General features: G+C 72.8%; 88 protein-coding genes (2 of these 88 only partly in view). 37 read left to right on the forward strand and 51 right to left on the reverse strand.

The features are described from left to right. Positions 1 to 1,072: the 3' portion of a YhgE/Pip family protein gene (locus AC1RSJ_RS07705; RefSeq protein ID WP_493117771.1), read on the forward strand. Its footprint begins 839 nt before the window's first position; 1,072 of the gene's 1,911 nt are visible here — the last part of the coding sequence; the start codon falls outside the window, past its left edge; the stop codon is at positions 1,070 to 1,072. Between the two features lie 82 nt (positions 1,073 to 1,154). Here AC1RSJ_RS07705 and AC1RSJ_RS07710 read toward each other — a convergent pair whose 3' ends face one another. The 4 genes from AC1RSJ_RS07710 to AC1RSJ_RS07725 all read right to left on the reverse strand — a co-directional run bounded on the left by AC1RSJ_RS07710 (position 1,155) and on the right by AC1RSJ_RS07725 (position 21,500). Continuing rightward, the gene (locus tag AC1RSJ_RS07710) at positions 1,155 to 1,631 is read right to left on the reverse strand and encodes a hypothetical protein (protein ID WP_493117772.1); all 477 of its coding nucleotides are present in this window, start codon (positions 1,629 to 1,631) and stop codon (positions 1,155 to 1,157) included. Beyond that, complete coding sequence (locus AC1RSJ_RS07715; protein ID WP_493117773.1) at positions 1,628 to 20,020, reverse strand: DUF7507 domain-containing protein; 18,393 nt, start codon at positions 20,018 to 20,020, stop codon at positions 1,628 to 1,630. Before AC1RSJ_RS07715 ends, AC1RSJ_RS07710 begins: the two co-directional genes overlap by 4 nt. 373 nt (positions 20,021 to 20,393) lie before the next feature. After that, complete coding sequence (locus AC1RSJ_RS07720; RefSeq protein ID WP_493117774.1) at positions 20,394 to 21,056, reverse strand: TrmH family RNA methyltransferase; 663 nt, start codon at positions 21,054 to 21,056, stop codon at positions 20,394 to 20,396. A gap of 18 nt (positions 21,057 to 21,074) precedes the next feature. After that, positions 21,075 to 21,500 (reverse strand): hypothetical protein, encoded by a 426-nt coding sequence (locus AC1RSJ_RS07725; protein WP_493117775.1) that lies wholly within the window; start codon positions 21,498 to 21,500, stop codon positions 21,075 to 21,077. A gap of 36 nt (positions 21,501 to 21,536) precedes the next feature. On the opposite strand from AC1RSJ_RS07725, the gene AC1RSJ_RS07730 reads away from it, so the two are divergent. Genes AC1RSJ_RS07730 through AC1RSJ_RS07745 form a run of 4 tightly spaced genes read left to right on the forward strand, consistent with a single transcriptional unit; the run spans position 21,537 to position 24,911 of the window. Then, on the forward strand, positions 21,537 to 22,157 hold the full coding sequence (locus AC1RSJ_RS07730; protein ID WP_493117776.1) for a MerR family transcriptional regulator: 621 nt from the start codon (positions 21,537 to 21,539) through the stop codon (positions 22,155 to 22,157). 35 nt (positions 22,158 to 22,192) lie between these two features. Continuing rightward, positions 22,193 to 23,137 (forward strand): DNA-methyltransferase, encoded by a 945-nt coding sequence (locus tag AC1RSJ_RS07735; RefSeq protein ID WP_493117777.1) that lies wholly within the window; start codon positions 22,193 to 22,195, stop codon positions 23,135 to 23,137. Beyond that, a complete protein-coding gene (locus tag AC1RSJ_RS07740) occupies positions 23,134 to 24,072 on the forward strand; it encodes a DUF389 domain-containing protein (RefSeq protein ID WP_493117778.1) in 939 nt (312 codons plus the stop codon). The genes AC1RSJ_RS07735 and AC1RSJ_RS07740 overlap by 4 nt, the downstream gene beginning before the upstream one ends. Before the next feature lie 29 nt (positions 24,073 to 24,101). Continuing rightward, positions 24,102 to 24,911: an HAD-IIA family hydrolase gene (locus tag AC1RSJ_RS07745; protein ID WP_493117779.1), complete on the forward strand. Its 810-nt coding sequence runs from the start codon at positions 24,102 to 24,104 to the stop codon at positions 24,909 to 24,911. An 11-nt stretch (positions 24,912 to 24,922) separates the two neighbouring features. Here the strand turns inward: AC1RSJ_RS07745 and AC1RSJ_RS07750 are convergent, their stop codons facing one another. The 3 genes from AC1RSJ_RS07750 to AC1RSJ_RS07760 form a co-directional block, all read right to left on the reverse strand. Further along, positions 24,923 to 26,236, reverse strand: coding sequence for a hypothetical protein (locus AC1RSJ_RS07750; protein WP_493117780.1), 1,314 nt, complete (start codon positions 26,234 to 26,236; stop codon positions 24,923 to 24,925). Beyond that, positions 26,233 to 26,784, reverse strand: coding sequence for an orotate phosphoribosyltransferase (gene pyrE, locus AC1RSJ_RS07755; protein ID WP_493117781.1), 552 nt, complete (start codon positions 26,782 to 26,784; stop codon positions 26,233 to 26,235). Before pyrE ends, AC1RSJ_RS07750 begins: the two co-directional genes overlap by 4 nt. Before the next feature lie 75 nt (positions 26,785 to 26,859). Beyond that, entirely contained in the window at positions 26,860 to 28,776 is a 1,917-nt protein-coding gene (locus tag AC1RSJ_RS07760; RefSeq protein WP_493117782.1) for a pectate lyase-like domain-containing protein, read from the reverse strand. A gap of 125 nt (positions 28,777 to 28,901) precedes the next feature. On the opposite strand from AC1RSJ_RS07760, the gene AC1RSJ_RS07765 reads away from it, so the two are divergent. Beyond that, positions 28,902 to 29,741 carry an exodeoxyribonuclease III gene (locus tag AC1RSJ_RS07765; RefSeq protein ID WP_493117783.1) on the forward strand — a complete coding sequence of 280 codons (840 nt, stop codon included), beginning with the start codon at positions 28,902 to 28,904 and terminating at the stop codon, positions 29,739 to 29,741. Positions 29,742 to 29,846: 105 nt separating this feature from the next. Here AC1RSJ_RS07765 and AC1RSJ_RS07770 read toward each other — a convergent pair whose 3' ends face one another. The 6 genes from AC1RSJ_RS07770 to AC1RSJ_RS07795 are packed head-to-tail and all read right to left on the reverse strand — an operon-like array spanning position 29,847 to position 37,235. Next, entirely contained in the window at positions 29,847 to 31,931 is a 2,085-nt protein-coding gene (locus AC1RSJ_RS07770) for a hypothetical protein (protein WP_493117784.1), read from the reverse strand. A gap of 29 nt (positions 31,932 to 31,960) precedes the next feature. Next, complete coding sequence (locus AC1RSJ_RS07775) at positions 31,961 to 33,028, reverse strand: glycoside hydrolase family 130 protein (RefSeq protein ID WP_493117785.1); 1,068 nt, start codon at positions 33,026 to 33,028, stop codon at positions 31,961 to 31,963. Positions 33,029 to 33,030: 2 nt separating this feature from the next. Continuing rightward, positions 33,031 to 33,864, reverse strand: coding sequence for a carbohydrate ABC transporter permease (locus AC1RSJ_RS07780; protein WP_493117902.1), 834 nt, complete (start codon positions 33,862 to 33,864; stop codon positions 33,031 to 33,033). Positions 33,865 to 33,899: 35 nt separating this feature from the next. Next, a complete protein-coding gene (locus tag AC1RSJ_RS07785) occupies positions 33,900 to 34,856 on the reverse strand; it encodes a carbohydrate ABC transporter permease (protein WP_493117786.1) in 957 nt (318 codons plus the stop codon). A gap of 7 nt (positions 34,857 to 34,863) precedes the next feature. Continuing rightward, positions 34,864 to 36,150, reverse strand: a complete 1,287-nt coding sequence (locus tag AC1RSJ_RS07790) for an ABC transporter substrate-binding protein (protein ID WP_493117787.1) — start codon at positions 36,148 to 36,150, stop codon at positions 34,864 to 34,866. Positions 36,151 to 36,191: 41 nt separating this feature from the next. Next, a complete protein-coding gene (locus AC1RSJ_RS07795; RefSeq protein ID WP_493117788.1) occupies positions 36,192 to 37,235 on the reverse strand; it encodes a LacI family DNA-binding transcriptional regulator in 1,044 nt (347 codons plus the stop codon). 178 nt (positions 37,236 to 37,413) lie between these two features. Between AC1RSJ_RS07795 and AC1RSJ_RS07800 the strand changes: the two genes are divergently transcribed. Further along, positions 37,414 to 38,166 carry a hypothetical protein gene (locus tag AC1RSJ_RS07800; RefSeq protein WP_493117789.1) on the forward strand — a complete coding sequence of 251 codons (753 nt, stop codon included), beginning with the start codon at positions 37,414 to 37,416 and terminating at the stop codon, positions 38,164 to 38,166. Positions 38,167 to 38,181: 15 nt separating this feature from the next. Here the strand turns inward: AC1RSJ_RS07800 and AC1RSJ_RS07805 are convergent, their stop codons facing one another. The 3 genes from AC1RSJ_RS07805 to AC1RSJ_RS07815 form a co-directional block, all read right to left on the reverse strand. Continuing rightward, positions 38,182 to 39,111, reverse strand: coding sequence for an AEC family transporter (locus AC1RSJ_RS07805; RefSeq protein WP_493117790.1), 930 nt, complete (start codon positions 39,109 to 39,111; stop codon positions 38,182 to 38,184). Positions 39,112 to 39,230: 119 nt separating this feature from the next. Further along, entirely contained in the window at positions 39,231 to 40,121 is an 891-nt protein-coding gene (locus AC1RSJ_RS07810) for a siderophore-interacting protein (protein ID WP_493117791.1), read from the reverse strand. Continuing rightward, positions 40,121 to 41,107 carry an iron-siderophore ABC transporter substrate-binding protein gene (locus AC1RSJ_RS07815; protein ID WP_493117792.1) on the reverse strand — a complete coding sequence of 329 codons (987 nt, stop codon included), beginning with the start codon at positions 41,105 to 41,107 and terminating at the stop codon, positions 40,121 to 40,123. The genes AC1RSJ_RS07810 and AC1RSJ_RS07815 overlap by 1 nt, the downstream gene beginning before the upstream one ends. A 131-nt stretch (positions 41,108 to 41,238) precedes the next feature. Between AC1RSJ_RS07815 and AC1RSJ_RS07820 the strand changes: the two genes are divergently transcribed. The 4 genes from AC1RSJ_RS07820 (at position 41,239) to AC1RSJ_RS07835 (ending at position 45,678) form a co-directional block, all read left to right on the forward strand. After that, complete coding sequence (locus AC1RSJ_RS07820; RefSeq protein WP_493117903.1) at positions 41,239 to 42,255, forward strand: FecCD family ABC transporter permease; 1,017 nt, start codon at positions 41,239 to 41,241, stop codon at positions 42,253 to 42,255. A 5-nt stretch (positions 42,256 to 42,260) separates the two neighbouring features. Continuing rightward, positions 42,261 to 43,298: a FecCD family ABC transporter permease gene (locus tag AC1RSJ_RS07825; RefSeq protein WP_493117793.1), complete on the forward strand. Its 1,038-nt coding sequence runs from the start codon at positions 42,261 to 42,263 to the stop codon at positions 43,296 to 43,298. Next, positions 43,295 to 44,179: an ABC transporter ATP-binding protein gene (locus tag AC1RSJ_RS07830; protein ID WP_493117794.1), complete on the forward strand. Its 885-nt coding sequence runs from the start codon at positions 43,295 to 43,297 to the stop codon at positions 44,177 to 44,179. Before AC1RSJ_RS07825 ends, AC1RSJ_RS07830 begins: the two co-directional genes overlap by 4 nt. A 104-nt stretch (positions 44,180 to 44,283) precedes the next feature. Further along, on the forward strand, positions 44,284 to 45,678 hold the full coding sequence (locus AC1RSJ_RS07835; protein ID WP_493117795.1) for a DUF6421 family protein: 1,395 nt from the start codon (positions 44,284 to 44,286) through the stop codon (positions 45,676 to 45,678). A gap of 107 nt (positions 45,679 to 45,785) precedes the next feature. On the opposite strand, the gene AC1RSJ_RS07840 is transcribed toward AC1RSJ_RS07835, so the two are convergent. Then, positions 45,786 to 46,385 (reverse strand): DnaJ family domain-containing protein, encoded by a 600-nt coding sequence (locus AC1RSJ_RS07840; RefSeq protein WP_493117796.1) that lies wholly within the window; start codon positions 46,383 to 46,385, stop codon positions 45,786 to 45,788. A gap of 84 nt (positions 46,386 to 46,469) precedes the next feature. Here AC1RSJ_RS07840 and AC1RSJ_RS07845 point away from each other — a divergent pair, with 84 nt between their 5' ends. From AC1RSJ_RS07845 to acs, 8 genes are all read left to right on the forward strand, one after another. Beyond that, complete coding sequence (locus AC1RSJ_RS07845; protein ID WP_493117797.1) at positions 46,470 to 46,730, forward strand: YkvA family protein; 261 nt, start codon at positions 46,470 to 46,472, stop codon at positions 46,728 to 46,730. A gap of 139 nt (positions 46,731 to 46,869) precedes the next feature. Then, entirely contained in the window at positions 46,870 to 48,210 is a 1,341-nt protein-coding gene (locus tag AC1RSJ_RS07850) for a sensor histidine kinase (RefSeq protein ID WP_493117798.1), read from the forward strand. Beyond that, a complete protein-coding gene (locus AC1RSJ_RS07855; protein WP_493117799.1) occupies positions 48,207 to 48,911 on the forward strand; it encodes a response regulator in 705 nt (234 codons plus the stop codon). Before AC1RSJ_RS07850 ends, AC1RSJ_RS07855 begins: the two co-directional genes overlap by 4 nt. Positions 48,912 to 49,008: 97 nt before the next feature. Beyond that, entirely contained in the window at positions 49,009 to 49,893 is an 885-nt protein-coding gene (locus AC1RSJ_RS07860) for an ABC transporter ATP-binding protein (protein WP_493117800.1), read from the forward strand. After that, positions 49,890 to 51,044: an ABC transporter permease gene (locus AC1RSJ_RS07865; RefSeq protein ID WP_493117801.1), complete on the forward strand. Its 1,155-nt coding sequence runs from the start codon at positions 49,890 to 49,892 to the stop codon at positions 51,042 to 51,044. The genes AC1RSJ_RS07860 and AC1RSJ_RS07865 overlap by 4 nt, the downstream gene beginning before the upstream one ends. Before the next feature lie 109 nt (positions 51,045 to 51,153). Then, positions 51,154 to 52,230, forward strand: a complete 1,077-nt coding sequence (locus AC1RSJ_RS07870; protein ID WP_493117802.1) for a threonine aldolase family protein — start codon at positions 51,154 to 51,156, stop codon at positions 52,228 to 52,230. Positions 52,231 to 52,313: 83 nt separating this feature from the next. Further along, positions 52,314 to 53,819 (forward strand): DUF2510 domain-containing protein, encoded by a 1,506-nt coding sequence (locus AC1RSJ_RS07875; protein ID WP_493117803.1) that lies wholly within the window; start codon positions 52,314 to 52,316, stop codon positions 53,817 to 53,819. Positions 53,820 to 54,011: 192 nt separating this feature from the next. Continuing rightward, complete coding sequence (gene acs / locus AC1RSJ_RS07880) at positions 54,012 to 56,075, forward strand: acetate--CoA ligase (protein WP_493117804.1); 2,064 nt, start codon at positions 54,012 to 54,014, stop codon at positions 56,073 to 56,075. A 131-nt stretch (positions 56,076 to 56,206) separates the two neighbouring features. On the opposite strand, the gene dinB is transcribed toward acs, so the two are convergent. Both dinB and AC1RSJ_RS07890 read right to left on the reverse strand, forming a co-directional pair. After that, complete coding sequence (dinB, locus tag AC1RSJ_RS07885) at positions 56,207 to 57,409, reverse strand: DNA polymerase IV (protein ID WP_493117805.1); 1,203 nt, start codon at positions 57,407 to 57,409, stop codon at positions 56,207 to 56,209. 111 nt (positions 57,410 to 57,520) lie between these two features. Further along, positions 57,521 to 59,089, reverse strand: a complete 1,569-nt coding sequence (locus AC1RSJ_RS07890) for an amino acid permease (protein ID WP_493117806.1) — start codon at positions 59,087 to 59,089, stop codon at positions 57,521 to 57,523. A 138-nt stretch (positions 59,090 to 59,227) separates the two neighbouring features. Here AC1RSJ_RS07890 and AC1RSJ_RS07895 point away from each other — a divergent pair, with 138 nt between their 5' ends. Next, entirely contained in the window at positions 59,228 to 59,791 is a 564-nt protein-coding gene (locus AC1RSJ_RS07895; protein WP_493117807.1) for a GrpB family protein, read from the forward strand. Between the two features lie 103 nt (positions 59,792 to 59,894). Here AC1RSJ_RS07895 and AC1RSJ_RS07900 read toward each other — a convergent pair whose 3' ends face one another. Beyond that, a complete protein-coding gene (locus AC1RSJ_RS07900) occupies positions 59,895 to 60,452 on the reverse strand; it encodes a GNAT family N-acetyltransferase (RefSeq protein ID WP_493117808.1) in 558 nt (185 codons plus the stop codon). Positions 60,453 to 60,556: 104 nt separating this feature from the next. Then, positions 60,557 to 61,045 carry a GNAT family N-acetyltransferase gene (locus AC1RSJ_RS07905; RefSeq protein ID WP_493117809.1) on the reverse strand — a complete coding sequence of 163 codons (489 nt, stop codon included), beginning with the start codon at positions 61,043 to 61,045 and terminating at the stop codon, positions 60,557 to 60,559. Positions 61,046 to 61,226: 181 nt separating this feature from the next. Between AC1RSJ_RS07905 and AC1RSJ_RS07910 the strand changes: the two genes are divergently transcribed. From AC1RSJ_RS07910 to AC1RSJ_RS07925, 4 genes are all read left to right on the forward strand, one after another. Further along, on the forward strand, positions 61,227 to 62,927 hold the full coding sequence (locus AC1RSJ_RS07910) for a long-chain-fatty-acid--CoA ligase (RefSeq protein WP_493117810.1): 1,701 nt from the start codon (positions 61,227 to 61,229) through the stop codon (positions 62,925 to 62,927). Positions 62,928 to 63,010: 83 nt separating this feature from the next. After that, entirely contained in the window at positions 63,011 to 63,367 is a 357-nt protein-coding gene (locus AC1RSJ_RS07915) for an iron chaperone (protein ID WP_493117811.1), read from the forward strand. 147 nt (positions 63,368 to 63,514) lie between these two features. Next, positions 63,515 to 64,519, forward strand: coding sequence for an LLM class F420-dependent oxidoreductase (locus tag AC1RSJ_RS07920; protein ID WP_493117812.1), 1,005 nt, complete (start codon positions 63,515 to 63,517; stop codon positions 64,517 to 64,519). A 111-nt stretch (positions 64,520 to 64,630) separates the two neighbouring features. Next, on the forward strand, positions 64,631 to 65,503 hold the full coding sequence (locus AC1RSJ_RS07925) for an LLM class flavin-dependent oxidoreductase (RefSeq protein ID WP_493117813.1): 873 nt from the start codon (positions 64,631 to 64,633) through the stop codon (positions 65,501 to 65,503). Between the two features lie 21 nt (positions 65,504 to 65,524). Here the strand turns inward: AC1RSJ_RS07925 and AC1RSJ_RS07930 are convergent, their stop codons facing one another. The 3 genes from AC1RSJ_RS07930 to AC1RSJ_RS07940 all read right to left on the reverse strand — a co-directional run bounded on the left by AC1RSJ_RS07930 (position 65,525) and on the right by AC1RSJ_RS07940 (position 69,698). Further along, the gene (locus AC1RSJ_RS07930) at positions 65,525 to 66,886 is read right to left on the reverse strand and encodes a CPBP family intramembrane glutamic endopeptidase (protein WP_493117814.1); all 1,362 of its coding nucleotides are present in this window, start codon (positions 66,884 to 66,886) and stop codon (positions 65,525 to 65,527) included. Positions 66,887 to 66,958: 72 nt separating this feature from the next. After that, entirely contained in the window at positions 66,959 to 68,593 is a 1,635-nt protein-coding gene (locus AC1RSJ_RS07935) for a fucose isomerase (protein ID WP_493117815.1), read from the reverse strand. 85 nt (positions 68,594 to 68,678) lie between these two features. Then, on the reverse strand, positions 68,679 to 69,698 hold the full coding sequence (locus AC1RSJ_RS07940) for a LacI family DNA-binding transcriptional regulator (RefSeq protein ID WP_493117816.1): 1,020 nt from the start codon (positions 69,696 to 69,698) through the stop codon (positions 68,679 to 68,681). A gap of 152 nt (positions 69,699 to 69,850) precedes the next feature. Between AC1RSJ_RS07940 and AC1RSJ_RS07945 the strand changes: the two genes are divergently transcribed. Further along, on the forward strand, positions 69,851 to 70,951 hold the full coding sequence (locus AC1RSJ_RS07945) for a glycoside hydrolase family 172 protein (protein WP_493117817.1): 1,101 nt from the start codon (positions 69,851 to 69,853) through the stop codon (positions 70,949 to 70,951). Positions 70,952 to 71,079: 128 nt separating this feature from the next. On the opposite strand, the gene AC1RSJ_RS07950 is transcribed toward AC1RSJ_RS07945, so the two are convergent. Then, the gene (locus AC1RSJ_RS07950; RefSeq protein ID WP_493117818.1) at positions 71,080 to 73,560 is read right to left on the reverse strand and encodes a GH116 family glycosyl-hydrolase; all 2,481 of its coding nucleotides are present in this window, start codon (positions 73,558 to 73,560) and stop codon (positions 71,080 to 71,082) included. A 208-nt stretch (positions 73,561 to 73,768) separates the two neighbouring features. Here AC1RSJ_RS07950 and AC1RSJ_RS07955 point away from each other — a divergent pair, with 208 nt between their 5' ends. The 4 genes from AC1RSJ_RS07955 to AC1RSJ_RS07970 are packed head-to-tail and all read left to right on the forward strand — an operon-like array spanning position 73,769 to position 77,629. Then, positions 73,769 to 75,082: an ABC transporter substrate-binding protein gene (locus AC1RSJ_RS07955; RefSeq protein WP_493117819.1), complete on the forward strand. Its 1,314-nt coding sequence runs from the start codon at positions 73,769 to 73,771 to the stop codon at positions 75,080 to 75,082. Further along, positions 75,079 to 76,026, forward strand: a complete 948-nt coding sequence (locus AC1RSJ_RS07960; RefSeq protein WP_493117820.1) for a carbohydrate ABC transporter permease — start codon at positions 75,079 to 75,081, stop codon at positions 76,024 to 76,026. Before AC1RSJ_RS07955 ends, AC1RSJ_RS07960 begins: the two co-directional genes overlap by 4 nt. Beyond that, positions 76,008 to 76,880 carry a carbohydrate ABC transporter permease gene (locus AC1RSJ_RS07965; RefSeq protein WP_493117822.1) on the forward strand — a complete coding sequence of 291 codons (873 nt, stop codon included), beginning with the start codon at positions 76,008 to 76,010 and terminating at the stop codon, positions 76,878 to 76,880. The genes AC1RSJ_RS07960 and AC1RSJ_RS07965 overlap by 19 nt, the downstream gene beginning before the upstream one ends. Beyond that, on the forward strand, positions 76,877 to 77,629 hold the full coding sequence (locus tag AC1RSJ_RS07970) for a hypothetical protein (protein ID WP_493117823.1): 753 nt from the start codon (positions 76,877 to 76,879) through the stop codon (positions 77,627 to 77,629). Before AC1RSJ_RS07965 ends, AC1RSJ_RS07970 begins: the two co-directional genes overlap by 4 nt. A gap of 99 nt (positions 77,630 to 77,728) precedes the next feature. On the opposite strand, the gene AC1RSJ_RS07975 is transcribed toward AC1RSJ_RS07970, so the two are convergent. From AC1RSJ_RS07975 to AC1RSJ_RS07995, 5 genes are all read right to left on the reverse strand, one after another. Continuing rightward, positions 77,729 to 79,894 (reverse strand): ATP-dependent Clp protease ATP-binding subunit, encoded by a 2,166-nt coding sequence (locus tag AC1RSJ_RS07975; protein ID WP_493117824.1) that lies wholly within the window; start codon positions 79,892 to 79,894, stop codon positions 77,729 to 77,731. Positions 79,895 to 79,982: 88 nt separating this feature from the next. Then, positions 79,983 to 81,182, reverse strand: a complete 1,200-nt coding sequence (locus AC1RSJ_RS07980) for a hypothetical protein (RefSeq protein ID WP_493117825.1) — start codon at positions 81,180 to 81,182, stop codon at positions 79,983 to 79,985. After that, a complete protein-coding gene (locus tag AC1RSJ_RS07985) occupies positions 81,179 to 82,114 on the reverse strand; it encodes a hypothetical protein (protein WP_493117826.1) in 936 nt (311 codons plus the stop codon). Before AC1RSJ_RS07985 ends, AC1RSJ_RS07980 begins: the two co-directional genes overlap by 4 nt. Positions 82,115 to 82,269: 155 nt before the next feature. After that, a complete protein-coding gene (locus AC1RSJ_RS07990) occupies positions 82,270 to 83,640 on the reverse strand; it encodes an NtaA/DmoA family FMN-dependent monooxygenase (protein WP_493117827.1) in 1,371 nt (456 codons plus the stop codon). Further along, the gene (locus AC1RSJ_RS07995) at positions 83,637 to 85,004 is read right to left on the reverse strand and encodes an acyl-CoA dehydrogenase family protein (protein ID WP_493117828.1); all 1,368 of its coding nucleotides are present in this window, start codon (positions 85,002 to 85,004) and stop codon (positions 83,637 to 83,639) included. Before AC1RSJ_RS07995 ends, AC1RSJ_RS07990 begins: the two co-directional genes overlap by 4 nt. Positions 85,005 to 85,192: 188 nt before the next feature. Here AC1RSJ_RS07995 and AC1RSJ_RS08000 point away from each other — a divergent pair, with 188 nt between their 5' ends. The 4 genes from AC1RSJ_RS08000 to nikE are packed head-to-tail and all read left to right on the forward strand — an operon-like array spanning position 85,193 to position 90,443. Then, positions 85,193 to 86,857 (forward strand): ABC transporter substrate-binding protein, encoded by a 1,665-nt coding sequence (locus tag AC1RSJ_RS08000; protein WP_493117829.1) that lies wholly within the window; start codon positions 85,193 to 85,195, stop codon positions 86,855 to 86,857. Between the two features lie 7 nt (positions 86,858 to 86,864). Continuing rightward, positions 86,865 to 87,869, forward strand: a complete 1,005-nt coding sequence (locus AC1RSJ_RS08005) for an ABC transporter permease (RefSeq protein ID WP_493117830.1) — start codon at positions 86,865 to 86,867, stop codon at positions 87,867 to 87,869. Next, positions 87,866 to 88,783: an ABC transporter permease gene (locus tag AC1RSJ_RS08010; RefSeq protein ID WP_493117831.1), complete on the forward strand. Its 918-nt coding sequence runs from the start codon at positions 87,866 to 87,868 to the stop codon at positions 88,781 to 88,783. The genes AC1RSJ_RS08005 and AC1RSJ_RS08010 overlap by 4 nt, the downstream gene beginning before the upstream one ends. Beyond that, a complete protein-coding gene (nikE, locus tag AC1RSJ_RS08015; protein WP_493117832.1) occupies positions 88,776 to 90,443 on the forward strand; it encodes a nickel ABC transporter ATP-binding protein NikE in 1,668 nt (555 codons plus the stop codon). Before AC1RSJ_RS08010 ends, nikE begins: the two co-directional genes overlap by 8 nt. Before the next feature lie 155 nt (positions 90,444 to 90,598). Here nikE and AC1RSJ_RS08020 read toward each other — a convergent pair whose 3' ends face one another. The 4 genes from AC1RSJ_RS08020 to dnaK form a co-directional block, all read right to left on the reverse strand. Beyond that, on the reverse strand, positions 90,599 to 91,042 hold the full coding sequence (locus AC1RSJ_RS08020) for a heat shock protein transcriptional repressor HspR (RefSeq protein ID WP_493117833.1): 444 nt from the start codon (positions 91,040 to 91,042) through the stop codon (positions 90,599 to 90,601). A 5-nt stretch (positions 91,043 to 91,047) separates the two neighbouring features. Beyond that, a complete protein-coding gene (locus AC1RSJ_RS08025) occupies positions 91,048 to 92,034 on the reverse strand; it encodes a DnaJ C-terminal domain-containing protein (RefSeq protein ID WP_493117834.1) in 987 nt (328 codons plus the stop codon). A gap of 92 nt (positions 92,035 to 92,126) precedes the next feature. Then, complete coding sequence (locus AC1RSJ_RS08030; RefSeq protein WP_493117835.1) at positions 92,127 to 92,744, reverse strand: nucleotide exchange factor GrpE; 618 nt, start codon at positions 92,742 to 92,744, stop codon at positions 92,127 to 92,129. A 2-nt stretch (positions 92,745 to 92,746) separates the two neighbouring features. Beyond that, on the reverse strand, positions 92,747 to 94,621 hold the full coding sequence (gene dnaK, locus AC1RSJ_RS08035) for a molecular chaperone DnaK (protein WP_493117836.1): 1,875 nt from the start codon (positions 94,619 to 94,621) through the stop codon (positions 92,747 to 92,749). A 240-nt stretch (positions 94,622 to 94,861) separates the two neighbouring features. Here dnaK and AC1RSJ_RS08040 point away from each other — a divergent pair, with 240 nt between their 5' ends. Continuing rightward, on the forward strand, positions 94,862 to 96,355 hold the full coding sequence (locus AC1RSJ_RS08040) for an MFS transporter (protein WP_493117837.1): 1,494 nt from the start codon (positions 94,862 to 94,864) through the stop codon (positions 96,353 to 96,355). Positions 96,356 to 96,448: 93 nt separating this feature from the next. On the opposite strand, the gene AC1RSJ_RS08045 is transcribed toward AC1RSJ_RS08040, so the two are convergent. After that, the gene (locus tag AC1RSJ_RS08045; RefSeq protein ID WP_493117838.1) at positions 96,449 to 97,387 is read right to left on the reverse strand and encodes a quinone oxidoreductase family protein; all 939 of its coding nucleotides are present in this window, start codon (positions 97,385 to 97,387) and stop codon (positions 96,449 to 96,451) included. A gap of 85 nt (positions 97,388 to 97,472) precedes the next feature. Between AC1RSJ_RS08045 and AC1RSJ_RS08050 the strand changes: the two genes are divergently transcribed. Further along, positions 97,473 to 98,150 (forward strand): TetR/AcrR family transcriptional regulator C-terminal domain-containing protein, encoded by a 678-nt coding sequence (locus AC1RSJ_RS08050; protein ID WP_493117839.1) that lies wholly within the window; start codon positions 97,473 to 97,475, stop codon positions 98,148 to 98,150. Between the two features lie 172 nt (positions 98,151 to 98,322). Here the strand turns inward: AC1RSJ_RS08050 and AC1RSJ_RS08055 are convergent, their stop codons facing one another. The 13 genes from AC1RSJ_RS08055 to AC1RSJ_RS08115 form a co-directional block, all read right to left on the reverse strand. After that, a complete protein-coding gene (locus AC1RSJ_RS08055; protein ID WP_493117840.1) occupies positions 98,323 to 99,525 on the reverse strand; it encodes a glycoside hydrolase family 1 protein in 1,203 nt (400 codons plus the stop codon). Between the two features lie 55 nt (positions 99,526 to 99,580). Then, complete coding sequence (locus AC1RSJ_RS08060) at positions 99,581 to 101,365, reverse strand: ABC transporter ATP-binding protein (RefSeq protein WP_493117841.1); 1,785 nt, start codon at positions 101,363 to 101,365, stop codon at positions 99,581 to 99,583. Beyond that, positions 101,362 to 102,294 (reverse strand): ABC transporter permease, encoded by a 933-nt coding sequence (locus AC1RSJ_RS08065; RefSeq protein WP_493117842.1) that lies wholly within the window; start codon positions 102,292 to 102,294, stop codon positions 101,362 to 101,364. Before AC1RSJ_RS08065 ends, AC1RSJ_RS08060 begins: the two co-directional genes overlap by 4 nt. 13 nt (positions 102,295 to 102,307) lie before the next feature. Continuing rightward, positions 102,308 to 103,288: an ABC transporter permease gene (locus AC1RSJ_RS08070; RefSeq protein ID WP_493117843.1), complete on the reverse strand. Its 981-nt coding sequence runs from the start codon at positions 103,286 to 103,288 to the stop codon at positions 102,308 to 102,310. Continuing rightward, positions 103,285 to 104,943 carry an ABC transporter substrate-binding protein gene (locus AC1RSJ_RS08075; RefSeq protein ID WP_493117844.1) on the reverse strand — a complete coding sequence of 553 codons (1,659 nt, stop codon included), beginning with the start codon at positions 104,941 to 104,943 and terminating at the stop codon, positions 103,285 to 103,287. The genes AC1RSJ_RS08070 and AC1RSJ_RS08075 overlap by 4 nt, the downstream gene beginning before the upstream one ends. Positions 104,944 to 105,140: 197 nt before the next feature. Further along, positions 105,141 to 106,325, reverse strand: coding sequence for a LacI family DNA-binding transcriptional regulator (locus AC1RSJ_RS08080; protein ID WP_493117845.1), 1,185 nt, complete (start codon positions 106,323 to 106,325; stop codon positions 105,141 to 105,143). A gap of 30 nt (positions 106,326 to 106,355) precedes the next feature. Continuing rightward, positions 106,356 to 107,213, reverse strand: a complete 858-nt coding sequence (locus AC1RSJ_RS08085; RefSeq protein ID WP_493117846.1) for a prenyltransferase — start codon at positions 107,211 to 107,213, stop codon at positions 106,356 to 106,358. After that, positions 107,210 to 107,608, reverse strand: a complete 399-nt coding sequence (locus AC1RSJ_RS08090; protein ID WP_493117847.1) for a lycopene cyclase domain-containing protein — start codon at positions 107,606 to 107,608, stop codon at positions 107,210 to 107,212. The genes AC1RSJ_RS08085 and AC1RSJ_RS08090 overlap by 4 nt, the downstream gene beginning before the upstream one ends. After that, a complete protein-coding gene (locus AC1RSJ_RS08095) occupies positions 107,605 to 107,943 on the reverse strand; it encodes a lycopene cyclase domain-containing protein (protein ID WP_493117848.1) in 339 nt (112 codons plus the stop codon). The genes AC1RSJ_RS08090 and AC1RSJ_RS08095 overlap by 4 nt, the downstream gene beginning before the upstream one ends. Beyond that, positions 107,940 to 109,535: a phytoene desaturase family protein gene (gene crtI / locus AC1RSJ_RS08100; RefSeq protein WP_493117849.1), complete on the reverse strand. Its 1,596-nt coding sequence runs from the start codon at positions 109,533 to 109,535 to the stop codon at positions 107,940 to 107,942. Before crtI ends, AC1RSJ_RS08095 begins: the two co-directional genes overlap by 4 nt. Further along, positions 109,532 to 110,551, reverse strand: coding sequence for a phytoene/squalene synthase family protein (locus AC1RSJ_RS08105; RefSeq protein ID WP_493117850.1), 1,020 nt, complete (start codon positions 110,549 to 110,551; stop codon positions 109,532 to 109,534). Before AC1RSJ_RS08105 ends, crtI begins: the two co-directional genes overlap by 4 nt. A gap of 3 nt (positions 110,552 to 110,554) precedes the next feature. Beyond that, positions 110,555 to 111,640, reverse strand: coding sequence for a polyprenyl synthetase family protein (locus AC1RSJ_RS08110; protein ID WP_493117851.1), 1,086 nt, complete (start codon positions 111,638 to 111,640; stop codon positions 110,555 to 110,557). 85 nt (positions 111,641 to 111,725) lie between these two features. Then, the gene (locus AC1RSJ_RS08115) at positions 111,726 to 112,535 is read right to left on the reverse strand and encodes a hypothetical protein (protein WP_493117852.1); all 810 of its coding nucleotides are present in this window, start codon (positions 112,533 to 112,535) and stop codon (positions 111,726 to 111,728) included. Positions 112,536 to 112,590: 55 nt separating this feature from the next. On the opposite strand from AC1RSJ_RS08115, the gene idi reads away from it, so the two are divergent. Together idi and AC1RSJ_RS08125 are read left to right on the forward strand one after the other, a co-directional pair. Beyond that, positions 112,591 to 113,175 carry an isopentenyl-diphosphate Delta-isomerase gene (idi, locus tag AC1RSJ_RS08120; protein ID WP_493117853.1) on the forward strand — a complete coding sequence of 195 codons (585 nt, stop codon included), beginning with the start codon at positions 112,591 to 112,593 and terminating at the stop codon, positions 113,173 to 113,175. 2 nt (positions 113,176 to 113,177) lie between these two features. Continuing rightward, complete coding sequence (locus tag AC1RSJ_RS08125; RefSeq protein WP_493117854.1) at positions 113,178 to 113,594, forward strand: hypothetical protein; 417 nt, start codon at positions 113,178 to 113,180, stop codon at positions 113,592 to 113,594. A gap of 5 nt (positions 113,595 to 113,599) precedes the next feature. Here AC1RSJ_RS08125 and AC1RSJ_RS08130 read toward each other — a convergent pair whose 3' ends face one another. The 3 genes from AC1RSJ_RS08130 to AC1RSJ_RS08140 all read right to left on the reverse strand — a co-directional run. Continuing rightward, a complete protein-coding gene (locus AC1RSJ_RS08130) occupies positions 113,600 to 114,793 on the reverse strand; it encodes a hypothetical protein (RefSeq protein ID WP_493117855.1) in 1,194 nt (397 codons plus the stop codon). A gap of 68 nt (positions 114,794 to 114,861) precedes the next feature. Further along, entirely contained in the window at positions 114,862 to 115,197 is a 336-nt protein-coding gene (locus tag AC1RSJ_RS08135) for a hypothetical protein (RefSeq protein WP_493117856.1), read from the reverse strand. 66 nt (positions 115,198 to 115,263) lie between these two features. Next, positions 115,264 to 115,343: the end of a serine/threonine-protein kinase gene (locus AC1RSJ_RS08140; protein WP_493117857.1), read on the reverse strand. Its footprint extends 1,012 nt past the window's final position; the window shows 80 of its 1,092 coding nt (coding positions 1,013–1,092); its start codon lies off the right edge, out of view; its stop codon occupies positions 115,264 to 115,266.

Consider the following 115,343-nt stretch of genomic DNA (forward strand, 5'->3'; position numbering starts at 1 on the left):
CGTGCTGCAGCAGCTCGACGCGTCCCTCACCGACCCGGTGACGAAGGCGAAGGTGCAGGCGGCGCTCGACCAGCTGGTGACCGCCTCCGCGCCGGGCTCCGAGCTCGCGAGCGGCGCGTCGCAGGTGGCGGCCGGCGCGGGCACGCTGTCCTCCTCCTCGACGGCGCTGCGCGACGGGATCTCGTCGGCGAAGACGGGCGCGGACCAGCTCGCGGCCGGCGCGTCCTCGGCGAGCACGGGCGCGGCGCAGCTGGCCTCCGGCGCCTCGTCGGCGGCGACCGGGGCCGCCCAGCTCGCGGACGGCACGACGCAGCTGCAGGACGGCGCCACGACGCTCCAGAGCTCGCTGCAGCAGGGCGTCGACGACACCCCCGCGACCACCGCGGCCGACCGGAAGGCCATGGCCGCCGCGCTCGCCGACCCGGTCGTCGTGAAGCAGGACGCGATCACCGAGGCGCCCGACTACGGCGCCGGCCTCGCGCCGTTCTTCATCAGCCTCGCGGCCTGGATCGGCATCTACGCGCTGTTCCTGCTCGTGCGGCCGCTGTCGCGTCGTGCGCTCACCGCGCGCCGCACGCCGATGGCGACCGCGCTCGCGGGCTGGGCCGTGCCGGCCGCGCTCGGCGTCATCCAGATGCTCGGCCTGTTCGCCGTCGTCGCCGGGCCGCTGCATCTCCAGATCGCGGACCCGGTCGGCATGATCGCGTTCATGGCGCTGACCACGGCGGCCTACGCCGCGATCGTGCTCGCGCTCAACGTCTGGCTCGGGAGCGTCGGGCAGTTCCTCGGACTGCTGCTCATGGTCGTGCAGCTCGTCACCGCGGGCGGCACCTTCCCGTGGCAGACGCTCCCCGGTCCGCTCGCCGCGCTGCACCAGGCGCTGCCGATGGCGCACGCCGTCGACGGCCTCCGGCAGCTCATGTACGGCGGCAGCGGCGGCACGCTCGCGGGCGCGGTCGGGGTGCTCGTGCTGTGGCTCGGCATCGGGCTCGTCGCCTCGGTGCTCGGCGCGGCGAAGCAGAGCGGATTCCGCACCCTGCGGGAGCTGCGGCCCTCCGCGATCGGCGGGTAGGGCTCCGTCGGATGACTGAGCCCGTCGAGGTCCGACCCGGGTGCGGACCCTTCGACAGGCTCAGGGATCCGAGCTCGGACCGCTACTTCTTCGCCGCCGCGTAGCGCTCGGTGCGCACGACGCAGGTGAGGTTCTTCTCGTCGAGGGCGACGTCCTTCGACCAGTCCTTCTTCTCGCCCGCGGCGACGCCGGCGACGTCGACCTCCACGAGCGCGCGCGTCTCGTTCGACTTGTCCAGCAGCGAGACGTAGATCGCGTAGTCGACCGCGGAGTCCTTCGAGTTCGTCACCGTGCCGGCGAGGGCCCAGCCGTCGCCCTTCGGCTCGCACGTCGTGAGGTCGTTGTCGGCCTTCGCGCCCTCGACGCCCTCGCGGGTGCCGGGCGCGGTCGTGATGTCGGTCAGCCCCGGGTCCGCCTGCGCCGACGCCGACTTGGTCGGCTTCGGGGTCGGCGACTTCGACGGCTCGGCGCCGCCTGTGCAGCCCGCCAGGGCTCCGGCCACCAGCACCGCCGTCAGGGCGGAGAGAGCGGCGCCTCGGGAGCGGATGCTCGCGGTCATGCGTCCTCCTTGTTCCGTCGGCGGAGCCCGGCCCCGCCCATCAGCACGATCCCCAACCCTACGAGGAGCAGGCCGATCGATCCTGGGAGCCACACGTCGAGTCCGGTGGAGGCCAGTCCGCCGCCGGGGCGCACGGGCCCGGTCGTGGGCGGCGCGGTCACCGCGGGCAGCTGGATGGCCGCCGCCGCGACGTCGCTCACCTGCTGGGCCGCGCTGGCGCCGGTCGCGCTCACCGAGGAGGTGGCGCGCACCATGGTGCCCTGGTCCGCCGCGGTGATGACGTACGTCGCGGTCGCGATGATGCTCTGGCCCGGGTCGAGCACGCCGGTGGCGCCGGGCCAGGCGCCGAACACGATCGGCCCGAGGCCCGGGTGCGGGTCGGTCAGCGTCACATCGGTGAGCGTGCGCGATCCGGTGTTCGTGATGACGTACGTGTACACGAGCGTGTCGCCCGCGTAGCCGGGACGCCCGTCGCGGATCGCGACGCTCTGCGAGAGCGAGATCGTCGCGCCGTTCGGCACCGGCACGACGGCCGAGGCGCTCTGGCTCGAGCGCGTGGTACCGGTCGGCGGCAGGGCGGATCCGGTCGCCGTGTTCGCGACCGCCCCCGCGTCGACGTCGGCGGCGGTCACGGTGTAGTCGGCGGAGTAGCGCACGGTCTGGCCGGGCTCGAGCTGGAAGGCCGGTCCGGGCCAGACGGGCGTGACCGTCGTGCCCGCGAGCAGCGGGTCGTCGAGGCGCACGTCGTGCAGCGTCACGTTGCCGGTGTTGGTGATCGAGAGGTCGTAGTCGATCGTCGAGCCGGCGCGGGGCGTGCCCACGGCGGTCGCGGTCTTCGTGACGCTGAGCGCCGGGGCGGCCGCGATGACGACGGGGGCGGTCGCGGTGTCGGCCGCGGTGCCGCCGCGGACGCCCGTGCCGCCGGTGCTCGCCACGGTGTTCAGCGTGCCCGCGTCGACATCCGCCTGGGTGAGCACGTAGTACGCCGTCGCCGTGAGGTGCTGCCCGGGCGCGAGGGTGCCGGGCGTGCCGGGCCACGCGTAGGTCCAGCCGGTGATGCCGGGCTGCGCGTCGCCGAGGGTCACGCCGGTCAGCGTCACGTCGCCGGTGTTCGCCACGTCGAACGCGTACTCGACGCGGTCGCCGACGCGGCCGGCCGCACCGGCGGCGAGGGCGGCGGTCTTCGTGATGTCGATGGCGGGTGCGCCGGCGCCGCCGACCGCCACATCCGTCGCGTTCGAGACGGTCGTGATGCGCGTGCCGTCCGGCAGCAGCGCGGCGGCGGTCGCGGTGTTCTGCACGTCGCCGCGGTCGATGTCGGCCTGCGTGATCCGGTAGTCGGCGGTCGCGACGGCCTGCTGCCCCGGCGGGATGACGCCGGCATCCGCGGTCGGCCAGGTCCAGGTGAGCGGGCCGAGGCCGGTGAGCCCGTCGGACACGGTCGCGCCGTGGAGGGTCTGCGCGCCCGCGTTGCGCAGCGTGAACGTGTACCGCACGGTGCCGCCGACCCCGCCGGCGCCCTGCACCGCGCCCGACTTCGCCAGCTCGAGGTCCGGCGACGAGGTCGCCAGGGGGAGCACGACCTGCTCGGAGGCGGCGCTGACGCGGGTGCCGGAGGGGTCGGTGCCGCGGCCGGTGACGGCGTCGCGGATGACGCCCGCGTCGACATCGCCCTGCGTGACGACGTGCGTGCCGGTGATCGTGACGGAGGCGCCCGGCGGCAGCGTTCCCGCGGGGCTGCCGGCCGGCCAGGTGCGGCCGGTCTCGGTGAACGGCGCGAGCGTGCCGGTGTAGTCGACGCCCGTGAGCGTGGTGTTGCCGGTGTTCGTGATGACGATCGTGTACTCCGCGGTGTCGCCGAGCACGCCGGTCTGGCCGGCCTGGAAGGCGCCGGTCAGGGTCGTCGAGATCGCCGGCTGGGAGGTCGCGGTGGTGAAGCGGTAGGTGTTCGAGTCCGCGCCGACGGCGGTGCCGTCCGCGCCGGTGCCGGTGGCCCGCGCGGTGTTGTCCACGTGGCCGAGGTCGACGTCGGCCTGCGTCAGCGTGTAGTCCGCAGAGCCCGTCGCCGTGGCACCCGGTGCGAGCGACGTGACGCCGCCCGGGAAGGTGAGCGTCGGCGCCGCGATGCCGGGCAGGGAGTCGGTCAGGGCGATGCCGGAGACCGTCACGTTGCCGGTGTTGCGGATCGTGAAGGTGAAGCGCACGACGCTGCCGGCGTTGCCGGTGCCCGAGGTCAGCGCACCGCCCTTGGTCACGGAGAGCGCCGCGGCGCGGGTGGCCGTCGGCACGGTGACGAGGGTCGACTGGGCCGGGAGCACGGAGCCGTTCGGCGCGGTCGCCGTGGCGGAGGCCTGGTTCTCGACGCGGCCGCGGTCGACGTCCGCCTGCGCGATCTGGTAGCGCGCCGTGCCCGTGACCGTGCCGCCCGCCGGGATGACGCCGTCTGCGCCCGGCCAGTTGATGACCGGCGCGGACAGGCCGCCGAGGGAGTCGTTCAGCGTCACGTCGTGGAGTGTCACGTTGCCGGTGTTGCGGAGCGTGAAGCCGAACACGACGGTGTCGCCGACGCCGTTCTGCCCCGCACGGGCCAGCGCGCCGGTCTTCTCGACGGAGAATCCGCTGCGCGGATCGAGCACGACGCTCGCCGAGCGGCTGTCGGTCGCGTCGGCGCCGGTCGGCGGCGTGCCGCGTCCGGTGATGGTGCTGACGATCGCGCCGGCGTCGATGTCGGCCTGGGTCAGCGTCGACGTGGCGGTGACCGTGACGGTCTGCCCCGGCGCGAGCGTGCCGGGCGTGCCGGAGGGCCAGGTGCCGTACACCGGACCGGTGTAGCCGGGGCGCGCGGCGAGCGCGTCCGCCAGGGCCACGCCCGTCAGCGTCACGTTGCCCGTGTTCGTCAGGCTGTACGACCAGTTCACGGTGCCGCCGGCGACGTCGTCGGCGGGGGTGGCCAGGGCGCCGGCGTCGGTCGCCGTGATCGCGGGCGTGCGCGCGACGGTGGTCGTCGTGAGCTGGTTGCTCTGCGTCGTCACCGACGAGGCGCCGCGGACCGGCGTCGCGGTCGCGGTCGCCTGGTTCACGACCGAGCCGCGGTCGACGTCGGCCTGGTCGAGCACGTAGGTGGCGGTGCTCACCGCGACCTGGCCGGGATCGAGCGAGGTGCGGTCGGTCGTGACCGCCGACAGGCGGACGAGCGGGTCCGTGACGATGAGGCCGTTCACGCGGACGTTGCCCGTGTTCGTCGTGCGGATCGTGTAGGTGATCGTGTCGCCGACCCGGCCCGTGCCGGTCATCGTCGCGCTCTTCACCGAGGTCAGCGCGGGCGCCGCCTGGATCGTGGGCGTGGTGACCGTGTTCGAGTCGCGGTCGACGGGGTTCGTCGTGTCGTTCGGGTTCGCGGTCGGGTAGAAGCGCACGTGCGCGGTGTTCACGATGAAGCCGCGGTCGACGTCGACCTGCGTGACCTTGTAGTCGGCGGTGCCGCGAGCCGTCTGGCCCGGCTCGATCCGGCCCTCGACGCGCTGGCCGTCGGCCCCGACCGGCCAGACCGGCTGGAGGTTGTAGATGCCCGGCAGCGGATCGGAGAGCTGGCCGCGGTACAGCGTGGTGTTGCCGGTGTTCTGCACCTCGATCGTGAACTGCACGGTGTCGCCGACCTGGCCGAGACCGCCGTTCAGGATCGCGGACGACTTGACCACGGTGAAGTCGCGGGCGCGCGGGATGGTCACCGCCGCGGTCGCGGTCGCGGTCGGCCCCGCGCCGGATCCGGCTGGCGGCGTCCCGGTGGCGGTCACCCGCGACGGCACCGTGCCGGCGTCGATGTCCGCCTGCGTCAGCGGATACGTGGAGGTCGCGGTCACCGACTGCCCGGGCGCGAGCACGCCGGGGGTGCCGCTGCCCCACTGGAAGGCGGGAACCGTCGCACCGGACAGCGTCTCCGTCGCGCCGACGCCGGTCAGCGTGACGTTGCCCGTGTTCTTCACGACGTAGGTCCAGGTGACCACGTCGCCCTTGGTGCCGGTGGAGCCGGCCGGCAGGGCGCCGGTGTCGGTGACCGAGAGCGCGGGTGCGCGCGTCGCCGTGGTCGTGCTGACGCTCGCCGTTCCGGGCACGGTGGTCGTGCCGGCGGTGCCGGACGCGGTGACCGTGTTGGCGACGGAGCCGCGGTCGACGTCGGCCTGGGTCACCTGGTACGTCGGCGTCGCGCGCGCGATCTGGCCGGGCGCGAGGGTGCCGACGGCGCCCGGCCACGAGATGGTGAACCCCGTGAGGCCCGGGAGGGCGTCCTGCGCGGTGATCCCGGTGATGGTCACGTTGCCGGAGTTGCGGATCGCGATGGCGTAGCTGATCGTGTCGCCGGCGTTCGGCGCGCCGCCGCCGGAGGTCGTCGCCGTCTTCGTCACGGCGAGGCCGGGCGCGGCCGGCGCGACCGCGGTGACGTCGACGTTGGAGGTCGCCTGGATGACGTCGCCGCGCGGCGGCTTGCCGACGCCGATAGCCGTGTTCGAGACGCTCCCGCGGTCGACGTCGGCCTGCGTGATCGTGTAGGTCGACGTGGCGTCGGCGATCTCGCCGGGCAGCAGCACGCCGGGGCGGGCGTCGTTCGGCCAGTCGATCACCGGGTCGCTGACGCCGGTGAGCTGGTCGATGAGGTCGACCAGGATCAGCGTGACGTTGCCGGTGTTGGTCACCCGGAAGCGGTAGTCGATCTGCGTGCCGACGGCACCGCCGTTGCGGAGGGAGCCGGTCTTGACCACGGAGATGCCCGGCAGCTCCGCCGACGAGATCGACGAGCTCGCGGTCGAGCGCACCAGCGGCTGGCTCTGCGGCGGCTGGCCGGTCGCGGTCGCCGTGCTCGTGATGGTGCCGCGGTCGATGTCGGCCTGGGTTGCGCGGTACACCGCGGTCGCGCCGACGGTCTGGCCCGGCGCGAGCGTGCCGGTGAAGCCGGCGTCGTAGGTCAGGCCGCTGATGCCGAGCGCGTCGGTCAGCGCGACGCCGGTCAGCGTCGTGTTGCCCGTGTTGACGATCGTGTAGGTGACGTTCGCGACGTCGTTCGCCTTGTCGGCCCAGCCGGCGCCCTTGGCGATCGAGTCGGTCACCTGGATGCCCGGCACCGAGGAGGCGAGGCGCACGGTCGCGGGCGCGTCGTTGCCGCGCACGGTCGCGGGGCCGCGCACCGGCGTGCCGGTGGCGTGCGCGATGTTGCTCACGGCGCCGGCATCCACGTCGGTCTGCGTGACGGGCGTGAAGCCGGTGAGCGTGCCGGTCTTGCCGGGTGCGAGCGCGGCGCTGACCGCGGTCGACGTGGTGCCGTCGGCGAGCTGCCACGAGTAGGCGAGGCCCTGCAGCGCGAGGTCGTCGGTGATCTGCACCGCGTCGACGGTCACGTTGCCGGTGTTCCGCACCGTGACGGTCCAGTTGATCCGGCCGCCCGCCGTGCCGCCCTGGGTCGCCGCCCCCGTCTTCGTGACGGTGAGCTGCGGCGCGGACTGCACGGTCGGGAGGACGACCTCGTTGGAGTCCCGCCGGACCGGCAGGGTCGAGTCGGGCGTCGGCGTCGTGTAGAACGCGACATGCGCGGTGTTCAGGATCTGGCCGGCGTCCACATCCGTCTGGGTGATCACGTAGTCGGCGTAGCCCGTCGCCGTCTTGCCCACCGGGACACGGCCGGGCACGACGGACCCGTCGTCCGCGGCCGGCCACGTCGGATGCTGCGTGCCGAGGCCCGGCAGCGGGTCGACGAGCTCGGCGCGGTACAGCGTGACGTTGCCGGTGTTCTTGACCACGAGGTTGTAGCGGACGGTGTCGCCGACCGCGCCCGTGCCGCCGTTCAGCAGCTGGGCGCTCTTCACGACCGTGTAGTCCGGGGCGCGCGTGATGGCGACGTCGGCCGAGCTCGTCGCGGAGACGTTCGCGCCCGTCGGCGGGGTGCCCGTCGTCGACACGGCGCTGTGCACGGTGCCCGCGTCGATGTCGCTCTGCTTCAGCGGGTAGGTCGTGGTGACCGTCGCGGACTGCCCCGGCGCGAGGCGGCCGGCGGTGCCCGGCCAGGCGTACACCGGTGCCGTGGTGCCGGCGAGCGTCTCGGTCGCGGTGACGCCGGTGAGCGTGACGTTGCCGGCGTTGGTGATGACGTAGGTCCAGGTGACCCGGTCGCCGGCCGTGCCGGTGGATCCCGGAGCCAGCGCGCCGCTGTCGGTGATCGTGATCGCCGGCGCGGAGGCCTGGGCCGTCGAGGTCGCGGACGCCGTGTTCGTCGCGGGTCCCCCGCGCACGCCCGTGCCGTCGACGCGGACGGCGTTGGTGACGGCGCCGGCGTCGACGTCGGCCTGCGTCGCGACGTAGCTCGCCGACCAGGTGACGACCTGGTTCGGCGCGAGCACGCCGGCAGCGCCCGGCCAGGTCGGCGTCAGCGCGGAGATGCCGGCGAGCGTGTCCGTCGGCGTGACGCCGTTCAGCGTCACGTTGCCGGTGTTCCGCGCGGTGATCGTGTAGCCGATCGTCGAGCCCGCGGTGATGCCGGAGACGGGGTTCGCGGTCTTCGCGACCTGCAGCGCGGGGGCGGCCGGGGCGGCCGTCGAGTTCGACGCCGGCGAGTCGACGAAGATCGTGTCGCCCGTCGGCGGCTTGCCGCTCGCGGTGGCGACGTTCGTGACGGTGCCGCGGTCGACGTCCGCCTGCGTGATCGTGTAGGTCGCCGTCGCGGTGATCGTGCGTCCCGGCGGCAGGATGCCGGAGGCGCCCGGCCAGGTGCCGAACACCGGCGTCGAGACCCCGCCGAGCGCGTCGGTGAGGTTCACGAGCGACAGCGTGACGTTGCCGGTGTTGGTGATCGAGAAGTCGTAGTCGATGCGGTCGCCGACGGCGCCGGTGCCGCGCACCGTGCCGTTCTTCGTCGCGGCCATGGCCGCGGCGGAGGCGATGGGCACGCCCGCGGTGGAGGTCGCGGTGACGTTCGCGGCGCCGCCCGGCGGCGTGCCGGTCGTGGTCGCGGGCGTCTCCGAGCGTCCCGCGTCGACCTCGGCCTGCGTGGTGGTGTGGGTGGCGCTCGCGACGACGCTCTGGCCGGGCAGGAGCACGCCGGGCTTCGACGGGTCCGGCCAGGCGGAGGCAGGGATGCTCACGGTGCCGCCGGCCACGCCCGCGTCGGCGATCGTCACGCCGGAGAGGGTCTGGTTGCCGGTGTTCGTCACGGTGTAGCCGAGGCTCACCGTGTTTCCGGCCCGGTCGTTCCAGCCCGTGCCCTTGGCGGCGGTCTTGACGATGGCGATCGACGGCGCGGCCGGATTCGTGGCGACCGTGGCCGAGGCGGTGTTGCTCGTCACCCGGGTCGTGCCGTCGCGCTTGGAGGTGCCGGCAGCCGACGCGGTGTTCGCGACCGCGCCCGAGTCGACGTCGGCCTGCGTCAGGGTCGTCGTGCCGGTGAGCGAGGCGCTGGCACCGGGGGCGAGCGAGCCGAGCGCGCCGCCGGCCGGGCTGAGGTTCTGCAGGGTCAGCGAGTCGGTCGCGACGACGCCGTCGATCGTCACGTTGCCGCTGTTGCGCACGGTCACGGTCCAGGTGACGACGCTGCCGACGGCGCCGGTGCCGCTCGTGTACACGCCGCTCTTGATCGTCGTCAGCGCGGGTGCGGCCTGCGCCGCGGGGATGTGCACGGTGTTCGTCACGGCGGTGGCGTCATCCGGTCCGCCGACGGTCATCGAGCCGCGCACGTGGGCGGTGTTGTCGATGAAGCCCCGGTCGATGTCGGCCTGGGTCAGGCGGTAGTCCGCCTCGCCCTTGACCGTCTCGCCGGGCAGCACGGTGCCGGGCGCCGCCGGGTTCGGCCAGGTGATCGTCGGGGGCGTGATGCCGGGCAGCGGGTCGGTGACGCGGGCGTCGTAGAGCGTGACGTTGCCGGTGTTCGTGAACGACACCGTGTAGTGCACGTTGTCGTCGAGCTGGCCGGTGCCGCCGCCCGTCAGCACGCCGGTCTTCGCAGCGCTCATGGCGGGACGCGCGGCGATCGCCACGGCGGCGCTGTTCGTCGCGGTCGGCTTCGCGCCGGACGGCGGTGTGCCGGTGGTGCTGACGCGGCTCGTCACGGTATGCGCGTCGACGTCCGCCTGGGTGAGGGTGTAGACGCCGGTGTACGTCACCGCGTCGCCCGGACGCAGTGTGCCGACGGTGCCGGAGGGCCAGCCGGCGGCGCCCGGTGCCGTGGGGCCGACCAGCGGCGAGAGCTGCTCGGTCATGGTGACGCCGGTGAGGGTGACGTTGCCGGTGTTCGTGATGACGTAGGTCCAGTCGACCTTGTCGCCCTTGACCCCGGTCGACCCCGGCGCGAGCACGCCCGAGTCGGCGATCGAGATCGTCGAGAGCGGCGCGACCGTCGCGGTCGTCACGGAGCCGGACGCCGAGAACGGCGAGCCCGCGCCGGCCGGCGGCGTGGCGGAGGCGGTCGCGGTGTTCGTCACGGTGCCCGCGTCGACATCCGACTGCTTGACCGTGTAGCTGCCGGTGCCCGTGGCGACCTGGTTCGGCGCGAGCGTGCCCGGGGTGCCCGGCCAGCTCAGCGTGAGCCCGCCCGTGAGGGGGTCGGTCGCGCTGACGCCGGTGAGCGTCACGTTGCCGCTGTTGCGGATGGCGACGGTGTACCGGATGACGTCGCCGACCCGGGCGCCGGTCGTGATGTCGGCGCTCTTCGTCACCGACAGCGCGGGTGCTCGCGAGGCCGTGTTCGTGACGACGGAGGCGGAGGTCGCTCCGACGCTCGTGCCGTCCGGCGCACGCGCGGCGGTCGTGGCCTGGTTCACGACGCTCCCGGCGTCGACGTCCGCCTGCCCGACCGTGTACGTGGCGGTCGCCGTGACGGAATCGGCGGGACGGAGGGTGCCCGCGGTGCCGGAGGGCCAGGTGCCGTAGGCGATCGCCGACATCCCCGGCAGCGGGTCGCTGATGCCGACGCTCGTCAGGGTCGACGTGCCCGTGTTGCGTGCGACGAACGTGTAGGTGATGACGCTGCCGACCGCGCCGGATCCGGTCGTGTACGCGGAGGACTTGGTCAGCGTCATCGCGTTGGTGCGGTTGAGGCTGACGCTCGCGACGGCGGTCGGGCTCTGCGGGTTCGCACCGCCCGGGGCCGGGGTGGCGCTCGCCGTGGCGGTGTTGATGATCGAGCCGGAGTCGACGTCGGCCTGGCTGACGGTCGACGTCGCGCGGGCCGTGGCGGTCGCGCCCGGCGCGAGGCTGGCGGGCGACGTGACCCAGGTGAAGCCGGCGATCGGGAGGGAGTCGGTGATCGTCGCGTTGCTCAGGGTGGTGTTGCCGGTGTTCGTGACGGTGAAGTTCCAGGTCACGGTGCTGCCGGCGGCGCCGGTGCCGCTGGTGACGGATCCGGTCTTGGCGAGGCTGATGGCGGCGGCGTTGCGGGTGCCGACGTTGGAGACGGGCGAGCTCGCCGTGTAGGTGGTGCCGTTGTAGACGCCGCTCGCGGTCGCGGTGTTGGTCACGCGACCGAGGTCGACGTCGGCCTGGGTGATCGTGTAGGTCGTCGTGGCGGTGACGGTCTGACCAGGGTCGAGCACGTTGGGCCCGTTCGGCCACTGGTAGTCGAGTGGCGTCAGGCCGGACTTCGAGTCGGTGATGACGACGCCGGTGAGCGTGACGTTGCCGGTGTTGCGGGCCGTGATCGTGTAGGTGATGACGCTGCCGACGCCGCCGTTGCCGCTCGTCACGACGCCGGACTTCGTCGTCGCGAGGCCCGCGGCGGTCGTGCCCGTCGGCAGGCTCACCGTGTCGGACTGGCTCGAGACGGTCGCGTTCCTCGGTGTCGTGCCGGTGGCGCTCGCCTGGTTGCTCACCGTGCCGGCGTTGAAGTCGGCCTGGCTCACCGTGTACGTCGCCGTCGCGGTGAGCTCGGCGCCCGGAGCGAGCGTGCGGTTCGCCGGGTAGCTGATCGCGCTGAGCCCAGGGTGCGGATCGGCCACGGTCACGTTGGTGATCGTCGTCGCGCCCGAGTTGCGCACGACGAAGCTGTAGGTGATGACGCTGCCCACGCCGCCCGATCCGGACGTGTAGCTCGCGCTCTTGATGAGGCGGATGCGATCGACCGGCGTGTAGGTGACGGTGGCAGGTGCGGAGGCGGTGACCTGACCGGTCGGGGCGGTTCCGGCGACGGTGGCCGGATCGGTGACCGAGCCCGCGTCGACCTGGGCCTGGGTCAGCGTCGAGGTCGCCGTGGCGATGATCGACTGCCCCGGCAGCAGCGTGCCGACGGTGCCCGACGGCCAGCTGCCGTAGCTCACCGACGAGATGCCGGTGAGGGTGGGGCTGATCGTGACGCTCGTGAGGGTCGTGTTCCCGGTGTTCGTCGCGGTGAATGTCCAGGTGACGACGTCGCCGGCGCGGCCGGTCGAGCCGCCGGGCAGGGCGCCGGTCTGGGCGAGCGTGATCGCCGCGGCACGCGACGCGGTCGGCGTGGTGCGCGTCGCGCTCGAGGACGGGGTGGCCGGCGTGGCGCCGCTCGGCGCGGTGCCGGTCGAGGTGGCCGTGTTCGTGATGGAGCCCGCGTCGACGTCGGCCTGCGTGATGGTGCGGACGCCGGTGGCGGTGACCGACTGCCCCGGACGCAGCGTGCCCGCCGTGCCGGACGGCCAGGCGCTGTAGTCGAGCTGCGCCTGCGTGAACATCGGGTCGGTGATCTGCACGCCGGTCAGCGTCACGTTGCCGGAGTTCGTCGCGGTGATCGTGTAGGTGACGCGGTCGCCGACCGAGCCGGTCCCGGAGACCGACGAGGTCTTGGTGGTGCCGATCGCGGGCGCGCGGGTCGCGGTCGACAGGGTCGCGGTCGACGGCGGGTCGCTCGTGATCGTGGTGCCGTTCGGCGACGAGCCGGACGCGGTCGCGGAGTTGCTCACCGTGCCGGCGTCGACATCCGCCTGGGTGACGGCGTAGGTCGCGGTCGCGATCACCTGCTGACCCGGGTTCAGGCGGCCGGTCGTGCCGGAGGGCCAGGTGCCGTAGACGATCGTCGAGAGCCCCGCGTGCGCGTCGGTGACGGCGACGCCGGTCAGCGTCACGTTGCCCGTGTTGCGCGTCGTGAACGTGTAGGTGATGACGCTGCCGACCGCGCCGGAGCCGCTGGAGTACGCGGCGGTCTTGGCGAGGGTCAGCACGCCGGCGGCCGCGAGCGGCACGGTCTTCGACGCCTGGCGGGTCACCGCGGCGCCGCTCGGCGGGGTGCCGGCGCCGGTCGCGGTGTTGGAGACGGCGCCCGCGTCGACATCCGTCTGCGTGACCGTGTAGGTGGTGCTCGCGGTGACCTGGGTGCTGGGGGCCAGCGTGCCGGCGGTGCCGGACGGCCAGGTGCCGTACGTGATGGTGCGGCCCGCGCCGCCGCCGAGCGGGTCGGTGATGCCGACACCGGTCAGCGTGACGTTGCCGGTGTTCCGCAGCACGAACGAGTACGAGATGGTGCTGCCGGCGACGACGCCGTTCGTGCTGCCGTCCTTGGTCAGCGTCAGGCTCGGCGCGGCGGCCGCGACCGGGGTCGTGACGGTGACCGGGGCGGACGAGATGGCCGGGCCGGTCGGCGGGGTGCCGATCGAGCTCGCGGTGTTCGTGACCGAGCCGCGGTCGACGTCGGCCTGCGCGATGGCGCGGGTCGCGGTCGCGCTGGCCTGCTGACCCGGCAGGAGGCGAGCCGCGGTGCCGCTGGGCCAGGTGTAGGTCAGCTGCGCCTGCGTGAACATCGCGTCGGCGACCGCGACGCCCGTCAGCGTGACGTTGCCGGAGTTCGTCGCGGTGAACGTGTAGGTGATCGTGCCGCCGACGGCGCCGCCGTTCGACACCACGGCGGTCTTCGTCGTCGTCAGCGCCGGGGCGGAGGCGACGGTCGTGACGGTCGCGCTCGAGGCGGCGGTGACGGCCGCGCCGGTCGGCGGGGTGCCGCTGACGTTCGCCGTGTTCGGGATGCTGCCGGCGTCGACGTCGGTCTGCTTCACGACGTAGGTCGCGGTCGCGGTGACCTGCTGGCCCGGCAGGAGACGGCCGACCGTGCCGGCGGCCGGCCAGGTGCCGTAGGTGATCGTCGAGAGCCCGGAGTGCGTGTCGGTGACGGCGACGCCGTTCAGCGTGACGTTGCCGGTGTTGCGGGCGACGAACGTGTAGGTGACGGTCGAGTTCGCGGTGACGCCGGTCGCGGGGCTCGCGGTCTTCGTCAGGCTGATCGACGCGCGCGGCGTGACGAGCACGGTCGCGGTGCCCTGGCTCGTGACGGCCGCGCCGGTGGGCGGCGTGCCGGTGCCGGTCGCGATGTTCGTGACGGCGCCGGCGTCGACGTCCGCCTGGCTCAGCGTGGAGCTGCCGGTGGCGGTGGCGGTCTGCCCGGGCTGCAGCACGTTCGGCGACCCCGGGGTCGGCCAGGTGTAGGTCAGGGCGCCGATGCCGGCGAGCGAGTCGGACGCCGTGACCGCCGTCAGGGTGACGTTGCCGGCGTTGCGGAGCGTGATGGTCCAGTTCACGGTGTCGCCGACGGCGCCCGTCGCGCCGCTCGCGAGCGCGCCGGACTTCGTGGTGGCGATCGACGGCGAGGCCGCCGCCGTCGGCGTCGTGACCGGGCCGAAGGACGTGGTGACCGTGCCGCCCGTCGGCGTGCGCCCGGTCGCGGTGGCGGTGTTGCTCACGCTGCCGGTGTTCACGTCCGACTGCTTGATCGTGTAGCTCGCGGTCGCCGTCGCGGTCTGCCCCGGTGCCAGCGTGCCGGTCGCGCCGGGCCAGCTGTACGTCAGCGCGGAGAGCCCCGAGAGCGGGTCGGCGACGCTCGCGTTCGTGATCGTGACGTTGCCGGAGTTGCGGAGCGTGAACGTGTAGGTGATGACGTCGCCGGCGTTGCCCGCGGCGCCGCCCGCGACGGCCCCCGTCTTCGTGAGCGCCAGCGCCGGGGCCGACGCGGCCGTCGTCACGGGCGTCGCGACGGCCGTGCTCGTGACGGTCGCGTTCTTCGGCGTGCGGCCGGTGGCGGTCGCGGTGTTCGCGACCGACCCGGTGTCGACATCCGCCTGGGTCACCGTGTAGTCGCCGGTCGCGACGACCTGCTGGCCGGGCGTCAGCGTGCCGGCGGTGCCGGGCCAGGTGTAGCTCAGCGCGCCGAGACCGGCGAGCGAGTCGGAGATCGCGACCGAGCTCAGGGTGACGTTGCCGGAGTTGCGCGAGGTGATCGTCCAGCGGATGACGCTGCCGACCGCGCCGGAGCCGGTGAGGTAGGCGCCGGTCTTCGTGGTCGAGAGCACGCCGGTCGCGGTGATCGGCACGGTGGCGTTCGCGGTGGTGCCGACGGGGGCGCCGGTCGGCGGGGTGCCGGTGGCGCTCGCCGTGTTGGCGACCGCGCCCGCGTCGACATCCGACTGCTTCAGCGTGTACGTGCCCGTGGCGGTGACCGTCTGCCCCGGCGCGAGCGTGCCGACGGTGCCGGAGGGCCAGGTGCCGTAGGTGATGCCGCCGGCGCCGAGCAGCGGGTCGGAGATCGCCGCGGCGGTGAGCGTCACGTTGCCGGAGTTGCGCAGCGTGAACGCGTAGCTGATCGTGCTGCCGGTGGTCGTGCCGTTCGCGGTGCCGGTCTTCGTCAGCGCGAGCGCCGGGGCGGACGCGGCGACCGGGGTCGTGATCGTCGCCGGCGTCGTGACCGCGGCGCCCGTGGGCGGCGTGCCGGTCGACGTGGCCGTGTTCGTGATCGAGCCGCGGTCGACGTCGGCCTGCTTGATCGTGTACGTCGCAGTGGCGGTCACGGTCTGCCCGGGGGCGAGCGTGCCGGTCGTGCCGGAGGGCCAGGTGCCGTACGTCAACGCAGAGAGCCCGACGAGCGGGTCGCTGATCGCGACGCCGGTCAGGGTGACGTTGCCGGAGTTGCGGGCCGTGAACGTGTACGTGATGACGCTGTTCACGGCGCCGCCGCCCGCGACGCTCGCGGTCTTCGTCGTCGCGATGGACGGCGCGGCCGCGGCCGTCGTGACGTTCGCGGTCGCCGTCGTGGTCGCCGTCGCGCCCTGGGGCGTGCGGCCGGTCGCGGTCGCGGTGTTCGCGACCGAGCCGCGGTCGACGTCGGACTGCTTCACCGTGTAGGTCGCGGTGGCGGTGACCTGCGTGCTCGGCGCCAGCGTGCCGGTCGTGCCCGACGGCCAGGTGCCGTACGTGACGGACGAGAGCCCGGCGAGCGGATCGCTGATCGCGACACCCGTCAGCGTCACGTTGCCGGTGTTGCGGGCGGTGAACGTGTAGGTCACGACGTCGCCGGCGCGGGCGCCGGTCGTGATGCTCGGCGTCTTCGTCAGCGCGATCGTGCCGGTGGCCGCGACCGCGACGGTCGCGGGGCCCTGGCTCGTGACGGCCGCACCGGTCGGCGGCGTGCCCGTGCCGGTGGCGACGTTCGAGACGGCGCCGGCGTCGACATCCGTCTGCGACAGCGTCGACGATCCGGTCGCGGTGGCGGTCTGGCCGGGCTGCAGCGTGTTCGCGGCGCCGGGCCAGGTGTAGGTCAGGGTGCCGATGCCGGCGAGCGAGTCCGACGCCGCGACCGCGGTCAGCGTGACGTTGCCGGCGTTGCGCAGCGTGATCGTCCAGTTGATCCGGTCGCCCGCGACGCCGGTCGCGCCGGAGGCCAGCACGCCGGCCTTGGTCGTGACGATCGAGGGGGCCGCGGCCGCCGTGTTCGTGGTGACCTGGCCGCTCGTCGCGGTGGTCGTGCCGCCGGTCGGCGTCGTGCCGGTCGCCGTCGCCGTGTTCTTGACGCTGCCGGTGTTCACGTCGGTCTGCTTGATCGTGTAGCTCGCCGTCGCCGTGGCGGTCTGCCCCGGGGCGAGCGTGCCCGCCGTCGAGGTCGGCCACGAGTAGGTGAGCGTGCCGAGTCCGGCGAGCGGGTCGCTGACGCTCGCGCCGGTGATCGTGACGTTGCCGGAGTTGCGCAGCGTGAACGTGTACTGGATGACGTCGCCCGCGTTGCCGGCCGCGCCGCCCGCGATCGCGCCCGTCTTCGTCAGCGTCAGGCCGGGTGCGGCGGCCGCGGTGGCGAGCGAGGCGGCGCCGGTGCCGGTGACGGAGGCGCCGGCCGGGGTGCGTCCCGTCGCGGTCGCGGTGTTCGCCACGGTGCCCGCGTCGACCTGCGCCTGCGTCACCGTCGACGTGGCCGTCGCGATGACGGTCTGCCCCGGGGTGAGCGTGCCGGTGTAGCCCGTCGGGTAGGTGACGGCGCTGATGCCCGGGAGGCTGTCCGACACGGCGACGTTCGACAGCGTCACGTTGCCCGAGTTCGTGAACGTGATCGTCCAGCGGATGGCGCTGCCGACGGCGCCGCTGCCACTCGTGTAGGCGCCGGACTTCGCGACCGTCAGGGCGCCGGCCGGAGTGATCGGCACGGTCGCCGAGCGGGTTGCCGTCACGATCGCGCCGGTCGGCGGCGCTGCCGAGGCGGAGGCGGAGTTCGTGATCGCGCCGGCGTCGACATCCGACTGCTTGATCGTGTACGTCGCCGTCGCGGTGACGCTCTGCCCCGGGGCGAGCGTGCCGACGGTGCCGGAGGGCCAGGTGCCGTAGGTGATCACCGAGAGGCCCGACAGCGGGTCGGTGATCGCGGCGTTGCGGAGCGTCACGTTGCCGGTGTTGCTCAGCACGAACGAGTAGGTGACGGTGCTGCCGGCGGTCTGGCCGGAGGCGGTGCCCGTCTTCGTCAGGTTCAGCGCCGGGGCGGAGGCCGCGGTCGGCGTCGTGATCTGCGCCGACTGCCCGGTCACCGCGGCGCCGGTCGGCGGGGTGCCCGTCGAGGTCGCGCGGTTGACGACGGAGCCGGCGTCGACGTCCGACTGCTTGATCGTGTACGTCGCGGTCGCCGTGACCTGGGTGCCCGGCGCGAGCGTGTTCGCCGTGCCGGACGGCCAGGCGCCGTACGTCAGCGCCGAGAGCCCGACGAGCGGGTCGCTGATCGCGACGCCGGTCAGCGTCACGTTGCCGGTGTTGCGGGCGACGAACGTGTAGGTGATGACGCTGCCGACCGCGCCCGAGCCGGTCGTGTAGGCCGCGGTCTTCGTGGTGGTGATCGCCGGCGCGGCCGCGATGGTCGGCACGACGACCTGGGCGCTCGGGGTCGTCGTGGTCGCGCCGGTCGGCGAGGTGCCGGAGACCGAGGCGGTGTTCTTCACGGAGCCGGCGTCGACGTCGGTCTGCTTGATCACGTAGGTCGCCGTGCAGGTGGCGGTGCCGGCCGGTGGGAGCGTGCCGACGGCGCCGCCCGTCGAGGATCCGCACGTGATGGTGGAGAGGCCGGCGAGCGGATCCGTGACGCGCACGCCCGTCAGCGTCACGTTGCCGGTGTTCTGCACGGCGAAGCTGTAGTTGATCGTGTCGCCGACCTTGCCGGTGCCGCCGGCGGCGAGCGCGCCCGTCTTCGTGATCGACAGGGCCGGGGCGGAGGCGACCGGCTGCGTGCGCGTGGCGGTGGCGACCGGCTTGACGCCGCCGTCGGCATCCGTTCCCGTGGTCGTCGCGGTGTTGATGACCGAGCCGGCGTCGACGTCCGACTGCTTCAGCACGTAGCTGGCGGTCGCCGTGGCGCTGGCGCCGACGTTGAGCGTGGCGATCGTGCTCGGCGTGATCGCCGAGAGGCCCGAGAGCGGGTCGGTGATGGTCACGCCGGTCAGCGGGCCGCCGCCGGTATTCGTGACGGTGAACGTGTAGTTCACGGTGTCGCCGGCCTTGCCGGTGGCGCCGGCGGCGAGCGCGCTCGTCTTCGTGAGCCCGATGCCCGTGAAGACGACGGTCGTGAGGTCGGCGCCCGAGGCGAGGTAGCCGCCGACGACCGTGTTCGCCGTGGCTCTCGCGGTGCTCGTGTAGCCCGCGGTGGTGTTGTTCGTCGCCGTGCATTGATAGGTGTACGTCTGCAATGGCAGCAGCGTGACCGTGTTGAGGTCGGCGGCGGACCTGACGCAGTCGGCCTGGTCGTCGGCGACCGCGATGTTGCGGAGCGTGCCGGCGCCGGTGTTCGTGAGCGTGACGAAGAAGGTGGCCTTCTCGCTCGCCGTCCGATACTGGATGTCGGTGCCGCCGGCGTCGTTGAGGTACGTCTTCTTCACCTGCAGGCCGGCCGTCGGCACGGAGAGCACGACGGTGGTGAGCAGGTAGGAGTCGCCGGTGGTGCCGAGGCGGAGGCTGACCTTGCTGTCGCCGGCCACCACGTTGCCGAGGGAGGCGGTGGCGACGTCGACGCTCTGGTTGGTGAAAGTGGAGGTGTCCGCCGGCTGGGTGTACCTCACCGAGCCGGTCGCCCGGCCGATGCCGATGTTGCCGGTCGCGCCGGCGCTGTTCGGGATCTCGGTGAAGGTGGTCGACGTGCCTCTCGAGTACGAGGCGGTGTCGCCGGTGATGTTCCGGTCGCCCTCGTAGAGCGTGTAGCTGGCGCGGGTGCCGGTGTCGACGGCGGTGAACCCGGTGAAGTCGACGGTCAGCGGGGCGTCGTTCTGGCCCTCGCGCACGTGGCCGTCGTAGAGCACGACCGAGCGGGGCACCGAGTTCGCGTTGCCGAGGATGTAGGTGCCGTAGTCGTAGACGAGCGTCAGCGACCAGCCGGCGTAGCAGCCCGCCCCGGTCGGCGCCCAGATGTTGCCGGCGGAGACCGCGAGCTGCGAGCCCGTCGTGACGTTCTGGAACGCGGCGGTGACGTCGGCCACGCCGCTGTAGTAGCGGGCGGTCGCCTGGCTGGCGGCGTCCTCCCACACGTCGTCGGGGGCGTAGGAGGTGACGGCGCCGGTGCCGACCTTCATCTGCACGGCGCGGGTCTGGTAGCCCGTCGCGCTGCCGCTCGGCAGCGTCGCCGTGCCGCGCGCGGTGCTGAACGCGGTGCAGAGGGACTGGGTCGTGTTGCCGGTGTAGACGCCGGTGTTGCCCGACCAGTTCAGCACCGCCTTGACGATCTTCGCGCCCGAGGGGATGGTCAGGTTCGCGGTCGAGGAGTTGTCGGTGAACCCGCTGACGCTGTTGTTGTTCAGCATGAGCGCGTTGTCGTTGACGCTGTTCGTGTTCGCGTTCGATGCGGCATGGAGGTCGGCGCAGGTGCCGGCACCCGACACGGGCACGGCGGAGCAGGCGAGCACGCCGTTGCCGACGGTGATGAAGTCGCCGTTGACCGTGGCCTGGTAGTTCGGGCCGCCGTCGTCGGCACCCCACGAGACGGTGACGGCGTCGGCGCGGTCGCCCGGCACGACGGCGATGGCGAAGCCCGCGACGGCGACGGCGAGCACGAAGGCGATGACGCGCGCGAACACGCTGAAGTAGGACGAGCCCGGCTCGCCCCACGTCTCGCGCGACGCCGCGAACGGCCTCGCTGGTCCGCGCCCGATGGACGCGGAGCCCCCCTCCGACACCCGAACATCCCCTCGTTGCATCCGGGACGCGCCTCGCGCTCCGGCATTGACGGTGCTCGCACCGTCGCGGGATGGGCCGATCGTTCGGGTCGGATCGGGACACTCCGCGGGGACGGTGCGTCTTCCCAGTCTAGGCGGAGGTTCGCGCATCGGGGCAAGCCAGGATGCGCGGCGAGCCGGGGCGAGGAGCGGGTGACGACGGGGTGATCGCCGGGTGGCGCGTCCGCGGCCGACCCGGATACGCGTTCGCGGTCGGCACCGGAGCTCGGGGGAGCGGTGCCGACCGCGACAGCCCGCTCAGGCTAGGACCGGCCGCGCAGGCCGGCGGCGCGACACGCGGGTGCGCCTGCCGGACCCGCGGGGCGGGCTCCGGTCAGCCCTCGCGCACGCCGTGCCGCCGGACCCACTCGTGCATGACAACCGCTGCCGCGGCCGCCGCGTTGATCGAGCGGGTCGACCCGAACTGCCGGATCTCGACCACCGAGTCCGCCGCCGCGAGCGCCTCGGCGCTGAGCCCGGGGCCCTCCTGCCCGAAGAGCAGCACGCAGCGCTCCGGCAGCTCCGCCTCCTCGACGGCGACCGCCCCGGGCACGTTGTCGACGGCGACGATCGGCAGGTCCCGCTCGCGGGCCCAGGTCACGAGGTCCCGGACGTCGGCGTGGTGCAGCACGTGCTGGTAGCGGTCGGTGACCATCGCCCCGCGGCGGTTCCAGCGCCGCTTGCCCACGATGTGCACGTCGGCCGCGAGGAACGCGTTCGCCGACCGCACGATCGAGCCGATGTTGAGGTCGTGCTGCCAGTTCTCGATGGCGACCGAGAACGGATGGCGCCGCTCGTCGAGTTCCGCGCGGATCGCCTCGAGGCTCCAGTAGCGGTACCGGTCGGCGACGTTGCGCCGGTCGCCGCGCTCGAGCAGCTCCGGGTCGAGGCGCGGATCGTCCGGCCAGTCGGCACGGGTGCCGGGCCACGGTCCGACGCCGACCTCGAGCTGCGGCTCGCCGGCTGCCGCGTCGTCGTCGTCGAACGGGTCCGTCATCCGGTCAGGCTAGGTCACTCACCCCAGCCGGGACGCCCCGCCGACGATGAGCCCGATCCCGGACACGACCAGCCCGATCGTGAGCACGCCCGCGCCGATCCACAGCAGGGCCATCAGCCGGTTCGGCTTCTGCGGGTCGCGGCCGATCACGGAGAGGAAGAAGCCCGCCGGCATGAGGATGGCGGCGAACGGCACGAAGCTGCGCCCGATCCAGGCGAGCAGCGGCGGCAGCGGCGCCTGATCGATCAGGGCCAGGATCGCCAGGCTCAGCACGAGCAGCACGGCGGCGTGCGCGTGGCCGGCCCGGAACAGGCTCTTCTGCAGCGCGTTGGCCGGCACGCCGCCGCGGGCGACCTTCACGAGGAACGCGCCCCCGGTCTCGACGGTGACCAGGGCGAGCAGCAGCGCGCCGGCGAGGATCAGCGTTCCCGGTTGGATAGTCATGCTATCCATTATTGGACAGCACTAGTATCCAAGTCAATGAGGGTCTCGGAGCTGGTCGCGCGGAGCGGGGTGCCGCTCGCCACGGTGAAGTACTACCTGCGCGAGGGCCTGCTGCCGCCCGGCCGTGCGACCGGCGCGACGCAGGCGGTCTACGACGAGGAGCATGTGCGACGGCTCGCGCTCATCCGCGTGCTGATCGACGTCGTCGGCCTCAGCGTGCAGCGCGCGCGCGACGTGCTCGGCGCCATCGACGAGCCCGGCGATTCCGTGTACGCGGCGATCGGCCGCGCGGTCGCGGCGCTCCCGCCCGCCGCCGAGCGACGGGACGACTACCCGCGCGCCCGAGCGCTGCTCGCGCGGAACGGCCAGGTCTACGACCCCGGCTTCGCCGCTGTCGCGCAGCTCGAGCGCGCGCTCGAGGCCGCCGACGCCGCCGGCACGCCCTACGACGACGCGCATCTCGACGCCTACGTCCGCGCCTCCCGCATCATCGCGGACGCCGACCTCGCCCGTGTGCCGCGCACGACCCCGGCGGCCGCGATCCAGTACGCGGTCGTCGGCACGGCGGTCGGCGATCCGCTCCTCGCGGCGCTGCGGCGGCTCGCCCAGCAGGACGCGGCCGCGCCGCGCATCGACCGGGAGGTCGGGCGGGGCTGACCGACGACGCCGCCCGCCGCTGTTAATCTCGCCGCATGACCGCGCTCGAGCCCGCCGCGCCCCGGGCGGTCGAGCCGGCCGGGTCCCGCCCGGGGCCGCCCCTCTGGACCGCGGACTCCCCCGACACGATCGTGCTCGGCGACAACCTCCTGGCGACGGCCCTCCTGCCGGACGGCTGCGCGCGCCTGGTCTACCTCGATCCGCCCTTCAACACGGGCCGCGAGCAGCGCGCGCAGCGCATGACGACCACGCGCGCGACGGGCGACGGCACGGGCGACCGGCGCGGCTTCCGCGGCGGCGCCTACGACACGGTGAAGGCGACGCTGTACCGCTACGACGACCGCTTCGCCGACTACTGGGAGTTCCTCGAGCCGAGGCTGCAGGAGGCGCACCGCCTGCTCGACGATCGCGGCACCCTCTATCTGCACCTCGACTACCGGGAGGCGCACTACGCGAAGGTGGCGCTCGACGCGCTGTTCGGCCGGGACTGCTTCCTCAACGAGATCGTCTGGGCCTACGACTACGGCGGCCGCAGCACCCGGCGCTGGCCGGCCAAGCACGACACGATCCTCGTCTACGTGAAGGACCCGGACCGCTACCACTTCGACAGCGACGCCGTCGATCGGGAGCCCTACATGGCACCGGGCCTGGTCACGCCCGAGAAGGCCGCGCGCGGCAAGCTGCCCACCGACGTCTGGTGGCACACGATCGTGCCGACGAACAGCCGGGAGCGCACCGGCTACGCGACCCAGAAGCCGGAGGGGATCCTCCGCCGGATCGTGGCGGCGTCGTCCGCGCCCGGCGACACGGTCGTCGACCTGTTCGCCGGGTCGGGCACGACCGGCGCGGTCGCCGCGCGCCTCGGCCGGCGGGCGCTGCTCGTGGACGCGAGCCCGGACGCCGTGGCCGTCATGCGGGCGCGGCTGCCGCACGCGCGACTCGTCGAGCTCCCGGGCGACCAGGCGGCCGGCCTCGGATGATCGCCATCCGGCTCTGCCTCCCCGCCGACCTCACGGACGACGTGATCGCCGCGCTCCGGGCCGAGGACGGCGTCGCCCACCTCGCGCTCGATCGCGGAGCCTCGCTCCTGCCTCCCGGCGACGTGGTGCACGCGGATGTCACCCGCGAGTCGGCCGACGCGGTGATCGAGCGCCTCGTCGCGCTCGGCGTCCGCGATCGCGGGGGCATCCTCGCGGCGGAGACGAGCGTGAGCCTGTCCCGCTCGGGCGACGAGGCCGAGCGGCGGGTGCCGGGCGATCCGTCGCAGGCGGTGATCTGGGAGGAGGTCGCCGCCAAGACCGGCGAGGAGACCCGCCTGTCGGCGACCTATCTCGTGTTCCTCAGCGTCGCGATGGCGATCGCGGCCATCGGCGTGCTGCTCGACCAGCCCATCCTCATCGTCGGCGCGATGGTCGTCGGGCCGGAGTTCGGCCCCCTGGCCGCCCTCTGCCTCGCGCTCGTGGAGCGGGACGCACGGGGGGTCGGCCGGTCGCTCCTCGCCCTCGCCGCCGGCTTCGCGATCGCGGGTGCGGTCACCATCGCGTTCACACTGCTGCTCACCGCGTGCGGCATCGTCGACCGGTCGATGCTGCTCGCCGACCGGCCGCTGACCGACTTCATCTGGCGGCCGGACGCCCTGAGCTGGGTCGTCGCGTTCCTCGCGGGCATCGCCGGGATGCTGTCGCTCACGACCGCGAAGTCGGGCGCGCTCGTCGGCGTGCTGATCTCCGTGACGACCGTGCCGGCCGCGGCGAATGCCGCGGTCGCCGCCGCCTACCGGGTGCCGGGCGAGGCGCTCGGCTCGCTCGCGCAGCTCGGCATCAACGTCGCCGCGATCGTCGCGTCCGGGGCGCTCACGCTCGTCGTGCAGCGGCTCGCCCGACGCCGCCGCGCGAGTCGCACGCCCGCGGCGTAGCTCCCCGCCCGGCTCGCTACCCTGAGCCCATGGCATCCGAGAGGCACGGTCGCGACGAGGTCGAGTGCTGGCTCACCGACATGGACGGCGTGCTCGTGCACGAGAACGCGCCGCTGCCGGGGGCGCCGGAGCTGATCCAGCAGTGGCGCGACACCGGCACCCCGTTCCTCGTGCTCACCAACAACTCGATCTTCACGCCGCGCGATCTCGCGGCCCGGCTCCGCGCATCCGGGCTCGACGTGCCGGAGTCGGCCATCTGGACGTCCGCGCTCGCGACCGCCGACTTCTGCGCCTCGCAGATGCCCGGCGGCAGCGCCTTCGTGATCGGCGAGGCCGGCATCACGACGGCGCTGCACGAGGCCGGCTTCATCATGACCGAGACGAACCCGGACTACGTGGTCGTCGGCGAGACCCGCAACTACAGCTTCGAGGCGATCACGAAGGCGATCCGCCTCATCAACGACGGCGCCCGCTTCATCGCCACCAACCCGGATGCGACCGGCCCGTCGGCCGAGGGGCCGATGCCCGCCACCGGCGCGATCTCGGCCCTCATCACGAAGGCGACCGGCAAGGAGCCCTACGTGGTGGGCAAGCCGAACCCGATGATGTTCCGCTCCGCGATGAACAAGATCGGCGCGCACAGCGAGAACACCGGCATGATCGGCGACCGCATGGACACCGACGTCGTGGCCGGCATCGAGGCCGGTCTGCACACCGTGCTCGTGATGACCGGCATCAGCGACCAGCGCGAGATCGACCGCTATCCGTTCCGCCCCTCCGAGGTGCTGCAGGGCGTGTTCGAGCTGCTGAAGCAGGACCCGGTCGAGACCGACCTCTGATCCCGGCCGGGCTAGCCGTCCGACCCGGAGACCGGACCGGACTTCGCGGTGCCGTGCGACGCCCACTCGCGCTGCTGCGCGTCGCCGGCGACGGTGCCCTTGATCGTGCCGCCCTGCGAGCGCGAGACGAAGCAGTAGTAGTCGCGCTGGCCGGCATCCCACTGGGCGCTGGTGGCCGGGAACGAGATCGTGAGCTGCAGGTCGGTGTACTTCGCGGCCTGCGCGAGGTCGATCACGCCCTCCGCCTCGCAGAGCCGCGGCACCGACTCCTGCAGCGCCGTCGAGCCCGGGTAGTCGGTGCCGGGAACGCGGGCGCGGTAGACGAGCTGCGCCGCGTGCGCGGTGCCGCAGTCGACCACCTCGAACGTCTCGGCGAACGCGCCAGCGAACGGGGTCACGCACTCGCCGCCGCCGAGCAGCGTCCAGTCGTGCGTGCCGGGGGCGAGCGTGCGGTCGGGCTCGGTCGACTCGGTCCTGGTCGGCGTCGGGCTCGGGGCGGGCTGCGCGATCGAGGGGATGCGCGTGCCGACGAAGAAGACGGCGGTGAGCGCGATGATCGCCACCAGCACGACGCCGACCCAGACCAGCGGCGTGACGTGCTCGCGCGGCCGGGCCGTCGGCGACTCGTCCGGCGGCATGCCGTACGGCGAGACGCCGGCGAGGTCCGGCGGCGACGGCGGACCGGACCGCACGGCGGCGGGCGCGGCGGCCTCCGCCTCGCGGAGCGCGCGCCGGCTCGGCAGCGGATCCTCGGCCGGCGCGGTGGGAGCGGGCGCGGCGGCGGCGAGCGCGGCGGCCTGCGCCTCGGCCGGGGTCGGCTCCGGAGCCCGAGCCGGTGCCGCCCCGTCGTCGCCGACCTCGCGGAACCGGTCGGCCGCGAACAGGTCGTCGATGCCGGCCGGGGTGGCGAGCGCCTCGTCGTGGATCGGCGGCGCACCCGGCGGCCAGACCATCCACGAGTCGAGGTCGAGCGCACCCGTCGTGCCCGGGACCGGATCGGGCGGATCCGCCGGCGCGGCGTCGCCGGGAGCGGCATCCGCCGGATCCGATCCCGGAGCCTCGGCCGCAGCGGCCGACTCCGGCCGCTCCGCCCGCAGCTCCCGGAGATCGGCCGGCTGGGTCGGCACGTCGAGCGCCGCGTCCCGGAGGATCAGCGCCTCGGTCGGCACGCCCTCGTCGTCCGCCGCCGGCGGCACCGCCGGAGCCGTCCGATCCGCGGGGGCGTCACCGGCCGGGAGCACGAGGTGCTCCGGCTCGGGAGGCTCCACGAGCTCGGGCGGGCGAGACGCATCCTGCTCCGCCCCGTCACCGGGGCGGTCGGTCACGGCGCGAGTCCGAGATCCGCGAGGCCGATGGCCGAGTAGTAGGGGTAGCCGGCGGCCTCGATGGCCTCCTTGGCTCCGGTGGCGCGATCGACGACGACGGCCACCCCGGCGATCTCGGCGCCGACCTTCAGCAGCGCCTCGATCGCCTTGAGCGGCGAGCCGCCCGTCGTGGAGGTGTCCTCGAGCACGACGACCCGCTTGCCGGCGAGGTCCGGTCCCTCGACCTGGCGGCCGCGGCCGTGGTCCTTCGGCTCCTTGCGCACGACGAACGCGTCGTAGGCGTGGCCGGCGGCGGCGCCCTGGTGCAGCACGGCGGCGGCGATCGGGTCGGCGCCCATGGTGAGCCCGCCCACAGCGGCCACGTCCGGGATGTCCGCGATGAGGTCCACCATCACGCGGCCGATGAGCGGCGCGACCCGGTGGTCGAGGCTCACCCGGCGCAGGTCGACGTAGTACGTGGCCTTCTTGCCGCTCGTGAGCGTGAAGTCGCCGTGGAACACGGCGTCGGCCTTGATGTACTCGATCAGCTGGTCTCGCGCGTCGGTCACGGCCGCCAGCCTACCGAGCGCCGTCGACCCCGGAGCCGGCCGGCCGAGGTGGTGGACTCGGCCGGCCGGTCCGCATCAGCCGCCGAGGTAGCTGGTCTCCTCGCCGCCGACGCCGTGCGCGACGGCGCCGCGCCCGTCGACGACGTGGCTCACCTCGCCCTGCCCGTTGAGGAACCGCGTCACCAGGTGGCGCAGCCGGATGCCGTCGCCGCCGGGCGTCTGGATCGCGTCCTGCGCGGTGATCGGCGCATCCCGGAAGAACGAGTAGACGCCGGCGCCGGTCAGCGAGTGCTGGCTGACGTCGTCCGCGATGCGGTAGCTCGACCAGCCGAGCCGGCTGCCGTCGTTCCACGAGGCCTGATCCGGCACGTCGTACGGGATCTCGCTCTGGTAGAACACGGTGCGTCCGCGCTCGCCGTTCCAGACCACCTGGTTGCGCTGGTAGTGCTCGACGAACAGTCCGAGCGCGGTCACGTCGTCGCCGTTCACCACGACGCCGGTGTCCGCGGTGTTGACGGTCCAGCCGACGCCGCTGCCGTGGTCCGCGCGCCAGGCCCAGATGTCGTCGAGCACGGTGTGCGGGGTGTTCACCTCGATGCTCGTCGTGGCCGAGCCCGCGTGCGGTCCGCCGATGCGCACGAACACGTCCGTGAGCGTGGTCGGGTCGGCCGCGTCCGCGACGGAGGCGCCGGTCGGGCCCACCTGCACGAGCACGTCGGAGCGCTGGGCGCCCGCATCGATCGTGATGCCGCTGAGCTGCACGCCGGCCACGTCGCCGGTCTCGATGGCGGCATTGCCCGCGGTCGGCACGATCGTGGCCATGCCCATCCCGAGCACGACCGTGCCCGGCTTGGTGACCCGCAGCGGCTGGGCGTACGAGTACACGCCCGGCGTCAGCACGACGTGCAGGCCGGCGTCGAGCGCGGCGTTGACCGTGTCGACCGAGTCGGACGGCCGGGCCAGGAACACCTGGTCGAACGGGATGCTGCGGCCGTCCGCCGCGGAGGTGCCCCACGCGACGCCGGACGTGTCCGCGCGCGCGCTCGGCGCGAACAGCGACCACCGTCCGTCGACCTGCCGCAGGAACGGGGCGCTGCGCACGACCGGGGTCGTCGCCTCCACGGTGAACGGCACCGTGCCGGCGGCGTTGTACCCGTCGGCGGGCCAGGTCTCGGCCGGGGCGCCCTGCACGCCCGAGAACACCATGTTCCAGACGCCGCCGTCCCACGAGCCGATGCTCGAGTCGCGCGTGAAGTACTGCTGCTGCGACCCGGAGACGACGGTGCCGGCCACCTTCGAGTCGGCGATGTAGCCGCCGGAGGCGAAGGCGCCCCAGCGGCCGAACAGCGTCAGCCCGCCGCGGATGTCGACGCGGCGCAGCGGCGCGGCCTGCGACACGGCCCAGCGCAGCTGGTGCACGTCGGTGACGCCCTCCTGGTTGACGCGCGTCGCGTCCTCGCCGACCGGACGCTGGATCGGGTTGATGGCGAGGTTCGACATCCCGCGCCAGAAGCGCGTCAGCGACCCGGGGTCGTTGGCCTCCCAGGGCGCGGTGGCGCTGCCCTGCACCGGCTCGACGTGGAGCGCGCCGTTGATGAGCACGTCGCCCGGCTGCGATCCCGCGCCCGCGATGGTCGTGTAGTAGCCGACGTCGGCGTTGACGATGCCGGTCGCATTCAGCGGGTCGTTCTCGCCGGCCGCGCTGCCGTAGGTGCCCGGCTCGAACAGCACGGCGTGGCGGTTCGTGGAGAACTCGCCCTCGCCGGAGATCGCGGCGAGCTGCGCGTTGATGGCGTCGACGCTCATGGACGGATCGAAGACGCTGACGTTCGGGCCGAAGTCCGGGTTCGTCGCGTCGGCACCGGCCGGGGCGGCCTGCGCGGGCGTCGCCGTGGCGGCGAGCACTGGCGCCACGCCGATGGCGAGCGCGAGCACGCCGAGCCCGGCGGCGCGCAGCCCCCGGGATCGACGGGCGGTGGGATGGGGGATCACGGTCGTCTCCTGTTCATCGTCGAACGGTCTCCGTAAACGTTTCCGGTACTCGACGATATGCCGAGACGCCCGCCCGGGTCAATGGCCGGCCGGAGCGCGTCGCCGGCCGCGGCTAGCGTTGGGGCATGCGCCTCGCCACCTGGAACGTCAACTCCATCCGCGCCCGCGTGGCCCGCACCGTGGAGTTCGCCGTGCGGGAGGAGGTCGACGTCCTGGCCATGCAGGAGATCAAGTGCAAGGACGAGCAGTTCCCGCGCGAGGCGTTCGAGGAGGCGGGCTACGAGGTCGTCACGCACGGGTTCAGCCAGTGGAACGGGGTCGCCATCGCGAGCCGCGTCGGCATCGACGACGTCGCGACGACGTTCGACGGCATGCCCGGCTTCGCGAAGGGCCAGGAGGGGCCGGACCAGCCGCTCGAGGCGCGCGCGATCGGCGCCACCTGCGCCGGCGTGCGGGTCTGGAGCCTCTACGTGCCGAACGGCCGCGGACTCGACGACCCGCACTACGCCTACAAGCTCGACTGGCTCGCCGCGCTGCGCGGTTCGACCTCGGAGTGGATGGCGGCGCATCCGGATGATCCGATCGCCCTCGTCGGCGACTTCAACATCGCGCCGCTCGCCTCGGACGTCGGCGACCCGACCGTGATCGAGGGCGTCACGACTCACGTGTCGCCGCCCGAGCGCGAGGCCTTCCAGTCGCTGCTCGACGCCGGACTGACCGACGTCGTGCGGCCGCTGATCCCCGAGGGCTACACCTACTGGGACTACAAGCAGCTGCGCTTCCCGCGCAACGAGGGCCTGCGCATCGACTTCGTGCTCGGATCGCACGCGTTCGCGGAGCTCGTCGCCGGCGCCTCCATCGAGCGGAACGAGCGCAAGGGCGACGCCCCGAGCGACCACGTGCCGGTCGTCGTCGACCTCGACCTCGTCGACGAGGTGGACGACGACCGCCCGATGATCTTCTGACGCCCCTCGGATCTCTGAGCCCGTCGAAGAGTCCGAGGCTTCGACAGGCTCAGCCATCCGACCTCAGGGTTCGGGGCTCCGACAGGCTCAGCCATCCGGACCGCTCTAGCCGACCACGGTCGCGACCTCACCCGGGTTCAGCAGCAGCGTCGAGACCCCGGAGATGCTCCGCGACAGCCGGGTGCTGCCGTCCGCGCGCGTCACCGTCACGGTCGACCGCACCCCGGCCCAGCCGACCGCGGTCGCGTGCGGCAGGAGCGCGGTCGAGGCGAGCATCCGCAGGTGCCCGGCGCCGCCGTACTCGAGGCTCGCGATCACGGGACGCACGAGCAGCGCGTCGACGGCGCTCCCGCTGAGCGCCCTGGCCGAGATCGACGAACGTCCCGCCGGCACCGGCAGCGAGAGGCTCACCGGCCGCAGCGCGCCCGGCGCCTCGCTCACCCCCTGGGCGCCCGCCGAGGTCGAGACGACCCCGAGCGGCAGGCCGCTGGACGACCAGACCGCGGTCGAGCGGATCGCCGGGTCGAGCCACTGCACGGGCTCCACCCAGCGCGACTGCGTCGCCGCGCCGAGCGACCACGTCGCCGTGCCGCCCGCCGGCAGCGTCAGGGCGGACCCGCCGCTGTACTGCGACTCACCCGTCCAGGCCGAGGCCGGCGTCGTCACGGTGCCGGTGGTCGGGTTCGCCGCCTCGCCCTCGACCACGCGGAGGCCGTCCCGCGAGACGACCCCGGTCAGCGTCCGCGCGCGGGCCGCGACCGCCGGATGCGCGTCGAGCGCGAGCATCGAGAGCAGCCCGTGGATGGTGGACTCGGCGCCGCTGTTGCGGTTCACCGTGCCGTCCGCCGCGACGCCGTCGAAGGTCACGCCGGTCGCCGGGTCGTAGACCGCGCTGCCGGAGGCGTTCGTGCCGAAGTACCAGCTCGCCTCCGCGGCGGCCAGGTCCGACAGGCCGGCGGATCCGGTGGCGTCGGCGACGGCGAGCAGCGACTGCAGCCGCGAGTCCGCGCCGTAGGCGATCTGGGTCCGCTCGATCGGCGCCGGGTACCAGGCGTTGTCGGGCCCGCCGGCGGCGAGCAGCTGCGGCGTGAACACAGCCGTGTCCGCGATCGCGGGCGTGAGCAGATCCCGGCGGCCGAGCACGGTCGAGGCCTCGGCGAGCGCGACGGGCATCTGCGACGACCAGGCGTGCCACATGCTCGGCGCGTGCGTCCACGGCCGGATGGCGCCGTACGGCCAGGCGCGCCCCGCCGCGACGCCGGAGCCCGACGACATCGCGGCCACCCCCTCCGCGAGCTGGGTCAGGGCCGTGCGCGAGCCCGGGGCGACGCCGCCGGCCTTCACGTACGCGGCGAGCCCGAGCACGGCCTCCGCCGACACGTCGGCGCCGTCGGTGATCAGCCAGGACGGCACGCGGACGCCGTCGGACGTCGTCCACTGCCCGTACCGCGTCAGCACCTCGCGCTGGAGCGCGCTCACGGCGAGCGCCATCCGGTCCGAGAGGAAGTCCGCGAAGGCCGGGTCGGACGTGCGGAAGGCCGCGTACCCCTCGCCGTACGCCCAGATCGTCCGTGCGAGCCAGTACGAGGGGCCCGAGTCGGACGGATCGGGGAGCTCGACCGGATCGGCGCTCGGGTTGAGCACGCCGTCGCGCTGCATCCAGAGCACGACATCACCGGCGTGCGGGCCGTCGACGGTCTGGAAGTAGGCGAGCGAACGCAGCACCTCGCGGGCGCTGTCGCGGCTCGAGGTCGTGCCGGTCTGCTGCCAGGCGCGCGTGTAGACGACCGCGGCACGGGCCACGTCGTCGGCGTTGAACGCGCCCTGGCCGTAGTAGCCGGTGGCCGGGTCGAGCGTGCCGCCGCCGACCCGCTCGAACGCGCCGCCATCGCGTGCGTCGGCGTAGGTCCAAGGCACGGTCAGCGCCGGCGCCGCGTCGAGGCCGTCGGTCGTGTGCCCGGCCTGCGCGGGCGGCGTCGGGTGATCGAGCAGGAAGTCGAGGTGCGCGAGGTTCGTCAGCGGCGCGGCGGCGGCGGACGCCGCCGCGCCCGTCGCGGTCCGCGCCGGCTGCGCTCCGGCCGGCGCGGCGAGCAGCACCCCGGACGCCGCCAGGGCCACCGCCGCGAGCGCCGCCGTCGCCGATCGGATGCCGATCCGGCTCCGAGTCCTGCTGTCCGTCCAGCTCCCCATCGAGCCGTCTCCTCCCGCCGGTCGCCCGGCTACCCGGTCACGCGGTCGAGCCGCGCGACGCCGATCTTCGAATCCGCCATGCCGTAGAAGACGTAGTGCACGCCGTCGACCTCCTCGATCGCCGTCGGGAACACCACGTTCGGCACGATGCCGCTGCGCTCCTCCTCGGTCTCCGGCGCGAGCAGCGGCTCCGCCGTGCGCGCCACGACCTCCCAGGGGCGCTCGGCGTCGAGGATCATCGCGCCGACCGAGTAGTTGACGCGCTGCTGCTGGGCGAACGCGGAGTCGATCTCGCCGGTCACGCCGTGGTGGAGCACGAGCCAGCCCTCCGGCACGCGCATCGGCGCGGGGCCGCCGCCGATCTTGACCTCCTCGAAGGGGAACAGCGGTCCGGCGAGCACGCGGGACCCCCGCCACAGCGTGAGGGCCGCCAGGTCGGCCAGCGCGTCCGCCAGCGGCACGAACGCGATCCAGATGCTCTGCCGCGCGTCGTCGATCCCCGCGGGGACGCGGACGCCCTCGCCCGGCTTCACCTCGTCGAGGTCCCACATCGGGCGATGCAGCACGGCGAGGCTCTCGACGCCGTCGGGCGCGGTCACCGGCTCCGGGAAGAACACGGTGTCCTTGTTGTGGAACAGGTTGAGGTCGGCGTCGAGCGCCTCGTCGTAGGCGAACAGCGCCGGACCGAGCCGCCGCCACTCGCGCAGGTCCTCCGACACGGCGACGGCGGTGCGCGGCCCGAGCGGACCGTACGCGACGTAGGTCATCACGTGCAGGCCGAGCCGCTCGATGAAGGTCACTCGCGGGTCCTCGACCCCGGCGTTGCGTGCGCCGCGCTCCCAGCCGCGGTCCGGCTCGAGCACGACGCCCTGCCGCTGCACGCCCACCGGCACGCCGTCCTCCACGATCACCCGGCCGAGGCCGACGCGCGACACGTTGCCCGCGGCGACCATCCGCGGCAGGAGGTACAGCTCGCCGTCCGGCCCTCTCCCGCTGCCGGGATTGAGCACCCCCTCCGCCTCGAGCTCGTCGCCCTCGAGCGGCGTCATCACGACGCCGGCGCGGGTCAGGCGATACGGGAAGGGGGAGGTGGGCATGGTCATCCTTTGACTCCGGATCCGATGTCGGTCGAGGTGAAGTAGCGCTGGAACACGATGAACAGCGCCACCACGGGGGCGGCGAGCACGACCGCGCCGGCGAGCGTCGCGCCGAACGGGTTGGAGGTCGACGACGCCACGTTGGAGATGTAGTTCGCGAGCGACACCGCGAGGGGCTGGAGCCCCGCGTCCTTCGTCACGAGGAACGGCCAGAGGAACTCGTTCCACGGCCCGATGAAGGTCAGCAGGATCACGGTGATCAGCGCGGGCCGGACCAGCGGGATCGCGATGCCGGTGAGCAGCTTCAGCTCGCTGGCGCCGTCGATCCTCGCCGCCTCGAACAGCTCCTTCGGGAGCTGGAGGAAGTACTGGCGGAAGATGATCACCGCTGCCGAGTTGATGAAGAACGGCAGGATCATGCCGAGGTAGTTGTCGGAGAGCCCGTAGTCGCGCGCGATGAGCACGTAGAGCGGGATGATCAGCAGCTGGAACGGCACCACCTGCACCAGCAGGGCGAGCGCGAACGTGAAGCCCCGGCCGCGCCACTGCAGCTGCGCGAGCGCGTAGCCGGCGAGCATCCCGAACGTGAGCGTGCCGATGAGCACGCCCGCGGTGAAGATGCCGGAGTTGAGCAGCCCCTGGAACAGGTTGATGCGGTCGTTGATGTTGACGTAGTTCTCCGCCGTCAGGTTGCCGGGCTCGGGGAACGCGCCCGCGATGGTGGGGTCGGGCTTCGCCTGCAGCGAGCCGATCACCATGTAGTAGAAGGGGAACAGGAACGCGATCGCGCCGACCGCGAGCACGACGCCGCGCAGGATCGACTGCCCCCGCGACATGTCCGGTGCGCCGGAGGCACCACGTCTGCGGGCCATCAGTCCTCCCTCCCGACGAAGCGGTTCTGCAGCCAGGCGATGGCGAGCACGAGGATCACGAGCACCACGCCGATGGCGGCGGCGACATCCGGCTGCCCCTGCTGGAGGCCCTTCTGGTACATGATCAGCACCGGCGATGCGGAGGCGCCGTTCGGTCCTCCGCCGCCCGTGAGCAGGTACGGCTCGGTGAACAGGTTCGCGCCGGTGACGGTGGACACCAGCAGCACGAGCACCGTCGCCGGGCGCACGCCGGGCACGGTCACCGAGAAGAAGCTGCGCACCGCGCCGGCGCCGTCGGTGGCGGCCGACTCGTAGAGCTCCTTCGGCACGGCCTGGAGGGCGGCGAGGTACAGCAGGATGTAGAAGCCGAGCTGCTTCCACGTGACGAAGATCGCGATGGTCGGCATCGCCAGCTGCTCGTTGATGAGCCACGAGGGATCCGGTGCGAGCGGTCCGAGGAGCTGGTTGACGAAGCCGCTGCCGTTGAACAGGAACAGCCAGACCGCGACGACCGCGACGCTCGCCGTGACGTACGGCACGTAATAGCTCACCCGCAGGAACGTGCGGGCGTGCACGACGCGGTTCAGCGCGGTCGCCAGCAGCATCGACAGCACCACCGTCAGCGGCACGTTGATGACGAGGAACACGCCGACGTTCGCGAACGAGCGCAGCACGGCCGGATCGGTGAGCGCGGTCGCGAAGTTGGCGAGGCCGACGAACGGCCGGTCGACCTGCGCGCCGGGCGCGGCGAAGAAGAAGTCGTGGAACGCGATCCACACCGAGTAGACGAGCGGGTACGCGAACACCGCGATGACGAACACGAGGTACGGCGCGCTGAAGAGCAGGCCGAGCGGATTGCGGCCGAGCGGTCCGCGTCGCCGTCGTCCGGCGCGCGGGCCCTGGGGGCGCCGCCCCGGGGCGGTGGCCGCCCCGGGTGCGGTGAGGGTGTCGGTCATGCTGCGCCTACGGCTGCTTCGCGATCGTGTCGATCTTCTTCGCCGCGGAGTCGAGCGCGTCGTGCACGTCGCCCTTGCCGAAGATCACGGCGTTCGACCATGCGTCACGGAAGGCCTGGAGCTCCTGGACGGTGTTCGGACCCGGGGGGACCTCGACCGTCCGCGAGGCCTGGTCGCCGAAGGACTTGTAGGCGGGGTTCGCGTCGAAGTAGTCCGCGTACACGCTCTGCAGGTCGCTGCGCAGCGGCATCTGCCCGGTCATCTCGAGGAGCTTCCCGTCCTGCGCCTCGCTCGTGGAGAACTTCAGCACGTCCCACGCCGTGCCCTGGTTCTCGCACGCCGAGTAGAGGCCGATGTTCTTCGCGTCGCTGAAGGTGTGGATGTCGGCGGCGTCCGTGCCGTCCTTCGTGGGAACCGGCACCGAGCCCCAGTTCACGTCCTTGTAGACCGAGACGGCCCACGGACCGACGATCGCCATCGCCGACTTGCCGTCGGCGAACGCATCGCCCTGGTACTGCTCCTGGCCGGCGAGCTTGTCCTTGTACAGCGTCGCCCAGAAGTCCGCGACGTCGTAGCCGGCGTCATCCGCGAAGGTGGCCTTGCCGTCCTCGACCAGCTGCTTGCCGCCGGACTGCGCGGCGTACAGGGGGTAGAAGTCGAACTGGGTCTGGAAGAACTCGCTCGTCGGCGCCGGCCAGATCGCGTTCTCGGCGACACCGGCGTCGACCAGCTTCTTCGAGGTGTCGATGAAGTCCGCGTAGGTCGACAGCTTCGGGTTCTCGGCGTCGAGACCGGCCTTCGTGAACAGGTCCTTGTTGTAGAAGATCACGACGGGGTTCGACTTCCAGGGCATCTGGAAGTAGTCGCCCTCGGTGTTCTGGTACTGCTTCGCGGTGTCGCCGGAGCGCTGCTCGATGTAGTCGGCGCCGCCGTCGAGCTTCGAGAGGTCGACGAGCCCGCCCTGCTTCTCGAACTGGCCCACCGCGGAGGGCGCGGTGTTGTAGATCAGGCACGGCGCGTTGCCGGCGGTGATCGCGGCCCCGATGACCTCCTCGCTCGACTTGCCGGCCGGGATCTCCTGCGCGGTGATCTTCTGATCGGGGTGGTCCTCGTTCCAGGCCGCCACCATCTGCTTGCCCCAGGCGACCTCCTGCTCGTTGTTCGAGTACCAGATCTTGATGGGGCCCTTCGCGTCCGCGGCGCCGCCGCCGGACCCGCCGCCGCCGCACGCGGTGAGGGCGAGCAGGGCGGTGGCCGCTGCCGCGACCGCCAGGGTGATGCTGTGTCGACGCACGTCGATCTCCTTCGTTCGTGGTGCTGTTCGGGTGGCGGACGTCAGCGTCCGCCGGGGGCTGCTGTCGAGTCGCGGACGAGGAGCCGCGCCGGCGGCAGGTCGACCTCCGCGGGCGCGTCGCCGTCGAGGACGGCGAGCAGCGCATGCGCCGCCGCCTCGCCCCAGAGCGCCACCTCGGTGGCGACGCTCGTCAGAGCCGGGAAGAGATGCTCCCCGATCTCGCTGCCGTCGAAGCCGGTCACCGAGAGGTCGCGAGGCACCCGCAGGCCGCGCGCGTGGGCCACGCCGATGCCCGCGATCGCCATCGGGTCGTTCGCGTAGACGATGGCGGTGGGCGGATCGGGCAGATCGAGCAGCTCGGCGGTGGCGCGGGCGCCGTCCGCCGCGCCGAAGTCGGTCACGGCGACGAGCGCCTGGAGGGAGCGAGCGCCCGCCGCCCGCTCGAACTCGGCCCGGCGGCGCGAGCCGTGGAGCATCCGCTGCGGCCCCGCGACGTGCGCGATCCGGCGGTGCCCGAGGTCGGCGAGGTGGTCGACGGCCTCGCGGATGCCCTGCTCGTCGTCCAGCGCCACGGACGCGATCGCCGCGCCGGAGTCGACGACGGCGTCGGAGTCCGGTCGCCCCAGCGTCACGGCGGGCAGCCCCAGCCCGGCGACGAGCGCGATCCGCTCGTCGTGCGCGCGGAGATCGGTCACGAAGACGCCGTCCACTCGTCGGCCGCTCGCGAGCCGCTCGTACTCCGCGCGCTCGCGGTCCGCGTCGGGCACCATCGCGAGCGTCAGCGACCAGCCGATCGGCGAGAGCGCGCGCTCGACTCCGGCGATGAACGCCGGGAAGAACGGATCCGCCGACAGCACCGCCGGGTCGCGGGCGATGACGAGCCCGAGGGTCTCGGCACGGTCGGTGGCGAGCGAGCGGGCGGTCGCACTCGGCGTCCAGCCGAGCTCGTCGGCCACGCGGAGGATGCGCTCGCGCGTCGCGTCGGAGACGCCGGGGCGGCGGTTGAGGGCGAGCGAGACGAGGCCCTTGCTGACGCCGGCGCGCTCGGCGACATCGACGATCGTCGTGCTGCTGCGCCGCGGCATCCGCTCCTCCTTGGGCCGATGCCGTTGATCTAAACCGGTTTAGACGACATGTGGCTCGAGTTGCCAGACGGCTCCCAGGGCGGACCGCGGAGCCGCACCGTCGCGGCGCCGTCCCGAACAGGGGGTCGGACCTTCCCTGACGGCGACCTATCCTCGACGAGGACCGGAGGGGGTCGTCGTGTTCGGACGCAAGAAGGTGCGGCAGCAGACCGCGGGAGCGGCGACGGGAGCGGCCGCCGGCCCCGCCGTCGTCCGCGCCTCGACGCCGGACGGCGAGGCCTCCGTGATCGCAGCGCAGCAGGCGTCCACGCTGCTGTTCGACTCGCTCGTGAAGCCGCTGCGACTGCAGCAGGGCCTGCCGGGCGAGGCCGTCGCGCTCGTGCTCGGCGCGCTCGCCGGGCACGCCTGCCAGGTCGCCGCCGTGCACGGCGTGCAGACCGGACGAGCCGAGTACGCCGCACTCGCGAATCCGCTCGTCACCGTCCAGACGCGCGACGGCCAGAACCTGCTCATGGGCGACGCGATCAACCGGCCCCTCATGGAGTCCGCGCTCTCGGCCTGGGGCCTGTCGGCCGGCATCCTGCAGAAGATGGGCCGCCCGATCCCCGATCTCATCCCGCTGGTGCGGCACAGCGTCGACACCGCCGGCACGCCGGAGTTCGGCGTCGTGCGCGGTCTGCCCGCGTCCGTCGCGGGGCTGGGTCCGCGTGCCGCGCTGCGCTACTGGCCGCTCGTCGCCGCCGCCACGCAGAGCGTCCCGGACCTGGACCACGTGCCGCTCGCGATCGCGCTCGCCTTCCAGCGGCAGGCGCAGACCGAGGACGCGGTCGACCCGTCCTCCGACGTCTCGGGGCTCGTCCGCATCCTCATGGAGAGCGCGCTCACGACGGCGAAGATCCAGGCGCTCCCGGAGGAGCTCGGCGCGGGCTGAGCCGGCCGGGCTCGATCAGCCCGAGGGCTGCAGCAGCGCCGCGACGACGAAGATCACCGGTACGGCGGCGATCGTCGTGAGCAGCACCGTGTCGCGCGCGAGCACCGTGCCGCGGTCGTAGCGCACCGCGTAGTTCGTCATGTTCTGCGCCGAGGGCAGCGCCGCGACGATCGTCGAGGCCGCGAGCACGTGGTGCGGCAGGTGGAACACCCACGCGCCGAGCGCGAAGGCGACCGCCGGCATCACCACCGACTTCAGCACGGTCGCGACGAGGATGGCGCGCCGGCCGGAGCCGGGAGCGAGCGGGCGCTGCCCGCGCAGCGACATCCCGAACGCGAGCAGCACCAGCGGCACCGCCGCGCCGCCGAGCACCTTCAGCGGCTCGAGGATCACCGGCGGCACGGTCACGCCGGTCAGCGCCACGACCAGTCCGAGCACCGAGCCGAGGATGATCGGGTTGCGCAGCGGCGAGGTGACGATCCCGGCCACGGAGGCCCGGCCGCGCGTCGTCACGTCGAGGATGCCGAGCACGATCGGCGCCATGATCAGCAGCTGCAGCAGCAGGATCGGCGCGACGAACTGCGGGTCGCCGATGACGTACGTCGCGACCGGAAGGCCGATGTTGTTCGCGTTGACGTAGCCGCCGAGGGCGGCGCCGAGGGTCGTCTCGGCCGCCGGCATCCGGAAGAACAGCCGCGACGCGATCACGAACAGCAGGGCCATGACGGCCGCGGAGATCGCCGCGACGAGCAGGAACGGCGAGAACACCACCGCGAGATCAGCGCGCGCGAGCACGGTGAACAGCAGCGCCGGGCTCGCGACGAAGAAGGCGACCCGGTTGAGGGCGACGCCGGCACCCGGCCCGACCACCTGGAACCGCGCGACCAGGTACCCGGCCGCGATCACGATCCCGATGATCGCGAATCCGGTCAGCACCCCCAGCACGTGCTCCAGTCTCGCGGATGCGCATCCGCGTGCGGGGCCGTTGCCATCAGCCGGATGGCTGAGCCTGTCGAAGCCGCGTGCAGCAGTCGCCCTTCGACAGGCTCAGGGATCCGGTCGGACTACCTCCGGCGGCGCTCCGGGCGCCAGTAGGCGCAGAAGTCGACCCGGTCGCGCGGCACCCCGGCGGCCTCCGCGCGCTTGCGCACGCCGAGCGCGAACGAGGCCTCGCCGACCGCGTAGACGTAGTCGACGCCGGCGAACAGCTCGTCGTCGAGGTACGGCTCGATCGCCGACTCCCCCGCCGGACCCTGGCGGATGATCCAGCGGACGTCGGCCTCCGCCTCGGTCGGCAGCTCGCGGATGTCCTCGCCGTGCGGCACCTCGAGCAGCACCCGGGCACGGGTGCCGGGCTCGAGACTGCGGGTGATCCCCTCGACGCCGGGCAACCCGGTCTCGTCGGAGAGGATCACCACGCGGCCGGCGGACTCGGCCCGGAAGATGACGCCCTGGTCGAGGAAGCCGATGCGGTCGCCGGGCCGCGCGGCCGTCGCCCACCCGGCCGCGAGCCCCTCGACCGCGCCGGACGCCGACGCGTGCACCACGAAGTCGACGTCGAGCTCCCAGCCGTCCGTGGTGAGCCGGCTGTCGCGCAGCGTGTAGTTGCGCACCGGCGGTCGGTCGTCCTCCGGCAGTCCGAGCCAGCGCTGGTACCAGCCCTCGGCCCCGCCGTGCGGCAGGGTGAGCGCGCCCGCGGCGTTCGGCAGGAACAGCCGGAACCACTGGTCGTGCCCGCGCGACGTGAAGCGCTCGCCGAAGCCCTCGTCGACGCCCGTCAGCACGACGCGCACGAAGCTGTGCGAGGGGCGCTCGACGCGGACGACGCGCAGCTCCTCGACGACGGCGGCACCCGGGCGCACCGGCTGGGTGCGCGAGAGCTCCTCGGTCTCGGTCTCCTCGGTCTCGGTCTCCTCGGTGCCGGTCTCCTCCGTCGCGGCGTCGGCGGTGCTCATCAGGCCGACTCGGCCTTCTCGATCATCGGCACGAACTTCTCGACGAGGTAGCCCTGCGCGAGCACCGAGCCGATCGAGAACGCGTTCGAGATGTCCTGGTCGTCGAGCACGATCGCGTGTCCGCTCTGCACGGCCGGGATCGTCGACCAGAGCGGCTGGTCGGTGATCTTCGAGGCCTCGATGAAGATCGGGAACGCGACGAGCAGGTCGGCGTCGAGCAGGTCGAGCTGCTCGGACGAGATCTTGGCCGAGAAGCCGTCGGCGGGCAGGGCCGCGATGGTCGGGCTCTGCGTGAAGCCGATCGCCTGGAGGAACGCGAGGCGGGTGTCGCCGTCGACGTAGGCGCCCCAGCCGTCGCTCGTGTAGGCCGCGACGGTGGCGGTCTTCCCGGCCCACTCGGGGTGCGCGTCCTTCACCTTCGCGTACTCGGCGTCGACGTCGGCCAGCAGGGTCTTCGCCTTCTGCGGCACGCCGAGCGCGGTCGCGATCATGGTGAGCTGCTCGTCGCTCGGGGTGAGGTAGTTCAGGCCGTCCTCGGGGATGCCGACGGTCGGCGCGATCGACTTCAGCTTCGCGTAGCGCTTCTCGTCGCCGGAGCCCTTCACGTCGAGGATCAGGTCGGGCTTGAGCGCCGCGATCTTCTCGTACTCGGGCTCGAGCGTGCCGATGATCTCGGGCGCGGTGTCGTACCTGCCCTTCGCCCACGGGCCGACGCCCTCGCCGCCGAAGCCGAGCCAGTCGGAGGCGCCGACCGGCTGCACGCCGAGCGCGAGCGCGGCCTCCGCGTCGCCCCAGCCGAGCGCGACGACCCGCTTCGGGGCCTCCTTCACGGTGACGTCGCCGAACTTCGTCGCGATCGTGGCGGGGTAGGCGGATCCGGCGCCGGACGAGCCGGAGTCGGACGAGCCGGCCCCTCCGGAAGCGCAGGCGCTCAGGGCGAGCACGGCGGTCACGGCCGCGGCCAGGACGATCGGGAGTCTTCTCATTCGGGGGCTCTCAGGGTCGGGGGTCACGAACGACAGTTAGGTTAGCCTAAGCTCAGACCGTGTCAGCCGGGAGCACGGTGCCGGGCGTCGAGCCCACCGCCGAGGAGCGCCTTGCCGATCGGCGCGCCCGGATGCGGCCGGGCACGGTGCGCGCCGTCGGCCTCGCCGCCGCGCTGATCGCCCTCGTCGCGGCGGTCGTGCTGAGCCTCGCGATCGGCTCGCGCGTCATCCCGTTCGACGACGTCGTGCGCGCGCTCGGCGACCTCGTCTCGGGGCGCCCGGCCACCGGATCCGACGCCGTCGTCATCACGACCGCGCGCGTGCCGCGCACGGCGATCGCCATCGCGGCCGGCATCGGGCTCGGGCTCGCCGGCGCGCTCATCCAGGCCGTGACGCGCAATCCGCTCGCGGACCCCGGCGTGCTCGGCGTCACCTACGGCTCGGGCTTCGCGATCGCGCTCGCCGTCGGCCTGCTCGGCATCACCTCGCCGGCCGGGTACCTCGGGTTCGGCCTGGCGGGCGCGCTGCTGACGACGATCGCCGTGTACGCGATCGGCGCGCGCGGTCGCGGCTCCGCGGACCCCGCGCGCCTCACCCTCGCCGGCGTCGCCCTCAGCGCCGTGCTGCTCGGCATCACGACCGGGATGTCGCTCGCCGACCCGCGCACCTTCGACGTGCTGCGGGCGTGGCGCTCCGGCTCGCTGCAGGATCGCGGCTGGGACGACCTGCTGCCGGCGCTGCCCGTGATCGCGGCCGGCGTCGTGCTCGCGCTCGCCCTCGGACCGGCGCTCAACGCCGTCGCGCTCGGGGACGACCTGGCGACCGCGATCGGTGCGAACCTCACGATCGTGCGGGCGGCCTCCGTGATCGCCGTGACCCTCCTCGCCGGCGGCGCCACCGCGATCGCCGGGCCGATCGCGTTCGTGGGCCTGATGATCCCGCACGTCGCCCGCTGGATCACCGGGCCCGACCAGCGCTGGATCCTCGTGTACACGCTCGTGCTGTCGCCCGTGCTGCTGCTGGCCGCGGACGTCGTCGGCCGCGTCGCGCTCCGCCCGGCGGAGCTGCCGGTCGGCATCGTCACCGCAGCCCTCGGCGCGCCGGTGCTCATCGCGCTCGTGCGCCGCAGCCGGGCGAGCGCACTGTGAGCGCCGTGGCGGAGACCGCCCGCCCGACCCCGCCGCCGAGGGAGGCGCCACGTCGTCGCGCGCGTCCCGGCGACGGGCGCCGGCGCATCGTCGTGCTCGCGCTCTCCGTGCTGGTGGTGGCCGGCCTGGTGATCGGGCTCTGCGTCGGCGACTTCCCGCTGAGCCCGCCCGAGGTGCTGAAGGCGCTCGTCGTCGACGACGGCTCGTTCGCGCACGACCTCGTCGCGAACTGGCGTCTGCCCCGCGCGCTCGCCGGCGCCGTCTTCGGCGCCGCGCTCGCCGTCTCCGGCGCCGTCTTCCAGACGCTGACCCGCAACCCGCTCGGCTCGCCCGACGTGATCGGCTTCGGCACCGGCGCCTACACGGGCGCGCTGCTGGCGACGATCGCGTTCGGCGGCGCGGCCTTCAGCGTGGAGGGCGGCGCGCTCGTCGGAGGCCTCGTCACGGCCGGGCTCGTCTACCTGCTCGCCTGGCGCAACGGCGTGCAGGGCTTCCGGCTCATCATCGTCGGCATCGGCGTCACCGGGGTGCTCGGCGCCGTGAACACGTACCTGCTGCTGCGCGGCAAGCTGGAGGCGGCGCTCGCCGGTGCGATCTGGGGATCCGGCTCGCTCTCCCTCGTCGGCTGGCCGCAGCTCGTCGTCGTGCTCGTCGCGGTGCTCGCACTCGGCGCCGCGCTCGTCGTGCTCGCGCCCGGGATGCGCCAGCTCGAGCTCGGCGACGACGCCGCACGCGCCCACGGCATGCGGGTGGAGCCGGTGCGGCTCGCGCTCGTCGTGGTCGGCGTCGCGCTGACCGCCGTCGTCACCGCCACCGCCGGCCCGATCGCGTTCATCGCCCTCGCCGCCCCGCAGGTCGCCGCCCGGCTGACCCGCGGTCCCGGCATCCCGCTCGTGCCGTCGGCGCTGCTCGGCGCCGTGCTGCTGCTCGCCTCGGACCAGATCGCGCAGCACGCGCTGCCCGACGTGCCCGTCGGCGTCGTGACGGTCTGCGTCGGCGGCCTCTACCTGCTCTGGCTGCTCGTGAGGGAGGCCCGCCGATGACCGGCACCGACGACGCCGGGACGACCGCGTCCCGACTGCACGCCGACGGCGCAGCGCCGCCCCGACTGCACGCCGACGGCGCAGCGCCGCCCCGACTGCACGCCGACGGCGTGACGCTCGCCTACGACCGGCGGGTGATCGCGGAGGGGCTCGACGTCGCCATCCCCGACGGCTCGTTCACCGTGATCGTCGGCCCGAACGCCTGCGGCAAGTCGACGCTGCTCCGCTCGCTCGCACGGCTGCTCCCGCCGACCGCGGGCGCCGTGCTGCTCGACGGCACGGCGCTCGGCGAGTACGGGCCGAAGGAGGTCGCGCGGCAGGTCGGCCTGCTGCCGCAGTCGTCGACGGCACCGGACGGCATCACGGTCGCGGACCTCGTCGCACGCGGACGCTACCCGCACCAGGGCCTGTTCCGGCAGTGGACCTCAGCCGATCGCGACGCGGTGGAGCGCGCCATGACCGCCACCGAGGTCGCCGAGCTCGCCGACCGGCACGTCGACGAGCTCTCCGGCGGGCAGCGCCAGCGAGTCTGGGCAGCGATGGCGCTCGCGCAGGAGACGCCGATCCTGCTGCTCGACGAGCCGACGACCTACCTCGACATCGCGCACCAGATCGAGCTGCTCGACCTGTTCGCGCGGCTGCACCGCGAGGGCTCGACGCTCGTCGCCGTGCTGCACGACCTCAACCACGCCGCCCGGTACGCCACGCACCTCATCGCGATGAAGGCCGGCCGCGTCGTGGCCGAGGGGGTGCCGTCAGACATCGTCACGGCCGAGCTCGTCGAGGAGGTCTTCGGGCTCGCCTGCGTGGTCATCCCGGACCCCGAGACCGGCACCCCGCTCGTCGTGCCGCGGGCCGGGCGCCGCCCCGCGGGTCCCTGAGCCGAGGAAACCTGCGCCGCCGGGCCGTCGCGCGCAACTTTCCCGCGTCTACCGCACGGCATCCGCGAGCGCCGTTTCCTAGCCTGGAAGGGAGAGGAGGCGCCATGACCATCAACGCCAGCACCCCGTCCATCATCGGACAGCCCGAGGTCGTCGAGGACGTGCGCGACGCCTCCCTCGCCGAGACCTCGGAGGCCTGGACGCTGCTCAAGTCCGCCGCGACCGAGCTCCAGCCGCTGCAGGTCAAGGACGGCAGCGTGCCCGCGGCCGCCGACCACGAGCGCGCCCGCGAGCTGGTGGCGCGCATCGTCGCCGGCATCCGCGCCCTCGCCCCGGCGTTCCCGCACGACGCCGAGTACCTCGCGGCGCTGCCGGCCGACTTCGAGCGCTGGGTCGACGGCGGCTTCGGCGTGCCCGACTTCCTCGACTCGCTCGTGGCCTTCCAACCGCAGCGCGATCGCGTCGACGGACTGCGGCACCTCGTCGTGTTCCCGATGCAGACGCAGAACGGCTCCGCCGACCGGCACGTCGAGGCGCTCATCGTCGAGACGATCTGGCCCGAGTTCATCGCCCGGCTCGAGGAGACGTACACGAACCGGCTCTTCGTCTCGCTGCGCCTCGTGGACTTCACGCCCGGCTACGACACCAATTCCGCGGTGCTGTTCCCGGAGACCGTCGCCATGCGCGAGATCCCGGCCTTCACCTGGGGCGCGATCTTCCAGGACCGCGAGTCCGCGCGCTACCGCCGGGTGGTCCGCGCGGCCGCCGACATCACGAAGCTCGATCTGACCCCGCTCGACGCGGCGATGCTCGACGACCAGGCCGCCACGGAGGCGACCTTCGTGATGTGGGACCTCATCCACGACCGCTCGCACATGCGCGGCGACCTGCCGTTCGATCCGTTCATGATCAAGCAGCGGATGCCGTTCTTCCTCTACTCCCTCGAGGAGCTGCGGTGCGACCTCACCGCCTTCCGCGAGTGCGTGCGGCTGGGGGAGGCCGACGACACGGACGCCGAGACGGCCGACCAGGCGCGCCGCGTGCAGCACGCGATCCTGTTCGACCGGATCTTCCGGTTCCCGCTCACCGGCACCCGCGTGCGCAACTACGACGGGCTCGGCGGCCAGCTGCTGTTCGCGTGGCTGCATCAGCGCGGCGTGCTCGCGTGGACGGACACCCAGCTCGCGATCGACTGGGACGCGCTGCCGGCCGCGGTGATCGCGCTGTCGGATGCCATCAACGAGCTCTACTGGCGCAGCATCGACCGCCCGAAGACGGCGCACTGGCTCGCCGCCTACGAGCTCGTGCGCGGCACCCTGACGCCGCACCCGGCGTCGGCGTGGGCACACGGCCTGCCGGACGAGGTGCTCGCCGGCGCGCCGAAGGGGTTCACGGACGCCGTGCTCGACGACGAGTTCCCCCTGTCGATGTTCTACGAGGCGCTCGGCAAGAAGATGACCGACGTGATCGAGTCGACGAAGGGCATCACCGGCCGCTGAGTGACCCGCCGCACTGCTCCCGATGGCTGAGCAGCGACGAGGGAGCGTATCGAAGCCTCACGCTTGCACACGTGGGCTTCGATACGGCCCTCGTTCCTCGGGCCCACTCAGCCGTCGGCGTTGCCGCGGCGACGGAACCAGCGGCGGCGCGCCGGACGCGCCGGCTCCGACGCGGGAGCAGCCTCCGCCTCGGCTCGCGCCGCCTCGCGACGCTCGCGCCAGGCGGCGACCTCGGCGTCCACGTCGCGCGTCGGCGTCACCACGGGCGGCCCGCCCTGCAGCTGCCGGCGGGCGTCGACGACCCGCCGGTTGAAGTCGCCGAGCACCTCGCGCACGTCGGCCTCGCGGTGCAGCCGGTCGATCCGCCGCTCGAGGTCGGCGGCCTCCGACCGCAGCGTCAGCGCCGGCGGTCCGAGCCCGGTGAGGTTCTCGCGCTCGATCTTGCGCCGGATCCACCAGTCCGGGTCGTGGCGGCCGCCGAGCCCCGGCAGCGGCTTGCCGGCGCCGGGGAGGTCGTCGAAGTCGCCCCGCCGGATCGCCTGCTGCAGCGTGCCCTCGATGAAGGCGGTGCGCTCGTCCATCGTCATGGCGCCGGCCTCGGTCGGCTCGTCGGCATCCGCGTCGCCGGCGGACTCCGCGGCCATCCGGTCGACGGCGTAGCGCGCCGCCGACAGCTTCGGATCGCGCTCGCCGCGCCGGTCGGACATGGTCGTCCCAGGCTACGAGGCCATGCCGGCCCTCCGCTCGGATCTCGGAGCATGCACCGAGGAAGCGCACGTACGCTCCCCCGCATGAGCGCACCCCGTCAGCCCGGAGAGCACCCCCGCCCGCGTCGCCACGTGCTCGCCGCCGTGCTGGTCGGGCTCGCCGCGATCGCCTACGGCGTCTCGCCGATCGACATCATCCCCGAGCTGCTGGCTGGGCCCCTCGGCCTCGTCGACGACGCGGGCGTGCTCGTCGCCGCCGGCATCGCGATCTGGAAGCTGCTCGGCGGCCGCCGCGGTCCCGCGAGCGGGCAGGCCGGTCCCGGTCCGGTGCCGCCCGCGCGCTGATCCGCTCCGCCGCACGCGCACGGATCCGCTCCGCCGCACGGGGGAGGCGCCCGCGCATCCGGCTCCCTAGGCTCGGCACGTGGTCCGGTTCCGGGGAGCATCCGCCGGCGAGAGGGACGATTCCCCTCGCGGTGACGCCGTGACCCCGGAACGCGCCGCGAAAGGGCACTCGGATGCCGCTCCCGACGAGCCGGACTGGCGTCGTCCGCCTCCCACCCGCTCCGAGCAGCTCGCCGATCTCGCGATCGCGCTCGGGATCACCGTCGCGGCCGCGATCGCCGTCGGGCTGTACGGCGTCGCCGGCGTGTACGACGATCCGGCGCCCGGCTGGGTGACCGGCCTCTGGATCTTCGCGATCTCGCTGCCGCTCGCCCTGCGCCGCCGGTACCCGATCGCGGTCGGCATCGTCGTGGCCGCCGTCTTCGCGGTCGGCCAGATCTCGCAGGTGCCCGACCTGCTGGTGTCGAACATCGCCCTGTTCCTCGCGATCTACACGATCGGCGCCTGGTCGCCGAGCCGGCGCTCGGCCCTGATCGGGCGCCTCGTCATCGTCACCGGGATGTTCGTCTGGCTGGTCGTGTCGATGTTCTTCCAGGCGACGGATCCGGACAGCCTGCCCGGCTTCTCGCGCGTCGGCGCGTTCTCGCCGCTCGTCGCGTTCATGCTCGTGCAGCTGCTCGTCAACGTGCTCTACTTCGGCGGCGCCTGGTTCTTCGGCGAGCGCGCGATGGCCTCCGCCCGCGAGCGCGCGCTGCTCGAGCAGCGCACGGCCGAGCTGGAGCTCGAGCGCGAGCGGTCGGCGGCGCAGGCCGTGACGCTGGAGCGGCTGCGGATCGCCCGCGAGCTGCACGATGTCGTCGCGCACCACGTCTCGGTGATGGGCATCCAGGCCGGCGCCGCCCGCACGGTGATCGACGTCGACCCCGCCGCCGCCCGGACGGCGCTGAGCACCGTGGAGCAGACCTCGCGCACGGCCATCGACGAGCTGCACGGCCTGCTGTTCACGCTCCGCGACCACGGCGACGACGACGCGTCGGCGCCGGGCGCGGCGCAGCTGCCGCAGCTCGTCGCCGACTCGGAGGCCGCCGGCCTGCCGACGACGCTGACGATCGTCGGCGAGCCGCATCCGCTGCCCGCCGGCGTCGAGGTCAACCTGTACCGCGTGGCCCAGGAGGCGCTGACGAACGTGCGCAAGCACGCGGGCGTCGACGCCGCCGCCGATGTGCGGCTGCGCTTCGACGCCGCCGTCGTGGAACTCGAGATCGGCAACACGGGCGTCGTGCCGGGCCGGCGATCGGCGCGCGGACTCGGACTGGTCGGGATGCGCGAGCGCGTGACGGCGAGCGGCGGCACGCTCGAGGCTGGTCCGCGGTCCCGGGGCGGCTGGCTCGTGCGCGCCAGCGTGCCGCTCGGCGTGCCGTCCGCCGCCCCGCTCGACGCCCGGTCCGGCGTCCCGTCTTCCGGGCGGAGCGGCGCATGAGCGTGCGGGTGCTCCTCGTCGACGACCAGGAGCTCGTGCGCACCGGCTTCCGCGCCATCCTCTCCGCCCAGCCCGGCATCGAGGTCGTGGCGGAAGCCGGCGACGGCGCCGCCGCGGTGGCCGCCGTCGCCGCGCACGATCCCGATGTCGTCTGCATGGACGTGCAGATGCCCGGCATGGACGGCCTCGCCGCCACCCGCGAGATCGTCGCCGTCGGTGCGCGCGCGTCGGTGCTCGTGCTCACCACGTTCGACCGCGACGACTACCTGTTCGAGGCGCTCGACGCGGGGGCGAGCGGCTTCCTGCTCAAGACCGCCGGACCCGAGCAGCTCGTCGAGGCGGTGCGCGTGCTCGCGACCGGCGATGCGCTGCTGTCGCCCGCGGTGACGCGGCGCGTGATCGAGCGCTTCGGCGGGGAGGCGAGCGGAGCCGGCGGTGGATCCGGCGGCGCCGCGTCCGCCGCATCCGCCCCGTCCGCTCCCGCCGCCGACCCCGCGTTCGACGAGCTGACCGACCGCGAGGCGGAGGTGCTCGGGCTCGTCGCGAGCGGGCTCTCGAACGCCGAGATCGCGGCGCGGCTCGTGCTCGGCGAGGCGACGGTGAAGACGCACGTGTCGAACGTGCTGCTCAAGCTCGGCGTGCGCGATCGGGTGCAGGCCGTCGTCCGCGCCTACCGCTCCGGCTTCGCCCGAGTCGACTGACGCACCCGGCCACCGCGCGCCTCCCCCCTGAGGCGGAGGCCGTGATCCCACCGGGAGGGGGATCCGCACCGGGTCGGCGCTCCGTAGCGTGAGAGCCATGCTGGAACTGCGTGGAATCGAGAAGCACTACGGCTCGCGCCGGGTGCTCGACGACGTCGGCTTCGACGTCGCGGGCGGGCGGATGACGGGCTTCGTCGGCGGCAACGGCGCCGGGAAGACGACGACGATGCGCATCATCCTCGGCGTGCTCGCCGCGGATGCCGGCACCGTCTCGCTCGACGGACGGCCGCTCGGCGCCGCCGAGCGCCGCCGCTTCGGGTACATGCCCGAGGAGCGAGGCCTCTACCCGAAGATGCCGCTGCGCGAGCAGCTCGTCTACCTCGCCCGGCTGCACGGCCTGACCGCGAGTGCGTCCGCCCGCAACGCCGACGACCTCATCGATCGGCTCGGGCTCGGCGAGCGCCGCGACGAGCTGATCGAGAAGCTCTCGCTCGGCAACCAGCAGCGCGCCCAGATCGCCGCCGCGCTCGTGCACGGTCCGGACATGCTCGTGCTCGACGAGCCGTTCTCGGGCCTCGACCCGATGGCCGTCGACACGGTCGTCGGGGTGCTCCGCGAGTACGCCGGAGCCGGGGTGCCGGTGCTGTTCTCCAGCCACCAGCTCGACATCGTCGAGCGGCTCTGCGACGACCTCGTCATCATCGCCGGCGGGGCCATCCGCGCGTCCGGGTCTCGCGACACGCTGCGCGACGAGCACGCCGGCCTCCGCTACGAGCTGCTCGGCTCCGCCGACGCCGGCTGGCTGCGCGCGCAGCCGGGCATCCGCGTCGTCGAGTTCGACGCCGGGTTCGCCGTGTTCGACGCGGACGACGAGGCGGCCGTGCAGGCCGTGCTGCGCGAGGCCGTGTCGCGCGGCGACGTCATGACATTCGCCCGCCGGCGACCGACGCTGGCCGAGATCTTCCGGGAGGTCGTCCGATGAGCACCGCCGTCAGCACCCCGTCCACGCCGTCCGGATCGCCGCGCGGCCCGGTCTCCGACTCGCCGCGCATCGGCACCGCCGAGGCCGCCTGGCTGGTCGCCCGCCGCGAGATCCGGATGCGCCTGCGGTCGAAGTCGTTCCTCGTCTCCACGGGACTGCTGTTCCTGCTCGCGATCGTCGGCATCGTCGCGGGCAGCATCTTCGGCGCCGACGCCGGCAAGTCGACGGTCGCGATCACCTCGGATGCGCCGGCCGCCGTCTCGAAGCAGCTCGGCGCCGACAAGCTGATCACCGTCACGAAGGCGGACGATCGCGCCGCCGCCGAGCGGCTCGTGAAGTCGGGCAAGGCCGACTCGGCGATCGTCGGCGACGACGGCCCGCTCGGCTACCGGATCATCGCCGAGAAGGACGCTCCCACCGCGCTGGTGCAGACGCTGAGCGTCTCGCCGCCCGTGACGCTCCTCGAGCGGGACGACCAGAACGCGGGCATCCGCTACCTCGTCGCGCTCGGCTTCGGGCTCGTGTTCTTCATGTCGGCGATGACCTTCGGCTCGACCATCGCGCAGTCGGTGGTCGAGGAGAAGTCGACGCGCGTGATCGAGATCCTCATCGCCGCCATCCCGGCCCGGGCGCTGCTCGCGGGCAAGATCATCGGCACGTCGCTGCTCGCGTTCGCGCAGATCGCGATCCTGCTGGCGATCGGAGTGGTCGGGCTCACGGTCACGGGGCAGACGGCGCTGCTCGCCGGGCTCGGCGCGCCACTGGTCTGGTTCGCGGTGTTCTTCGCCTTCGGCTTCGTGCTGCTCGCCGCCCTGTTCGCGGCGACCGGCGCCCTCGTCTCGCGGATGGAGGACATCGCCTCGACGACCACCCCGGTCACGATGCTGGTGATGATCCCGTACTTCCTGGTGATCTTCGCGAACGACAACCCGCTCGTGGTCGGCATCATGTCGTACGTGCCGTTCTCCGCCCCGGTCGGGATGCCGCTGCGGCTGTTCCTCGGCGACGCGCAGTGGTGGGAGCCGCTCATCGCGCTCGTGCTGCTCGTGCTCACCACACTCGCCGTGCTCATGCTCGGCGCCCGCATCTACGAGCGCGCGCTGCTGCGGCTCGGCGCACGGGTGCCGTGGCGGGAGGCCCTGCGCGGCTGAGCCCCTCCGGTTCCGCGTACGCGTGTGCCGATCGCGCACCTTCGCAGGTGCGCGGTCGGTACGCGCGTACGCGGTCGGCATCGGCTTCCCTCCCTGGGAGGATGGAGGGGTGAGCCTCTCCCCCCTCCACGACCCCGACTGGCGCGGATTCGCCAGCGACAACTACGCCGGCGTGCATCCCGAGGTGCTCGAGGCGCTGGCGACCGCGAACGGCGGGCACCAGGTCGCCTACGGGGAGGACGTCTACACGTCCCGGCTGCAGGAGGTCGTGCGCGAGCACTTCGGCGAGCGCGCCGAGGCGTTCCCGGTGTTCAACGGCACGGGGGCGAACGTCGTGTCGCTGACCAGCATCCTGCCCCGCTGGGGTGCGGTCGTCGCGGCGTCGACCGCCCACATCAACACGGACGAGGCCGGCGCCCCCGAGCGGATGACCGGCATCAAGCTGCTCACCGTGCCGACCGGCGACGGCAAGCTCACGCCCGAGCTCGTCGCCCGCGAGGCCTGGGGCTGGGGCGACGAGCACCGCGCCCAGCCGCTCGCGGTGAGCATCACGCAGACCACCGAGATGGGCACGCTCTACACGCCCGACGAGGTGCGCGCGATCGCCGACTTCGCGCACGAGCACGGCATGGCGGTGCACATGGACGGCTCGCGCCTCTGGAACGCCGCCGCCGCCCTCGGCGTGCCGTTCCGCGAGTTCACGACGGATGCCGGCGTCGACATCCTCAGCCTCGGCGGCACCAAGAACGGGGTGCTCGGCGTCGAGTCGGTGGTCGTGCTCGACCCGGATCGCGCCACCGGCCTGATCTACCTCCGCAAGCTCACGATGCAGCTCACGAGCAAGATGCGCTTCGCGTCGGCCCAGCTGCTCGCGCTGTTCGACGACGGCCTCGGCCTCCGCAGCGCCGCCCACGCCAACGCCATGGCCGCGCGGCTGCGCGCCGCGCTCGAGTCCGGCATCGCCGACGGCTCGCTGCCCGGGCTCTCGTTCACGCAGGAGAGTGCCGCGAACGCGATCTTCGCGACCCTCCCGACGGACGCGGCCGACCGCATCCGCGAGCAGGTGCGCTTCTACGACTGGGATCGCGCCCGCGGCGAGGTGCGCTGGATGACCGCCTGGGACACCACCGAGGCGGATGTCGACCACTTCGTGTCGGTGATCCGCGCGGAGCTCGGCCGGGGCTGAGCGTCAGTCGGCGACGCCCCCGGACTGGGGACTGAGCGGCCCTCACGGATCTGCCTAGGCTTCCGGTGGCTTGAGGGGGCTTCGTGAGCGACACCGGGACGACGACGGGCACGCCGAGCGCGCCGCCCGCCGGCTGGTACACCGATCCGAAGGATGCCGCGCACGCGCGCTGGTGGGACGGATCCGCGTGGACGGAGAACCAGCGTCCGCTGCCGCCGGCCACCCCGCGCATCGTGTCGCAGGCCGGCTTCGCCGCCGCGGCCGGCGCTCCCGCCACACCGCTCGCGCAGGCCCGCGCCGCGGCCGCCGTGCCGGTCGTCCCCGCGGTGCCGGTCGCGGTCGAGCCGACCCCCGACGTCGCGGTCGAGCCGGCTCCGGCCGCGGCACCCGCGCCGGTCGCCGCGCCCGCCCCGACCCCGTTCGGCTACGGCCCCGCCGCGCCGCAGCCCCAGCAGCATCCGCCGGCGCCCGGGGTCGTCACCGGCGCCCCGGCCTGGATGACCGCTGCGGGCTACACCGAGGGGCTCCCGACCGGATGGGCGCATCGTGCCGACCCGGTCGTGACCGGCCCGGTGACGGCGTGGGGCTCGCCGCACACGGTCTCCGCCTGGCTCATGACCGTGCTGCCGCTCGTCGGCTACATCGCCGGCTCGCTCGCGTTCGTCGGCGGGATCGCCGCCCGGCTCGGCCCGGTCTCGATCCTGCTCGCGCCGACGACCTGGCTGATCTTCCTGCTGCTCACGCTCCTGCTCGCGACCGCCGACGTCCGCCGGCTCCGCGCCCGCGGCGTGACGGAACCCGCGTCGCCGGCCTGGGTCCTGCTGGCGTCGCCCGTGCTCTACCTCGTGCTGCGGGCGACCCGCGTCGCGCGCGCCGGACGCCGGGCCATCGGCCCGCCCATCACGGCCGGCGTCGTGGTGCTCGCCGTCGCGGGCATCGCGATCGCGTCCGGGGTGGCCGGCGCCTCCCAGGTGGTGCAGAACCAGGCGACCGCGCACGACTTCGGCGTCTTCGACGGCTCCGGGGCGCTCATCGCGAACGTGACGCCGACCCGGTCGGACGTGGCCTACTACGTGCAGCAGCACGAGCGCGCGGTGAACAACCGCGACCTCGCCGTCGACTGCGGGCGCTCGGCGCTCTCGGACGACGTCGATCTCGCGTGCTCCGCAACCGATGCCGGCGGTGCTCCCTGGACGGTCGTGGCGCAGTTCCGCTGGGGCACGCAGCTCACCTACACCGCGGTCGCCGGCACGGCGCTCGCGGGCACCGGATTCGATCCATCCGACCCCGCTTCGCCGCGCATCGACATCCCGCTGACGACCGCCACCGCGGGCTTCGATGCGACCGGGCGCCGGCTCTCGACGGGCGGCGTGGTCTCGACACCGGAGCTCGCGGCGTTCGCGATCGCGAACATCCAGGCGACCGGACGGAACTGGATCGACGAGGACTGCTCGTCCGTCATCGGGACGGCGTCGACCGAGGGCATCTTCATCGACTGCACGATGACGGAGCGGACCGGCGCCGTACGCGGGGTGGAGATCCACTTCGACGACCCGATGGTGGTCAGCCTGCAGGTCGTCGAGCCCTGAGTCGCGCCCAGCCCCGACCACCCCTCACCCGAGCCCGACCGGAACAGCGCCGCTGCTCGCGCCAGACGGGCGACCGCGACCCGATCCGACCCGGATCTGCGGTCAGGGCCTGCGTTGCGGACCGTGGGCCGGATGTGTCACTCCGTGACGGCTCGCACCGAACGCCCGGCGCCCGCCGCCTACCGTCGGAGGGTGCCCGACGCGCCCGTTCCCGCCTCCGCGCCCGCCGCCTCCGCGCCAGGACCTGCCTCCGCGCCCTTCACCGAGCTGCTGCCGGAGACCCGCCGCTTCCCGCCGCCGGCAGAGCTGGCCGCGACGAGCAACGTCGGCCCGGACGAGTGGGAGCGCGCCGCGGCCGACCCGATCGCGTTCTGGGGGGAGCAGGCCGGCCGCCTCACCTGGGCCGAGCCGTGGCACACGACCCACACCTGGTCGCCGCCGCGCGGGGAGGACGGCGCGCTGCGTCCGCCGGAGGCCGCGTGGTTCGCCGGCGGGCGCCTCAACGCCGCCGTGAACTGCGTCGACCGGCACGTCGACGCCGGCCTCGGCGACCGGGTCGCGTACCACTTCGAGGGCGAACGCGGCGAGCGGCGCAGCCTCACGTTCGCCGAGCTGCAGCGCGAGGTCGCGCGGGCGGCGCACGCACTCGAGGAGCTCGGCATCCGCCCCGGCGATCGCGTCGTGGTCTACCTGCCCGTGCTGCTCGAGACGGTCATCGCGACGCTCGCCGTCGCGCGGATCGGCGCCGTGCACTCCCTGGTGTTCGGCGGCTTCAGCGCCGAGGCGCTCCGCTTCCGCCTCGAGGACACCGGCGCGAAGCTGCTCATCACGAGCGACGGGCAGTACCGACGCGGCGCCGCGGTCGCGGTGAAGGCGCAGGCGGATGCCGCGGCCGCGGGACTCGGGCCGGAGCACGGCGGCGCGCTCGAGCACGTGCTCGTGGTGCGCCGCACCGGCGATGAGACGCCGGACATCCCGTGGACCCCGGGCCGCGATGTGTGGTGGCACGAGATCGTCGACCGCCAGCCCGACGTGCACGACGCGACGGCGTTCGACGCGGAGCATCCGCTCTTCATCATCTACACCTCGGGCACGACCGGTCGCCCGAAGGGACTCGTGCACACCACCGGCGGCTACCTGACGCAGGCGAGCTGGACGCACTGGGCCGCCTTCGACGCGAAGCCGGACGACGTGCACTGGTGCACCGCCGATCTCGCCTGGGTCACCGCCCACACCTACGTGCTCTACGGACCGCTGACGAACGCGACGACCCAGGTCATCTACGAGGGCGTGCCGGGCTTCCCGGACCGCGAGCGGCACTTCGAGATCCTCGAGCGCTACGGCGTCACGACGTACTACACGGCGCCGACCCTGGTGCGGACGCTGATGACCTGGTTCCCGGACGGCGTGCCCGCGCGCCATGATCTGTCGCGCATCCGGCTGCTCGGCAGCGTCGGCGAGGCGATCAACCCGGAGGCGTGGATCTGGTTCCGCGAGCAGCTCGGCGCCGGCACGGCCCCGATCGTCGACACCTGGTGGCAGTCGGAGACCGGCGCCGCCGTGATGGCGCCGATCCCGGGACTGTCGACGCTGAAGCCCGGCTCGGCGACCCGCGCGCTGCCGGGTCTGCGGACGCTCGTCGTCGATGACGCCGGCGAGGAGGTGCCGCCCGGCGCCGGCGGCTACCTCGTGATCGAGGGGACCTGGCCGTCGATGGCGAGGACCGTGTGGGGCGACCCGCAGCGGTACCTGGACTCGTACTGGGCGCGCTTCGCCGACCGCGGCTACTTCTTCTCCGGTGACGGCGCGAAGGCGGATGCCGACGGCGACATCTGGCTGCTCGGCCGCGTCGACGACGTGATCAACGTGTCCGGCCACCGGCTGTCGACGATCGAGATCGAGTCGGCGCTGGTGGCGCATCCGCTCGTCGGGGAGGCGGGGGTGACCGGTGCGTCCGACGCGACGACCGGCGAGGCGATCGCCGCGTTCGTGGTGCCGGCGCGCGACGGGCTCGACCCCGCGGAGACGGCGGCCGCGCTGCGCGCCCACGTGGCCGCGGCGATCGGCCCGATCGCGAAGCCGCGCGAGATCCATCTCGTCGCCGATCTGCCGAAGACGAGGTCCGGCAAGATCATGCGGCGCCTGCTGCGCGACATCGTCGAAGGCCGGCCCCTCGGCGACACGACCTCGCTGCAGGACCCGGACGGTCCGGCGCGCATCGCCGAGCGGGTCCGGTCGACCGAACCCGCTGGCTGAGGAGGGCGCTCCGGCGCCCGTCTCGAAGCCTCACGCGTGCAGACCGAGGGCTTCGAGACGCGCCGCAGACGGCGCTCCTCAGCCAGCGGGTGCGCGTACCCGGCTTCGGCAGGCTCAGCCATCCGAATCGGTCACTCGTGCTCCGGCAGCACCGGCGTCGACCAGCCCGGATCCCGCCCGAGCTGCGTGCCCCGCGACACCGCGGCCGACCCGAACCGGTCGCGCACCGCATCCAGCACGCCGTCGAGTCGTGACGCCCCCTCGCCGTCCCAGTCGATCGGCAGCTCCGGCTGCACCGCGTCGGCGCGGTCGAGGTGCCCGAGCGACAGCCCGATGAGGGTGATCCCGCGGTCGGCGATCTCCGGCATCGCGCCCGCCAGCAGCCCGCGCGCCACCGCGAGCAGCACGGCCGTCCGGTCGGTGCGGGCGCCGACCGTGTGCGAGCGGGTCGCCTTCGCGAAGTCGTCGAAGCGCAGGCGCAGCACGACCGTGCGGCACACCCGGTCGCCGTCGCGCAGGCGCCGCCCGAGCCGGTCCACGATCTGGGTCAGGATGTCGTCGAGCTCCTGCGGGGAGCGCGCGCGGCGCCCGAGCGCGCGCTGCGATCCGATGGACCGGCGCCGGCGCGTGGTGTCGACGGGCCGCGGATCCCGCAGCCGCGCGAGCGCGTGCACATGGGCGCCGACGGCCTTGCCGAGCATGTGCTGCGCGTTCGCCGCCTCGAGCTCGGCGAGGTCGCCGACGGTGTGGACGCCGAGGCGGTGCAGCTTCTCGGCGCTCACCTTGCCGATGCCCCACATGCGCTCGACGGGCAGCGGATGCAGGAACTCCTGCTCGCGATCCGGCTCGACGACGAGCAGCCCGTCGGGCTTCGCGACGCCGCTGGCCACCTTCGCGAGGAACTTGGTGCGCGCGACCCCGACGGTGATGGCGAGTCCGACCTCCGCCTTCACCCGGGCGCGCAGCCGCTCGGCGACCGCCTCCGGGGTGCCGACGATCCGGCGGAGCCCGCCGACCTCGAGGAACGCCTCGTCGATCGAGAGGCCCTCCACCAGCGGCGTCGTGTCGCGGAAGATCGCGAACACGTCCTTGCTGGCCGCCGAGTACGCCTCCATCCGCGGCGGCACGACGAACGCGTCGGGGCAGAGCTCGAGCGCCTGCCGGCCGCCCATCGCGGTCTTCACGCCGCGGGCCTTCGCCTCGTAGCTCGCGGCGAGCACGACCCCGCCGCCGACGATCACCGGCCGCCCGCGCAGCGCGGGAGCGTCGCGCTGCTCGACGGAGGCGTAGAACGCGTCGAGATCCGCGTGCAGCACCGTCGCCTCGCCACGCATCCGCCGCCTCCCTCCGAGGCGGATATTCGCACATATGTACGACAGTCGCACGCATTCGGACCCTGAGCCGGTCGAAGGGGCCCCTTCGACCGGCTCAGGGATCCGAGGCGCCTACTCCTGCTTCTTCGCCCGATCCGAGAGCGACTTCGCGAGCACCGGGCTCGCGCCGGTGTACCCCTCGCGGATCGCGGCGGCCTCCATGATCCGGCCGCGCTGGAGGAACCAGCCGACGATCAGCAGCGGGATGATCACCACGAGCGAGAGCAGCACGAAGCGGCCGGTCTCCGTGAACCCGAGCGTCACGAGCACCATCGCGAGGAACGCGAGCGTGAGGTACGACGTGAACGGCGCGCCCGGCATCCGGAAGCTCGGCTCCTCGGCCTTGCCCTGCTTCGCCCATCGCCGCAGCTGGATCTGGCACAGCACGATGGTCGCCCAGCCGCCGACGATGCCGAGGCTCGAGATCTCGAGCACCACCTCGAACGCCGTCGTGGCGCCGACGAACGCGTTGAGCACGACGCCGAGCACCGTGATGCAGGCGGTGAGCAGGATGCCGCCGTACGGCACGCCGTTGCGGTTCATCACGCCCGTGAACTTCGGCGCGGACCCGTTCGCCGACATCGACCGGAGGATGCGCCCCGTCGAGTAGAGCCCGGCATTGAGCGAGGAGAGCGCCGCCGTGAGCACGACGAAGTTCATGATCGACGCGATCACGGCGCCGGTCTCCTCGCCGCCGACGTGCTGGAAGAACGTGACGAACGGGGAGGAGTCCTTGTTGTAGGTGTCGTAGGGCAGCAGGAGCGCGAGCAGCAGCACGGAGCCCACGTAGAACACCGCGATCCGCACGATCACGGTGTTCACAGCGCGCGGCATGACCTTCGCGGGGTTCTCGGTCTCGCCCGCCGCCGTGCCGACCAGCTCGATGCCGGCGTAGGCGAACACGATGCCGCTGACCGCGACGAGCGGCGCGACGAAGCCGGCGGGGAAGAAGCCGCCGTTCTCGGCGATGACCTGCGGCCCGGTCGGGCCGATGTCGGTCTGGTGCACGAAGATCAGGAAGATCACGCCGACGACGAGGAACGCCACGAGCGCCGCGACCTTGATCAGCGCGAACCAGAACTCCATCTCGCCGAAGAGCTTCACCGAGACGAGGTTGAGCGAGAGCACGATGATCAGCGCGACGAGCGCGGTCAGCCACGTCGGGATCGCGTCGAGCCAGGGCACGTACTGGCCCCAGAACTTCACGTAGATCGCGGCGGCGGTGGTGTCGACGACGCTGGTCATCGCCCAGTTGAGGAAGTACATCCAGCCGGCGGTGTAGGCGAACTTCTCGCCGTAGAACTCGCGGGCGTAGGAGACGAACGACCCGGACGACGGCCGGTGCAGCACCAGCTCGCCGAGCGCCCGGAGGATGAGGAACGCGAACACGCCGCAGAGCGCGTACATGATCATCAGCGCCGGGCCGTAGTCGTGGAGGCGGCCGCCGGCGCCGAGGAAGAGCCCGGTGCCGATCGCGCCGCCGATGGCGATCATCTGGATCTGCCGCGGCTTGAGGCTCTTGTGGTAGCCCGCGTCCTCGTTCTCGAACTCGTGCTCGGCGTTCCCGCGGTCGCCCGTGGTCTCCCGCCAGTTCTCGAGACTGTCCGCCAGATCCTTCGGCGTCGGTTCCTTGCTGCTCACGAGCTGCTCCTTCCGGCGAGGGTTCGCTCATCGTCGAGCCGGCCCGCGTCCGACAGACTCGGATGCGGGCCCTTCCCACGCTACGGCTGGTCACGTTACCGCCTGGTAAACAAACGGAGGACCGGGACGGGGGACAGCGTGATCGAGGTCGTCGAGTACCGGGAGTCGTGGCCGTCGCGCTTCGCCGAGCTGCGGGACGCCTACGCGGCCGCGCTCGACGATGCCGGGGCGCCGTGGCTGAGCATCGAGCACGTCGGCAGCACGGCCGTGCCGGGCCTGGCGGCGAAGCCCGTGATCGACGTCGACATCGTGGTCGATCCGGACGACCTCCCCGCCGCCGTCGCCGCACTCGAGCGGGTCGGCTTCATCTCGAGCGGCGACCTCGGCATCCCGGGGCGCGCCGCGTTCACCCCGCCGGAGCGCTTCCGCCCGACGAACACCTACGTCGTCGCGCACGGCTCGCTCGCGCTGCGCAACCACCTCGCGGTCCGCGACGTGCTCAGAGCGGATGCGGCGCTCCGCGACGAGTACGGCGAGGTGAAGCGGCGCGCGGCGGCGTCTGCATCCGACGTGTCCGGCTATCTGCTGCTCAAGAGCGAGGTGCTCGGCCGCGTCCTCCGCGCCGGCGGGCTGGATGAGGCGGAGCTCGCCGCGATCGCGGACACGAACCGGGGCATCGCGGAGCGCGGCGCGCGCGGGTGACCCTTCGGACCCCTGAGCCTGTCGAAGGGCCCCTTCGACAGGCTCAGGGATCCGGAGAGCGGCTCAGGGATCCGGAGAGCGGCTCAGGGATCCGAAGAGCGGCTCAGGGCTCGTCGTCCCAGGGCACCGGCGTCGTCGCACCCGACGCGTGGTCGCCGCGGAGGAGCGTGTACGCGACCGAGGCGCGCGGCTCGCCACCGCCGGCGACCGGCCAGCCGCGCCGGTAGTGCGCCTCCTTCACGAAGCCGGCCGAGCGCAGCGCACGGCGCATCGCCACGTTGTCGTCGCGGGTCTGGCCCTCGATCCGCTCGACGTGCGGCCATCGGGCGAGCACCTCGGCGGCGAGCGCCCGGAGGGCCGTCGTGCCGAGTCCGCGGCCGCGGTGCTCGGCGGCGAGCCGGAGGTCGAGCAGCACGCCCGGATCCTCGAGGTCGTCGATCACCGCGAGTCCGACGACGGGCGCCGCGGCGTCGGGCTCGCGGATCCAGAACGCCGCGTGCTCGGGTGCGGAGAAGTCGCCGTCGTCGATCCGGCGCTCCGCCTGCTGGCGCGTCGGGCGCTCCGTCACGTGGAACGGCCACGGGCTCGCGGTGAGGAACGCGGCGAGCGCCGCGCGCGACGCCGGGTCGGTGGGATCGATCAGCTCGAGGGAGACGGGCATCCGTCCACGGTAGGACCCTTCGACAGGCTCAGGGATCCGAAGGGCGGCTCAGAGATCCGAAGGGCGGCTCAGGGAGCCGAAGGGCGGCTCAGGGATCCGAAGGCTCAGGGAGCCGAGGACGCGGACAGCTCCTTCGTGAAGCCGAGCCATCCGCGCTCGCGCCAGTCGCCGTCGAGGTCGGAGTCCGGCGTCCAGCCCTCGCCCACGTAGAGCGCGACCGCGCCCGACTGCTGCCACCCCGTGCTCAGCACCATCCGCTCGTAGCCGTGCGCGGCGGCGTCCGCCTCGAGCTCGGCGAGCACGCGCCCCGCGAGGCCGCGGCGGCGGTGATCCGGATGCGTCCACATCCGCTTCACCTCGGCGGCGTCGCCCTCGCGCATGTACGCGCCGCCCGCGACCGCCGCGCCGTCGACGAGGAGCAGGAGGAAGTTGCCGCCGTGGTCCGGCGAGAACCGCTCGGCGGGGTACCGGCTCATCTCCTGCGTCGCGCCGGGGCCGTACCAGGCGACGTAGTCGGCCTCGAGTCCGTCGAGCAGCGGACGGGCCAGCGGGTCGTCGATCGTCTTCCAGCGCGACTCGGGTGCGGTGCTCACGCGAAGCGCAACTGCGGTACGGGCGCGGCGATTCCGCGGCATCGGATCCCCGAGCCGCCTTCGGATCCCTGAGCCTGTCGAATGGCGGCTTCGACAGGCTCAGCCATCCGGGCGTGGCGGCTTCGACAGGCTCGGCCATCCGGTGAGAGGGTCTGCGCCGTCCGGTCTGTAGCCTGAGCCGGTGAGCATCGACACGCCTCGTCCCTGGCTCGACTCCTACGCCGAGGGCGTGCCGCACGACATCGACCCGATCGACGAGTCGCTGGTCGACCTCATCCGCGGCTCCGTCAAGGAGTTCAAGGACGCCGTCGCCCTCGAGTACTTCGGCGCGGAGACGAGCTACGGCGAGCTCGGCGACCGCATCGAGCGCGCGGCGGAGGGCCTCCGCAAGCTCGGCGTCCGCGCGGGCGACCCGGTCGCGATCATCCTGCCGAACTGCCCGCAGGCCGTCATCGCGTTCTACGCGGTGCTGCGGCTCGGGGCGATCGCCGTCGAGCACAACCCGCTCTACACGCCGCGCGAGATGCGCCACCAGTTCGAGGACCACGAGGCGAAGGTCGCGATCTCCTGGGACAAGGTGGTCGCCACGCTGCAGGAGTTCCCCGCCGACGTCGCCGTCGAGCACATCGTCTCCGTCGACATCACCGCCGGGATGCCGTGGCACCTCCGCGCGGCGCTCCGGCTGCCGATCCCGCGGGCCCGCAAGCAGCGCGCCGAGCTCACCACGCACGTGCGCGGCACCGTGCCGTGGGAGCAGCTCGTCGCCTCGAAGCGGCTCAAGAAGTCGCACCCGGCGCCCGCCCCGGCCGACACCGCGGTGATCCAGTACACGAGCGGCACGACCGGCACCCCGAAAGGCGCCGTGCTGACGCATCTCAACCTCGGCTCGAACGCCGCCCAGGCCAGGGCCTGGGTGCCGGAGATCGTCCGGGGCGACTGCGTCGTCTACGCCGTGCTGCCCCTGTTCCACGCCTACGGCCTCACGCTCTGCCTCACCTTCGCGATGAGCATGGGCGCGCGGCTCGTGCTGTTCCCGCGCTTCGATCCGGACCTCGTGCTGCCGGTCATCAAGAAGCACCCCGCCACGTTCCTGCCCGCCGTGCCCCCGATCTACGAGCGGCTCACCGCCGCGGCCGCGGCGAAGAAGGTGTCGCTCGACGGCATCCGCATCTCCATCTCCGGGGCGATGGCGCTCTCGAAGAAGGTCATCGAGCCCTGGGAGGAGCGCACCGGCGGCTACCTCGTCGAGGGCTACGGACTCAGCGAGTGCTCCCCGGTGATCAGCGCCAACCCGGTCGCCGGCAACCGCAACCCGGGCACCATCGGGCTGCCGCTGCCGAGCACCGAGGTGCGCGTCGTCGACCGCGACGACCCGGAGAAGGAGGTCGCCCAGGGCGAGCCCGGCGAGCTCGTCGTGCGCGGACCGCAGGTGTTCTCCGGCTACTGGCGCAAGCCCGACCAGACCGCCGAGGTGTTCGTCGGCGACTGGTTCCGCACCGGCGACGTCGCCACGATCGACGAGCAGGGCTTCATCCGCATCGTGGACCGCGCGAAGGAGCTCATCATCACGGGCGGCTTCAACGTGTCGCCGACCGAGGTGGAGGACGCGCTGCGCGGCTTCCCCGACGTCGCCGACGTGGCGGTGGTCGGCATGCCGAGCGAGCGCAACGGCGAGGACGTCGTCGCGGTCGTCGTGCCGGCCCCCGGCCGCACCGTCGACGAGGAGGCACTGCGCGCCCGCGCCCGCGAGTCCCTCGCCGCGTACAAGGTGCCGCGCCGCGTCGTCATCCGCGACGAGCTGCCGAAGTCGCAGATCGGCAAGGTGCTGCGCAAGCAGGTGCGCGACTCGCTGTCGGAGGAGAGCGCGCCCGCGGCCGACTGAGCCGCCGGCTTCGGATGGCTGAGCCGCCGGCTTCGGATGGCTGAGCCTGTCGAAGCCCCCGCCCCCGCGGCCATACTGACGGCATGACCGCCGCCGACGTCGACGAGTACCTCTCCGCCTTCGCGGGCGACCAGCGCGCGACCCTCGACCGGCTGCGCGCGCTCATCCTCGACTCCGTGCCGACGGCGACCGAGTCGATCAGCTACCAGATCCCGACCTACAAGCTGGCAGGCAAGCGGATGGTCTACTTCGCCGGCTGGTCGAAGCACTTCTCGCTCTACCCGCTCGGCGAGCGGATCCCGGTCGTGCTCGCCGACCAACTGGCCGGCTACGAGACGGCGAAGGGCACCGTGCAGATCCCCTGGTCGCAGGCGTTCCCGGAGCAGCTCATCCTGCAGATCATCCGGATGCGCGCGGAGGACGCCGCCGTCGGACGCTGATCCGCGAGCATCCCGCTGCGCATCCCGGCCCTGCGAGGGAAGCAATCCCCCGCAGATGCGATTCGGTCGGCCGGGTGCACGGGTCCCACGTGAACGTTCGCCGAACGACCCGGCAGAAACGTTTCAATCGCGAGTAGCGTCCGAACCATGCGCTTCGGAATCTTCATCCCCCAGGGCTGGCGGCACGATCTGGTCGACATCGACCCGGCGGACCACTGGCAGACCATGAAGGACCTCGCCCAGCACGCCGACGCCGGCGCCTGGGAGTCCCTCTGGGTCTACGACCACTTCCACACCGTGCCGATCCCCAGCGATCAGGCGACGCACGAGGCCTGGACGCTGATGTCCGCGTTCGGCGCCGTGACCGACCGGATCCGCCTCGGCCAGATGTGCACCTGCATGAGCTACCGGCCCCCGGCCTACCTCGCGAAGGTCGCGACGACGGTCGACATCATCTCCGGCGGCCGCGCCGAGATGGGCATCGGCGGCGGCTGGTACGAGCACGAGTGGAAGGCCTACGGCTACGGGTTCCCGTCGGCCGGCGACCGCCTGCGCCGCCTCGACGAGGGCGTGCAGATCATGAAGCAGGCGTGGGAGACCGGCACCTCGACGTTCGAGGGCAAGCACTACCAGACCGACGGCGCGCTGTTCCACCCGCAGCCGCTGCAGTCGGTCGGCGGGCACGACCACGGCATCCCGCTGTGGATCGCCGGCGGCGGCGAGAAGGTGACGCTGAAGATCGCGGCGAAGTACGCCCAGTACACGAACTTCGGCGGCGACCCGGAGACGTTCCAGCACAAGAGCGAACTGCTGCGGCAGCACTGCGCCGACGTCGGCACCGACTTCGACGCGATCGTGCGGAGCACGAACTTCAACACCGTCATCGGCGAGACCGAGAAGGAGGTCGCGGACCGCCTCGACGCCATCGAGGCCCGCGTGAAGCCGTACCTCGGCGACCGCACCGAGGGCTTCATGGCCGAGTACCGCAACGGCGACGCCGCCGGCGTCGGCACCCCGGAGCAGGTGATCGAGAAGCTGAAGAAGACGGAGGCGCTCGGCGCCGGCTACTTCATCCACTACTTCCCGGAGGCGGCCTACGACCGCTCGGGGCTCGAGCTGTTCGAGCGCGAGGTCATCCCCGCGCTGGCCTGATCCGCTCCGTTGCATCCCGTCGAGGGGTCGCGAATCGACGTACGGGCTCGTCCCGTGGCGTCGACCCGCGACCCCTCGACGGATGTGGGCGGTGCCGGGCAGGCTGAGGGCATGACCCCTCGGCTCGGCTTCGTGTTCCTGCCCACCATGTCCCCGTCGACGCTGACGCCGCTCGCCCGGCAGGTGGAGGCCGCCGGCTTCGACGACCTGTGGGTGTGGGAGGACTGCTTCGACCACAGCGCGATCGCCGCGGCGGGCTTGGCGCTCGCGGCCACCGAGCGGATCACGCTCGGCATCGGCCTCATGCCCGTGCCGCTGCGGAACGTGGCCCTCACCGCGATGGAGCTCGCGACGCTCGGGGGTGCAGCCCCCGGCCGGCTCATCGGCGGCATCGGCCACGGCGTGCTCGACTGGATGGGGCAGGTCGGCGTGCGCGCTGAGGCGCCCCTGACCCTGCTGCGCGAGTACGCGACCGCCCTGCGCGCGCTGCTCGACGGCGAGACCGTGACGACGGACGGCCGGTACGTGCACCTCGACGACGTGAAGCTCGGCTGGCCGCCGGCGGAGCGCGTGCCGGTGATGATCGGCGGCGGCCGGCCGCGCACGCTGCGCACGGTCGGCGAACTCGGCGACGGGCTCCTCATCGGCTCCGGCGCCTCCCTCGGCGAGATCCGGGCCGCCATCGGGCACGCCCGCGACGGCGGCGCCCCGGACGAGTTCCCGGTCGTCGTCTCGCTCGTGGTCGCGACGGGACCGGATGCCGCCGAGCGGGCCGAGCGCGAGCTGCGGATCTGGAGCTCGTTCGGCGACGGCGACGGACGGGGCGGCGCGGTGGGCGGATCCGCCGAGGAGATCGCGGCGGGCGTGCGCGCGCTCGAGGAGGCCGGCGCGAGCACGGTCATCCTGCAGCCGACGGGCGATGAGCCGGACCTCGACGGACTGGTCGCCCGGCTCGGCGCCGAGGTGCTCCCGCTGCTGCGGTAGACCGGGGTTCGCCGGCGCCCGCTACGGCCGCCCGAGGCCCCTCACCGGCGCCGGGACGAGCGCCGGCGGTCCGAGCCGTCGCACGCGGCGGCGGGCCAGGAACTCCACGGCGACCGCGATGCCGGCGAACACGACGAGCCCGATCAGCGCGATCGGGCTCGCGCTGCCCGCCTGCCGGTCGAACGTGCCGGAGATGTCGCCCCACAGCACGGTCGGCACGAAGATCACCGTGTTGTTGACCGCGTGGATCAGCACGCCCGCCTCCAGCCCGCCGGTGCGCCACGCGATCACGGAGAGCACCAGCCCGAGCGAGAAGTAGAAGGTGTTGAGCCAGATGTCGCCCGCGTTGTGGGCCAGCATGAACAGCGCGCTCGACACGACGGCGCCGACGGCGAAGCCCGCGGCCCGGTTCGGGATCCACGCCGCGACCGAGCGGAGCAGGAAGCCGCGGAACGCGTACTCCTCGCCCGCCGACTGCAGCGGCGTCGTGAGCAGCACGATCGCGAGCAGGATCCAGGCGTCGGGCGACAGCCGGCCGATCGCGGCGCCGCCCTCGAGGATCAGGTCGCCGACGAGGAACAGCACCATGATCGGCACGATGACGAGCGCGGTGAGGCCCATCCAGCGCCAGCGGAACCCGCCCTCGACCGAGCTGAGCCACTTCGGGCGCTGCCGGTAGACGGCCCACTGGATCAGCAGCGCGGCCGGGATGAGCGCCGCGAGCGAGAGGTTGTTGGCCAGGAACAGCGCCGGCGTCAGCGTGACCTTCCCGCCGAGGTAGTCCTCCGGCTGGGTGCGCCCGGTGCCGAGGTCGAAGAACAGGGCCGGCAGGCTGACGACCACGCTGAGCAGCAGGAACGCCGCGGCCATCGCGACGATGCCCACGAGCGGCCGCCACCACCGTAGGCGCGGCGTGCGGAGGAAGTGGAAGTGCGGCGTCGGCTCGACCGGCAGCACCGAGCCGGGTGCGCGGCGGGGCGCGGTCTGCGCGACGGCGGACTCGAGCTCGGCATCGGCCGCGACCCCGGTGACGCCGTAGCCGGCGAGCGCGCCGGGGTCGACCATGCGCTCCGGCGAGACGGCGAGCACGGGCAGCCCGCGCTCGGCGGCGCGGCGCGCGAGCGCGACGATCCATGCGCCCTGCCCGGTCGCGGCGTCGATCCGCTCGGCGCCGAGCACGAGCAGGCCGGCGGTCGGCAGCGCCTCGCGGAGCGCGGCATCGGCGGTCGCCGGCACCCTGACGTCGGAGAGCACGCGCACCTCCGCCGTCGGACGGGCGCGGCGGATGCCCTCCGCCAGCACCTCGACGGACTCCGCCTCGGTGCGGCCGGCGGTCGGCTCGGACGCGACGTAGACGACCAGCGGGCGCAGAGGACGGCTCACGATCCGAGCCTAGGCGCGGCCCCTCCACGAAGGCCGTGGCCGCGCGGGGCGCCGCTCAGAGCTCGTCCGGGCTCAGAGCTCGACGCCGCAGAGGTGCACCTCGACGCCGAGGCGGGCGAACAGCGCGGCCTTCGCGAGCAGGGCGCGGTCCGCGGTGTCGGCATCCGGCGCGTAGGCGACGTTGAGGTGGTTCGCGCGGTGGCGGGCCATGAACTGGTCGCGCGTGACGCCGTGGAGCACGGCGTGCATCATCGGCCACTCGGGGTTCGTCGCCTGCCAGCGCCGCTCGGTCTCCTCGGCCGGCAGCTCGAGCGCGGTCGCCCGCCCGAGGTCGACGTGGAGGCGGCCGTCCATGATGAACACCCGCGACCAGACGACCTCGCCGGGCTTCGAGACGCCCTTGATCGTCGAGCCGCCGGCCGGGAAGAACACCGGGTCCTGCCGCCAGCCGACGGCGCCCGCGTAGCCCTCGGCGAAGTGCGACGGCGGCACGGAGCCGGAGATCTCGAGCACCCAGACGAACTGGCCGTCGTAGTCCTCGCCCCAGCGCACGTCGTGGAGGGTGGTCGCGGGGTCGAGCCCCATCGCCGTCCAGAGCCGGTTCGTCACGAGCGCGTCGACGGCGACGCCCTCGTCCGCCTCGTTGAAGTGCGGGAAGGCCGCGCCCTCGTGCAGCACGCGCGACCCGTCGCGGGAGGTCACCGGCGGCCGGTCGACGTTGTTGAGGATGCCCTCGGCGAGGTCGGACGCCGGAGAGAGATCCTTGAGGCCCTGCTGGTACTGGATGCCGGCGGCGTCGAGCCCGAAGTCGTCGGCGATGCGCAGCACCGCGACGTACATCTTGAACTGCCAGCGCAGCTGCGCCTCCGTCAGCTCCGTCGCCTCGTCCGTGCCGAGCCGGAAGGTCATGCCCTTCGCGCGGATCCAGTCGCCGACGGCGTCGGCCTCGGCATCCGTCACCGTCTGCATCTCCGCCCACAGCGCGCTCTGCGAGAGCCGCTCCTTGTAGATGCCGAGCGGGTTGATCAGCTCGTCGTCGAAGATCGCGTTGTACATGCCCATGCAGCCCTCGTCGAACACGCCGATGATGGCCTTGTCGACGCGCAGCTGATCGGCGAGCGCCTCGCCGAGCGCCCGCTCGTCGGTCTCGGGCAGGGCGCCGAGGTCGCGCACGTGCGACGCGTCGTGGGGGATGGCGCCCGTCTCGATCCAGGTGCGCAGGCCGTCGCGCGCCCAGTCGTCGGCGAAGTCGACGCTCCAGATGGTGGAGTAGTCGCGCCCCATCTTCGTCAGCCCCGCGTTGAGGCCGAGGAGGCCGACGAGTCCCGGCCAGTCCCCCGCGAAGTTCGCGACGGTCAGGATCGGGCCGCGGTGGCTGCGGAGGCCGGCGAGCACGTGGTGGCTGTACTGCCAGACCGCCTCCGCGACGATGAGCGGCGCGTCCTCGGGGATGCCCTTGAAGACCTCGAGCCCCATGCGCTGGCTCGAGATGAAGCCGTGTCCGGTGTCCGGATCGATGCCGTTCGCGCGGCGGACGCTCCAGCCGAGCGCCTCGATCACGCCCACGACGTCGCGCTCCAGCTGCTCCTGCGTCGACCAGCCCGCGCGGTTCGCCGACTCGCGCAGATCGCCGCTCGCGATCAGCCAGGCGGTGCGGGGCTCGGCGGTCGGGCGGGTGGGGGCGGCCGGGACGGCGTACTGGGTCATGCGATCCTCCTCGATCTGCGGCCACTGTGTCAGAAATCGATTTCATGCGCAATCGGGATGCGTCGCGCCGATCCGCCTCGGAGGCTCAGACCGCGTCGGGATCCGGCGCCGCGACGGCGACCGACCCGCGCGGGAGCGCCGGCATCAGGCGGTTGCGCAGCACCACCGTGCGGGCGGGCTGGGCGTCGCCGCCGATCCGCTCGATGAGCATCCGCGCCGCGGTCGTGCCCATCTGGCGCGCGGGCAGCCGGACGACCGTCACCACATCCGGCGACAGCGTCGTGAACGGCAGCCCGCCGACCACTGCGACGCCGAAGCGCGGCGGGGTGAGGTCATGCTCGGTGAGCACCTGCAGGGCGCCGACGCCGAGCATGTTGTTGCCGGCGACCACGGCGTCCGGCGGCTCCGGCAGTGCGAGCAGCTCCTCCATCGTGGAGCGCCCGCCGTCGACCCGGAAGGTCGAGTACCGCAGGTACGCGTCGGCCCCCGCGTCGAGCCCGCGCTCGCGCAGCAGGTCGCGCCAGCCGTCCGCGCGCTCCCGGGCCGTCTCCGTCTCGGACGGGCCGGTGAGGCAGGCGATCCGCCGATAGCCCGCGTCGACCAGCGCGGCCGCGGCATCCCGGCCCGCCGCGCGGTTCGACATGACGACGCCGTCGATGTCGAAGCCCGTGCTGCGGTCGACCGCGACCACCGGGCGGCCGCGCGCGAGCAGCTCGTCGAGCTCGGTCGCGCCGCCCGCCGGGGCGATGATGACGCCCGCCATGTTCTCGCTGATCGCGATGCGGAGGTAGGTCGCCTCCTTGCTCTCCTGGTCGTCGCTGTTGCACAGCACGACCGAGTAGCCGGCCTCCTGCGCGACGTCCTCGACGCCTCGCGCGAGCTCCGTGAAGTAGGGGTTCTCGATATCCGGGATGACGAGCGCGATCACCTCGGAGTTCTGCCGCCGCAGCGTGCGGGCGGTGCGGTTCGGGGTGAAGCCGAGCTCCTCGGCGGCGGCGCGGACGAGCCGCACCTTCGCCTCCGAGACCCGGACCCCGTTGAACACGCGGGAGACCGTCGCGGGGGAGACGCCGGCGCGGGCCGCGACCTCGTAGATCGTCGCCATGTCGCGCGATCCTCCCTCCCGGGCCGGATGCCGCCCGCGCCCCGGCACGCCGTTGCCGAGCCGATCTGGATACCCTACTGTGACGAAATCGGTTTCAGGAATCCGCGCCGACGGCCGTCGCGGAGCGACCGAGGAAGCACGGTGATCCGACGATGACGTTCCCCGATCTGGCCTCAGCCTCGCGTCTGCGGCCGCTGCAGACGCGGTCCATCAGCCCCGAGAACCCCGACGGCGCCGTCGGCGGCGGCGCGAGGGCGACCGAGGGGACGGGGGCCGAGAACGCCCGCGACCTCGGGCCGGGCTGGAAGATCTCGCCGAGCGTCGACGTGAAGGCCGGCGAGACGTTCGAGCTCGCCGCCATCGACGGTCCCGGCCGCATCACCCACCTCTGGATCACGACCCACGTCGACAACTGGCGCACGCTGCTGCTGCGCGCGTACTGGGACGGCGCCGACGAGCCCGCGATCGAGGTGCCGTACGGCGACTTCTTCTGCAACGGCTGGGGCGTCTTCGCCCAGGTCGACTCGCAGCCGATCGCGGCCAACCCGAACGGCGGCTTCAACTCGTACTGGCCGATGCCGTTCCGCCGGAGCGCACGGCTCACGCTCGAGAACGTCTCGCCCGTCGACGTGCGGGTCTACTACCAGGTGACCTACGAAGTCGGCGGCGACTACTCGCAGGACGGCTACCTGCATGCGCAGTGGCGCCGGAGCGCCCCGCTGGAGGACCGCACGCCGCACGTGCTGCTCGACGGCATCGAGGGTGCCGGCCAGTACGTGGGCACGTACCTGGCCTGGGGCGCCAACTCGAACGGCTGGTGGGGCGAGGGCGAGATCAAGTTCTACCTCGACGACGACCGCGAGTTCCCGACCATCTGCGGCACCGGCACCGAGGACTACTTCGGCGGCGCCTGGAACTTCGACGTGCCCGGCGAGGGCTACACCCGCTACTCGACGCCGTACCTCGGCATGCCGCAGGTGATCCGGCCGGACGGGCTCTACGTCAGCCAGCAGCGCTTCGGCATGTACCGCTGGCACCTGCTCGACCCGATCTTCTTCACCACCCGCCTCTCCGTCGACATCCAGGCGCTCGGATGGCGCAGCGGCTTCCGCTACCTGCCCCTGCGCGACGACATCGCCTCGACGTCGCTGTTCTACCTCGACCGCCCGACGGCCCGGCGTCCGAGGACTCCGAGCGCGGACGACCTGGAGGTGCACGCAGGAACGGGCGCGGTGCCGCGATCGGGCGGGTGACGCCTCCGGATCCCTGAGCGACCCGCTGGCTGAGGAGGGCCGCTGGGCCCGTCTCGAAGCCTCAGGCCTGCGAGCGTGAGGCTTCGAGACAGGCCGTGGACGGCCTTCCTCAGCCGGCGGAGCCGCACTCAGCCGGCGGAGCGGGACTCCCCGGCGGCCGCCGACACCGGGCCGAGCGACCGGCCGCGCAGCACCAGGTCGTCGACCTCGACCCGGCCGCCGAGCACCGCGAGCGTCACCGACCCGCCGTCGATCTCGACCCGGCCCCAGCCGGTGCCGGTCGTGAAGATCGCGGTGAGCGGACCTTCCACGGCCGGATCGAACGCGAGCGTGCGCGCCGGGGCGTCGTACTGCACGCCCGTGAGGGCCAGCAGCACGCCCCAGCTCGCCATCGATCTGGCGTAGTGGTTGCCGCACTCGATCTCGTTCCACGGGCTGCGGGCCCAGCCCGTGTGCCGGGCGCGCAGCGTCCGCACGATCGTGAGCGCCTCGTCGACCAGTCCGGCGTAGACCAGCTGCGTCGCGACCTGGTACTCGATGCCGGTCCAGACCTCGTCCGAGTAGATGAACGGGATGCGCGGGCGCCCGCCGTGCGGCCAGCTCGCGAGGAGCAGCCCGCCCTCGTCGTTCAGCGCGTAGGTGCGCTGCGTGCTCTCGTGCAGGGTCAGGTCCGACCGGAAGTTGTACTTGAACACGGAGGCCGCCGAGGCCCTCGCGTGCTCCTCCGGCAGGATCCAGCCGAGGCCGTTCACGTGTGCGTGGAACTGGCCGAGCAGCTGGTCGCTGAGCACGCCGTCGCCGTACTGGTAGCGGTGCTCGTCGAGGTCGCCGATCACCTGCCGGTAGTACTCGCCGGTCCAGAGCTCGGCGTCGACCGCCGCCGCGCCGCGCTCGGCGGCCGCGCGCCAGGCGGCCGCACGGTCCGGCTCCCCGAGATGGTCCGCCATCCGCGCGCCGGCGTGGAGCGCCGCGAGCAGGAACCCGTTCGCGAGCGGCTCGACGCCCCAGAACTCGATGTCGTAGGTGTTGTGCATCTTGCCGTCGAGCACGCCGTCGCCGTCGGAGTCCCACTCGCGCAGGGCGTACTCGATGGTGCGCACCGCCGCCGGCCAGCAGTCCCGCAGGAACGCGTCGTCGCCGCTGAACCGCCACTCGCGGTGCAGCCGCAGCAGCGTGCCGAGCTGGCCGTCGACCGCCGGACCCATCGCCCAGGGCGCGCCGCCGAAGATCGTCGCCGTGCGGAACTTCTGCGCGCCGGCGGCATCCGTCTCGTTCACGAACTCGTTGCGGCGCGCGCTGCGCTCGAGCTCCGGGAACAGCCAGGCGACGCTCTGCGCGTAGCTCCAGACGTGCGTGCAGGTGCCGAAGCAGCTGCCGGCGTGGTCGAACGAGCCCTCCCAGGCGAGGAAGTGCCCCTCCTCGCCGATGCGGAAGCAGGTCGTCGAGCGGAGGGTCGCGAGCGTCGCGCCCGTCGCATCCGCCACGACCGGGTCGAGCGAGCCGCCGTAGAGCGTGTCGACGAAGGTGCGCGTCGCGGCCTCGAGCTCCGGCAGCTCGGCGACGAGCAGCTCGGCCGCATCCCAGGCGTCGGCGAAGCGGGTGGCGTAGTGGTTGCGCACGACCTCGCCGTCGTTCGGCGAGTCGACCCCGATGTTGCCGCTGAACCACGAGCGGTGGCGGTTCGGGAAGCTCCAGGCGAGCACGAACTCGAAGTCGCGCGTCTCGCCGGGGGCGAGCTCGTGCACGATGCCGAGCGACCCCGTGCGGTGCCGCGGCAGGTGGTCGAGCGCCGTGCCGCCCTCGTCGATGCTGAACAGGTCGAGCGACTCGGTGGAGATCGGATGCTCCTCCGGCGCCAGCCGGCCGTCGGCGGTCAGCTCGTTCCAGAAGATCTGGGTGCCGTCCGGCCAGGGGCTCACGACCCAGTGCGGTTTCGCGGTGATCGAGGTGTCCGTCGTCACGAGCGAGAGCGTGCCGTAGCCGAAGTCGTCGTCCGGCAGCTCGGTGCCGAAGTCGAGTCCGCGCAGCCCCGCGGACTCGCGCCACGCGACGGTCTGCCGCGCGCGCAGCTGCCCCGCCCCGGTCTCGCGACCGGCGAGGTGCGTGAGCGAGCCCGCGATGGTCACGTCGACCGGCACGGCGCCGGGGTTGGAGACGCGGTAGCGGAGCACGGCCGCCGGGATGCCGGACGCGTCGGCGTCGAGCGGCACGAGCGGGGTGAACGCCTCCAGCGCCACCTGCACCGGCAGCGTCGAGTCCTGGAAGTCGATGCGCGCCAGCGGGTACTCGCCGCGCAGCTCCGACTCCTCGAGCCGCGGCAGGCCGCCGACCTGCTCCCAGCCGTACCCGGACTCGTACTCGTGGCGGCCCCGCAGGCGCGACTCGAGCACGCGCGTGATCCGGTCGCCGCCCGCAGGCTGCGCGGAGATCGCGAAGAACGTGAACGGGTTGAGCCGCCCCTTGTCCGGCAGATTCTGCAGCTCCCAGTCGCGCAGCTCGCCGCGGGCGCCGAGCGACACGTTGCCGGTGCCGATCCCGCCGAGCGGGAATGCGGCCTGCTGCGCATCGGCGGGGATCGGGTTGGTGCGCTCGAAGGGCGCGTTCGTCATGGAGACCTCCTCGTCGTGACCAGCTTTGCAGGAATCGATTTCAGGTGCAATGTGCCGGATTTCCGCGATCTGACTCCTGTATCCGTGCCGAACGGCGCCGACCCCCGTTGACACTGCGTCCGGACGCGCCTAACTTTCTTGGAATCGGTTTCAGATTGTCCGGCCGACCCCTGCACCCCGAACCGCAACGATGCGAAAGGCGCTCTCCATGGCTCCCACCCGGCCCGTGTCCTCGTCCGTGCCCACCCTCACCCGGCGCAGCCTGCTCCAGTTCGGCACCGCCGGACTCGCGCTCGGCGCGCTCGCGGCCTGCTCGAGCCCGGGCGGCGGCAGCGGCGGCTCCAAGCTCACCTTCGTGTTCTACGGCAACGCCACCGGCCAGAAGGCGGTCGCCGCGCAGTACGCCGGCTTCGTCAAGGAGAACCCGGAGATCGACTTCGTGCCGCAGGGCATCCCCGCGAAGAGCTGGGCCGAGTTCGCGAACACCGTCTCGACCCGCATCGCCGGCGGCTCCGCCCCCGACGTCATCGACATCGCGACGGAGGGCCTCGGCATCTTCCGCTCGAAGAAGCTCGTCACGCCCCTCGACTCCTACATCGCCAAGAGCAAGGACGCGATCGACGAGTACTACGCCGACATCGACCCGACCTACAAGGCGTTCTCCGACCGCTACGGCAACCCGGGCGACACCACGTTCTACATGCCCGGCGGCTTCAACACGGTCTGCTTCTACGCCAACACGGAGGTGTTCGCGAAGGCGGGCGCCGAGCTGCCCGGCACCGACGACTGGACCTGGGACGACTTCCGCGACGCGGCCGAGAAGGTCAAGAAGCAGGGCGCCTACATCCTGCCGTTCGGCTCGTCGCAGTTCGTCGACATCATGCCGTGGCTGTTCTCGAACGGCGCCAGCACCTTCGACGAGGACTGGAAGAAGGTCACGATCAACACGGATGCCGCCATCGAGGCGGTCGAGTTCTGCAAGGAGATGATCGACCGCGGCTACTCGCCGAAGCCGGGCGGCACGTTCGATGCGCCGACCCAGCTCGCCAAGGGCACGCTCGCCATGATGGGCGGCGGCCGCTGGGTCACGCTCGACATGCTGCGGCTGAAGATCGTCGACAAGGTGCAGATCATCAAGACCGCGAAGAAGGTCAAGAACGGCACCCCGATCGGATGGGACACCTACCCGATCCTGTCGTCGTCGAAGGTGAAGGACGACGCGTGGAAGTTCGTCGAGTACATGACGACGAAGCAGGCGGCCATCGACTTCGCGAAGGTCGGCGGCGGCAACATCCCGGCCCGGCAGTCCGTCGCGCTCGACGACGTGTTCCTGAACGGCGCGCCGAAGGGCACCGAGCTGCTCTACCAGGCGGCCTCCTACGCGACCGCGATCCCCTCGCCCGATCGCGGTGCCGAGATCGCGAACGCGGTGGAGGAGACCTGGCTGCGCATCCTCACGGGCAGCGTGAAGGCCGGGCCCGGATTCGCGGCGCTCGAAGACAAGCTGAACGGGCTGCTGTGACCGCGGACACCGCGCTCGCGATCCCCAGCACCATCCGCGGCTCCCGGGGCGACGCGCCCCGGGGCCGCGGCCCGCGACAGCCGGGCTGGGTCGGCTACCTGTTCATCTCGCCGGCGCTGCTGCTGTTCCTGCTCTTCGTCGCCATCCCGTTCATCGCCGCGATGGCGCTCGCGTTCTTCAAGTGGGACCTGCTGACACCCGCCGAGCCGGTCGGATTCGACAACTTCGTGCGGCTGTTCACTGACCCCCTGCTGCTGCAGGTGCTCGGCACGACCTTCGCCTTCGCGTTCGCGTCGGTCGTGACGCATCTCGCCGGCGCGCTGCTCCTGGCGATCGCGGTGAACCGCGCGCTGAACAGGGTGCTGAACTACTTCGTCCGCGCCACGATCTTCTTCCCGTTCCTCATCTCCTGGGCCGCCGTCTCACTGCTCTGGAAGTACGTGCTCGACCCCGGCTTCGGCTACCTGGCGTACTACGCGAACGGCGCCGGCATCACCCTGCCGAACTGGTTCACCGAGCCGGGCTGGTCGCTCGTCGCCATCATCGGCATCGACTGGTGGCACACGATCGGCTACACGTTCATCATCGTGCTGGCCGGCCTGCAGACCGTGCCGAAGGAGCTGCTGGAGGCGGCGCGCACCGACGGCGCCACCGGGCCGCAGGTGTTCTGGAACGTCACACTGCCGCTCATGTCGCCGACGCTGTTCTTCGCGACCGTGATCACGTTCATCGGCGCGTTCCAGATCTTCGACCCGATGCAGATCATCACCGGCGGCGGGCCGGACGACTCGACCATGTCGATCGTCATGTACCTCTACCGCACCGGCTTCCAGAACTTCGACGTCGGCTACGCCTCGGCGATCGCGCTGCTGGTCTTCGTGGTCATCATGGGCGTGACGGTGCTGCAGTTCTGGGGATCGCGGCGATGGGTGCACCAGTCGTGAGCGCCTCCGGCATCCGCTCCCGTCCGCGCGTCCGGCTCCGGCCCGGCCGCGTGCTGCTCTCGCTCGTGCTGTTCGTCGTCGGCGCGCTCATGGTGGCGCCCCTCGTCTGGCTGGTCGCGCAGAGCCTCACCGAGAACATCTCCGCGTTCGCGCTGCCGCCGTCATTCGTGCCGGTGCCGTTCTCGCTGCAGAACTTCCAGGACCTGTTCGACCTGATCCCGATCGGGCGGATGGCGCTGAACAGCCTCATCGTCGCGTGCATCGCCACCGGCGGGTCGCTGCTGACGAGCATCCTCGCCGCGTACGGGTTCTCGCGCATCCGGTTCCGCGGCCGGGAGCCGATCTTCGTCGCGCTGCTCGCCGCCCTCATGGTGCCGGGGCAGCTGACCGTCATCCCGGTGTTCATCATCATGCGCAACCTCGGCCTGGTCGACACGCTGACCGCGCTCTGGCTGCCCGCGCTCGTGAACGTGTTCGCGATCTTCTTCCTGCGGCAGTACTTCAACACGATCCCGCGCGACCTCGACGAGGCGGCGCGGATCGACGGCGCCGGACACGGCTGGATCCTGTTCCGCATGCTCGTGCCGCTCTCCAGCCCGGCGATCGCGGCGCTGATCATCCTCGGGTTCCAGGCGTCGTGGAACGACTACTTCAACCCGCTGATCTTCATCAGCTCGCAGGACAACATGACGCTGCCGCTCGGCCTCGTCACCCTGTCGGCGAACCAGGGCGGCGGGCCGGCGACGGTCGTGTTCGCGGGCATCACGCTCGTCGTGCTGCCGGTGCTCGTGATCTTCCTGGTGTTCCAGCGCGCGTTCGTGGAGTCGATCGCGTCGAGCGGGATCCGCGGATGAGCGCGGTTCCGGCCGGCCGGGTCGGCGCGATCCCGGTCGGCACGTCCGCGGCGGATGCCGGCGTGGCGGACGACCCGGCAGACGGCGGAGCGGGGCTGCTGCTGCGCCGGCTCTGGGACGCGCTGCCGGCGCTCACGCTCGCCGGCGCGCTCGCGGACGCGGGGATGCTGGCGCTGCTCGCGCTCGGCGCGGTGCTCGGACCGGTCGTGCTGCCGGTGGCCGCCCTCGCCGCGGCGCCCCTGCTCGCCGCGATCATCGCGGTGGCCACGGATGCGCTTGCGGGCCGGGAGCCGACGGTCGGCGCCGGCATCCGGATGCTGCCCCGCGCGGCCCGCGCCGGCTGGGCCGCGCTCTGGCCCGCCGCGGTCGCCGCGGAGCTCGCGCTCGCCGGAATCGTCGCGGTCGCGGCCGGGGCACCGGCGGGGATGCTCGTCTCCGTGGCCGTCGCGGGCGCCGCGACCGTGCTGCTCCTGCTCGGAGGTCTCGCTGTGCTGGGCCTCCGGATCGAGCTGCCGGCGTCAGCGCCGCGTGGGGTGCAGGGGCTCGCGACCGGACTGCATCTGGTCGCGCGGCGTCCGCTCGGCTTCGTCGCGGCGATCGCCGTGGTGGTCGTCGTCGGGATCGCCGGCGCCGAGGTGTCGCGCGGGCTGCTGCTGCTGCTGCCGGTGCCGCTCGCGGTCGTGCTGGCGCTCGCGACCTGGTCGGCCGCCCGCCCGCTCGGCTGGGCGCCGGCGGACGCCGATGGCTGAGGAAGGCCGTCTGCGGCCTGTCTCGAAGCCTCACGATTGCAGACCTGAGGCTTGGAGACGGCGCTAACGCGCCTCCTCAGCCAATCGGGTTCGCGACCGTCACTCGACCGGGATGGTCTCCATCCGCGTCACCACGAGGTCGTCGCCCGTCACGTCCACATCCACGCGCACGGTGTCGCCGTCGGCGATCTCGCCGCCGATGAGCGCCTTCGCGAGGCGGTCGTCGATCTCGTGCTGCATGAGACGGCGCAGCGGCCGGGCGCCGTAGATCGGGTCGTAGCCGCGCTCCGCCAGCCAGCCGCGGGCGCTCGGCGTAACCGCGAGGTTGAGCCGCCGCTGCGACAGCCGCCGCTCCAGCCGGTCGACGTACAGCGACACGATCTGCCCGAGGTCCTCGCTCGTCAGCGGCGAGAACACGACGATGTCGTCGAGCCGGTTCACGAACTCCGGCTTGAACGAGCGCTGCACGAGCTCGTCGACCGCGGCCTTCTTCTCGTCCCAGCTCATCGACTGGTCGACGAGGAACTGGCTGCCGAGGTTCGAGGTGAGGATGAGGATCGTGTTGCGGAAGTCGACCGTGCGGCCCTGGCCGTCGGTGAGCCGCCCGTCGTCGAGCACCTGCAGCAGCAGGTCGAAGACCTCCGGATGCGCCTTCTCGACCTCGTCGAGCAGCACGACCGAGTAGGGACGCCGGCGCACGAGCTCGGTGAGCTGCCCGCCCTGCTCGTAGCCGATGTAGCCGGGAGGGGCGCCGACGAGCCGCGAGACGGCGAACTTCTCGCCGTACTCCGACATGTCGATGCGCACGAGCGCCTTCTCGTCGTCGAACAGGTACTCGGCGAGCGCCTTCGCGAGCTCCGTCTTCCCGACGCCGGTCGGGCCGAGGAACAGGAACGACCCGGTGGGCCGGTCGGGATCGGAGATGCCGGCCCGCGTGCGGCGCACCGCCTCCGAGACCGCGCGCACGGCATCCTTCTGGCCGATCAGCCGCTTGCCGAGCTCCTGCTCGAGGTGCAGCAGCTTCTCCGTCTCGCCCTGCTTCAGCTTCGCGACCGGGATGCCGGTCCAGGCGGCGACGACCGCGGCGATGTCCTCGTCCGTCACCTGGTCGCTGACCATGCGCGGGCCGGACTGCTCCTGCTTCTCGGCCTCCTCGAGCCGCCGCTCGATCTCGGGGATGATCTCGTAGTTGAGCTGCGAGGCGTGCTGGTAGCGCTGCTCGCGCATGGCGCGGTCGAGGTCGATGCGCGCCTCGTTGAGCTTCGCCTTGAGGTCGCCGACGCTGTGCAGCGACTGCTTCTCGGCGGCCCAGCGCTGCTCGAGGGCGTCGAGCTCCTCCTTTCGGGCACCGAGCTCCTCGCGGAGCTTCTCGAGCCGCGCCTTCGACGCGGCGTCCTTCTCGCGCTTGAGGGCGAGCTCCTCGATGTGCATGCGGTCGACGGCGCGCTTGAGCTCGTCGATCTCCACCGGTGACGAGTCGATCTCCATCTTCAGCCGGCTGGCGGCCTCGTCGATGAGGTCGATCGCCTTGTCGGGCAGCTGGCGGGCCGTGATGTACCGGCTGGAGAGGGAGGCCGCGGCGACGAGCGCGCTGTCGGCGATCGTGACCTTGTGGTGCGCCTCGTAGCGCTCCTTGAGCCCGCGGAGGATGGCGACGGTGTCCTCGACGCTCGGCTCGCCGACGTAGACCTGCTGGAAGCGGCGCTCGAGCGCCGCGTCCTTCTCGATGTACTCGCGGTACTCGTTCAGCGTCGTGGCGCCGATGAGCCGCAGCTCGCCGCGCGCGAGCATCGGCTTGAGCATGTTCGCCGCGGCCACCGATCCCTCGCCGCCGCCGGCGCCCATCAGCGTGTGCAGCTCGTCGATGAACGTGATGATCTGGCCGTCGGAGTCGTTGATCTCCTTGAGCACGGCCTTGAGCCGCTCCTCGAACTCGCCGCGGTACTTCGCGCCGGCGACGAGGGCGGCCAGGTCGAGCGAGACGAGCTGCTTGTCCTTCAGCGAGTCGGCGACGTCGCCCGCGACGATGCGCTGCGCGAGCCCCTCCACCACGGCGGTCTTGCCGACGCCGGGCTCGCCGATGAGCACCGGGTTGTTCTTCGTGCGCCGGGTCAGCACCTGCGAGATGCGGCGGATCTCCGCGTCGCGTCCGATCACCGGATCGAGCTTGCCGCTGCGGGCCACCGCGGTCAGGTCGATCCCGTACTGCTCCAGGGCGGTCTTGGCGTCCTCCTGGCTGGAGGGCGCCCCCTGCATGTTCGCCACTGTTCCTCCGTGTCACGACGAGACTTGAGCGTCTCGCACTCAAGTCTATCCGGCGTCGGGCCGCGTGCTGCCGGGGTCCCGCTCGCCGTCAGCGAACGGCCGAGTCGCCCCAGGCCGGTCCGGCATCCGCGGGCGAGGGGATCGGCACGGGCTCGCCGCCCGCCCGGAACGCGAACGCCATGAGCCGCCAGCCGAGCAGCCCCGAGCCGACGGCGATGACGACGCCCGCGATCACGGTCGCGATCGCGGCTCCCGCACCCCACGCGAACAGCGCGCCGAAGAAGTCGCCGAGGCTGTCGAGGTCGGACGGCGTGAGCGAGTTCGCATGGATCCCCACCGCCGTCGAGGCGACGCCGGTGATCACCGAGAAGGCGATCGTGTCGAGCACGATCGAGATCACCGCGGCGATGAGCAGCCCGAGCCAGGTGACGGGCCACGGGCGCGGGTGGCCGGACGCGCCGACCACCACCCGGCTGAGCAGGATGCCGAGCACCCAGATCACGAGGCCGCCGCCGGCCACGCCGAGGATGATCGGCACGAGCGCGTCGCGGATGCTCTGCCAGGAGCCGACCACGTCGCCGCCCGCACCGCTCGCGGCGCCGGTGAAGGCCTGATCGAACAGCGCGAGCGTGCCGCCGGCGACGACCGCGGCGACCATGGCCCACCAGCCGATCGAGATGACCGGGAACAGCAGCACGCCGGCGAGCGTCGCCGCCGCCTTCTGCTTGCCCGGCAGGGGCGGCTTCGCAGGCCGCGGTGCCGCGATCGGTGCCACGTACGCGCCGGGCGCGACGAAGCCGGCCTGCTGCGGCTGGTACTGCGGCTGCTGGTACTGGGGCTGGCCGTACTGCTGCTGGCCGTACTGCTGCGGGGCGGTCTGGGCGTACGGCTGCTGCTGCGGGGCGTGCTGGGCCGGCCCGGGCTGGACCGGCTGGCCGTAGGGCTGGACCGGCTGCTGTCCGTAGGGCTGCTGCGGCTGCTGCGGCCACGGCTGCTGCTGGCCGTACGGCTGCGTGTACTGCTGCTGGCCGTACTGCTGGGGCTGCTGGCCGTAGCCGGGCGAGGGCTGTCCGGGCACCGGTGCTGCCGGCGCGGCGGGGAACCCGGCCCCGGCGGGAGCGGCGGCCGCGGGCGCCGACGGCGCTGCGGCCGGCGCTGCGGGCGCCGACTGGTCCGCGGGCGCCGACTGATCCGCCGGCGTCGGCGGGTCCGCCGACTCGGCCGGCGGCTGCTGTCCCCAGCTGCGCGGCTGCTCGTCCTCCGGCTGCGGCGCGGTGGGATCGCTCACGGGCGGGCTCCTCGATCCTCGGCGGGCGGGGTCGGGTCGGTCGGCGGGACGGGGCGGGCGGGTCCCGCGGCGTCCGTCGGGGGGGCATGCCGCTGTGCGGCGTCCCGCTCCGCGGCGTCCCGCTCGGCGGCGTCCCGCTCCGCATCCGCCCGCTCGTGGCGCTCGCGCTCCTCGCGCTCGGCCTCGGCGTGCTCGCGCGCGGCGACCTCAGCCTCGTCCTGGTGCCGGTCGGTATCGCTCGCGAGCCGCTTGCGGTCGGCCTCGAGGCGCTTCTCGTCGCGGGCGTCCTTCGCGGCGATCTGCTGCACGGTCGGGCGGAGGGCGTGCGCCATCCAGCTCCACGCGATCCAGCCGATCACGATCACGAGCGCGAGGCCGATCACGCCGAACACCGCGCCGGCGTCGAGCAGCGGCTGCAGCGCCTGACGCACCTTCGCGACGCTGCCGGTGGCGAGGTCGCGGGTCGCCTTCGCGATGATCACCTGCGACACGATCGAGGCGATGACGGCGAGGATCGCGCCGAGGATCAGCGACATGACGATGGCGACGCCGAGCCCCGCCCACGTGATCGCCCAGGGCCGATGATGGCCTCCGCGACGGAGGATGCCGCGGCTCACGAACAGGGCCAGCACCCAGAGCACGGCGCCGACGACGCCCATCACGATGAGCGGCGCGGTGCCGATGTTCACAGCATCCGAGAGCCGTCGCACGACCCGGCCGACGGCCTCGCTGTCGCTCGACGAGCCGGACGACCGGATCGCCTGCGCGAGGAAGGTCACGATCGTCGTGAGCCCGAGGGCGATGACGATGAGCCCCCAGCCGATGCTGTGCAGCAGGAAGCCGAGCACGCCGGCGAGCGCCGCGGTCGCGCGACGGCCTCCGCTGAGCTTCGGCTTGACGGTCGCCCCGGCGGGCACGGTCTCGGCGGTCATGGGTGCTCCCTCGTCGGGCGGTCGTTCCGACCCCGATTCTGGCGGCTCGCGCACCCGCCCGCACCTTTCTCAGGAGATCCGCCCGGATCGGGGCACCCCGCGGCGCGCGCGGCCCGCTCGTCCTGACTCGCGCGCGGCCGCCGCGCCGGCGGGCCCTAGAGGTTCGCGCCGCCGTGGAAGCGGCGGGCGGGATGCGCCTCGGGCAGGTGCGCGGACTCGCCGAACAGCCGCTCGCGGAACGTGCGCCGCGGAGCGTCGGCGGCCTCCGCCTCCGGCAGCCGCCCGCGCCGGCGGAGCACCGGCGTGACCAGCTCCGCGAAGTCGCGGGCCGTGTCGAACGAGTGGTACTGCCGCAGGTTGATGCCGTCGAGGTCGTCCTCGTCGAGCCAGCGCTCGATGTCGTCGGCGACCGTCTCGGGCGTGCCGATCGACACGAACACGTGCTTCCACGCCTCGTCGACCACGTCGGAGTACTGCTCCAGCGTCAGGCCGGCGATGAACGGCGCGACCGTGTCGGCGGGCTTGCCCTCCGCGGCGAGCGCCTCGGCGACGGTGATCCCCTGCGGGTGCCGGGTCGGGTCGAACGCGGTGCTGCTGTGGATGTAGCGGCCGACCTCGCTGCGGAACGAACGGTACAGGTCGTACTTCGCCTGCGCCGCCTCCTGGGTCTCCGCGACGAACACGGCGGCCTGCGTCAGCACCTTGATGTCCTCGGCGCGGCGGCCGTTCTCGACGGCGGCCCGGCGGATGGCGGCCACGGTGTCGCCGATCCGCTGGCCGCGCGATCCGGTGAACACGACCTCGGCGTGCTTCCCGGCGACGGCGATGCCCTCCGGCGAGGCGGTCGCCTGGAAGATGACCGGCGTGCGCTGCGGGCTCGGCTCGGAGAGGTGCGGTCCCGCGACCCGGAAGTGGTCGCCGACGTGGTCGATGCGGCGCACCTTCGCCGGGTCGCTGTAGACGCCGTTCTCGGCGTCGCGCAGCACGGCGTCGTCGTCCCACGAGCCCTCCCACAGCTTGTAGAGCACTTCGAGGTACTCCTCCGCGCGGGCGTAGCGCTCCTCCTTCGGGATCTCGTCGTCGAGCCCGAAGTTGCGGGCGGCGTTCGGCAGGTACGACGTCACGACGTTCCAGCCGACGCGGCCGCGCGTGAGGTGGTCGAGCGTGCTGACCCGGCGCGCGAACGCGAACGGCGGCTCGTAGCTCGTCGAGAACGTGAAGCCGAAGCCGAGCCGCTTCGTGACCGCGGCCATCGCCGGGATGACGAGGGCCGGGTCGTTGCTGGGGATCTGGAGTCCCTCGCGCAGCGCGTCGTCGAAGCCGCTGCGGTACACGTCGTAGGCGCCGATGACGTCGGCGAGGAACACCGCGTCGAAGCCGCCCTCCTCGAGGATGACGGCGAGCTCCTGCCAGAACTCGATGTCGGTGTAGCGGTGCCGGTTGTTGCCGGGCAGCCGCCACAGCCCGTGGCTGATGTGCGTGGGCGTGTTCATCTCGAACAGGTTGAGGATGAGGCGCTTGCTCATCGGACGGTCTCCTCGGTGTCGGTCGGCACGGTGTCGGTCGGACCGGATGCCGGCGCCGCGGGAGCCTGGGTCCGGCCCCAGCCCGTCCAGGTGCCGTTGAGCTCCCACTCGCCGATCTGCCGAGCCCGCTGGCGCGCGGGGTTGTGGGTGAACAGGGTGCGCGCGTTGCGCCAGTGCCGGTCGAGCGCGATGCCGCGCGAGGTGGCGCTGGCGCCGCCCACCTCGAACAGCTCGGTGGCCGCGTCGAGCACGAGCGGCGGCAGGATCTGCTGCACGCGGTACACGTCGAGTGCGACGGCGCGGAGCAGCGCGACGCGCTCGGCGTCGCGCTCCGGGTCGCCGACCGTCGGATCGGCGATGAGCTCCTGCACGCGGTCGCGGGCGGCGTCGAGGTCGCGGGCGGCCGACAGCACGAGGCGGCGGGCCGCATCCGCCGCGGAGCTGACCCGGCCGACGACGGTCTGGGTCAGCGGGTCGTCCGCCGGCCGCGCCTCGCCGGCGAAGCCGAAGATGCGGCGCCGCGGACGCACGAACGCGACCGTGTCGTCGACCGCCGCGCGGCCGATGCCCGCGATCACCGCGAGCAGCACGAGCTGGTAGACGCCGCTGACGTACTCGCCCTCGCCGTCGCGCGCCTCGCGGGTCGGGAACAGGTCCTGCTCGCGCACCGGCGCCCGGTCGAAGGTCGTGGTGCCGCTGCCGGTGAGCGGCTGGCCGAAGCCGTCCCAGTCGTCGACGGAGACGACGCCCTCGTGGCTGGCGTCGACCACGAGCTGGGTCTCCTCGCCGTCGAGCCGCGCGGAGAGCAGGATCCAGTCCGAGTAGATGCTCCCGGTCGTGTAGTACTTCACGCCGCTGAGGCGCAGGCCCTCCGGCGTCCGCTCGACGACGGACGCGAGGTCGGCGGTCGTCGTGATCTCCGACTGCGCGTTGCCGACGAGGATGCGCGCGGCGAGCCGGGCGTCCCACTCGTCGACGTAGTCGCTCGGCGGCGCGATGCGGAGCAGCTCGACGAAGCCGACGTGGCCGCGGAACAGGTGCGCCAGGTTCGGGTCGACGGCGGCGATGCGCACCAGCCGCTCGAACAGGTCGAGCAGCGACCCGCCGAGACCGCCGGCCGCCTCCGGCACGCGCAGCACGCCGAAGCCCGCGGCGACGAGATCGCGCACCGGGCCGTGCAGCAGCTCGCGGTCGCGCTCGCGGCGGGCCGTCGTGCCCGCGAGGTCCGCCAGCACGGCGTCGATCGCGGCGTCGAGCTCCGGGAACGCGCGGGAGTACGGATGCGCAGGCGCCGTGGCGACGTCCGGGGAGACGGTCGCGGAGGCGGCAGGCACGGTGGGCACGGAGGCAGGCGAGTCGGGCATGGCCCTCCGACGCTAGGGAGGGGTGCGCGGCCGTGTCACCCGCGCCGACGCATTTCGCAATGCGCCGTCACACTCCGCAAGACGGCGTCGCCGAGGTGGCGTGGGACGCCCGACCCCGCCAGGCTGGCGCCTCACCGCGGTCCGCTCGGCGCCGCGCTCCCGCACACCGTCGCGAAAGGCGTTGCAGCATGCCCTCCTCCCCGCTCGACTCGGTCGCCGCCCGGGCGCTCAGTCGCCGCAGCTTCCTCACCCTCTCCGGGATCGGCGCGGGAACCGCCGCGCTGCTGCTCGCGGGCTGCGCACCGCAGGGCGCCTCCGGCTCGGCCGGCGGCAGCGGCACGAGCGTGCTGACGTTCGTCGACCCCGAGATCCCGACCTCCGCGCAGGTGCAGGAGAGCGGCACCTGGCAGACCCGCGGCCTCGTGCAGAACCTCACCGACCGCCTCCTCAACCGCAACCCGGAGACGCTCGAGCTCGAGCCGTGGATCGCGGAGAGCTGGACGCGCAGCGCCGACGGCCTCGACTACGCCTTCGTCATCCGCGACGGCGTCACCTACAGCGACGGCACCGCGCTCGACGCGGCCAGCGTGAAGAAGAACCTCGAGTGGCAGGTCTCCGGCGACCCGGACAACGGCGTCTCCGCGAACGCGCAGTTCCCCCGGGCGATCGCCGTCACCACCGACCCGGCGACCCGCACCGTGAAGGTGCACCTCGATGCCCCGTACGCCCCGTTCCTCGACGTGCTCACCTCGTGGAGCGCCGGGCTCGTCGCCGATGCCACGATCGACGCGAAGCACGACGAGCAGGTCGACTACACGAATCTCATCGGCTCGGGGCCGTTCGCCTCCGTCTCCGCCGACTACGCCCGCAAGTACGTGTTCGAGCGCCGCGACGACTACGCGTGGGGCCCGGCGAGCGCGAAGGCGAAGGGCCGCGCGCAGATCGCGCAGCTGATCTGGATCCCCACCGAGGACGACGCCGTGCGGCTCGGATCGCTGGAGTCCGGCCAGGCGCAGGCGCTGCGCTACGTCGAGCCGCACGAGGAGACGAAGCTCGCCAAGGAGGGCTACGACGTCATCGCGCGCACCGGCGTCGGCCTGTCGAACCAGTGGTTCCTCCGACTCACGACGAAGCCGCTCGACGACATCGAGGTGCGCCGGGCGCTGTTCCGCGCCATCGACCGCGACACCATCCTCAAGGAGATCTACACCGACAACTGGTCGGCCGCGACGAGCGTGCTCGCGCCGAAGACGTTCGGCTACACGGACGTGTCGGATGCCTTCTCCTACGACCCGGACCAGGCCGAGCAGCACCTCACGGCCGCCGGCTGGACCGGCACCGACTCCGCCGGCTACCGCACCAAGGGCGGCACCCGGCTGCACCTGCTCACCTACATCGACGTCTACGACACCACCGCGAACGCGCTGTTCCAGAACATCCAGGCGCAGTTCAAGCAGGTCGGCATCGAGCTGAAGCTGAAGACGCTCGACTACGCGAGCTACTGGACGAAGGCCTTCGGCGACCCCGAGGTCGGCTTCCTCCGGGTCGGCTGGCCGCATCCCGACCCGACCGTGGGCCTCCGCGAGTACTACAGCACCGACGGCTCCGACCTGCTCGGGCTCAAGGGCTCCGACGCGAAGCTGCAGCAGCTGCTCGACGCCCAGCTGGTGGCGGTCGACGAGGAGGAGCGCCGCTCGCTGCTCGAGCAGACGCAGCGGCACCTCGTGGTCGACCAGGCCTACGTGCTGCCGATCCTCGACGACAGCCAGGTGTTCATCACCCGGCCGGGCACGACCGGGCTGCAGCTGACCGACGGCGCGCTGCCGCTGTTCTCGACCGTGACCGTCGCCTGAGGTCGCCGTGCTGTCGCCCTGGTACGTGGTGCGGCGCCTGCTCCAGGCCGCCGTCGTCATGCTCATCGTCTACGCGCTGACGTTCTTCGCCCTGTTCGTGCTGCCCGGCGACGCGATCGAGAACAAGATCGCGAACCCGGTGAACCCGCTGCCGGAGTCGACCGCCGACGGCCTGCGCCGCTACTACCAGCTCGACCAGCCGATCGCCGTGCAGTTCCTGCTCTACCTGGGACGGCTGCTGCACGGCGATCTCGGCTACTCGCTGAGCAACGGCCGCAGCGTCGCCGAGCTCATCGGGCAGGCGCTCGGGCAGACGCTGACCCTGGCCGGGCTCGCCCTGCTCTTCACGATCGTGCTGTCGTTCGCCATCGCGCTGCTCGCGACCTCGGCGCCCTGGAAGCCGCTGCGCGAGCTCGCCAGGGCCGTGCCGGTGCTCTCGATCTCGACGCCGAGCTTCCTCGTCGGCTACCTGCTCATCGTCGTGTTCTCGTTCCGGCTCGGCTGGGTGTCGTCGATCGTCGATCAGGGCTTCGTCTCGCTGATCCTGCCGGCGATCACGCTCGCGTTCGCGTCGAGCGGGGCGCTGAGCCAGGTGCTCACCGAGGGCCTCACGAACGCCTGGCGGCAGCCGTTCGTCACCGTGCTGACGGCGAAGGGGGTGTCGCCGACCGGCATCCTGTTCCGCCACGTGCTGAAGAACGGCGCCATCCCGTCGATCACGCTGCTCGCCCTCATCGTCGGCGACCTGCTCGCCGGCGCCGTCATCGTCGAGACGGTGTTCAACCGCACCGGGCTCGGCTACTTCACCTACACGAGCGTGCGCGACCAGGACACCCCGACGATCGAGGCCATCGTGCTCATCGTCTCGGCCACCTACCTGACCGTGAACCTGCTCACCGACCTGGCCTACACGGCGCTCGACCCGCGGATCCGACTCGAGCGTTCCGCCCGTCCGCGCCGCGCCGCCGGTCGCGCCGCACGCCGCACCGTCCGCGAGGAGGTCTCCGCATGAGCGCGACATCCGCCCTGATCCCCGGCGGCTCGTCCGCCCACCCGGCCTCGGAGGCGCCACCCCTCGGCGCGGACGAGAGCGGGGGCCCGCGCGCCGCCGCCCGCCGCCTGCTGCGCCGGGTCGGGGTGCTCGACGGCATCGCGGCGGCGATCGTGCTGCTGCTCGTCGTCGCGCTCGTCGCCCCCGGGCTGCTCACGCCCTACGGCCCGCTCGCCGGCGATGCGGCGCGCATCCTCCAGGCGCCGAGCGCGGCGCACGGGCTCGGCACCGACTACCTCGGCCGCGACCTCTGGGCGCGGATCGTGTGGGGCACGCGGCAGACGCTGCTCGGCTCGGCCATCGCGGTGCTCGTCGGCCTCGGCGTCGGCACGCTGCTCGGCACGATCGCGGCGACCGTCGGCGGTGTGGTCGACGCGGTCATCAGCCGGGTCGTCGACGCGCTGCTGTCGATCCCGGGCCTGCTGCTCGCGATGGTCGTCGTCGTGTCGCTCGGCTTCGGCACGGTGAACGCGGCGATCGCGGTCGGCATCTCCTCGGTCGCCACGTTCGCTCGCGTCATGCGCTCCGAGGTGCTGACGATCCGCGGCCTCCCGTTCGTGGAGGCGAGCGCCCACCTCGGCGGGCGCCCCGCCTACGTGCTGCGGCGCCACATCCTGCCGAACTCGTTCACGGCGGTGCTCGCACTCGCGTCGCTGCAGTTCGGCACCGCGATCCTGTGGATCTCGGCGCTGAGCTTCCTCGGGTACGGCGCCCCGCCGCCCGATCCGGAATGGGGCCTCCTCGTCTCGGAGGGGCGGCAGTACGTGACCTCGTCGTCGTGGCTCGTGCTGTTCCCGAGCCTCGCCATCGCCGTGACCGTCTGGTCGATCAACCGCCTGAGCACCACCGCCCGCCGAGGACGCCGTCATGCCTGAGCCCGCCGTCCAGCCCGAGCCCCTCCTCGCCGTGCGGGACCTCGCGGTCGCGTACGGACCGTCGCGCCGCGAGGCCGTCGACGTCGTGCACGGCGTGGACTTCGAGCTGCTCCGCGGCGAGACGCTCGCGCTCGTCGGGCAGTCCGGCTCCGGCAAGAGCACGATCGCTCGGGCGGTGTCGGGGCTGCTGCCCGAGGGCGGCCGGATCACCCGCGGCGAGGTCGTGCTCGACGGCCGCGCCGTGACCCGGCTGCGGCCGCGCGAGTGGCGACCGCTCCGCGGTCGGACGGTCGGCTGGATCCCGCAGGACCCGCTGAGCTCGCTCGACCCCCTGCAGCCGGTCGGCGCGCAGCTCATCGAGGCCATCCGCGTCGGGCGGGAGCGCCGCACCCGCGAGTCCGCGCGCCATCGCGCCGCCGAGCTGCTCGAGCGGGTCGGGATCGCGGACCCCGGCGCGCGCCTCCGCTCCTACCCGCACGAGCTCTCGGGCGGGCAGCTGCAGCGCGTGCTCATCGCCATGTCGATCGCGGCGGATCCGGCGTTCCTCATCGCCGACGAGCCGACGAGCGCGCTCGACGTCACGGTGCAGAAGCGCATCCTCGACCTGCTCGACGAACTGCGCCGCGAGCGCGGGCTCGGCGTGCTGTTCATCACGCACGACCTGGCGCTCGCCTCCGAGCGCAGCGATCACGTGGCGGTGCTGCGCGACGGCGTGCTGCTCGAGAACCGCCCGGTCGAGCACGTCATCGCCGAGCCGGCGCACGAGTACACCGTGCAGCTGTTCTCTGACGTGCCGGCGGCCGCGCCGCAGCGCTACGCCCACCTCCGCGCGGTCGACGCGGACGAGGCCGGCACCGTCGTGCGGGTGCACGAGCTCGGCAAGACCTTCCCGGCCCGCGGCTCGGCCGGCACAGCCGTCACCGCCCTCGACAGCGTGTCGCTCGACGTGACGGAGGGGTCGGTCCACGCGATCGTGGGCGAGTCCGGGTCCGGCAAGACGACGCTCGCGCGGATCGTCGCGGGACTCACCTCGTACGACACCGGCGCGGTCACCGTGCTGGGACGCCAGCTGCCGACGACCCCCGAGCGCTGGAACCGCCGGGCCGCGGAGCTGCAGCTCGTCTACCAGAACCCGCTCGCCGCGGTCGATCCGCGCTTCGGCGTCGATCGGATCATCGCCGAGCCGCTCCTGGTCGCCGCCGGCGAGCGCCCGGACCGCCGCGAGCGGGAGGCGCGGGTGCGGGAGGCGCTCGACGCCGTCGCCCTGTCGCCGTCGCTGCTGCGCAAGACCGCCCTCGAGCTCTCCGGCGGGCAGCGGCAGCGCGTCGCGCTCGCCCGCGCGCTGGTCGTCGCGCCCCGGGTGCTCGTGCTCGACGAGCCGACGTCGGCGCTCGACGTGACCGTGCAGTCGCAGATCGTGGAGCTGCTCTTCGCCCTGCGCCGCGAGCACGGGCTGACCTACGTGTTCATCTCGCACGACCTCGGGCTCGTGGAGCAGATCGCCGACCACGTGTCGGTGCTGCAGCACGGGCGGCTGGTCGAGACGGGGGCCGCGCGCGACCTGTTCGCCGACCCGCAGCACGACTACACGCAGCGGCTGCTCGAGGCGGTGCCGGGGCGCGGCATCTTCGGCCGTGCCGAAGCGAGCGCTGCCGGCTGAGGAGGCAGCCGGACTCCGGCGGCTGAGGAGTCAGCCGGACTCCGGCGGCTGAGCAGGCCCGAGGAACGAGGGCCGTATCGAAGCCCCGCGACTGCAGGCATCGGGCTTCGGTACGCGCGCCAGCGCGCGCTGCTCAGCCATCGGAGTGGAGGGGGTCAGCGGGGGCCGAACGGCCTCCACACCACGACCGCGTTCGACTTCTTCACCCGGGTGCCGGCGCGCAGGCTCACCACGTCGCCCGACTCCCCCGCGGCGAACACGCGGCGGCCGGGGCGCGCGAGCAGCTCGTCGGCGAGCGCCGACTCCAGCTCGCGCACCCGGGCGCGCAGCTCCGCGTTGCTGTTCTCGAGCTCGAGGATGCGGCGGATGCCCTCGAGGTTGAGCCCCTCGGCGCTGAGCCGCGCGATCTCGCGCAGCTGCACGACGTCGCGCATCGAGTAGCGCCGCGACTGCCCGGCCGTGCGGCGCGGGCTGACGAGCCCGAGCCGGTCGTACTGCCGGAGCGTCTGCGGGTGCATGCCTGCCAGCTCGGCCGCGACGGCGATCGCCAGCACGGGCGAGTCCTCGTCGAACGGCGGCTGGGGCATGCGGTCCTGCATCCGGATCAGCTCCCCGCCTTCGCGAGCAGGTCGTCGCGCGGGTTCTCGGCCGGCAGCGCGGCCACCAGCTCCTCGAGCTTCGCGCGCGCGTCGTCGCTCAGCGTCGCCGGCACCGTGATCTGCACCGTGGCGAGCAGGTCGCCGGTGCCCTTCGCGGTCGCCACACCGCGCCCCTTGACGCGCAGCACCCGTCCGCTCGGCGTGCCCGGCGCGACGCGGAGCCGCACCGGCGCCCCGCCGAGCGTCGGCACCTCGATCGTGGCGCCGAGGGCGGCCTCCGCGAACGTGACGGGCACGTCGACGCGGAGGTTGAGGCCGTCGCGCTCGAACACCGGATGCTTGCGCACCGTGACGGTGATCACCAGGTCGCCGGACTCGCCGCCGTCGGGGCTGGACTCGCCCTTGCCCTTGAGGCGGATCTTCTGGCCGTCGGCGACGCCCGCGGGGATCTTCACCTTCGTGCCGCCGCGGCCGCCGGTCTGCAGCGTGACGGTCTCGCCCGCGATGGCGGTCGCGAAGTCGAGCTCCGTGCTCGCGCTCACGTCGCGCCCGCGGGTCGGTCCGCCGTAGCCGCGGAAGCCGCCGGAGGGCTGGAAGCCCGCGCCGCTGTTGCCGAACAGGCCGCCGAACACGTCGTTGAAGTCGGAGGAGGAGTACTGGGCACGGCCGCCGCGGCCGCCCTGCCCGAACATCCCGCCGAAGACGTCCTCGAACCCGCCCGGGCCGCCGGCGCCGCCGGAGGTGAAGCGGGCGCCCGATCCCATCGCGCGGATCTGGTCGTACTCGGTGCGCTGCTGCTTGTCGGAGAGCACCGTGTAGGCCTCGCTGATCTCCTTGAACCGCGCCTCCGCCGATGCGTCGCCGGGGTTGGAGTCGGGGTGGAACTGGCGCGCCAGCTTGCGGTAGATCTTCTTGATCTCCGCCTCGGTCGCATCCTTCTTCACACCGAGCACGGCGTAGAAGTCCTTGTCGAACCAGTCCTGACTGGCCATCTCTCACCTCCTCCTGAGTTCAGGATGCGGCATCGCCGGATGCCGCGGAACGGGGCGCCGGACCAGCCGGCGCCCCGTCGTGCGTGCCTCGATCACTCGGGCGCCGCCACCGCGACCTTCGCGGCGCGGATCAGCCGCTCGCCGAGCGCGTAGCCCACCTCGATGACGTCGGCGACCGTGTTCTCCGTCGCGTCCGGGGTCGGGATGCGCACGAGCGCCTCGTGCAGCTTCGGATCGAACACCTCGCCGACCTCGCCGACGCGACGCAGCCCGTAGCGGTCGAACCCGCCGCGGAGCTTCTGCGCGACGATCGCGAGCGGCGAGTCGTCGCCGAGATCGCCGTGCTTCTCGGCGCGGTCGAGGTCGTCGATCGCCGGCAGCAGCGACCGGATCACCTCGGCGATGACCGCCTCGCGGTTGGCCTGCCGATCCCGCTCGACGCGGGTGCGGAAGTTGACCAGCTCGGCCTCCGCCCGCGCGGCGCGCTCGCGGTACTCGCCCACGAGGTCGCGCTCCGCGTCGGCGAGCAGCGCGAGGTCGTCCTCGCTCAGCCCATCGCCGTCCGCGGGCGCGGCATCCGAGGTGTCCCCCGGTGCCGCCCCGCGCGGCTCGCCGGTCTCGGGGTCGATCTTGCGCTTGTCCTGGATGTCGGGACGCTCACCGTCCGTCTGCTCCGGCTCGCTCTGGTCGCCCTCATTCGAGTCCGTCATGACTACTTCTTCGGCTCCTCGTCGTCGACGATCTCGGCGTCGACGATGTCCTCGTCGTCACCGGCCGCGTCGGGCTCGTCCGCCCGGCGGCCGCCGGCAGCGGCGTCCTCGGCGGCCTGCGCCTGCTGACCCTGCTGGTAGATGGCCTCGCCGATCTTGGTCTGGCTCGTCGACAGCGCCTCGAACGCGGTCTTCACGGCCGCGTCGTCGTCGCCGGCGAGCGCCGTCTTCAGCGCGTCGACGTCGGTCTGCACGGCCGACTTCACGTCGTCGCCGATCTTGTCCGCGTTCTCGCTGAGGAGCTTCTCGACGGAGTAGGCGAGCTGCTCCGCGTTGTTGCGCACTTCGGCGCTCTCGCGACGCGCCTTGTCCTCGGCGGCGTGCTCCTCCGCCTCGCGCACCATGCGGTCGATGTCCTCCTTGGGCAGCGACGAGCCGCCCGTGATGGTCATCGACTGCTCCTTGCCGGTGCCCTTGTCCTTCGCGCCGACGTGGACGATGCCGTTCGCGTCGATGTCGAAGGTGACCTCGACCTGCGGCACGCCGCGGGGGGCCGGGGCGATGCCGGTGAGCTCGAAGGTGCCGAGCGGCTTGTTGTCGCGGGTGAACTCGCGCTCGCCCTGGAAGACCTGGATGGCCACCGACGGCTGGTTGTCGTCGGCCGTCGTGAAGGTCTCGCTGCGCTTGGTCGGGATCGCGGTGTTGCGCTCGATGAGCTTCGTCATGATGCCGCCCTTGGTCTCGATGCCGAGGCTCAGGGGGGTCACGTCGATGAGCAGCACGTCCTTGCGCTCGCCCTTCAGCACGCCGGCCTGGAGGGCGGCGCCGACGGCGACCACCTCATCCGGGTTGACGCCCTTGTTCGGGTCCTTGCCGCCGGTGAGCCGCTTGACGAGCTCGGTGACGGCCGGCATGCGGGTCGAGCCGCCGACGAGCACGACGTGCGCGATGTCGCCGACCGAGATGCCGGCCTCGCGGATGACGTCGTCGAACGGCTTGCGGGTGCGGTCGAGCAGGTCGCTGGTCATCTGCTCGAACTGGGCGCGGGTGATCGACTCGTCGAGGTTCGCCGGGCCGCTCTGCGTGAGCGAGAGGTAGGGCAGCTGGATGCTGGCGGAGGTGGAGGAGCTGAGCTCCTTCTTCGCCTGCTCCGCGGCCTCCTTGAGGCGCTGGAGGGCGATCTTGTCGCCGGAGACGTCGACGCCGGTGGTCTCCTTGAAGCGCTTGACGAGCCACTCGACGATGCGCTGGTCCCAGTCGTCGCCGCCGAGGCGGTTGTCGCCGGAGGTGGAGCGCACCTGGATGGTGGAGAAGTCGTCGTCCTTGCCCACCTCGAGCAGGGAGACGTCGAACGTGCCGCCGCCGAGGTCGAAGACGAGGATGAGCTCGTCCTCCTTGCCCCGGTCGAGGCCGTAGGCGAGGGCGGCCGCGGTCGGCTCGTTGATGATGCGCAGCACGTTGAGGCCGGCGATCTCGCCGGCGTCCTTCGTGGCCTGGCGCTCGGCGTCGTTGAAGTACGCCGGCACGGTGACGACGGCGTCGGTGACGGTCTCGCCGAGGTACTGCTCCGCGTCGCGCTTCAGCTTGGCGAGGATGCGCGCCGAGATCTCCTGCGGCGTGTAGTTCTTGCCGTCGATGTCGGCCTTCCAGTCCGTGCCCATGTGGCGCTTGACGGACGAGATGGTGCGGTCGACGTTCGTGACGGCCTGGCGCTTCGCGGTCTCGCCGACGAGCACCTCCCCGTCCTTCGTGAACGCGACGACGGAGGGCGTGGTGCGGAAGCCCTCCGCGTTCGCGATGACGCTGGGCTCACCGCCTTCGAGCACGGCGACCACCGAGTTGGTGGTTCCGAGGTCGATTCCAACTGCTCGAGCCATGTGGGATGTTCTCCTGCTTGATCTACTGGGATGTGGTCTGAGGGCGGCCCTTGAGCCGCGACGTGTCAAGTCTGGAGGCGCCCCCGGATCGCTGTCAACTCGTCGGCGTGAAACTTGAGCACACCGGACTCAACTCCCGGCGCGCACTCAGCATTCCGATGCGGCGCCCTCGGCACACGCGGGCGCCGGTCGGACCGGCGCGACACCGTCCGGTCGCCGCCGTGCGATAGGTTCCGGCGCATGAGCGACACCGGTCCGGCCGTGCCCACGCCGCCCGCGACGGCGGGCACCGGCGCGATCGCCACCATGGGCCTCGACCTGCAGGACGGCCGCACCGTGCCCCGCCGGCAGGTCTTCAGCTGGGCGCTGTGGGACTGGTCGACGCAGCCGTTCAACTCCGTCATCCTCACCTTCGTCTTCACGGCGCTCTACCTCACGACGGATGCCTTCCTGCCCGCGTCGATCGCCGGGCTCGCGGACGGCGACCCGCGCAAGGAGGCCGGCATCGCCGACCTCACCAGCGGGCTCGGCCTCGCGAACACGCTGGCCGGCATCGCGATCGCCGTGATCGCGCCGGTGATGGGGCAGCGCTCCGACGGCTCCGGCCGACGGAAGCTCTGGCTGGGCATCAACACCTACGTGCTGATCGTCTGCATGCTCGGGCTGTTCTTCGTGCTGCCGCAGCCCGGCTTCTTCTTCGCGCTCGGCGTCGCGCTCATCGCGATCGGCAGCGTCTTCAGCGAGATCGCCGGCGTCAACTACAACGCCATGCTCGTGCAGGTGTCGACGCCGAAGACGGTCGGCCGCATCAGCGGGCTCGGCTGGGGCTTCGGCTACCTCGGCGGCATCGTCGCCCTCGCGATCGTGATCGCCGCGTACGCCGCCGACTGGTTCGGCCTGCCGACGGACGGCGGCCTCCCGTTCCGGCTCGTCGCCGTCGGCTGCGCGCTCTGGGCCGTGATCTTCTCGATCCCGATCTTCCGCAGCGTGCCGGAGCTGCCGGCGGTGGAGTCCGGCGTGCGCCGCAGCATCCCGCAGAGCTACGTGAAGGTCGCCACCGACATCCGCCGCCTGTGGCGCGAGACGCGCACCACGTTCTGGTTCCTGCTCGCGTCCGCCGTCTTCCGCGACGGGCTGGCCGGCGTCTTCGCGTACGGCGCGATCATCGCCTCCGCGGTGTTCCACTTCGGGTTCCTGCAGGTGGTCGGCTTCGGCGTCGCCGCGAACCTCGTGGCCGGCGTCTCCACGATCCTGTCGGGCCGGCTCGACGACCGGTTCGGCCCGCGCGCGGTGATCATCGGCTCGCTCGTCGGCCTGCTCGTGGCCGGCACCGCGGTGTTCGCGCTGCGGGACGGCGGCGACATCGTGTTCTGGATCTTCGGCCTGCTGCTCTGCGTGTTCGTCGGCCCGGCGCAGGCCGCGTCGCGGAGCTTCCTCGCCCGCGTCACCCCGGCGGGCCGCGAGGGCGAGGTGTTCGGGCTCTACGCGACCACCGGCCGCGCGGCGTCGTTCCTGTCTCCGGGGCTGTGGACGCTGCTCATCGCGCTGCTCGGCGCGACGTACTGGGGCATCCTCGGCATCCTCGTCGTGCTGCTCGCGGGACTGGTGCTCATGCTGTTCGTGAAGCTGCCGGACGCCATCGGAGGCGGGGATGCCGGGCGGTCCGGGCTCCGTCCGCTGCCGGACCCGCACGACACGACGCGCCTGCCGCACCCGCGCCGCCCGAAGGACTGAGCCGGTTGTCGAGGGGCGTATCGAAGCCCCGTGTCTTCAGACATGCGGCTTCGATACGCGCGCCAGAGCGCGCCACTCAGCCATCGGGTGCGGTCAGATCGTGACCACCAGCCGCCCGGGCTCACCCCAGGCGGCCTCGACGTCCTCCAGCGGCACCGCGTGCAGGTCGAGCGGGAGGCCGCCGGCCGCCGCGAGGTCCAGGATCCTCGGCAGCTCCCCCATCAGCAGCCGCGGGTCGGCCGAGCCGGCGCCCGAGCCGCTGATCGCGATGTTCGAGCTGCGGAGGAGGGCCGCGTCGAGCTCGATCGCCCGCCCGGCGAGCCCGCCGATCTGCACGTACTCGACCCGGCGCGCCACGTGCGAGAGCCCGCGGCGCCGGAGCGCCTCGAGCACCTGCTGCGCGACCGGGCCCCAGAGGTAGTCGAGCACGAGGTCGACCCCGTCCGGAGCGGCGGCGCGGAGGTCGTCGACGAACGACGTCCCGAGCCGGACCGCCGTCACCCGGTCGTCGGCGGCGAGTTCCTCCAGCGCCTCGCGATTCCGGCCGACCGCGATCACCCTGCCCGCGCCGAGGTGCAGTGCGATCCGCACGGCCAGCGAGCCGGAGGCGCCGGTCGCGCCGATGACGGCCACGGTCGCGCCGGGCCGGAGCTCGCGCGACACGAGCGGCAGCCATGACGACATCGCCGGGTTGACGATGCCGGCCGCGTCGACGTCGGACAGCCCGTCGGGCACGGGGATCCCGAACCCGGCGGGCACGATCGTGCGCTCGGCCAGGGTGCCGAACGGGTCGGGCGACCCGCCCGTGTAGACGCGGGTGCCGTCGGCGAGCACCCCGACGCCGTCGACGCCCGGCACGAACGGCAGCTCGTCGCCGGCGCCGTAGTGGTCGCCCGCGGCGAGCGAGCGGACGATCCGATGCACGCCGACCGCGCGCATCCGCACCTCGACGAACCCCTCGCGGGGGTCCGGCTCGCGGAACTCCCCCGCGGCGGGCGGACGGCCGAACTCGGTGACGACGACGGCGCGCATGGGATCTCCTTTGGTTTGAACAGTGTTCGAATGGCTGATGCGCGCTACTCTAATGAACGTCGTTCAAATGTCAAGGGGAGGCCGGATGCCGAGCAGGGGGCTGTCGCGCGCGGTCATCGTCGAGGCCGCCTTCGAGCTGCTCGCCGAGGGCGGGCTCGAGGGCATCACCGCCCGTGCGCTCGGCGATCGGCTCGGGGTGCGCGCCGGGGCGCTCTACTACCACCTCCCCGATATGCGGGCGCTGGCCGACGAGATGGCGACCGTCATCACGCGTCGGCTGGTCGCCGCACCGGAGGACTTCGCGGGCGCGACGTGGCACTCGCTGCTGCGCTCGTCGGCGCACCGCGTCCGCGACGTGCTGCTGTCGTACCGCGACGGCGCCCGGCTGTTCTCCGGCACGTTCGTCACCGATCCCGAGGTCGTGGCCGGCATGGAGGGGCCGCTCCGCGTGCTGGTCGACGCCGGGCTCTCGCCGGAGGACGGCCTCCGCGCGCTCCAGACCATGCAGTCGTTCGTGGTCGGCTTCGTGATCGAGGAGCAGCACCGGCGACCGGACGGCGAGCGCGACCCGCGCTACGACCCGGAGTCCCGGCGCGACCGGCTCGACGCGGACCGGTTCCCGCTCTCGCGGCGGGTCAGCGACGACTTCGCCGCGCTCGGGGATGCCGCGTTCGGCTGGGGGGTCGAGGCGCTCGTCGCGGGCATCGGCGCGCGGCTCGGGCTCGCAACCTCCGACACTCCGGTGGCTGAGGAGGGCCGCTAGGCCCGTCTCGAAGCCTCACTCGTGCAGACATGGGGCTTCGAAGCCGCGCGAAGCCGGCGTGCCGCTGGCGCGCCTCCTCAGCCAGCGGGTTCCACGTCAGGGCTTCGACAGGCTCAGCCAGCCGAAGGGACGGCTCAGCCGTCCGAGGGGGCGGCTCGACCGTCCGAGGGGATCACACCTCGAGCGCGTTCGCCCGGCTCACGCCGCCGAGCCACCCGGCGCTGGGCTTCGGGGTGCGCTCGAACGTCTCCGGGTCCCACGAGACGAGGCCGAACGTCGGCCGGAAGCCGCTCGCCCACTCGTAGTTGTCGAGCAGGCTCCAGGCCTGGTAGCCCAGCACCTCCACCCCGCGCTCGATCTCCGCGTGCACCGCGGCGAGCGCATCGCGTGTGTAGTCGATGCGGCGGGCGTCGTCCGCGGTGGCGATGCCGTTCTCGGTGACCATGAGCGGCGTGTGCTGACCGAGCTCCCAGGCGGCCGCGAGGCCTTCGGCCGCGGCGGGCGGCCAGTACTCCCAGCCGGTCAGGGTCGTCTCGGCGGCCGGATCGACCGGGCGCGGACCCTCCGGCCCGATGAATGTGCGCGTGTAGGCCTGCACGCCGATGAAGTCGTCGCCGGCGGCCTGCTCGAGGTACCAGTCGTCGCGCGGGTAGCCGTACTCGCGGAGCATCTCCTCGGCGCCCTCCTCGTCGACCGCCCGGAACGCCTGGGTGGCGACGGTCCAGCCGGAGCGGAGCCCGGGCACGTCCGCCAGCACCTCGCGCGCCCGCGTGTGCGACGCCAGCAGGCGGTCCGCGACGAGCAGGTCGGGGTTCGGGAGGCCGTATGCGACGAGGTTGCGGGCGTCCTCGCCGCCGGCGAGCATCGCGGCGATGTTCGGCTCGTTGATGGTGCAGATGGAGCGCGGGCCGGCGGACGGGTCGAGTCCCTCCGTCAACACCGGCAGTGCGGTCTCGACGTAGCGGCCGAACAGCTCCGGCGCGTCCTCGGACCGCCAGAAGCCGTCGCGCTCGAACCAGCGCGGCACGGTGAAGTGCATGAGGGTGATCACCGGCTCGACGCCGGCCTCGAGGCAGGCGTCGACCATCCGCCGGTAGTGGTCGAGCTCGGCGCGCGAGACGAAGCCGCGCTCCGGCTCGATCCGCGCCCACTCGATGCTGAAGCGGTAGGCCTTCAGCCCCAGGTCCGCCACGATCGCGATGTCGTCGCGGAACCGGTGGTAGCTGTCGGCCGCGTCGCCCGAGGGCTCCACGATCGACGTGCCGGCCTCGTGCTCGTGCACCCACCAGTTGGCGTTGACGTTGTTGCCCTCGATCTGGTGGGCGGCGGTGGCGGCACCCCAGAGGAAGCCGTCGGGGAAGCGGAGGGTGGTCATACGGGGCCTTTCTGGCGGGGCTTCGACCGGCTCGGACATCCGTCTGCGGAGCGGATCAGCGGATGCGGGCGCGCGGATTCGGCACGGCGTCGAGCAGGGAGACGGTGTAGTCGTCCTGGGGGTTGCGCAGCACGTCCGCCGTCGCCCCCCGCTCGACCACGGCGCCGTCGTGCAGCACGAGGATGTCGTCGGTGATGAGCCGCGCGCTGAGCAGGTCGTGGGTGATGTAGAGCAGCGAGACGCCCCAGCGCACGCGGAGGTCCTCGAGCAGGGCGAGCACGCCGGCGCGCAGCGAGACGTCGAGCATCGACACCGGCTCGTCGGCGATGATCACCTGCGGATCGCTGGCGAGCGCCCGGGCGATGACGACGCGCTGGCGCTGCCCGCCGGAGAGCTGGTGCGGCAGCTTCTGCGCGAACTGCTCCACCGGCGTCAGGCCCACCGTCTCGAGCAGCTCCCGCACCCGGCCGCGTGCCTCGGCGCCGCGGAGCCCCGTGTAGTTCGCGATCGGCCGCGACAGGATGTACTCCACCGTGTGCAGCGGGTTCAGTGCGGCATACGGGTCCTGGAACACCATCTGCACGTCGCGGCGCAGCGAGCGGAGCCCGCCGCCGCGGAGCGCGGACACATCCTGGTCGCCGAAGCGGATGCTGCCCTCGGTCGGCTTCTCGACGCCGGTTATGAGCTTCGCCAGCGTCGATTTGCCGGATCCGCTCTGCCCGACGAGGGCGAGCGACTGACCCGGCTCGAGGGTGAACGACACGTCGCGCACGGCACGGACGGGCTGCTCCCCGCGCCGCGGCGGCGGGTAGGTCTTCGACACCGTCTCGACCCGGATGGCGGCCTTCGCCGAGCGGCCGGCGCGGGCGGCGACGGCGGGCGCTTCCACGTCCTCCGCGGTGCCCACCGCCGGTCCCCCGGCAGCGGCGCGCTGCTCGGCGCGGGCGCGGCGCAGCGAGCGGTCCTCGAAGCCGGGCAGCGACACCGTCTCGGCCCGCGGGTCCGCGTAGTGGCTCAGCAGCATCTGCGTGTACTCGTCCTGCGGGTGCTCGAGGATCTCGCGCGCGCCGGCGTCCTCCACGATCCGGCCCTCGTGCAGCACGAGCACGCGGTCGGTGGCCTCGAGCACGATGCCGAGGTCGTGGCTGATGAGCACGGCGGTGAAGCCCTCCTGGCGCTGCAGCTCGATGATCGTGTCCATCACGGCGTGCTGCACGAGCACGTCGAGCGCCGTCGTCGGCTCGTCGAACACCATGAGCTGCGGCTCGAGCGACAGCGCGAGCGCGATCGAGACGCGCTGCCGCATGCCGCCGGACAGCTCGCCCGGGAACCGGTCGAGCGCCTGCGGATCGAGCCGCACCTTCTCGAGCAGCTCGCGCGACCGCGACTCCCACCGCTCGCGCGGCACGTGCTCGTGGGCCTTGTAGATGTCGCGGAAGTGGTTGCGCACGGTGCGCACCGGGTTCAATGCGTTCATGCCGGCCTGCAGCACCATGGCGAAGCCGCCCTGGCGCTGCCGACGCAGCTCCTCGGTGCCGAGCTCGCGGATGTCGCGGCCGTCGAACAGGATGCGCCCCGCGCTCGTGCGCGCCGGCGGCTTCTGCAGCCGGGTCAGCGCGTAGCCGAGGGTCGACTTGCCCGAGCCGGACTCGCCGACCAGGCCGACGAACTCGCCGCGGCCGAGCGTGAACGAGACGTCCTCGACGGCGTGCACGGGCACCTGGCCCGACGACTCGTAGACGACGGACAGGCCCTGCACCTCGAGGAGCGGCTGCTCGCCGCCCTGGGCTTCGACAGGCTCAGCCGTCCGAGTGGACGCGGAATCGGTCGTGGTGCTCATCGGGTGCCCTTCCCCTCGCGGAGGCGCGGATTGCTGACGGCGTCGACGCCGAAGTTGATCAGCGTGAGGCTCAGCGCGAGCAGCGAGATGCAGAGGCCCGGCGCGAAGACCAGCAGCCAGTTGCCGGAGAGCAGCGCGAACGAGTTCTGCGCCCAGTAGAGCATCGTGCCCCAGCTGACGACGCTGGTGTCGCCGAGTCCGAGGAACTCGAGGCCCGCCTCGGCGAGGATCGCCGAGGTCGCCGCGCCGAAGAAGCTGCCGACGATGAGCGAGGTCATGTTCGGCAGGATCTCGCGGACGATGATGCGGCCCGCGCCGTCGCCGGAGAATCGGGCGGCCTCCACGAAGTCCCGCGAGCGCAGCGACTGCGTCTGGCTGCGCAGCACGCGCGCGCCCCACGCCCAGCCGGTGATCACGATCACGACGATGATGACGCCGAAGCCGCCGCCCTGGAGGTAGCCGGCGATGACGATCATCAGCGGCAGCGCCGGGATGACGAGGAACAGGTTGACGATGAAGCCGATCACGTCGCCGACGAAGCCGCGGAGGTAGCCCCAGCCGAGGCCGATCGCGACGGCGACGATCGTCGAGAGGCCGCCGGCCACGAGGCCGACCACGACGCTGACGCGGGCGCCGGCGATGAGCTGGCTCAGCACGTCCTCGCCCGCGGCGGTGGTGCCGAGCCAGTGCGCCGGGCTCGAGTCGAGGCTGCGGTCGAAGTCGTTGCGCGTCGGGTCGTACGGCGCGATCAGCGGGCCGAAGACGGCCGCGAGCACGAAGACCGCGACGATGACGATGCCGACCTTGGCCTTGTTGTTCGACCACACGACGGCGACCATGCGGCCGACCGTGCGCAGCGGATTCGGGCGGCGCTGGTCGTCCGGATGCACGGTGCGCGCGACCTGGGTCTCGTTGCTGGTGGATGTCATGACGCCTCCTCCCTCACTTCCGGGTCCGCGGGTCGAGCACGCCGTAGAGGATGTCGACGAGCAGGTTCGCGACGAGCACGCTGACGGTGATCATGAGGAACAGCGCCTGCATGAGCGGGTAGTCCTGGCCGATCACCGCGTTGAAGAGCAGGTAGCCGATGCCGGGGTAGCCGAAGAGCTGCTCCACGAGGATCGAGCCGCCGACCACGCCGCCGAGGGCGAGGCCGAAGCCGGTGAGGTTCGGCAGGATCGCGTTGCGGGCGGCGTAGCGGACGGCGACGGTGCGTCCGCGCAGGCCGTTCGCCTCCGCGAAGGTGACGTAGTCGTCGCCGAGCGTGTTGATCATCGCGTTGCGCATGCCGAGGATCCAGCCGCCGAGGCCGGTCAGCAGGATCGTCAGCGCCGGCAGCACCGCGTGATAGGCCGCGTCGCCGACGAAGCCGATCGACAGGTTCGGCGAGGTGGTCGCGGAGTAGGCGCCCGAGGTCGGGAACCAGTGCAGCACGTAGCCGAGGAAGAACAGCAGCAGCAGCGCGGTCCAGAAGTACGGGAACGTCGACAGGAAGCTGCCGCCGAGCGTGGGCAGCGCGTCCATCCAGGTGCCGCGCTTCCAGGCGGCGGCGACGCCGATGAGCGTGCCGATGACGAACGCGAGGATCGTCACGATGCCGACGAGCACGAGCGTGTACGGCAGGGCACCGCCGACGAGGTCGCCGACCCGCTGGGGGTAGAACGTGTACGAGGTGCCGAAGTCGAGTGTGACCACCTGGTGCAGGTACGAGACGTACTGCTCGAAGACATTGCCCTTCGGCACGCCGAGCTGCGACTCGATCGCCCGCCGGGTCGCGGCGGTGACCGGGCCGTTCTGCGACAGCTTCGCGATCGCGGCGTCGGCCGGGGTGCCCGGCATGAGCCGCGGCAGGATGAAGTTCAGCGTGACCGCGGCCCACAGCGTGAGCACGAACAGCCCGAGCTTCTGGAGGACGTACCTCATCCCTCGCCTCCGTCCCGCAGGCGCAGCTTGGTGAAGATCAGCAGCGGCGCCGAGTCGTAGTTCTGCGGAGCCATGTACGGGTCCTTCGCGGTCGGCCAGCCGGTGAACTTGGCATCGTTGTAGAGGCCCCAGAGCCCGCCGTAGTACATGCCGATCACCGGCACCTGCTCGTAGATGACGCGCTGCAGCTGGTAGCCGATGCGCTGCTGCTCGTCGGGGTCGACGCTCGCCTTGTACTCGGCCAGCAGCTTGTCGGTGGCCGCGTTCCGGTAGCGCTCGGTGTTGTTCTGCGTGGCCTTGCCGACCGGCTGGTAGAACTCGCTCGAGAGCAGGTTGTTGTAGGCCTGGAAGACGTCGCCGCCGCCCATGCCCCCCATCGCGACCTGGTACTTGCCGTTGTTCAGTGCGGCCTGGTAGCCGGCGGGCTGCGGGGCGTTGACCTTCACCTCGATGCCGATCGCGGCGAGCTGCTTCTGCGCCTCCTGCACCGCGCGGGTCCAGTCGGTGTAGCCGTTCGCCGTGGTGATCGTGAACGAGAACTGCTTCCCGTCCGGGCCGACGAGCTTGCCGCCCTGCTGGGTGTAGCCGGCCTCGGCGAACGCGGCGAGCGCCGCCTGCTGGTCCTGCGTGATCATCCCCTGGTCCGGGATGTCGGGGTTCAGCACGGCCTGCTGGTTCGGCAGCAGCAGGCCGGTCTGGCCCGCCGCGGTCATGTAGCCCTCGGTCGCGGTGTCGGCGATCTTGTCGCGGTCGAGCGCGAGCGAGATGCCCTGGCGCACGTTGACGTCGTCGAACGGCGCGACGGTGAGGTTCGGGATCAGCGAGATGATGCCGCCGGCCGGGAACCACCACCTGTTGTCCTTGCTCGCCGCGCCCCAGGTGCCCTCGACGTTCGAGATGAACGAGTAGCTCCAGTCGTAGCCGCGCGTGACGGTGTCGAGCTGGTTGTTCGTCGCCGGCAGGATGAGGTGCTCGATCTCGATCTTGTCCGCCTGCCAGTAGCCGTCCCAGCGGTCCATCGAGTACTGCAGCGGGTTGTACTCGCCGAGCACGAACGGCCCGGTGCCCACCGGATCCGGGTTGCGCCAGGTGGTCGGGTCCTTCACCTTCGACCACAGGTGCTCGGGCACGATGTAGGTCGCGCCGAGGATGGCGAGCGACGGGGCGTCGTCGGTCTTGAGGTGGAACACGACCTGGTCGCCCTGCACGTCGAGCGACTCGATGTGCTGCCAGGCGCCCTTCACGTCGAGCGCGGGGTACTGCTTCAGCAGGTCGAAGGTGTACTTCACGTCGGCTGCGCTGAAGTCGGTGCCGTCGCTCCACTGCACCCCGTCGCGGATCGTCATCTCGATCGTCGCGGGATCCGGCAGGCTCCACTTCGTCGCGAGCCACGGGGTCTTGTCGCCGTTGAGCGGGTTGATCTCGATGAGCGGCTCGTACATCCACTTCGCGGCCGTGCGGCTGTTCGCCAGGTACGGGTTGAAGTTGCGGTCGAACTGCGGCTGGCCGTGGTCGGCGTTGATGAGCATGGTCGCCCTGCCGATGCCGGGATCCGGCTGGCTGCGCACCTGGATGCTGCATCCGGTGAGCACGATCGCCGCCGCGACCGCCACCGCCGCCGTGCGCAGGATCCCGCGCCGTCGCTGCCGCCTCATCGCCGCTCCGTCCCGCGGGTCGTCGTCAACACCGCTCCGCCACTGTAAGCGCATACATTGCCGGTGCGCCAGTGGGGTCAGGGTCCGTCCAGGTTGCGGCGCTGCCGAACCCGCCGGCTGAGGAGCGCCGCCAGGCCCGTCTCGAAGCCGCTGGACTGCACGCGTGAGGCTTCGAGACAGGCCGCAGACGGCCTTCCTCAGCCGGCGTGGTCCGATGGTGCCCCCGGCGGGCAGCTCTCACGCAGCAGCACCTCGACCGGCAGCGTGCGCGTGCGCGGCGGCGCGGACGGATCGGCCATCCGCTCGACGAGCGCGGCGACCGCGAGCCGCCCGAGCCGGATCATCGGCTGGCGCACCGTGGTGAGCCGCGGCAGCGAGAACCGGCCGGCGTCCACGCCGTCGAAGCCGGTGACGAGCACCCGCCCCGGCACGTCGACGCCGTGCCGGGCGAACACGTCGAGCACGCCGAGCGCGGTCTGGTCGTTCGCGCAGACGACGGCGTCGGGCAGCTCGCCGCCGTCGGCCGCTCGGGCCAGGAGCCGTCGCGCGACCTCGCGGCCGCGGCGCTCCGTGAAGTCGCCGGCCTCGACGGCCACCTCGAGCTCGCGGCACGCGCCCTCGACCGCGCGGTCGAAGCCCGCGCGCCGGTCGTGCTCGTCGGTCGAGTCGGCCGGTCCGCTCACGTACACGACCCGGCGCACCGGATGATCGGCCAGCATCCGCGAGACGAGCGCCTGCATGCCCGACGCGTTCGCGACCAGCACCCGGTCGAGGTCGTGCGCGGCGGCGCTGTCGGCGACGACGACGGTCGGGATGCGCGCGCTCACCCGCTCGAGCAGCCGCTCGGACACGACCGAGGCGACGACGACGAGCCCGTCGACCCGACCCGCGATGTCATCCACCATCACCTCGTGGCCGGTCTCCCGGCCCGCCGCGAGCATGAGCGCGAACCCGCGCCGCCAGGCCTCCGCCTCGGCGCCGCGCACGACCTCGTCGAAGTACAGGCTCGCCGAGCTGGAGCGGTCCTCCCCGGCGGACGGGCGGTCGTCGACGATGCGGACGGCGGACGGATGCGCGGCGTCGTCCGCGTCGCCGGGGATCTCCGCGGCGGCGAGCGGCACGTCCTCCGGGGCGTCGAAGCTCGGCAGCAGGAGCCCGAGCACCCCGGTGCTGCGCCCGGCCAGGCCGCGGGCGGAGGCGCTCGGCACGTAGCCGAGCTCGCGCACGGCGGTGTGCACGCGCTCCGCGGTCTCCGGCCGCACGTCGTCCGGGCGCCGCAGCACCCGCGACACCGTGGCGATCGACACGCCGGCGGCCGCCGCGACGTCGTACACCGTCGGTGCGCCGCCCCCGCCGCGGGGCGTCCTGCTCCGGCTGCTCATGGTGCTCCTGCCTACCAGATGGGCGCGGGCCTACCCGGTCAGCGCCGACCAGATCATCAGCATGGTCACGAGGAAGCCGCAGGCGTAGTTGATGGCGAGGAAGCGCCGCCAGCCGCGATTCGCGCCCGCCGCCTCGGCATCCGCGACGTTGAGCCAGGGCGCGACCATCACGGCGTAGGGGAGGGCGAGCACGGCGGCGAGCGCGGCCGGCCAGCCGGTGAACAGCAGCAGCACGCCCGCGAGCAGGTACGCCGCGAACGCGATGCGGACGGTGGCCCGCGCGCCGAAGGCGGTCGCGATCGACCCGATGCCGGCCTCCCGGTCCGCGCCGATGTCCTGCACGGCGCCGAACGCGTGCGACGCGATGCCCCAGAGCGCGAAGGCGACGAGCACGAGCACGACCGGCGTGCTCGGCGCGGCACCCGCGAGCGCGAGCCCGTAGACCGCCGGGCTCACGAAGTGGGTCGCCGACGTGATCGAGTCGAGCACCGGCCGCTCCTTGAACCGGAGCACCGGCGCGGAGTACGCGACGACCGCGAACAGGCTGATCGCGAGCACGATCCAGCTCGGCCAGGAGCCGAGCAGCACGAGCGCCACCACGAACGGGATCGTCGTCACGGCCGAGGCGATGAGGGTCGGCCGGTGCATCCGGGTGTCGAGCAGCGCGCCCTCGACGCCGCCCTTGCGGGGGTTGCGGAGGTCGGACTCGTAGTCGAACACGTCGTTGATGCCGTACATCGCCAGGTTGTACGGGATGAGGAAGAAGATCGTGCCGACGACGAGCCGCGCGTCGACCTCGCCGGTGGCGAGCAGGTAGGCGGCCGCGAACGGGAAGGCGGTGTTGATCCAGCTCAGCGGCCGGCTGGAGACGAACAGGGCGCGGATCATCGACCGGGCTCCTGTCCGCGGCGCCGGCCGAGCGCGGGGCGCTGTGCGTCCGGCGCCGCGGCGTCGCCCCGCGGATCGTGCTCGCTGCCGCGCGGCCCCGGCAGCAGCAGCCAGAGCGCGGGGAGCAGCAGCACGGCGGCCACCGCGTACGCGAAGTCCTCGATCGGCGCGATGCCGATCCGCAGGCCGCTGATGCGGTCCGGGTCGTAGCCGACGAGCCCGACCGCGATCATGACGTTGTCGAACACGGCGGTCATCACGAGCACGACGGCGCCGGTCAGCAGCAGGGCGCGTCCGGTGCGGCGTCGCCGGGAGGCCGGGCGCACGAACGCCGCGACCCCGAGCATCGCGAGCGAGGCGAGCAGGAACGGCAGGTTGAGGAGGGCGTAGGTCACGGCGCCTCCTCGCCGGCGGGGCGGGCATCCGCTCGCGGACGCGTCAGGGCGCCGAACAGGTTCATCGTCAGGTAGCAGAGCAGGGCGAGGAAGAAGACCTCCTCGAGCGGCAGCTCGGGCGCGAGCTGCACGCCGGTCATGAAGTCCGTCTCGCCGCGGAAGAACACCCCGAGGCGGATGCCGGCGACGTCCCAGAGCAGGAAGAACGCGATCCCGGTGACGAGCACCACGGCGGCCCGACGCGGGTCGCGGCGGAAGAACAGCCGGAACCGGAGGTCGAGCACCACCATGCCGGCGAGCGAGACGAGCAGCGCGCCGAGATAGGCGAGGCTCATGCGTCGTCCGCGCCGGGGGCATCCGCGGCGGGGGCCTCGTCGCCGGCCCGCGGCTCGAGCGGCTCCGCCAGCGGGCTCGTCGACGAATCGCCGCGGAGCCGCTTCACGACCAGCTCGGCGCTGATCAGGCACATCGGCAGCCCGATGCCCGGGATCGTCGAGCCGCCGGCGTAGTAGAGGTCGCGCACCTTCCGCGACGCGTTGCCCGCCCGGAACATCGCGCTCTGCTTCAGCGTGTGCGCCGGCCCGAGCGCGCTGCCGCGCCAGGAGTGCAGGTCGCGGGCGAAGTCGGCTGGACCCACCGTGCGCCGCACCCCGATCCGCTCGGCGAGGTCGGGGATGCCGGCCCAGTCGGCGATCTGCCGGATCACCCGGTCCGCGAGCGCCTCGATCCCGGGGTCGCCGTCGCCGTCCACCCCGCCCGATCCGAGCGCCGGGTCGGCGGGGAGCGGCACGAGCACGAACAGGTTCTCCGAGCCGGCCGGGGCGACCGACGGGTCGATGCCGCTCGGCTTGCAGACGTAGAGCGAGGGCACGTCGGGCACCCGCGCGTCACGGCCGAAGATCTGCTCGAAGTTGCGCTCCCACTCGCGCGCGAACAGCAGCGTGTGGTGCTCGAGCTCCGGCAGCTCGCCGCGCACGCCGAGCATGATGAGCAGCGCCGACGGTCCGGCGACCCGCGGCCCCCACCACTCCTCGGGGTAGGTGCGCAGCTCGGCCGGCAGCATCGTGGTCTCGGTGTGGTGGAGGTCCGCGGTGGAGACCACGACATCCGCGGTCAGCGTCTCGCCGCTCGCGAGCCGCACGCCGGACGCCGACCCCTGCTCCACCTCGATCGCGGCGACCGGCGCACCCGTGCGCACGATCACGCCCTCCGCCCGCGCCAGGTCGGCGATCGTCTCGATGATGCGCGCGAAGCCGCCCATCGGATACCGCACGCCGTCGACGAGGTCGAGGTGGGACATGAGCGAGTACATGCTCGGCGCGAGGTCGGGCGCGGACCCGAGGAAGACCGCCGGGTAGCCGAGGATCTGCCGCAGCCGGAGGTCCTTCACGGTGCGCCGCGCGAGCGAGCCGAGCGGCTCGAGCAGCAGCCGCGACAGCGCGGGCAGGTTCGTCAGGGTGTCGCCGGAGACGACCGGGCCCAGCTTGTCGAAGCTCGTGTAGAGGAACTTGCGCTTCGCGATGTCGTACGTCTCGGCGGCCCGGTCGAGGTAGCGGCGGAGGCGGCGGCCCGCGCCCGGCTCGATCGTCTCGGCGAGGGCGAGCGTCTCGTCCACGTCCGCGGGGATGTCGAGCGGGTCGCGATGCCCCTCGGCGTAGACGCGGTAGCCGGGGTCGAGGCGCACGAGGCGCAGCTGCTCGTCGGCGGTCGTGCCGAGCAGCCGGTAGAAGTGGTCGAAGACCTCCGGCATGAGGTACCACGAGGGCCCCGTGTCGAAGCGGAAGCCGTCCTGCTCCCACGAGCCGGCACGGCCGCCGAGCTCGTCGCGGGCCTCCAGCAGCGTCACCCGGTGCCCGTCGCGCGCGAGCAGCGCCGCCGTCGCGAGCCCGGCGATGCCGCCGCCGATCACGATCGCGTCCCGCGTCATCCGTCCGCCCCCGTCCGCTCGCCGCTCTGATCCTCATCGATTCGTGCGATCGGGGCGCTCTCGCCGCCGGATACCGCCCCGATGGCACGAATCGAGGTGCGGGCGCCCCGCGAGGTCGCCGCCCGCAGCGCGATGCGCACCTTCACCGGGTCGGGCACCCGCACCCGCTCGACGAGCAGCCGGTCGGCCGGGGTCGTCCGCAGCCGGCGCGACAGCTCGGCGAACAGCCCCTGCGCCAGCGCGACCGCCCGCCGGGACGACGACGGCAGGGCCGGGATGACCGCCGCCGCCTGCGCGAGCTCGCGGTCGATCCCGTCGAGCAGCCGGTGCTTGGTCGGCTCGTCGAAGTCCTCCACGCGCACGCCCGGGAAGTAGCTGCGCCCGAGCTCGCGCACGTCGGCGGCGAGGTCGCGCAGGAAGTTGACCTTCTGGAACGCGGAGCCGAGCGCCCGGGCACCCGGCTCGAACCGGGCATAGGCGGCATCCGGGTCCGGCTCGCCGCGCAGGAACGCGCGCAGGCACATGAGGCCGACGACCTCGGCCGAGCCGTAGACGTAGCGGTCGAAGCCGGCCTCGTCGTACTCCGTCCGCGAGAGGTCGGTGCGCATCGACTCGAAGAAGGGCGCGGTGAGCTCCGATCCGAAACCGGACGCGCGGGCCGTGCGGGCGAACGCGTGCACCACGAGGTTCGAGCTGTAGCCCTCGGCCATCGCGGTCTCGGTCTCCGCTTCGAGCTGGTTCAGCAGCCGGGCGGCCGCGACCGTGTCGAGCCCCGCGCCGTCCGCGCCGCCGTCGACGATCTCGTCCGCCACCCGCACGAGCGCGTAGACGTTCTCGACGTGCTGGCGCACGTCCGCGCCGAGCAGCCGCGCGGCCAGCCCGAACGACGTCGAGTAGCGCCGGATGACGACGCTCGCCGTCTCGTCGGCGACGCGGTCGTAGAGCGGCAGGCGGGCGACGGGTCCCGGGCCGACCGATCCGGGCGCGGCGGATCCGGGGGAGGTGCCGGCGGGCATCCGCTACCTCACCCGGCTCAGCACGGCGGCGGCGACCGGATGCAGCTCGTCCCGGAGCGCGACCGGCACGTGCGGCTCGACGAGGCGAGCGAGGGCGCGGTTCGCGTAGTAGCGGGCGAGACCCTCGGCGAAGCCCTTCGCGCCGCTCTCGACGAGCACCGCGCGGATGCGGGCGGCCGCCTCGTCGTCGAGCTGGGGAGTGCCGAACACGCCGGCCACCGACGACCACTCCGCCGTCGAGGTCGCGTACGAGATGAGCACGGTGCGCTTGCCCTCGCGGAGGTCGCCGATCGTGGTCTTGCCGGTCTCCTCCTCGGTGCCGAACACCCCGAGCAGGTCGTCGACGATCTGGTACGCGATGCCGATCTCGCGGCCGAAGTCGGCGAGCGTGCCGACGGTCTCGCTCGGCGCGCCGGCCAGGATCGCCCCGGCCTGCAGCGGGCACTCGAAGCTGTACACGGCCGTCTTGAGCCGCTCCATGCTGAGGATGTCGTCGACGAGCGGCACCGCGTCGCCCTCGCTGAAGCCGACGTCAAACAGCTCGCCGGCCGCGCTCGCGAACAGCGCGTCGTCCATCACGTCGAGCAGCCGGGCGCGCACGTCGTCGGCCGCACCGCTCCGGTCGATGAGCCGGTAGGCGCCCATGAGCGCCAGGTCGCCGGCGATGAGCGCGGCGCTGATGCCGCGGTGCTCCGCGTCGTCGGAGGTCGCACCGGCCGCGAGCGCGCGGTCGCGGTAGGCGCCGGAGATGTTCGGGGCGCCGCGGCGCACGAAGTCACGGTCGATCACGTCGTCGTGCACGATGAGCGCGGTGTGGAGCAGCTCGAAGGCCGCGCCGACGTTGGCGGCGGCCTCCAGGTCGCCGCCGCCGAGCGCGGTGTACGCGGCCATGACCATCCGCGGGCGGAACCGCTTGCCGCCGGTCGCACTCGCCTCGAGCTCGTCCCACAGCGCCACGTAGTCCGGGCCGAGCGCCTCGGCCCGTCGACGCGCCAGCGCGAACCAGCGGTCGAGCACGGCGTCGACCTGGCCGCGCCGCTCGCCGTCGACGCGCTCCTCGAGCGGGACGGACGAGTCGGGGGCGCTCATGCCTCGAGACTAGCGACGGGGTACAGCCCTGTCCCCTGCCTCTCGGCGGCTGCGCGGTTTCCCGGCCGCTCCGCCTCCGCGGTGCTCAGATCGCCCACTCGACGCGCCAGAGGGCGAGGAGGTCCTGGTAGGGCTCGAGACGCAGGGTGTTCTGCTCGGTGGTGAGGTCTCGGCGCCACGACGGACCCGCGGGGAGATGCCGGTGCGACTCCAGCTCGTTGAGCAGCACGATCATCGCCGCCTCCTCGTCGGGGAACTCGCGCGGGCGGCCGTCGGCGTCGGCCAGGGGATGCCAGGTGCCGCGGTCACCGCCCCGCTCCACCACGACCCGGCCGTCGCGCCGGCCGGGCGCGGCGTGCACGTCGTAGCCGAACTCCCGTCCCGCGCCGTGCTGCACGAAGCCGCCGCCCCAGTCGCCGACGCCGTAGACCCGCCCGGCGAGCTCCCGCAGCTGCTCGACCCCGAAGCGCGGGGGCACTCCGGCCGGCGCCACGCGCGGGCGCGCGATCGGATGCTCGGCCAGCCAGGCCTCGAGCGTCGGCCGCACCGCGAGGCGCTCGGCACGTCCGGCCGGATCGGTCGCGGGATGCCGCCGCCGCCATCCCGCGAGCGCCCCGGCGGCGGCCGCCCGGCGCAGCTCGTCGAGCACCCGCTCGAGCGCCGCGGACTCATCGGGCAGGCGGAGCGGACCGCCCTCGGCGCCGCGCGCCTCGGGGCAGCCGCCGTCGTCGTCGCCCAGCCGCACGGTCCAGCCGTCCGGTGCGCCCGGGTCGTCGGCCGGTGCGGCGGCGAGGCCCGCGTCATGCCAGGCGCCCGCGGTCACGAGGAGGGAGGCCTGGTGGCCGGTCAGGTCGTGCTCGGCGGCTGCCTGCCTGCGCGCCTCCTCCAGATCCACGATCGCGACTCTACGGCGGCGCGGCGTGCCGGGCCCGCGCGGCTAGCCTGGCCGCATGACCGACACGCTCGCCACCGCGACGCACGCCGCCGCGGAGGTGGTCGTGCTGCTCGACGAGACCGGCGCCCCGATCGGCACCGCTGACAAGGCGACCGTGCACACCACGGAGACCCCGCTGCATCTGGCCTTCTCCTGCCACCTGATCGGGCCCGACGGCCGCGTGCTGGTGACCCGTCGCGCGCTGGGCAAGCGGGCGTTCGGCGGGGTCTGGTCGAACGCGTTCTGCGGGCATCCCGCGCCCGGCGAGGCGATCGACGAGGCCGTCGTCCGCCGCGCGCGGCGTGAGCTCGGTGTGGAGGTGACCGCGCTCGAGGTCGTGCTGCCCGACTTCCGCTACCGCGCGGCCGACGCCGGCGGCATCGTCGAGAACGAGATCTGCCCGGTCTTCCGCGCGCGCATCACCGGCGATCCGCATCCGGCCGCCGACGAGGTGGACGACTGGCGCTGGGTCGAGCCGGAGGCGCTCCGCCGGTCGGTCGAGGCGGCGCCGTTCGCCTGGAGCCCCTGGCTCGGTATGCAGCTCGCGCAGTGGCCCGCCGGCGACTGGCCGGGAGTTCCCCGGTCCGACGGGCCGCACTGATCGTGGCCCTGTTCCGTCGTCGCGAGGCGGACGCCCCCGCGCGTCCGTGGTGCGAGGTGCACGACCCGGTGCGCGTGATGGTGCCGCACTTCCGCGATCCGGTCGAGGTGCTCGACCTCGGCGCGACGGTCGCCGAACTCCTGGAGCGGGAGGCCGCGGGCACGATGCGACTGGTGCGGGCCGACTGCCCGACGGCGGAGCTGCTCCCGCTCGCGGCCGACGAGGCCCTGTACACGTTCGCCCTCGTGCACGAGTGCGGGCGCTGCGGCGCGCTCATGAAGCTCGCGGTCGCCGTGCGCAGCAGCTATCCGCTCTGGAATGAGATCTCCCGCGACGACCTCGAGGCGATCCTGTTCCACGACTGGCCGCACCTGGTCGACGAGCTGCCCGGGCTGCCGATCCGCCTGCAGCACACCTGACGGAGCTAGCGGCGGGGCGGCGGGTTCATCGTCATGGTCGACGGATCCCAGGTGTAGCCCTTGTCGAGCAGCTCCAGGTACTCCTTGTGCAGCGCGCGGCCCGGGTCGATGTTCACCGGGTCGTGACTGAAGTCGATCGGGATGCGGTCACGGGTGGCCGAGTCGAGGAACGGCCGGTTGAACAGCTCGAACATGTCGTCGTCGGTGACGCCGTGGCGGGCCGTGTAGTCGCCCCAGGTGGCGCCCATGTCGAAGTAGCGGTGGTCGGTGCCGGCCCGCATGTTGTACGAGCTCGGGGCCGGTCCGCCGGTCGCGGGGTCGCGCACGTAGCTGCCGAGGATGCCCCGATCGGCGTCGGTGTTGTGCTGGCTGTCCTTGAGCCGCTGCTTCCAGTCGCGGTAGGGCACCGTCTTGCCGTCGGTCCGGCCGGGGACCGACTTCTTGTTCAGCAGCACCTCGTCGAACACCTTCTTGAGGCGCTTGAGGATGTCGTCGGCCTTGTCGAGCAGCGAGCGGAGGCTCTTGACCGACTTCAGCAGGTCGGTCAGCTTCGTGCCGATCTTGGTCACGAGCGCCGAGACGCGGGTGGAGACCTGCTCGATGATCCAGGGCGTCGCGAGGCCGAGCGAGAAGACCGCCTCCGCCGCCCAGGAGATCGCGGAGCCGACGATCTGGGCGATCGCGTCGCGGACGAGGTCGTGCACGACCTGCACGATCGTCGACGCGATGCCGAGGCCCGTCGAGAACGCGGAGGCCATGCCGCCCGCCGCCTCGATGTGCTGGCCGGCCTCCTGCTGGAAGCGCCGGTACGCGTCCATCGTCTCGCCCGCCTGCGACTCGAGGTCGCCGACGATGCTCGACAGCTCCTGCCCGGACTGCGCCAGCTGCTGGGCGATGTTGGCCCAGGTCTGCGAGAACGCCTGCACCTCGCCGGCGTCGCCGGTGAGGTCGTTGAGCCAGCCCTTGAGCGGCTCGAGGTGGTCCATCAGCCAGCCGAGTCCGGCGGCGATGAGCGATCCGAGCGGGTCGGACACGGTGGCCACGGTGTCGATCGCGGCCGAGAACGCCGCCATGCCGCCGGCCACCCAGTCGCCGGACTGGATCGCCGAGACGAGGTCGGCACCGTCCTCGACGATGCCCGCGCCGCTGAACGGGGTCGCCGTGTCGACCGGCGCCGCGACCAGCGGGTTGTCACTCATGAGTGTGAGAGTAACCCACGTTTTATCTCCGGGCCAACCCGGAGCTCACCCGGCGCGTCCGGGCGGGCTCAGCCGATCTCGGCGAGCCGGTGCAGCCCGCTGCGGAGGATCGCGTCGAGCAGCGCGCCGGCCACGGCCGGCTGCTGGTCGGGGGCTCCGGCGGGGGCGCTGCTCTCGGCGAGCACCAGCACGTCATCGCCGTCGTCGACCGCGACGACGGCCTTGTTGGTCTCCGGCGACGTCTCCACGCGGGCGATGACGGTCATGCGCGGGCGGCTGCCGGCCGCCGGCAGCACCACCTGGCGCGTCAGCGCCGGGAAGGCGTCGTCGACCACGTCGACCCGCGTCTCGTCGCTCTCCGCCGACTCGAGCAGGCGGGCCGCGTCATCCGGAGCATCGCTCATGAGACGAGCCTACCGTCGGGCCCGGCCCGCCGGAACGGGGCCGGCCACCGGCCGCGGCGCGAAGGATCAGTGCGCGCCGAGCAGGTAGCCGAGCGCGAAGCTGCCGATGCAGGCCGCGACCGCGAGCACGACCGCGGCGCCGGAGA

The sequence above is a fragment of the Schumannella sp. GW821-FHT10F01 genome, from assembly GCF_058809295.1.

Excerpts from the sequence above, each read along its gene's own strand:
- AC1RSJ_RS07775 (WP_493117785.1), bottom strand. The coding sequence starts at position 33,028 with ATGCCCACCTCCCCCTTCCCGTATCGCCTGACCCGCGCCGGCGTCGTG.
- AC1RSJ_RS08110 (WP_493117851.1), bottom strand. The coding sequence starts at position 111,640 with ATGAGCGCCCCCGACTCGTCCGTCCCGCTCGAGGAGCGCGTCGACGGC.
- AC1RSJ_RS08000 (WP_493117829.1), top strand. The coding sequence starts at position 85,193 with ATGCCCTCCTCCCCGCTCGACTCGGTCGCCGCCCGGGCGCTCAGTCGC.
- AC1RSJ_RS07950 (WP_493117818.1), bottom strand. The coding sequence starts at position 73,560 with ATGACGAACGCGCCCTTCGAGCGCACCAACCCGATCCCCGCCGATGCG.
- AC1RSJ_RS07810 (WP_493117791.1), bottom strand. The coding sequence starts at position 40,121 with ATGAGCACCGCCGACGCCGCGACGGAGGAGACCGGCACCGAGGAGACC.
- AC1RSJ_RS07940 (WP_493117816.1), bottom strand. The coding sequence starts at position 69,698 with ATGGCGACGATCTACGAGGTCGCGGCCCGCGCCGGCGTCTCCCCCGCG.
- AC1RSJ_RS07815 (WP_493117792.1), bottom strand. The coding sequence starts at position 41,107 with ATGAGAAGACTCCCGATCGTCCTGGCCGCGGCCGTGACCGCCGTGCTC.
- AC1RSJ_RS07780 (WP_493117902.1), bottom strand. The coding sequence starts at position 33,864 with ATGTCGCGGGGGCAGTCGATCCTGCGCGGCGTCGTGCTCGCGGTCGGC.
- AC1RSJ_RS08095 (WP_493117848.1), bottom strand. The coding sequence starts at position 107,943 with ATGAGCCTCGCCTATCTCGGCGCGCTGCTCGTCTCGCTCGCCGGCATG.
- AC1RSJ_RS08070 (WP_493117843.1), bottom strand. The coding sequence starts at position 103,288 with ATGAGGTACGTCCTCCAGAAGCTCGGGCTGTTCGTGCTCACGCTGTGG.
- AC1RSJ_RS07735 (WP_493117777.1), top strand. The coding sequence starts at position 22,193 with ATGACCGCGCTCGAGCCCGCCGCGCCCCGGGCGGTCGAGCCGGCCGGG.
- AC1RSJ_RS08040 (WP_493117837.1), top strand. The coding sequence starts at position 94,862 with ATGAGCGACACCGGTCCGGCCGTGCCCACGCCGCCCGCGACGGCGGGC.
- AC1RSJ_RS07740 (WP_493117778.1), top strand. The coding sequence starts at position 23,134 with ATGATCGCCATCCGGCTCTGCCTCCCCGCCGACCTCACGGACGACGTG.
- nikE (WP_493117832.1), top strand. The coding sequence starts at position 88,776 with ATGCCTGAGCCCGCCGTCCAGCCCGAGCCCCTCCTCGCCGTGCGGGAC.
- AC1RSJ_RS07770 (WP_493117784.1), bottom strand. The coding sequence starts at position 31,931 with ATGGGGAGCTGGACGGACAGCAGGACTCGGAGCCGGATCGGCATCCGA.
- AC1RSJ_RS07765 (WP_493117783.1), top strand. The coding sequence starts at position 28,902 with ATGCGCCTCGCCACCTGGAACGTCAACTCCATCCGCGCCCGCGTGGCC.
- AC1RSJ_RS07865 (WP_493117801.1), top strand. The coding sequence starts at position 49,890 with ATGAGCACCGCCGTCAGCACCCCGTCCACGCCGTCCGGATCGCCGCGC.
- AC1RSJ_RS07860 (WP_493117800.1), top strand. The coding sequence starts at position 49,009 with ATGCTGGAACTGCGTGGAATCGAGAAGCACTACGGCTCGCGCCGGGTG.
- AC1RSJ_RS07710 (WP_493117772.1), bottom strand. The coding sequence starts at position 1,631 with ATGACCGCGAGCATCCGCTCCCGAGGCGCCGCTCTCTCCGCCCTGACG.
- dinB (WP_493117805.1), bottom strand. The coding sequence starts at position 57,409 with ATGCGTGGCGAGGCGACGGTGCTGCACGCGGATCTCGACGCGTTCTAC.
- AC1RSJ_RS07785 (WP_493117786.1), bottom strand. The coding sequence starts at position 34,856 with ATGACCGACACCCTCACCGCACCCGGGGCGGCCACCGCCCCGGGGCGG.
- AC1RSJ_RS07970 (WP_493117823.1), top strand. The coding sequence starts at position 76,877 with ATGAGCGCGGTTCCGGCCGGCCGGGTCGGCGCGATCCCGGTCGGCACG.
- AC1RSJ_RS08130 (WP_493117855.1), bottom strand. The coding sequence starts at position 114,793 with ATGAGTGACAACCCGCTGGTCGCGGCGCCGGTCGACACGGCGACCCCG.
- AC1RSJ_RS08065 (WP_493117842.1), bottom strand. The coding sequence starts at position 102,294 with ATGACATCCACCAGCAACGAGACCCAGGTCGCGCGCACCGTGCATCCG.
- AC1RSJ_RS08075 (WP_493117844.1), bottom strand. The coding sequence starts at position 104,943 with ATGAGGCGGCAGCGACGGCGCGGGATCCTGCGCACGGCGGCGGTGGCG.
- AC1RSJ_RS07845 (WP_493117797.1), top strand. The coding sequence starts at position 46,470 with ATGAGCGCACCCCGTCAGCCCGGAGAGCACCCCCGCCCGCGTCGCCAC.
- AC1RSJ_RS08045 (WP_493117838.1), bottom strand. The coding sequence starts at position 97,387 with ATGCGCGCCGTCGTCGTCACCGAGTTCGGCCGTCCGCCCGCCGCGGGG.
- AC1RSJ_RS08085 (WP_493117846.1), bottom strand. The coding sequence starts at position 107,213 with ATGATCCGCGCCCTGTTCGTCTCCAGCCGGCCGCTGAGCTGGATCAAC.
- AC1RSJ_RS07795 (WP_493117788.1), bottom strand. The coding sequence starts at position 37,235 with ATGCCGCGGCGCAGCAGCACGACGATCGTCGATGTCGCCGAGCGCGCC.
- AC1RSJ_RS08080 (WP_493117845.1), bottom strand. The coding sequence starts at position 106,325 with ATGAGCAGCCGGAGCAGGACGCCCCGCGGCGGGGGCGGCGCACCGACG.
- AC1RSJ_RS07955 (WP_493117819.1), top strand. The coding sequence starts at position 73,769 with ATGGCTCCCACCCGGCCCGTGTCCTCGTCCGTGCCCACCCTCACCCGG.
- AC1RSJ_RS07915 (WP_493117811.1), top strand. The coding sequence starts at position 63,011 with ATGACCGCCGCCGACGTCGACGAGTACCTCTCCGCCTTCGCGGGCGAC.
- AC1RSJ_RS07855 (WP_493117799.1), top strand. The coding sequence starts at position 48,207 with ATGAGCGTGCGGGTGCTCCTCGTCGACGACCAGGAGCTCGTGCGCACC.
- AC1RSJ_RS07720 (WP_493117774.1), bottom strand. The coding sequence starts at position 21,056 with ATGACGGACCCGTTCGACGACGACGACGCGGCAGCCGGCGAGCCGCAG.
- AC1RSJ_RS08020 (WP_493117833.1), bottom strand. The coding sequence starts at position 91,042 with ATGCAGGACCGCATGCCCCAGCCGCCGTTCGACGAGGACTCGCCCGTG.
- AC1RSJ_RS07730 (WP_493117776.1), top strand. The coding sequence starts at position 21,537 with ATGAGGGTCTCGGAGCTGGTCGCGCGGAGCGGGGTGCCGCTCGCCACG.
- AC1RSJ_RS07745 (WP_493117779.1), top strand. The coding sequence starts at position 24,102 with ATGGCATCCGAGAGGCACGGTCGCGACGAGGTCGAGTGCTGGCTCACC.
- AC1RSJ_RS08025 (WP_493117834.1), bottom strand. The coding sequence starts at position 92,034 with ATGGCCAGTCAGGACTGGTTCGACAAGGACTTCTACGCCGTGCTCGGT.
- AC1RSJ_RS07725 (WP_493117775.1), bottom strand. The coding sequence starts at position 21,500 with ATGACTATCCAACCGGGAACGCTGATCCTCGCCGGCGCGCTGCTGCTC.
- AC1RSJ_RS08010 (WP_493117831.1), top strand. The coding sequence starts at position 87,866 with ATGAGCGCGACATCCGCCCTGATCCCCGGCGGCTCGTCCGCCCACCCG.
- AC1RSJ_RS07995 (WP_493117828.1), bottom strand. The coding sequence starts at position 85,004 with ATGCCCGACTCGCCTGCCTCCGTGCCCACCGTGCCTGCCGCCTCCGCG.
- AC1RSJ_RS08055 (WP_493117840.1), bottom strand. The coding sequence starts at position 99,525 with ATGACCACCCTCCGCTTCCCCGACGGCTTCCTCTGGGGTGCCGCCACC.
- AC1RSJ_RS07945 (WP_493117817.1), top strand. The coding sequence starts at position 69,851 with ATGACGTTCCCCGATCTGGCCTCAGCCTCGCGTCTGCGGCCGCTGCAG.
- AC1RSJ_RS07985 (WP_493117826.1), bottom strand. The coding sequence starts at position 82,114 with ATGACCGCCGAGACCGTGCCCGCCGGGGCGACCGTCAAGCCGAAGCTC.
- AC1RSJ_RS08060 (WP_493117841.1), bottom strand. The coding sequence starts at position 101,365 with ATGAGCACCACGACCGATTCCGCGTCCACTCGGACGGCTGAGCCTGTC.
- AC1RSJ_RS08105 (WP_493117850.1), bottom strand. The coding sequence starts at position 110,551 with ATGCCCGCCGGCACCTCCCCCGGATCCGCCGCGCCCGGATCGGTCGGC.
- AC1RSJ_RS07900 (WP_493117808.1), bottom strand. The coding sequence starts at position 60,452 with ATGCCCGTCTCCCTCGAGCTGATCGATCCCACCGACCCGGCGTCGCGC.
- idi (WP_493117853.1), top strand. The coding sequence starts at position 112,591 with ATGACCGACACGCTCGCCACCGCGACGCACGCCGCCGCGGAGGTGGTC.
- AC1RSJ_RS07830 (WP_493117794.1), top strand. The coding sequence starts at position 43,295 with ATGACCGGCACCGACGACGCCGGGACGACCGCGTCCCGACTGCACGCC.
- AC1RSJ_RS08030 (WP_493117835.1), bottom strand. The coding sequence starts at position 92,744 with ATGACGGACTCGAATGAGGGCGACCAGAGCGAGCCGGAGCAGACGGAC.
- dnaK (WP_493117836.1), bottom strand. The coding sequence starts at position 94,621 with ATGGCTCGAGCAGTTGGAATCGACCTCGGAACCACCAACTCGGTGGTC.
- AC1RSJ_RS07820 (WP_493117903.1), top strand. The coding sequence starts at position 41,239 with ATGCGGCCGGGCACGGTGCGCGCCGTCGGCCTCGCCGCCGCGCTGATC.
- AC1RSJ_RS07935 (WP_493117815.1), bottom strand. The coding sequence starts at position 68,593 with ATGACCCAGTACGCCGTCCCGGCCGCCCCCACCCGCCCGACCGCCGAG.
- AC1RSJ_RS07925 (WP_493117813.1), top strand. The coding sequence starts at position 64,631 with ATGACCCCTCGGCTCGGCTTCGTGTTCCTGCCCACCATGTCCCCGTCG.
- AC1RSJ_RS08050 (WP_493117839.1), top strand. The coding sequence starts at position 97,473 with ATGCCGAGCAGGGGGCTGTCGCGCGCGGTCATCGTCGAGGCCGCCTTC.
- AC1RSJ_RS07840 (WP_493117796.1), bottom strand. The coding sequence starts at position 46,385 with ATGTCCGACCGGCGCGGCGAGCGCGATCCGAAGCTGTCGGCGGCGCGC.
- AC1RSJ_RS07990 (WP_493117827.1), bottom strand. The coding sequence starts at position 83,640 with ATGAGCAAGCGCCTCATCCTCAACCTGTTCGAGATGAACACGCCCACG.
- AC1RSJ_RS07965 (WP_493117822.1), top strand. The coding sequence starts at position 76,008 with ATGGGTGCACCAGTCGTGAGCGCCTCCGGCATCCGCTCCCGTCCGCGC.
- crtI (WP_493117849.1), bottom strand. The coding sequence starts at position 109,535 with ATGACGCGGGACGCGATCGTGATCGGCGGCGGCATCGCCGGGCTCGCG.
- AC1RSJ_RS07835 (WP_493117795.1), top strand. The coding sequence starts at position 44,284 with ATGACCATCAACGCCAGCACCCCGTCCATCATCGGACAGCCCGAGGTC.
- AC1RSJ_RS07920 (WP_493117812.1), top strand. The coding sequence starts at position 63,515 with ATGCGCTTCGGAATCTTCATCCCCCAGGGCTGGCGGCACGATCTGGTC.
- AC1RSJ_RS08135 (WP_493117856.1), bottom strand. The coding sequence starts at position 115,197 with ATGAGCGATGCTCCGGATGACGCGGCCCGCCTGCTCGAGTCGGCGGAG.